The sequence below is a fragment of the Oceanibacterium hippocampi genome, from assembly GCF_900172325.1.
Taxonomy (GTDB): domain Bacteria; phylum Pseudomonadota; class Alphaproteobacteria; order Sneathiellales; family Sneathiellaceae; genus Oceanibacterium; species Oceanibacterium hippocampi.
The window spans coordinates 1-114208 of sequence record NZ_FWFR01000002.1 but is presented as its reverse complement, the minus strand read 5'-3'; the positions used below and the strand labels follow the sequence as shown (position 1 = coordinate 114208).

The following is a 114208-nucleotide window of genomic DNA, read 5'->3' as shown; positions in this document are numbered from 1 at the left end:
CGATGGCGCCGCCTTGACCGCCGCTGGCGAGGCTCATCCGCCGCGCGGCCTCGCGGGCGACGAGGTAGGCGCCGAGCACGTTGATGTCGAAGATCCGGCGCAACCGCTCGAGTGTCATGTCGGCGAGCGGCGACGCGGGCGCCACGACGCCGGCATTGTTCACGACGCCGTCGAGACCGCCGAAGGCGTCCGTCGCGGCATCGAACATGGCGATGACATCGGCTTCGCTGGAAACGTCGCCACGAACGGCGATCGCGGTGCCGCCGGCGGCCCGCACGGCGTTGACGGTCTGCTCGGCGGCCGTCCGGTTGTCGCGGTAATTGACGGCGACCGACCAGCGGCGGTGACCGGCGAGCAGGGCGACCGCGCGGCCGATGCCGCGGCTGGCGCCCGTGATGAGGATGCGCTTGGACATGAAGTCGAGGTTAGATCAAGCGATCGGGGCCTGTCGCGCGCCTTGTGCGGGCGCCTTTCGGAAAGCTTCTGTGTCCGGGGGGCCATTTCCAATATTTTACATAATATTTCTTATGCGATAATTGGACATGACGATCGGACCGCCCCCTTCTTGATCCTGGTCGCGCGCCGGAAAGCTGATGCGCTGTCTGCGAGCACGCCCGCCGGAAACCTGGTGCCTTGCACTGGAACCGATTTGCGATAGCCTGCGGCGCTCCTTTCTCCGGCAAGACCATGACCGACATGACCGGCACGCTTCCCCCCTTGCATGCGACATTCCTGGAAAACCTCATCGCGACGCTGCGCCGCGACGGCCGCTTCGAGGCCCTGCTCGCGGGCGGATCGCTGGTCCATGGCGGTTTCGACGTCCACTCCGATCTCGATCTCGTTCTCGTCGTCCGACACGAGCATCACGAGGCTGTCATGGCCGGACGGCGGACCTTCGCCGACGGGATCGGCGCGCTGATTTCCGCCTTCACCGGAGAGCATGTGGGGGAACCCCGCCTGCTCATCTGCCTCTACGGGCCCGAACTCCTGCATGTTGACCTGAAATTTGTCTGCCTGTCCGATCTGGACCACCTCGTCGAGCGCCCGACCGTCCTGTGGGCGGAGAATCCGGACGGAATCGCGGCAACTCTCGGCAGGGCGTCGATCGAATGGCCCGACCGTTCCCCCGAATGGTTCGAGGCACGAATCTGGACCTGGCTGCACTACGGCGCGGTGAAACTGCAGCGCGGCGAACTCTTCGAGGCGATCGGGATGCTCGGCTTCATTTCCGAGCAGGTTCTGGGCCCGATGCTGCATCGCCGCGCCGGCCGCCCGCAACGGGGCGTTCGCAGGATCGAGGATGACGGCCCGGCGACGGCGGCACTGCGCCCGCTGGTCGCCCGACATGACCGGGAATCGGTCGCGAAGGCGCTGAACCAAGCCACGCGGCTCTATCTGGACCTGCGGAACGACCAGCCGCCGCGGCCGACAACGCCCGGGTTCCCTGAGCTGTTGCTGCCGCTGCTGACCGTGGGTTGAGGGAGCGCCTGCGCGCCGCCGTTGCCAGCGCCGCGCGGCCTCCGCATAATCCGGCCATGACCGAACAGCGCCCGATCTCCGATCCCTCGCCCATCCACCGCCTGCTTGCGATCATGGCCCGGCTCCGCGATCCGGACGGCGGCTGTCCGTGGGACCTGGAACAGGATTTCCACACCATCGCTCCGCACACGATCGAGGAAGCCTACGAGGTCGCCGAGGCCATTGCCGACGGCGACATGGCGGCCTTGCGGGACGAACTCGGCGATCTGCTGTTCCAGGTTGTCTTCTATGCCCAGATGGCGTCCGAGAACGGCGATTTCGACTTCGACGCGGTCGCCGCGGCGATCTCCGACAAGATGATCGCCCGCCATCCTCATGTCTTCGGCGACGGCGATATCGCCAGCGCCTCCGCCCAGACCGTCGCCTGGGAGGAACAGAAGGCCCGCGAACGCGCCGCCAAGGCCGGTGCCGAAGGCCGGGAACCCTCGGCGCTCGACGGCGTGTCCCGCACCCTGCCCGGCCTGACCCGTGCGGTGAAGCTGCAGAACCGGGCCGGACGGGTCGGCTTCGACTGGCCGGACGCGAAACCGGTGATCGCCAAGATCCGCGAGGAACTGGACGAGCTCGAAGCAGCCATGGAAGGCGGCGAAAGGAACGACATCGCCGAGGAATACGGCGACCTCCTGTTCGTCGTTGCCAACCTCGCCCGTCACATCAAGGTCGAGCCAGAAGAGGTTCTGAGGCAAGCAAACCGGAAGTTCGAGCGCCGCTTCCGAGGCGTCGAGGAACGGCTCAGGGCGCGCGGCCGCACGCCGGGCGAAAGCGATCTCGACGAGATGGACGCGCTCTGGAACGCGGTCAAGGCGGCGGAACGGGCCTGATCGCGGGCCGCCCGCGACGGGGCGTCAGTCGAGCTCGAACAGGGTCCGCCGGATATCCTGCCAGCAGGACAGGCTCGGCGCGACCAGCAGCGGCGCCGTCCGGGTTTCGGCGCGGAGGCCATAAGCGCTGCCGTCGAGCTGGCCCGCGTGCCCGCCCGCTTCCCGGTGGATCAGCAGGCCGGGCAGCTGATCCCAGGGGTTGGCGTTGTGATAAAACGCGAAGTTCAGGCGGCCGGACAGCATCGCGAGATATTCCTGGCCGGCGCAATGCAGCACCAGCAGCGGCCCCATGTGGCTCCAGTTGCCGGCCGCCGCGCGCATCAGCCCGGCGTCGCCGCGAAGATGCAGGCAGCCCGCGTAGCGGCCAAGATCGCCATGGGCGTCGAGCCGGATCGTCTCGCCGTCCAGTTTCGTGCCCTGGCCGTCCACGGCGATCGCCGTGATGTCCCGTACCGGGTCGTGGATCCAGGCGGCCCGGGTCACGCCGTGCTCCAGGTAGGCGACCATGACGCAGAACAGCGGCAAGCCGGCGGCGAAGTTGAGCGTGCCGTCGATCGGATCGACCAGCCAGACCGCAGGCTCGCTTTCCAGCGATTCGAGTAGCGCCGGGTCGGCATGAACGCCCTCCTCGCCGATCACGATCGATCCGGGCTTCAGCCGCAACAGCCGGTCGGTCAGCATTGTCTCGGCTTCCAGGTCGGCGACGGTGACCGGATCGCCGGGCGTCTTCTCCGAAACCTCGTGCGACGCAAGACGGCGGAAGCGCGGCATGATCACCGTACCCGCGATCTCCCGGATGACGCGGGCGACGGCGTCGTGATCGATGGACATTTCGAGGTTTCCTCGACTACGGGCGGGGCTCGGCCGGGCCGTTCAGGCCGGGACGAGGCCGGCGTCGGCGCGGCGCTTCTCGAAGCGCGCGAGATCGACCGGATCGAAGGCGACCTTGAGATGGATCGTGCCGTCGTCGTCGCGACGTTCGAGCACCGAGCCATTGCGGTAGATCCAGGCGATCAGCGCGCCGTCGGCCGACCCGATGGCGAGGTCGACGACCTGGTGTTCGCTGGAGAGCCGGCCGTCCAGGGTCTCGAGCAGGGCATCGACGCCGCTGCCGTCGAGCGCCGAGACGGCGACCCGGTTGTCGTCCCGCCCGGTTCGGCCGCCCAGCGCCTCGCGCTCGTCGTCCGGCAGCAGGTCGATCTTGTTCAGTACCTCGATCATCGACGTCAGCGATTCCTCGTTGACCCCGAGCTGGCCGAGAACGGTCTCGACATCGGCCGCCTGGGCGGCGCTTTCCACATCCGCGATATCGCGGACATGGACGATGAGATCGGCCTCCAACACCTCTTCGAGGGTCGCGCGGAAGGCGGCGACGAGCTGGGTCGGCAGGTTCGATACGAACCCGACCGTGTCGGACAGGATGATACGCCGGCCGCTCGGCAGCTTGAGGGCGCGCATGGTCGGATCGAGGGTCGCGAACAGCAGGTCTTCGGCAAACACGTTCGCCTGCGTCAGCCGGTTGAACAGCGTCGACTTGCCGGCATTGGTGTAGCCGACCAGGGCGACGATCGGATAGGGCACCCGGCGGCGCTTGGCGCGATGCAGTTCACGGGTCCGCACGACCGCGGTCAGCAGCTTGCGGATCTTGGTGATCCGCTCGTCGATCAGCCGGCGGTCGATTTCTAGCTGCGATTCACCCGGGCCGCCGATGAAGCCCAGGCCGCCCCGCTGCCGCTCCAGATGGGTCCATGAACGGACCAGCCGTGTCCGCTGGTAGCTCAGATGGGCAAGCTCGACCTGCAACCGGCCTTCCCGGGTCCTGGCGCGCTCGCCGAAGATTTCAAGGATCAGACCGGTCCGGTCGATCACCTTGGCTTTCCAGGCGCGCTCCAGGTTGCGCTGCTGGACCGGGCTGACCGGACCGTCGACGATGACGACCTCGATCTCGTGGTGCTCGATGATCGGCGTGAAGGCGTCGACCTTACCGGTGCCGAACAGCGTCGCCGGGCGCGGCTTGCCGAGGCGAACCACCTCCGCGTGGGCAACGACCAGATCGATGGCCGCGGCCAGGCCGACCGCTTCCTGCAGGCAGGATTCCGGCGCCCGAGCTCCCTCTTCCCGCCCGACCATGTCGGGATGGAGTACGAGGGCGCGCCGCACCGGAATGCTACGGTCGTGAAACGAGTCCAAAGACCACCTGACAGATTGTCACGATATCCTATTCGCCGTCGGCCGCTGCCGCTGCGTCCTGATTCGGATCGAACAGCTGCACCGGCTGGGCCGGCATCACGGTCGAGATCGCGTGCTTGTAGACGAGCTGCACATGCGCGTCACGGCGCAGGAGGACACAGAAATTGTCGAACCAGCTGATCACGCCTTGCAGCTTGACCCCGTTCACGAGAAACACCGTCACCGGCATCTTGTTCTTGCGGACGTGATTGAGAAACACGTCCTGTACGTTCTGCGATTTTTCGCCAGACATTTTGCGGCCCCGCATTTTCTTGTTCAGTCTCTTTGGGCAATCAGTGGTTGCACGGAACAATGTGCCGGAAATCTCACCGACAACAACGAAGGTCCCCGTTCCGTTCCCAACAAGATGGGTAGGCGAACCGGCAGGGGCAAGGGGTATTCGCCTCCCTGCCCCGAGACTAATTCCGCGGCGGTTCAGGCCGCGTGCCCGACCTCGTCCATGTAGTCCCGATAGGCGGCGAGCAGCGCAGTGCTGAGCGACCCGGGCTGACCGTTGCCGATCACCTTGTCGTCGACCTGTACCACCGGCATGACGAAGGAAGTGGTCGAGGTCAGGAACACCTCGCGCGCCGATTTCAGTTCTTCGACCGTGAAGGCGCGCTCGACGATCGTATAGCCGTTCTGCCGGGCGATATCGATAACCGACTGCCGGGTGATGCCGGGCAGGATCGCGGTGCCGAGATCGCGCGTCACCAGGCGGCCGTCGGTGTCGATGATCCAGGCGTTGGTCGAGCTGCCCTCGGTCACCAGGCCCTCGCCGTCGACCTGGAAAGCCTCGTAGGCACCGGCCTCGCGCGCATCCTGCTTGGCGAGCACGTTCGGCAGCAGCGAGATCGACTTGATGTCGCGACGGGCCCATCGGATATCCTCGACCGTGATCACCCGCACCCCCTTCTCCGCCCTGGCGGCAACGGCGGCAAAGTTGACCGACTTCGCGGTCAGCACCAGGGCCGGGCGCACGCCATCCGGGAACGGATGATCGCGGCGCGAAACGCCGCGCGTGATCTGCAGGTAGACGATGCCGTCGCGGACCCGGTTGCGGCGCAGGGTCTCGCGGATCACCAGCGCCAGCGAGCGATAGGCCATCGGCGGCGAGATGCGCAGTTCGCGCAGCGAGCGGTCGAGGCGTTCGAGGTGGCCGATCTCGTCGATCAGCCGGCCACCGGCGACGGCGATCACCTCGTAGACCCCGTCGGCGAACTGGTAGCCGCGATCCTCGATATGCACGACCGCCTCGGCGTGGGGGACGTAGCGGCCATTGACATAGGCGATACGGGACATCGCGAAATTTCCTTCAGCGCCGCCAGAAGGCGGGATTGAGCAACGAGAGGAGGGCAAAGAACTCGAGGCGCCCGATCAGCATCGCGAATGCCAGCGCCCATTTGGCCGTATCAGGATAGTCGGCATAGTGCAAGATGCCGTGTCCGGAAGCCCCCGCGAGGGTCGCCTTCAACGGCCCTGCCGATGACAGGCTGGAAGCGGCCGAGGCCATGGCGAGGCGGAAATCGAGGCCGTTGGCGGTGAGGAACAGGCCGACGGCCGCCAGCGACACGACATAGAAGAAGAAATAGCCCCAGGCGGCCTGGGTGACACCCTCGTCCACCAGGGTTCCGGCGACGCTGAGCCGGCGCACGCTGTGCGGGAAGCTCAGTCGCGCGAGCTCCTTCGAGGCCTGCAGGATCAGCAGGTTGAAGCGGGCGATGCGGATGCCGCCGGCGCTCGAACCGGTGGTGCCGCCGATCACCATGAGGATGAAGAGCGTCACCGGCACCACCTCCGGCCAGTGCCCGACGATCAGGTCCGGATCCTCGGCCACGAACCCGGTCGTGGTCAGGGCGGAGACGGCGGCGAAGATGCCGAAGCGCAGTCCTTCCGGCACGCTGTAGAGCCCGGACGTGGCGATCGCCGCCGCGGCAACGCCGGCGCCGAGCCCGGCGACCAGCAGGTAGAGCCGCAGTTCGCGATCGCGGAAGTAGGGCCCTATCCGGCCGCGCATCAGGCCCCAGTGCAGCAGCACGTTCATGCCGCCGGCCAGCATGAAGACGATCAGCACGGCCTCCGCCCGGGGATTGTCGAAGGCCGAGACCGAGAGATCGCGGCTGGAAAAGCCGCCGGTGGAGACCGCGCTGAAGGCATGCGCCACCGCATCGAAGGCCGGGATCCCGACCAGCCACAGCATCAGCGCACAAATCCCGATCAGGGTCGCGAAGGTGATGCCCAGGCTCTCCGCCGCGTTGCCGATCCGCCGTCCGACCCCGTCGTGGCGGTTGCGCGAGAGATGCGGGAGCCGGCCGGACTGCTCGCCGAGGCCCAGCATCGCCGCGAACACGATCGCGAAGACCGCGGTGCCGAAGCCGCCGATGCCCTGCATCAGCGCCCGCCAGAAGATCAGGCTCTTGGGCAGCGCCTCGACGCTCGGGACGATCGTCGCGCCGTTGGTCGTCAGCCCGGAGAGCGCCTCGAAATAGGCGTCCGTCGGATCGAGCCCGATGCCGAAATAGAACGGCAGCGCGCCGAAGATCGGCAGCACGGTCCAGGCGAGCGCGACGATCAGGAAGCCCTCCCGCCGCAGCAGCTCGATTTCCTGGTCGCGGGTGGCCATGATCATCGCCACGCCGATGAACAATGTCAGCATGCCGGAGGCGAGAAAGGTCGTCGCCAGCACGCCGTTGCCCTCGGCCAGCGCGATCGGCACGGGCAAGGCAATCGCCACCGCGAACAGCGCCAGGATCCAGCCGAGAACGGCCAATGTCGAGCGGAAGCTCACGCTGCCGGCCTCAGAAGAATTCGAGGCGGACGGCGAACATTTCCTCGACTTTCTTCACCTGCTCGCGGAGCGCGAAGATGATGACCCGGTCCTTCGGCGCGATCTTCGTATCGCCGCGCGGGATGATGACCACGTCGTCGCGGACGATGCCGCCGATGATGATGCCGCGCGGCAGCGCGATATCGCGCAGCGGCTTGCCGACCACGGTCGAGGTTTCCAGCGCCTCCGCCTCGATCACCTCGGCGCTGCCGTCGCGCAGGCTGCGCAACCCGCGGATGCGGCCGCGCCGGACATACTGCAGGATCGACGAGACCGTCGTCGCCCGCGGATTGACCACCACGTCGATGCCGAGCGATCCCATCAGCGGCTGGTAGACCGCCTTGTTGACGAGCGTGATCGCGGTGCGCGCGCCGAGCCGCTTGGCGAGCAGCGAGGAGAGGATGTTGACCTCGTCGTCGTTGGTCAGCGCGACCACGGTCTCGGCGGCCTTGATGTTGGCCTCCTCCAGCAAATCGGTGTCGAGCGCGTCGCCGTGCAGCACGACGGTACGCGAAAGCTGGTCGGCGATCTCCTCGGCCCGTTCGCGGCGTGCCTCGATGATACGGATCTTTATCGACGGATGTTCCTGTTCGATCTTGCTGGCGAGGAACAGGCCGACATTGCCGCCGCCGATGATGACGATCCGCCGGGCCTCCGGCTCCTCGTGACCGAACAGCGGCATGGCGCGGTTCAGATGCTTGGTGTCGACCGCGAAATAGACCTCGTCGCCGGGGAACATCTGGTCCTCGCCCGCCGGCACGATCATCTTCTCGTTCCGGTAGATGCCGATGACCACGATCGCGAGATCCGGAAACAGCTCGGTCAGCTGCCTGAGCGGCGTGTTGATGATCGGGCAGTTGTCGTCGAGGCGGACCCCGACGACGCGGATCCGGTCCTCGGCGAAGGGAATGATGTCGAAGGCGCCCGGCACCTGGATCTGCCGGTTGATCGTGTGCGCGACCTCGATCTCCGGCGAAATGATGACGTCGATCGGCAGGTGGTCGCGGCTGAACAGGTTCGCCCACACCGGCAGCAGATAGGGCTGGGCCCGGATGCGGGCGACCTTGATCGGCACGTTGAACAGGGAGTGGGCGACCTGGCAGGCGACCATGTTGGTCTCGTCGCCGTAGGTCACCGCGATGATCATGTCGGCATCCGCTGCGCCGGCCCGTTCCAGCACGTCCGGGTGCGAGCCCGAACCGACCAGGCCCTTGGCGTCGAGGGAATCGTTGATCGTCCGGACCAGTTGCGGGTCCTGGTCGATGACGGTGACGTCGTTGCCTTCGGTGACCAGTTCCCTGGCGATGCTGAAGCCGACCTGGCCGGCCCCGCAGATGATCACTTGCATCGCGCATTCTCTCCCATGTTCGCGCCCGCCCCGGGGCGCCGGAGCCTATTGCCGGCCGTTGTTGCTGATGCCGAGCAGCTTCAGCTTGCGGTGAAGCGCCGAACGCTCCATGCCGACGAACGAGGCCGTGCGCGAGATATTGCCGCTGAACCGGTTGATCTGGGCCTTGAGATATTCCCGTTCGAACTTCTCGCGGGCCTCGCGCAACGGCAGCGTCATGATCTCCTGGCTGCCCTCGGTGCGGAGGATGGCCGGCGTCACCGTGCCCACCTCGGGCGGCAGCATGTCGGCCGTGATCGGCTGCTGCGCCGGGCCCGGTGCCATGATCAGCAGCCGCTCCATCAGGTTCTTCAGCTGGCGCACGTTGCCCGGCCAGTCATAGGCGCGGAGCGCGGCGATGGTGTCCTCGCTGATATCGCGCGCCGGCAGGCCGGAACTCTCGGCGAAGCGGGCCAGGAAATGGCGGGCCAGCGCCGGGATGTCCTCCTTGCGCTCCTTGAGCGGCGGAATGCGGATCGGCACGACATTGAGCCGGTGGTAGAGGTCCTCGCGGAAGCGGCCCTCCTGGATCGCCGCGCCGAGATCCTTCGACGAGGCCGAGATCACCCGGACATCGACCTTCACCGCCTGGCTGCCGCCGACCCGCATGAAGGTCTGGTCGAGCAGGACCCGGAGTATCTTGCTTTGCGTCTCGAGCGGCATGTCGACCACCTCATCGACGAACAGCGTGCCGCCATGAGCGCGTTCGAAGATCCCGATGCGCGGCCCCTGCCCGGCCCAGGGACTGTCGTCCTCGATCCCGAACAGCTCCATTTCCATCCGTTCCGGCGCCATGTTGGCGGCACTGACGACCATGAACGGGCCGCTGCCCCGGGCCGAACGGGCATGGATGCGGCGCGCCGCCACCTCCTTGCCGGCGCCGGCCGGGCCGGTGATCAGAACCCGGCTGCCGGTTCGGGCGACCTTGTCGATCCCGTTCTGCACCTGGGTCATGGCGCTGCTGTCGCCGAGCAGGTCGGTGTCGATATTGCCGTGCAGGCGCAGTTCCATGTTCTCGCGGCGCAGCCGGGCGGCCTCGATCGCGCGCTCGACGAGGACCAGCAGGCGCTCGGTCTTGAACGGCTTCTCGATGAAATCGTAGGCGCCCCTCTTGATCGCGGTCACCGCGGTCTCGATGTTGCCGTGCCCGGAGATCATGATCACCGGCAGGTCGGGGACGTCGCGCTGCACCGCCTCCAGGATTTCCATGCCGTCGAGCGCGCTGCCGCGCAGCCAGATATCGAGGATCAGCAGCGACGGCTTGCGGTTGCGAATTTCCGCCAGCGCGGCATCGCTGTTCGCCGCCATTCGGCATTCGTAGCCTTCGTCGCTCAGGATGCCGGCGATGATCTCGCGGATATCCGCCTCGTCATCGACTATCAGAATGTCACGCGCCATAAGCCGTCTGTTTCTCGTCTTGCTGATTGCCGCTTTCGTTGCCGTCTTCGGCCTTCGGGACCGGCAGTGCGAGGCGCACCACCGCGCCGGTGCCGTCCCGGTCCTTCAGGCTGATGTCCCCGCCATGTTCTTCCATGATTTTCTTGACGATCGCGAGACCGAGGCCGGTCCCCTTCTCCTTCTTGGTCACATAGGGCTCGGTCAGCCGCTCGCGCTCGTCGACCGGCAGGCCGCAGCCGTTGTCGGCGACCTCGATCGCGATCACCTCGCGGTCGCGGAACAGCGAAAGCTCGACCTCGCCCGGCGGCGCCCCGCTGTCGCCTTCCTGGCGCTCGTCGATCGCATCGACGGCATTCTGCAGCAGGTTGGTCAGGACCTGCGAGAGCTGACGGCCGTCGCAATTGGCGACCAGCGGCTCGCCCGGCAGGGTTTCGCGGAATTCGATGTCGGGCCGGGCGATCCGTTGCAGCAGCACCGTCTGGCGAAGGATCTGGCCGACATCCTCGGCCTTGAAGACCGGCGCGGGCATGCGGGCGAAGGATGAGAATTCGTCGACCATGCGGCCGATGTCGCCGACATGGCGGATGATCGTCTCGATGCACTGGGCGAAGACCGCCGGATCGGACTCGATCTCCTTCAGGTAGCGGCGCCGCAGCCGCTCGGCGGACAACTGGATCGGGGTCAGCGGGTTCTTGATCTCGTGCGCGATGCGCCGGGCGACATCGCCCCAGGCCGCCATGCGCTGGGCCGAGACCAGCTCGGTCACGTCGTCGAAGGTGACCACGTAGCCCTTGATCTTCTCGCCGTCGCGCTGGGCGGCGACCCGGACAAGCAGATTGCGGGCCGAGCCGTTGATGACGATCGTGATCTGGTCCTGGGTGTAGCGCCGGTGACGGTCTCCGGCGAGCTTGAGCAGCTCGGCCATTTCCGGCAGGGCCGCCTGGAAGCCGTGCCCGACCAACTCGTCGCCGCCACGCGCGAGCAGCCGCACGGCGGAACGGTTGATCAGTTCGATCCCGCCGTCCGGGTCGAGGCCGAGCACGCCGGCGGTCACGCCCGACAGCACCGCCTCGGTGAAGCGGCGGCGCTCGTCAATCTGGTTGTTCGCGGTCACCAGCGCGTTCCGCTGGCGGCGAAGCTGGTCGATCATCCGGTTGAAGGTGCGTGCCAGCAGCGCCATCTCGTCGCCGGTCCGGGTTTCTGGGACCCGCGCCTCCAGTTCGCCGCGGCGCACCGCCTCGGCGGCGTCGACCAGGCCGATGATCGGCCGCACGAGCTGGGTCGCCAGCGTCATGCCGAACCAGATCGCGACCAGCACCACGAGCAGCGAGACGACGATGAAGATCAGCACGAACGGTATGACGATGCCGACGCTCTCGCTCTGCAGGCGCTCGTATTCCCGCACCGCGCGGCGCGTCGATTCGACATGGTTGAGCACGCGCGGCTCGATGAACCGGCCGACATAGAGATAGGCGTCGATGAAACGGTCGAGGCGGACCAGCGCGCGGACCCGGTCGTCGTCCTCCGAGGTCAGGATCACCACGTCGCCGTCGTCGGCTTCGGTCAGGGCGGCCGGCGGCACCCGCTCGACCTCCATCACGAAGGAGAGCGGCGAGCGGGCGATGACATTCTGCTGGCGGTCGATGACCACCGCCTCGCTCAGGTTCCGGAGCGAGGCCTGGGCGCCCATCACCTGGTCGAAGCGGTTACGCCGCTGGGCCAGGCTCGGCGCCGCCCGGTTGAGGTCGGCCGCCATCGCCAGCACGTCGGCGCGGATGCTCTGGATATGCTCCTGGATATAGGCTTCCGCGACCGCCACCGAGGAGCGTACGGCGGTATTCACCCGGTCCGAGAACCATTGCTCGACCACCAGGTTGAAATAGACCGCGGTGAAGATCGCAACCAGGATCGCCGGCGCCACGGCGACGATCGAGAACAGCTTGATCAGGCGGGTATGCAGGCGCGAACCGGCGATGCCGCGCCGGCGCTCGGCCCAGATCGTCACCAGCCGCCGGGCGATCAGGGCGGCGAGCAGCAGCAGCAGCGCCAGGTCGAGCACCAGCAGAACCCGGATCACCCAGGTGTCGACCGAGAATGGCAGTTCGTTGGACAGCGCGGCCGAGGTCGCCATCACGCTCAGGAAGGTGGCGATGCCGAGACCGAGGCCGAGGCCACGGGCCAGGCCGATCCGCTCCGCCCATGCGACAAGCCGCAAGCTGAAGCTGCCGGGCTTGTCCGCCCTGCTGGTCGGGTTTGTCAATGCGCGCCTGTGCCCATTTACGATCGAATACGCCGAAGCGTGGTAATCATGTCCCGTTATGTATCAGAGACGCAACAGCGCGTCACGCGATCCGGTCTCCCATCGGCAACGGTGTGGCCGCGATGCCGATCGCCGGACCGCTCGCGCCAAGGCGCTTTACTTGATGCCGCGGATGACCGTGATCTCCAGGTCGCGGATCTTCTTGCGCAGGGTATTCCGGTTGACGCCGAGCAGTTCGGCGGCGCGGAGCTGGTTGCCGCGGGTCGCATTGAGGACGAGACCGATCAGCGGCCGCTCGACCTCGCGGATCACCCGGTCGTAGACACCGGCCGGCGGCAGGCCATCGCCATGGGCGGCGAAATAGCGGCTCAGGTGGCGGGTCACCGCATCGCCGAGGCTTTCCTCTTCCGGGGGCTCCTCCCGGGGCGGCGTCTCCTCGCGGCTCGACAGCTCCTGGCGCACGATCTCGACACCGATCACTTCCTCCGAATACAGCGCGGTGATCCGCCGCACCAGGTTCTCCAGTTCCCGGACATTGCCGGGCCAGCGGTAGGACTTCATCCATTCGAAGGCGGTGTTGTCGAAGCGCTTGGCCGGCAGGCCCTCGTCCTTCACCTGCTGCATGAAGTGGGAGACCAGATCGGGAATGTCGTCGGTGCGTTCGCGGAGCGGCGGCAGGCGAAGCGGCACCACGTTCAGCCGGTAGTAGAGATCCTCCCGGAACAGGCCCTGGCGGACGAACTGCTTCAGGTCCTTGTTGGTCGCGGCGACGATCCGGACATTGGCGCGGATCGGCGTTCGCCCGCCCACGGTGGTGTATTCGCCCTGCTGCAGGACGCGCAGCAGGCGGGTCTGCGCCTCGATCGGCATGTCGCCGATCTCGTCGAGGAACAGCGTACCGCCCTCGGCCTGCTCGAAGCGACCGGCATAGCGGTTGTTGGCGCTGGTGAAGGCACCCTTCTCGTGGCCGAACAGCTCGGATTCGATCAGTTCGCGCGGGATCGCCGCCATGTTGATGGCGACGAAAGGCCCCTTCCGGCGCTTGCCGTAATCGTGCAGGGCGCGCGCCACCAGTTCCTTGCCGGTCCCGGACTCGCCGAAGATCAGCACCGAGAGGTCGGTCCCCATCAGGCGGGCAAGGACGCGGTAGATCTCCTGCATCGCCGGCGAACGGCCGACCAGCGGGATATCCTCGCCCTCCTCCTCCCGCTTCGGCGTGGCGAGCGGCCCCTCCGGCCGGGTCAGCGCGCGCTCGGCGACCTGAACCAGTTCGCGCAGGTCGAACGGCTTGGCGAGGTAGTCGTAGGCGCCGCGTTCGGTCGCCCGGATCGCCGTGAACAGGGTGTTCTGGGCGCTCATCACCACGATCGGCAGATCGGGGCGGAGCCGCTTGATGCGCGGCAGCAGGTCGAGGCCGTTCTCGTCCGGCATGACCACGTCGGTGATCACCAGGTCGCCCTCGCCGTCCTGGACCCAGTTGTAGAGCGTCGCCGCCAGCCCGGTGGTGCGGACATTGTAGCCGGCCCGGCCGAGCGCCTGGCCGAGCACGGTGCGGATGGCGCTGTCGTCGTCGGCAATCAGAACGGTTCGGGTCATGTCAGCCCTCCTCCGGCCGCGTGTCGATCGGCAGGCGGATTCGGAATCGCGCGCCGCGGTCGGTGTTGTCGCATTCGATGATGCCGCGATGGTCGCCAACGATCTTGGCGACAAGGGCAAGGCCAAGGCCGCTGCCGTTCGGCTTGGTGGTGACGAACGGATCGAACAGGTTGCCGATCAGTTCCTGCGGGATGCCGCCGCCATTGTCGGCCACGGTGACCTCGAGCGGCAGTTGCAGTCGCTCCCGACTGCCGGCGAAGGCGAGCCGGATGCCCTGCCGGTAGGCGGTCGAGAGATGGATCTCGCCGCCCTCTGCCGGTACCGCCTCGGCGGCGTTCTTGACCAGGTTCAGGAAGACCTGGATGAGCTGGTCGCGGTTGCCGAGCACCGGCGGCAGCGACGGGTCGTAGGTCTCCACGAAGCGGACATGACGGGCAAAGCCCGAACGGGCGAGATTGCGGACATGCTCGAGCACCTGGTGGATGTTGACGCCGCCGCGTTCCAGCGGCCGTTCGTCGGTGAAGGCATCCATGCGGTCGACGAGCCCGACGATGCGGTCCGCCTCGTCGCAGATCAGGCGGGTCAGGACCCGGTCGTCGTCGCTGGCGGCCTGTTCCAGCAGCTGTGCCGCGCCGCGAATGCCGGACAGCGGATTCTTGATCTCGTGCGCAAGCAGTTGGGCCATCGCGGTGACCGAACGGGCCGCGCCGCGCTGGGTCAACTGCTGGTCCATCTTGGCGGCGATCGAGCGATCCTCGAGCTGGACGATGACGCTGCCGGCCTCCTCGAAGACCGGCGAGACGGTCAGGTTCACGTTGCGCGGCCCGGTCTTCGGCGTGCCGATATCGACGTCATACTCGGCGATCGTGATGCCCTGTTCGCGGGCCGAGCGGATCAGCGCCGCGACCGGGCTGCCGAACGGCAGCAGATCGATGATCGGCTGGCCGACCAGCAGCGTCGCGCTGGAACCGAAGAAGCTTTCCGCGGCCGGATTGACGAGGGCGATACGCTCTTCCCCGTCGATGACCAGCAGCGGCGCCGGAAGGGCGTTGATGACGGCGGCATTGCGGTTCTCGTCGATCGGCCGCCAGCGCCGGGCGAAGGGGCCGGTCATGCGGCGATCCCGTTCGCCGCCTGGTCGGCGAGACCGGCATAGAAGGCACGGATCTCCTGGCGCACCGCGTCCGCCTCGTCGAGCCGCATGACCCGGTCGCGAAAGCTCTTGCCGCCGGCATGACGGGCGCCGTACCAGCCGAGATGCTTGCGCGCGGCACGAAGCCCGACATTCAGACCGTAATGGCTGAGCATGGCGTCGTAATGTTCCAGCACGATGGCGCATTCGGCCTCCGGCGACGGGTCGCCGACATCCTCCTCGCCGTCGAGGGCACGGCGGATCGCGCCCGGCAGCCAGGGCCGGCCATAGGCGCCGCGGCCGATCATCACCCCGTCCGCACCGGATTGCTCGAGCGCGGCGCGGGCGTCGTCCACGCCGGCAATGTCGCCGTTGACGATCAGCGGCAGGCCGGTCGCCTCGCGGACCCGGCGGACGAAGCGCCAGTCGGCCCGGCCGTTGAACAATTGCGCCCGGGTCCGGCCGTGCACGGTGATCATGCGGATACCCTCGTTCTCGGCGATCCGCGCGAGTTCCGGGGCGTTCCGGTTCTCCATGTCCCAGCCGGTCCGCATCTTCAGCGTCACTGGCAGGCTGACCGCCCTGACGGTCGCGGCGATGATCCGGGCCGCGTGGTCGAGATCGCGCATCAGCGCCGAGCCGGCCTGCCCGCTGACCACTTTCTTGACCGGGCAGCCCATGTTGATGTCGATGATCTCGGCGCCCCGGTCGGCGTTGAGCCGCGCCGCCTCGGCCATCACTTCGGGCTCGCAGCCGGCCAGTTGCACGGCCATCGGCCGCTCCTCCGGTTCGGACCGCGACAACCGCATCGATTCCCGGCTCTCCTGGATCATCGAACGGCTGGCAATCATTTCCGAGACGACCAGACCGACCCCGGCGCGCCGGGCCAGGCGACGGAACGGCAGGTCGCTGATTCCGGACATCGGCGCCAGCACGACGCGGCCCTCGACCGTTATCGGCCCGATCCTGATGGTCATTTATTGGTCACTTTGCCTTACTGATCAATTCGTGGGCAATCTACGGCAGCTTTTGCTGCACCGCAAGATACCTTGTCGAGCGAAATCGTCGGGGTTGTCGCCATCGGCCGAACCGCTGCCTTGCCGGCAGCCGCCGCCGATGCCTGTCCGCTTCCAACCGGCGGGAAGCCGCGCTAGTGTCCGGCCCATGGGAGCCTATGCATTGATCGTCGCTGCCGGGCGCGGCACGCGGGTCGGCGCCGGCCGGGCCAAGCAGTACCTGCCGCTCGCCGGCGAGCCGATGCTGCGGCACGCGGTACGGGCCTTTCTCGGCCATCCGGGAATCGCCGGCGTCCGCGTCGTGATCCATGCCGATGACCGCGCCGTCTATGACACTGCGGTCGCCGGGCTCGACCTCGCCGGCCCGGTGACCGGCGGCGCCGAGCGCCAGGATTCGGTTCGCGCCGGACTGGAAAGCCTGGTCGAGTTCGCTCCCACCGAGGTCCTGATCCACGACGCCGCCCGGCCGCTTGTCGAGCCGGCGCTGATCGATCGCTGCCTCGCCGCGCTGAAGCAACACGCAGCGGTGCTGCCGGTGCTCGCCGTCGCCGACAGCCTGAAGCGGCTCGACGGCGACAGCGTGGCCTGCGATATCGACCGTGCCGGCCTCTACCGCGCGCAGACGCCGCAAGGCTTCCGCTTCGCGACCATCCTGGACGCCCATCGGCGCGCCGCCGGCGGGCACCACACGGACGATGCCTCGGTCGCGGCGGCGGCCGGAATCGCCGTCCACACCGTCGCCGGCAGCGAGCGCGCCTTCAAGGTGACGACGGCGGAAGACCTGGCCCGCGCGGGCCGCGAACTGGGGGCAGGCATGGCGGATATCCGGGTCGGACAGGGATTCGATGTGCATGCCTTCGAGGCAGGCGACCGGGTCTATCTCTGTGGCGTCGAGATCCCGCACGAGGCGGCGCTGAAAGGCCATTCCGACGCCGACGTCGGCCTGCATGCGCTCACCGATGCCCTGCTCGGGGCAATCGGCGACGGCGATATCGGCAGCCATTTCCTGCCCTCCGATCCGCAATGGCGCGGCGTCGCCTCCGACCGCTTCCTGCGCCATGCGGGCGAACGGGTCCGCGCCGCCGGCGCGCGGATCACGGCTGTTGACGTCACGCTGATCTGCGAGGCGCCGAAGGTCGGCCCCCACAGGGAAGCGATGCGGGCGCGGATCGCCGACATTCTCGGCCTCGAGGTCGGCCGTGTCAGCGTCAAGGCGACGACCACGGAACGGCTGGGCTTCACCGGCCGCCGCGAGGGGATCGCCGCCCAGGCGCTGGCGACCGTCGCCTTCGACGGACCGGCGCGATGAACCGGCCGGACGGCATCGCCTTCAGCCATCCGGCGAGCCTGATCGCCACCTGGTTCGGCGCCGGCCTGATCCCGAAGGCGCCGGGGACCTGGGGCTCGCTTGCCGCACTGCCCTTCGCCTGGGTCATCCTCGAATTCGCGGGCTGGCCGTGGCTGGCGCTGGCCACGCTTCTCGCCTTCCTTGCCGGGCTCTGGGCCAGCGCCGCCTATTGCCGGGCCAAGGGGCTCAAGGATCCCGGCGAGGTGGTGATCGACGAGGTCGCCGGGCAGTGGCTCGCCCTGCTCGCCGCGACCAGCGCCGGCAGCCCGGATCCGCTCGCCTTCGCGGTCGGCTTCGCCGCCTTCCGGCTGTTCGATATCGTCAAGCCCTGGCCGGTCGGCTGGGCCGATCGCCGGTTGCCCGGCGCGCTTGGCGTCATGGCCGACGACATTCTGGCCGGGCTTTACGGGCTCGCCTGTGTCGCCGGTTACCTCGGGCTGGCAGACTACCTGTCTGGAGGAGCAGCATGATCGACAAGGACAATCGCCGTCGCGCCGCTGACGTCCTGCGCCGGGCCGAAGCGCTCGGCTGGCATGTCGCGACCGCGGAATCCTGCACCGGCGGGCTGATCGCCGCGACGCTGACCGAGATTGCCGGCTCCTCGGCGGTCGTCGACCGGGGCTTCGTCACCTATTCGAACGAGGCGAAGACGGCAATGCTGGGCGTCCCCGCCGGGCTGATCGGCCGGGTCGGCGCGGTCTCGGAGGAGGTTGCCCGCGCCATGGCCGAGGGCGCGCGGCGCCAGTCGGGCGTCGAGCTCGGCGTATCCTGTACCGGCGTTGCCGGACCGGGCGGCGGAACCGCGGCGAAGCCGGTCGGGCTGGTGCATCTGGCCTGTTCCGCCGCCGGCCAGCCGACCCGCCACCGCAAGATGCTGTTCGGCGACCTCGGCCGTTCCGGGATCCGCGCCGCGACCGTCACCGTCGCCCTCGACATGCTGATCGAGGCGATCGAGGCCGCGATCGCCCGCTGAGACCCGACTCAGGCCACAGAAATGTCGCAACGGCGTATTTCCGTTCCTGCTAATATTTGGGATCGACGATCCGGCCGGGGCTCCGCGCCGTGACGGCCGCATCGATCCTGCGCGGCGCGATCGTGGAGAGAAAGCGATGCTGCTCGAAGCCGACAAGGTTTTCTCCGACTCGATTCCCGAAATCTACGACCGTTACCTGGTGCCGCTGATCTTCGAGGCCTTTGCCGCCGATCTCGCCGGCCGTGTTGCCGCATCCCGGCCCGGGCACGTGCTCGAGACCGCCGCGGGCAGCGGTGTCGTGACCCGTGCCCTCGCCCCGTTGCTCGGCCCGGATGCCCGCTACGTGGCGAGCGACCTGAACCAGCCCATGCTGCAACGGGCCATCGACCGGCAGGGCAAGGATAAGCGGATCGACTGGCGCCAGGCCGACGCCCTGGCGCTCCCCTTCGACGACGCCAGCTTCGACGTGCTGTGCTGCCAGTTCGGGGTCATGTTCTTTCCCGACCGGGTCGCCGGATACCGGGAGGCGCGGCGGGTTCTGAAGCCGGGCGGCCGCTTCCTGTTCAATGCCTGGGACGCGATCGAACACAACGACCTGGCGCGGATGGTGACCGACGCGGCGGCGAAGATCTTCCCCACCGATCCGCCCCGCTTCCTTGCCCGCACACCGCACGGCTACCACGATGTCGCGGCAATCGTCGACGACCTCCGGACCGCCGACTTCGTCGATATCGAGGTCGAGACACTGGCGCGGCCGAGCACGGCACCGGGTCCTCGCGATCCGGCCATCGCCTATTGCCAGGGCACCCCGCTCCGGAACGAGATCCTGGCGCGGGCGCCAGCGGGCCTCGGCGAGGTCACCGACAGGATCGCCGAGGCCATCGCCGCAGCCTGCGGCGATGGCCCGGTGTCGGGCAAGGTCCAGGCGCATGTGGTGGTCGCGACCGTCTGACGGCCGGCGGGATCAGCCCTTCGAGGAGGCGCCACTCTCGGCCGACAGCACGCCGCGCTTGCCACCGCCCGGCTTCTCGCCGTAGAGCGCGTCTGCGCGCGCCTCGAAGGCAGCGATCATGCGGCGCACCGCCTCGTTGAACAGCATCCCGATGGTTCGCTGCAGCATGCGCGAACGGAATTCGAAATCGACATAGAAGTCGATCAGGCAGCCGTCCGGGTGCTCCTTGAAGATCCAGTGATTGTTGAGGTAGCGGAACGGCCCGTCGAGATAGTTGACGTCGATCCGCATGTTCTCCCGGTCGAGTTCGACACGGGAAACGAACTGCTCGCGGAACATCTTGAAGCCGACGATCAGGTCCGCGGTGACGACGTCGCCCTCGCGCTTGCGGATCCGGGCGCCGACGCACCAGGGCAGGAACTCGGGATAACGGTCGATAGCCGCCACCAGCTCGAACATCTGGTCCGGCGAATAGGGCAGGACACGCTTTTCCGCATGGGTTGGCATCGGCCTGTCGCCTCAGCCGCCGACCGCGGCTTCGCGGGCCTCGCGAAGCCGTGCGAAATCCTCCCCCGCGTGATGGCTCGAGCGGGTCAGCGGCGAGGCCGAGACCATCAGGAAGCCCTTGCCATAGGCCATCGTCTCGAGGCCGTGGAATTCCTCCGGCGTGACGAAGCGATCGATCGGATGATGCTTGCGGGTCGGCGCCAGATACTGGCCGACGGTGATGAAGTCGATATCGGCGGAGCGCATGTCGTCCATCACCTGCATCACCTCTTCCCGGCTTTCGCCGAGGCCGACCATCAGGCCGGACTTGGTGAACATCTTCGGGTCCATTTCCTTGACCCGGTCGAGCAGGCGCAGCGAGTGGTAGTAGCGGGCGCCCGGTCGCACCGAGGGATAGAGCCGGGGCACGGTTTCCAGATTGTGGTTGAAGACATCCGGACGGGCCGCGACGACGATCTCCAGCGCGCCGTCCTTGCGCAGGAAATCGGGCGTCAGGATCTCGATCGTGGTCGCCGGCATGGCGGCGCGGATCGCCTCGATCACCGCCGCGAAATGGGCGGCGCCGCCGTCGGCGAGATCGTCCCGATCGACCGAGGTGATCACCACATGGGCCAGCCCCAGCCGGCGCACCGCCTCGCCCACCCGGGCGGGCTCGTCCGCGTCGAGAGGCAACGGGCGACCGGTCGCGACGTTGCAGAAGGCGCAGGCCCGCGTGCAGGTCTCGCCCATGATCATCATCGTCGCGTGCTTCTTCTCCCAGCACTCGCCGATGTTCGGACAGGCCGCCTCTTCGCAGACGGTCGTGAGATTGAGGTCCTTCAGGATCCCGCGGGTATTGCCGAAGGCCTTGCTGCCCGGCGCCTTGACGCGGATCCAGGCCGGCTTGCGGAGGACCGGGTTGTCCGGGTTCCGCGCCTTCTCCGGATGGCGCGGGCGGACCGGCGCGGTCAACTCGTTCATCGCTACCCCTCAAGGCCGCGGGTCTCGCCGCGGCACGCAAAGACTGTCCTAGAAGTGTATCGCCCGGTCGTAGGCGTCAAGCACCGACTCGTGCATCATCTCGGAGAGCGTCGGATGCGGGAACACGGTATGCATGAGCTCGGCCTCGGTGGTCTCGAGCGTGCGGGCGACCGCGTAGCCCTGGATCAGCTCGGTTACCTCGGCGCCGATCATGTGGGCGCCGAGCATTTCCCCGGTCTTCGCGTCGAAAACGGTCTTGATCAGGCCTTCCGGCTCGCCGAGCGCGATCGCCTTGCCGTTGCCGATGAAGGGGAAGCGGCCGACCCGGACCTCGTGCCCCTTCTCCTTCGCCGCCGCCTCCGTCAGGCCGACCGAGGCGACCTGCGGGTGGCAATAGGTGCAGCCCGGGATATTGCCGGTATTCAAGGGATGCAGGCCCTCGATGCCGGCGATCTTCTCGACGCAGATCACCCCTTCGTGGCTCGCCTTGTGGGCCAGCCAGGGCGGCCCGGCCAGGTCGCCGATCGCGTAGACGCCGGGCTCGTCGGTCCGGCACCATTCGTCGATCACGACGTGGCTCTTCTCGACCTTCACCCGGGTGTTCTCGAGACCGATATTCTCGACGTTGCCGACAATGCCGACGGCCATGATGGCGCGCTCGAAGGTCTTCTTCTCGGTCTTGCCGTCCCTGGTCTTGATCGTCGCGGTGACCGAATCCTTGCCCCGCTCGAGCTTCTCGACCGCGGCCCCGGTCAGGATCGTCATGCCCTGCTTCTTGAAGGCCTTCTCGGCGAAGGCGGAGATTTCCGCATCCTCGACCGGCAGTACCCGGTCGAGCACCTCGACCACGGTGACCTCGGCGCCGAGCGCCCGGTAGAAGCTCGCGAACTCGATCCCGATGGCGCCGGAACCGACGACCAGCAGCGATTTCGGCATATGGTCGGGGACCATCGCCTCCTTGTAGGACCAGACCAGCTTGCCGTCGAACTCCAGCCCCGGCAGCTCGCGCGCACGGGCCCCGGTGGCAAGCATGATATGCTTCGTCTGAAGCGTCGCGACCGCCTTGCCGTCCCTGGCGACGGCGACCCGGCCCTTGCCCTGCAGGGTGCCGTGACCGTCGAACACGGTGACCTTGTTCTTCTTCAGCAGATGCTTGACGCCGCCGGAAAGCTGGCCCGCGACCTGGCGGGAACGCTTGACGACCTTGTCGATGTCGAAGCTCAGGCCCTCGACCTTGATCCCGAAATCGGCGGCGTGGCTCGCCAGCGTGTAGATATCGGCGGTCCGCAGCAGCGCCTTGGTCGGGATGCAGCCCCAGTTCAGGCAGATTCCGCCCAGGTGCTCACGTTCCACGACCGCGGTCTTCAGGCCGAGCTGGGCCGCGCGGATCGCCGCGACATAGCCGCCCGGGCCGCTGCCGACGACGACCAGATCGAAATTCGTCTCTGTCACGGTGGCGTCCCCCTCAGAGCAGCATGGTCAAGGGATCTTCGATGAAGCCCTTGAAGGCGGCGAGCAGGCGGGCGCCGAGCGCCCCGTCGATGACCCGGTGATCGCAGGACAACGTGCAGGTCATCATCGTCGCGACGGCGAGCGCGCCGTCCTTCACCACCGGCCGCTGTTCGCCTGCGCCGATCGCCAGGATCGCGCCCTGCGGCGGATTGATGACGGCGGAGAACTCGCTGATCCCGAACATCCCGAGGTTGGAAATCGAGAAGGAACCGCCCTGGAATTCCTCGAGCTTAAGCTTGCCGGCCTTGGCGCGCTCGGCCAGATCCTTCATCGAGGAGGATATCTCGGCGAGGCCCTTACGGTCGGCCTGGCGAACGATCGGCGTGATCAGGCCCTCGTCGATGGCGACCGCGACCGAAACGTCGACTTCCTTGTAACGGTAGATCCTGTCGCCGCCCCAGGAGGCGTTGGCGTCCGGCACGTCGCGAAGGGCCAGTGCCGCGGCACGGATGACGAAGTCGTTCACCGAGAGCTTGTAGGCGTCCGACTTCGCGTTGAGCTGCTTGCGCAGCGCCAGCAGCGCGTCGATCTCGCAATTCACCGTCAGATAGAAATGCGGCACCGTCTGCTTGGCCTCGGTCAGGCGGCGGGCGATGGTCTTCCGCATGTTCGAAAGGGTGATCTCCTCGTGCGGCGCCGATGGCGGGCCGAACGAGGCGGCGGCGGGCTGGGCTGCCGCCGGTGCGGGCGCCTTGCCGGCCTCGGCCTGTTTCGCGGGTTGGGACGCCGGGCGCGGCGAGGCCTTCGCCTTCTCCACGTCTGCCTTCACGATCCGGCCATGGGGGCCGGAGCCGTCGATGCCGGCGAGTTCGATTCCGGCCTCCCCGGCGAGCCGGCGGGCCAGCGGGCTGGCGAAGATCCGCCCGTCCTTCCCCGATCCGGCGGCTACCTGCTTCGGGGCCGGGGCGAGCTTTGCCTCGGCACGCGGCGCAGTCTCGGGCTCCGCCGGCTTGGCCGGCTCGGGCGCGGCTTCCGGTTCGGCCGCCTTGCCGCTGCCGTCGCCCGTCTGGCCGGGCCCGCCCTCGGGCGCGTAGCCTTCCAGGGCGCTTTCGTCCTCGCCTTCCTCCAGGAGGACGGCGATCGGCGTGTTGACCGCGACATTCTCGGTACCGGCCTGGACCAGGATGCGGGCGAGCCTGCCCTCGTCCACCGCCTCGACCTCCATGGTCGCCTTGTCGGTCTCGATCTCGGCAAGCACGTCGCCGGAGGTAACCGTCGCGCCCTCCTTGACGGTCCAGCTGGCCAGCGTGCCTTCAGTCATCGTCGGCGAGAGCGCCGGCATGGTGATCGTGATGGGCATGTCGATCCTCTCAGGCGCGGTAGGTGACGGCCTTGGCCGCGGCGACGACGTCTCCGGTATTGGGCAGCGCAAGCTTTTCCAGGTTGGCCGCGTAGGGCATCGGAACGTCCTTGCCGGTGACCCGGGCAACCGGCGCGTCGAGATAGTCGAAGGCCTGCTCCATGACCTGGGCGGCGATCTCGGCGCCCATGCCGGCGACCGGCCAGCCTTCCTCGACGGTGACGCAGCGGTTCGTCTTCTTCACCGAGGCGACGACCGTCGCCATGTCGAGCGGACGCACGGTGCGAAGATCGATCACCTCCGCCTCGATGCCCTCGCCCGCCAGTGCCTCGGCCGCCTTCAGCGCCAGTCCGACGGCGATGCCGTAGGCGACCAGCGTGACGTCGCCGCCGCTGCGGGCGATGCGCGCCTTGCCGAACGGCAGCACGTAGTCGTCCAGCACCGGGACCTCGAAACTCTGGCCGTAGAGCAGCTCGTTCTCGAGGAAGATCACCGGGTTCTCGTCACGGATCGCCGCCTTCAGCAGGCCCTTGGCGTCGGCCGCCGAATAGGGAATGCAGACGATCAGGCCCGGGCAATGGGCATACCACGAGGCGTAACACTGGGAATGCTGGGCGCCGACGCGGGAGGCGGCGCCGTTCGGCCCGCGGAACACCATCGGCGAGGCCATCTGGCCGCCGGACATGTAGCGCGTCTTGGCGGCCGAGTTGATGATCTGGTCGATCGCCTGCATGGCGAAGTTGAAGGTCATGAACTCGACGATCGGACGCAGGCCGTGAAAGGCGGCGCCGACGCCGATGCCGGCAAAGCCCTGCTCGGTGATCGGCGTGTCGATCACGCGGCGCGGCCCGAACTCCTCGAGCAGGCCCTGGGTCACCTTGTAGGCGCCCTGGTACTCGGCCACTTCCTCGCCCATGACGAAGACCCGCTTGTCGCGGCGCATCTCCTCGGCCATCGCGTCGCGCAGGGCCTCGCGGAGCGTCATGGTGACCATCTCGGTGCCGGCCGGGATATCCGGCTCCGCCGGCTCGCTCGAACGCGGCTGGGCCGGCTGGCGGCCCTCGCCCGCGGTCGGCGCCGGGCGCGCCTCGGCCTCCTGCTTCGGCGCCGGTTCGGGCTTGTCTTCCGGCTCGGCCTTCGCCTTGCCGCCGCCGCCGTTGGCGCTGTATCCGGCCAGGTCGCCGTCGCTCTCGCCTTCGCCCAGCAACAGCGCGATCGGCGTGTTGACGGCGATGTTCTCGGACCCTTCGTCGACAAGGATGCGGCCAATCTTGCCGTCGTCGGCGGCCTCCACTTCCATGGTCGCCTTGTCGGTCTCGATTTCCGCGATGGCATCGCCGGCGGAAACCGTGTCGCCTACCTTGACGAGCCATTTGGCGAGGTTGCCCTCGGTCATCGTCGGCGACAGCGCGGGCATCAGGATTTCGGTGGGCATCGTCGTTCCCTCTCCGTCTCGTGCGTTATTCCGCCGCCACGGCGGGGGCGAGGATGTCCGTGTACAGTTCTTCCGGATCGGGCTCCGGGCTGTTCTGGGCGAAGTCGGCGGCCTCGGTGATGATCCGCTTCACCTCGCGATCGATCTCCTTCAATTCGTCCTCGCCGACCTTCAGCGTGTCGATCAGCGCCGCGCGCGCGCGGTCGATCGGGTCGCTCTCGCTGCGGCGCTTGGTGACCTCTTCCTTGGAGCGGTATTTCGCCGGGTCGGACATCGAATGGCCGCGATAGCGATAGGTCTTCATTTCGAGGAGCAGCGGGCCGTTGCCGGCCCGGCAATGGGCAACCGCCTCGCGCGCGGCGTCGCGCACCGCCAGCACGTCCATGCCGTCGACCTGCCTGCCGGGCACGCCGAAACTCTCGCCGCGCCGGTAGAGCTCGGTTTGCGCCGAGGCGCGCTTGACCGCGGTGCCCATGGCATATTCGTTGTTCTCGATGACGAAGATCGCCGGCAGGCTCCAGAGCTCGGCCATGTTCAGGGTCTCGTAGACCTGGCCCTGGTTGGTCGCCCCGTCGCCGAAATAGATCAGCGTGACATTGTCGGTGTCCTGGTACTTCTGGGAAAAGGCGAGCCCAGCGCCGAGCGGCACGCAGGCACCGACGATGCCGTGCCCGCCATAGAAGTGCTTCTCCTTCGAGAACATGTGCATGGAGCCGCCCTTGCCCCGCGAATAACCGCCGACGCGGCCGGTCAGCTCGGCCATGACGCCCTTCGGATCCATGCCGCAGGCCAGCATGTGGCCGTGGTCGCGATAGGAGGTGATGACCGCGTCACCCTCCTTCAGCGCCGACTGCATGCCGACGACGACCGCTTCCTGGCCGATATAGAGATGGCAGAAGCCGCCGATCAGGCCCATGCCGTACATCTGGCCGGCACGCTCCTCGAAGCGCCGGATCATCAGCATCTCGCGGTAATGGTGCAGCATCTCGTCGCGGTCGACCGCGGGTTTCTTCGCGGCACGCCGCGTTCCCGTCGCCTTGCCGGCGCTGCTTGTCGCCTTGCTGGCGCTGCGCGTCGCCTTGCTGGCGGTGCTCGTCGATTTTCGTTGGGCGGCCCTGGCCATGAACACTTCTCCCGGTAGGCGGTCGTGCGGGTTGCCTCGGTCCGCGGGCACCCTTTGCCGATCACGATTGAAACTGCCCCATGACGGCGCGATTGACAAGGCCATGGCGCGACATTGCACATGCCCGTGAACGGCAGGATCGCGAACCCGCGACGGGACGGCGAAACACCATTTATTCGGGCAGGAAGATTACCGCGTCGTCCGGATGGCTGAGGCCGAGCGTGGCGCGCGCACGCTCGTCGAGCAGGTCGATATCGAGCCCGTCGGGATGCAGCAGCGCAACCCGGCGTTCCAGCTTTTCACGCTCGGCGGTGACCACGGCCAGCGTGTGGCTGGCGGTGTCGATCTCGTGCTTGAGGCGCAGATAGGCGAAGAGCCCGCGATCGCCCTCGATGATGTGATAGCCGAAATAAACCACCGCGAGCAGACAGAACATGGGCGTCAGGCTCGCAAGCACCCGGCGGCGGATTTCGAATATCAGGCCCATATGAGGATCGAATCAGATGCGCCCGTCGCGGTCAAGTGCCGTGACGGGCGCGACATCCTGATTTCCCTGCCGCTCAACGCGCGCGGAGGATGCTGGTGCCGGCATAGCTGGCTGCCGGGCCGAGATCCTCCTCGATGCGGATGAGCTGGTTGTACTTGGCCAGCCGGTCCGAACGGGCCAGGCTGCCGGTCTTGATCTGTCCGCAGTTGGTGGCGACCGCGAGGTCGGCGATGGTGGTATCCTCGGTCTCGCCGGAGCGGTGCGACATCACCGCCGTGTAGGCGGCACGATGCGCCATGTCGACGGCGGCAAGGGCCTCGGTCAGGGTGCCGATCTGGTTCACCTTGACGAGGATCGAGTTGGCCGCCCCGCTCTCGATGCCGCGCGCCAGACGCACCGGGTTGGTGACGAAAAGGTCGTCGCCGACGAGTTGCACCCGGTCGCCGATCGCGTCGGTGAGCGCCTTCCAGCCGTCCCAGTCGTCCTCGGCCATGCCGTCCTCGATAGAGAGGATCGGATAGGCACCGACGAGCTCGGCATAGTATTCTGCCATTGCCTGTGGCTCGAGCACCTTGCCCTCGCCGTCCAGGTGGTAGCGGCCGTCGCGGAAGAACTCGGTCGAGGCCGGATCGAGCGCCAGCATCACGTCGTCGCCGGGCTTGTAGCCGGCCGCTTCGATCGAGGAGAGAATGAAATCAAGGGCTTCACGCGCGCTGCTGAGATTGGGTGCGAACCCGCCCTCGTCGCCGACATTGGTGTTGTGCCCGGCGTCGACCAGCTTCCTGCGCAACGTGTGGAAGATTTCCGAACCCATCCGCACCGCGTCGCGCATGGTGTCGGCGGCGACCGGCATGATCATGAATTCCTGGAAGTCGATCGGGTTGTCGGCATGCGCGCCGCCGTTGATGATGTTCATCATCGGCACCGGCAGGACGCGGGCGCTGACCCCGCCGACATAGCGGTAGAGCGGCTGGCCGATCTCGTCGGCGGCGGCGCGGGCGACCGCCAGGCTGACCCCCAGGATCGCGTTGGCGCCGAGCCGGGCCTTGTTCTCGGTCCCGTCGAGGGTGCACATCGTGTCGTCGATGACGAACTGTTCCTCGGCGTCCATCCCGGACAGCGCGTCGTAGATCTCGCCGTTGACCGCCGCGACCGCCTTCTCGACGCCCTTGCCGAGATAGCGGCTGCCGCCGTCGCGCAGTTCGACCGCCTCGTGGGCGCCGGTCGAGGCCCCCGAGGGAACCGCGGCGCGGCCCTCGGCGCCAGTCTCCAGCGTTACCTCGACTTCGACCGTCGGGTTGCCTCGGCTGTCCAGGATTTCCCGGCCGGTAATGTCGATGATCGCGGTCATCTCGTCTCTTCCTCGTTTTCGGTGATGTTCAGGGCAGCAGTTGCTGCCGGACAAAGTGGCGCCAGTCCTGAAACGGCGCCAGGGAGGTGGCGGTCCCGCACCTGAGACCGATGCCGCCCCGGCGCCAGAGCGCGACGAAGGCGGCCAGTCCGCCCAGCGCGGCGGCGGTTGCGCGGATCCGGGCGCGGCGCCAGAGCCAGCGGCTCCAGACGAACAGCACGAGTGCGAGGCCGATCAGGGTGGCGTCGTCATAGGCGCGTCCGAGCGCCGCGGGCGCGAGCGCCAGACCGATCGCCACGGCCGCCATCAGGGCCGCGTCGGCCCAGGCGAAAACCGGCGATCCCGGCGTCATCAGCGGCCCGGCGCGAAAGGTCAAACTGGCATCCCCGTTCTCGATGGCGGCCTTCAGACGCGCGTAAAGCACGTCGTCGCCGCCGCTCTCCCCGTCCCGATCCGGCCCGCTTCCGGTCCGGTTGTCAGCGTTGTATCCCAAGCCGCCCCGCCGTCAAACGCCGTAAAGCACCCAGTAGAACATCAGCACCGCGATCAGGATCGCCAGCGGCACGCGCAGGAACGGCCAGAGCCAGGCGAAGACCGCCATGGTCCGGTTGCCCTGTCCGGCGAACAGGCGCGGATCGACCGTCCCCTGGCGGCCCGCCGCAAGGGCGCCGTTCAGCAGATCGGCCGCTTCCCGCCGGAAATCCGCCAGGTAATCCCGCTCGTCCCGGACCCGCTCGATCCCGGAATTGCGTAGCTGGTTCGTGCAATCCTCGATCAGGCCCTCGGCGGCGGCGCGCAGCGCCGGCTCGAGCGGGGCAAAACGGGCGCCCGCGTGCCGGGTCCGGGCGAGCGCGAATTCGCTGAGTTCGAGAAGGCAGGCCCGGAAGACCCGATGCGCCGCGTCATAGAGATCGAAGGCCGCCATGCCGTGGGGTCGCCTCGTCTGCACCGCGGCAGAGGTTCCGAACAGGTCGTTCAGCTTCCGGCGATGGCGGTCGACGATGGCATCGAGAGCGGCATCGAGCGCAGCGTCCGGTGGCGTCGGGGCCGGCGAGGTCACGACCGCCCGCGCCGTCAGGCCGCTTTCGCCAGCTTGTCGAAGGCAGTGAGCTGGCGAAGCAGCGCCTCGAGTTCGCCGAGCGGCACCATGTTCGGGCCATCGGAGGGCGCGTTGTCGGGATCCTGGTGCGATTCCATGAAGACCGCGGCGACGCCCACGGCGACCGCCGCGCGGGCGAGCGTCGGCACGAATTCGCGCTGGCCGCCGGTCGAGGTGCCCTTGCCACCCGGCATCTGCACCGAATGCGTCGCGTCGAATACCACCGGGAAACCGGTCTCGGCCATGATCGGCAGGCTGCGCATGTCGCTGACCAGCAGGTTGTAGCCGAAGCTGGCGCCGCGTTCGGTCAGCATCACCCGCTCGTTGCCGGCGGCGACCACCTTGTCGGCGACATTCTTCATGTCCCAGGGCGCGAGGAACTGGCCCTTCTTGACGTTGACCACCAGGCCTGTCTTCGCCGCTGCGACCAGCAGGTCGGTCTGGCGGCAGAGGAAGGCCGGGATCTGCAGCACGTCGACGGCATCGGCGACGGCGGCGCATTGCTCGGCGGCGTGCACGTCGGTCACCACCGGCAGGCCGAAGCGCTCGCGGATCTCGCGGAAGACCGGCAGCGCCGCCTCGAGCCCGACCCCGCGGCCAGCCCCGATCGAGGTCCGGTTGGCCTTGTCGAACGAGGTCTTGTAGATCAGCCCGACGCCGAGCCGGTCGGCGATCGCCTTGAGCTCGCCGGCCATGAACATCGCGTGCTCGCGCCCTTCCATGGCGCAGGGTCCGGCAATCAGGGTGAGCGGCCGGTCGTTGCCGATCTCCATGTCGCCGATGCGGATGTGGCGTGCCTCGGTCATCTTGCTTACCTCTTTGCGGCCGCGTCGGGCCGGCTAGACCAGTCGCGACTGGTGGACGGCGGCGGTAACGAAGCTGCGGAACAACGGGTGCGGATCGAAGGGCCGAGACTTCAGCTCGGGATGGAACTGCACGCCGATATACCAGGGATGATCCGGGATCTCGATGATCTCCGGCAGGGTCCCGTCCGGCGACAGGCCGGAGACCAGGACCCCGGTCCGCTCCAGCGTCTCGCGGTAGTTGATGTTGACCTCGAAACGGTGCCGATGGCGTTCGCTGATCTCGTCGCTGCCGTAGATCTCGTGCACCTTGCTGCCGGCCCGGAGCCCGCAGGCATAGGCGCCGAGCCGCATGGTGCCGCCGAGATCGTCCTCGCCGCTGCGGCGCTCGACCTGGTTGTCGCGCACCCACTCGGTCATCAGCCCGACCACCGGATCCTCGCAGGGCCCGAACTCGGTGCTGCTGGCGCCTTCCAGCCCGGCCAGGTTGCGCGCCGCCTCGACCACCGCCATCTGCATGCCGAAGCAGATGCCGAGGAAGGGCACGCCGCGCTCGCGGGCGAAGCGGGCGACGCGGATCTTGCCCTCGGCGCCGCGCTTGCCGAAGCCGCCCGGCACGATGATGCCGTTGACGTCCTCGAGAATCTGCGTCGGGTCGCCGTCGCCCTCGAACTGTTCGGCCTCGAGCCAGCGGACATTGACATGGACCTTGTTGGCCATGCCGCCGTGGTCGATCGCCTCGCCGAGCGACTTGTAGGCATCCTGCAGCGCCATGTACTTGCCGACGATGGCGATCGTGACCTCGCCCTCGGGCTTCAGCGTCGCATCGACAAGACCGCGCCAGACCGAAAGCTCGGGGGCCGGCGAGTCGTGGATGTCGAAGCAGCGCAGGACCTGGTCGTCGAAGCCTTCCTCGTGATAGCGGATCGGCACCTCGTAGATGGTCGAGACATCGAGAGCCGGGATCACCGCCTCCTGGCGGACATTGCAGAACGAGGCGATCTTGCGGCGCTCGGAGGCCGGCAGCGGCTTCTCGCAGCGGCAAAGCAGGATGTCGGGCTGGATGCCGATCGAGCGCAGTTCCTTGACCGAGTGCTGCGTCGGCTTTGTCTTCAGTTCACCGGCCGCCGCGATATAGGGCACCAGCGTCAGATGGACGAAGATCGCATGCTCGCGCAGTTCCTGGCCAAGCTGGCGGATCGCCTCGAGGAACGGCAGGCTCTCGATGTCGCCGACCGTGCCGCCGATCTCGACGAGCACGAAATCCGCCTCCTCGGTGCCGGCGACGATGAATTCCTTGATCGCGTCGGTGACATGCGGGATCACCTGCACGGTGCCGCCGAGATAGTCGCCGCGCCGTTCCCGGCTGATCACGGTCTGGTAGATCCGGCCGGTCGTCACGTTGTCGCTGCGCCGCGACGGAACGCCGGTGAAGCGTTCGTAGTGGCCGAGATCGAGATCGGTCTCGGCCCCGTCGTCGGTGACGTAGACCTCGCCATGCTCGTAGGGATTCATCGTCCCCGGGTCGACGTTGAGATAGGGGTCGAGTTTCCTCAGGCGAACGCGGAAGCCGCGTGCTTGCAGGAGCGCGCCGAGCGAAGCGCTGGCGAGCCCTTTTCCGAGAGAGGAAACCACGCCGCCGGTGACAAATATGAACCGCGCCATGGACCTGACTTTATATACTCAGAGGGACTGTGCCGAAAGTGGCAGAGGCGGCAATGGTGCCGCCTCTGTTCTTGTCGGCAGTTCGTGACACGCCGGCTATTCCGAAATCGGCGCCGAGGGTTCGCTCGGTGCCTGCTGCTCGACCTGGCCGGCCGGCGCCTGCACGTCGAGGATCGATTTCTGTTCGGTATGCGCCCCCGACAGCATGGCGAGCGCGAGACTCGTCAGCATGAAGGCGGCGGCAAGAATCGCCGTCGTCCGCGTCAACAGGTTCGCAGCGCCGCGTCCGGTCATGAATCCGCCACCGCCACCGCCACCGCCGCCCATGCCGAGGGCGCCCCCTTCGGAGCGCTGCAACAGGACGACCGCGACCAGCGCCACGGCGAGTAACAGGTGAACTATCAGTATGATCGTTTGCATGCGTCGCTCTCGCTGGCCATGGCCAGCGTCTTTCGGACTCGCGAAATCAGGGGCCGGCGCGTTTTACCGCAAAGCGCTGCCGGAAACTAGAGGCAAGTTTCGATGATCGGCCAGAAGTCGTCCACGGCAAGGCTGGCGCCGCCGACCAGCGCCCCGTCGACATCGGCGACGGCCATCAGTTCCGCCGCGTTCGCCGCCTTGACCGAGCCGCCGTAAAGCAACCGGCAATCGCCGAGCGCCGCATCGCGTTTCGCGATGTGGGCGCGCATGTGACGATGCATCGCGGCGACGTCGTCGGTGGTCGGCGTTCGCCCGGTGCCGATCGCCCAGACCGGCTCGTAGGCAATGATGGTATTGGCCGGGGTCGCCCCGTCCGGCAGGGAGCCGTCGAGTTGCCCCGCGACGATGTCGAGCGCCCGCCCCGCCTCGCGCTCGGCCAGGGTCTCGCCGACGCAGACGATCGCCGTCAGACCGGCCCGGTGGGCCGCGACCGCCTTGGCGGCGACGCTCCGGTCATCCTCGCCGTGATCGGCCCGCCGTTCGGAATGGCCGACGATGCAATAGGCGGCGCCGGCGTCGGCCAGCATTTCCGCCGCGACGTCGCCGGTGTGGGCGCCCGAAGTCCCGGCATGGCAGTCCTGGCCGCCGAGGGCGATCCGGCTGTTCGCGCCGAGGATCTCGCGCAGCACGGGAAGCAGCGGCGCCGGCGGACAAATGACGACCGCGCAGGCCGCCCCGGGCCGGGTCGCGAGCCGCGCCGCGAGATCCGCGATGGTCGCCGTCGCCCCCGGCATACGGCCGTTCATCTTCCAGTTCCCCGCGATCACCGGTTGCCGCCCGTCGCTCATGCCCGTCTCCCGTCCCGTTAATGCACCGCGCCGCTTTAGCAAATGCGCCCGCCCTTGCAAAGCCGGAGCTGTGCGAAACCGGTTCATCTTCTTGCATTCCCGACGCGCCACGCCATACTGCGCCGGTTTGTTGGGTCGCCGTCCCGATTGCACCCGCCGTGCGCGGGGCGTTGCCCGTTTCCAGCCGAGAGCGCCACACATGCTGAACCGCCTGCGCAAAAGCGTCGCTTCCTGGCTCGTCAAGGGCCTCCTCCTGTTGCTCGCGGCGAGCTTCGGGTTGTGGGGCATCGGCGATTATCTTGGCGGTGGCGGCGAGACGCTGGTGGCCAAGGTCGGCGATGTCGAGATCAATTCCGTCACCTTCGACCAGCATTACCGCCGGACGCTCAGGCTCTTCCAGATGCAGACCGGAAGGACGCCGGACCCGCAGATGGCACGCGAGTTGCGCCTGCCGGAGGCGACGCTGGACGATCTCGTGAACCGGACGCTGTGGGCCAACGAGGCGGATGCGCTTTCCCTCCGCGTGCCCGACCAGGTGGTCGCCGCCGATATCCGCAACAATCCCCAGTTCCAGGGCCTGACCGGCGAGTTCAGCGAACTCGCCTTCCAGCAGTTCCTGTTCACCAATGGCCAGAGCGAGCGCGGCTATGTGCTGGAGCGGAAGTCGCAACTGGCGCTCCAGCAGCTCCAGACGGCGATCTTCGCCGGCTTCCGCGCGGCACCGGGCGAGGCGGTCCAGCGCCTGCTTGCCCATGGCTGGGAATTGCGGGTCGCCGACTACGTGGTGTTCAGGGCCGATCCGGCGCTGGTGACGACGGAACCGGACGATACCGCCCTCGCCGCCTTCCACGACGAGAATGCCGACCGCTACATGGCACCGGAGTATCGCCGGCTCGGCTATATCTACGTCGCGCCCGAGGACGTGCTCGACCAGATCTCGATCGGCGAGGACGCGGTGCAGGCGGAATATCAGAGCCGCCAGGCCGAGTTCCTCGTGCCCGAGACCCGCCATGTCCGGCAGATGCTCTTCCCCGACGAGGCGGCGGCGAAGGCTGCCGCGGAGCGGATCGCCAATGGCGAGAGTTTCACCGATGTCGCCAAGGACGCGCTTGGCCTCGAGCCGGGCGATCTCGAACTCGGCAACGTCACCCGGGACGAGCTTGACGAGGCGATGCGGGAGCCGGTCTTCGCGCTCGACGCAGGCGCGACCACGGACCCGGTCGAGAGCCCGTTCGGCTGGGCCCTGGTCACCGTCGACGAGATCACCCCGCCGACCGAGAAATCGCTGGAAGAGGTCGCCGATCTCATCCGGCGCGACTTGGGACTGGCGCGCGCCTCCGACCTGATCATCGATATCAGCCACGAGTTGCAGGACCAGTTCGCCGGCGGCGCGACCATCGACGAGGCCGCCGCTGCCGCGGGCGTCAAGGCGCGTCATGTGGAATGGGTCGATCGCGGCGGCTCGGCGCCCGAGGGTTCCTCGATCACCGACCTGCCGAAGGACCGGGCCTTCCTCGAACTTGCCTTCGCAATGGAGGAAGGCGAGGAACCGGACGTCGTCGACGCCGCGGACGGCGCGATCATGGCGATCGCCATCGACGGGATTCGCGAGCCGGCGGTTCGCCCGCTCGACACGATCCGCGATGTCGTGAAGCGTCACTGGCGCAACGCCGAGGCGCAGAAGCTCGCCCGGGCCGAGGCCGAGGCCATGGCCGCGGCAATCGGGTCCGCGGGCGACCTTGCCGCCGCCGCGGAAAGCGCCGGGAAGACGCTCGAGACCACCCGGCCGCTGATGCGCCAGAGCGGCCAGCCGCCGCAGGGTCGTACCAACTATGACCGGCTGCTGGTCCAGGCCGCCGGACAGAGCCCGTTCGACGGCGCCCTGCAGGGCCGGCTGTTCGAGCTCGGCGACGGCGAGGTCGCGACCGGCGCGACCGCGGACGGCACCGGCTACGCTGTGGTCCGGCTGAAAGAGATCCGGCCGGCCGACCAGGAGACGCTGGACATGGCCCGCGACGCGCTCGCCCAGACCCTGCTCGGGGAAATGGCCGGCGACATGCAGCAGACCTACCTGGCCGACCTGCAGCGCGATTTCCCGGTCAGGACCTATCCCAAGAATCTCGACGCGCTTTACTGACCATGGCCGTCCAGCCGAGTTTCGCCGCCTTCGAGGCGGCCTATCGCGAGGGCCGTCCGCAGGTCCTCTGGAGCCCGCTCGTCGCCGACCTGGAAACACCGGTCTCGGCGATGCTCAAGCTCACCGACGGGCGACCCTATTCGTTCCTGCTCGAATCGGTCGAGGGCGGCGCGGTGCGCGGACGCTATTCGATCATCGGCATGAAGCCGGACCTGATCTGGCGCTGCTTCGGCAACAAGGCCGAGATCAACCGGGTCGCGCGCTTCGACCCGGAGGCCTTCGAGCCGGACCCGAGGCCGGCGCTTGACAGCCTGCAGGCCCTCGTCGACGAAACCCGGATCGAGCTGCCCGAGGGCCTGCCGCCGATGGCCGCCGGCCTGGTCGGCTACATGGCCTACGACACCGTGCGGCTGATGGAGCATCTGCCGGACATCAACCGCGATGTCCTGGGTGTGCCGGACGGCATGTTCGTCCGCCCGAGCATCATGGCGATCTTCGATTCGGTGCTCGACGTAATGACCGTCGTGACGCCGGTATGGCCGGATTCCGGGCGCGACGCCCGCTCCGCCTACAACCACGCAGCGGAACGGCTGGCCGACGTGATTGCCGATTTCGAGCGCAGCCTGCCGCATGGCCGCGGCCGGGAGGAGCGCGAGCCGCTGAAGGCGGAGGTCACCTCCAACACAACCCGGGACGAATATTACGAGATGGTCCGCCGGGCCAAGGAATACATTGCCGCCGGCGACATCTTCCAGGTCGTGCCGTCGCAGCGCTTCCAGATGCCGTTCACGCTCTCGCCCTTCGCGCTCTACCGGGCCCTGCGCCGGACCAATCCCTCGCCGTTCCTCTTCTTCCTCGATTTCGGCAGCTTCGCCATCGTCGGCTCGAGCCCGGAAATTCTCGTCCGCCTGCGCGACAACCGGGTCACCGTGCGGCCGATCGCCGGGACACGACGGCGCGGCGCGACGTCGAGCGAGGACAAGGCACTGGCCGAGGACCTGCTGTCCGACGAGAAGGAACTGGCCGAACATCTCATGCTGCTCGACCTCGGGCGGAACGATGTCGGCCGGGTCGCCAGGATCGGCACGGTAGAGGTCACCGAGCAGATGGTGATCGAGTATTACTCGCACGTCATGCACATCGTCTCGAACGTCGAGGGCGAGATCGCCGAGGGCCACAACGCGATCGACGCGCTGAAGGCCGGCTTCCCGGCCGGAACCGTCTCCGGCGCGCCCAAGGTCCGGGCGATGGAGATCATCGACGAGCTGGAGAAGGACCGGCGCGGCGTCTATGGCGGCGCGGTCGGCTATTTCTCGGCGAACGGCTCGATGGATACCTGCATCGCGCTCCGCACGGCGGTCGTGAAGGACGGCGTCATCCATATCCAGGCCGGCGGCGGCGTCGTCGCCGACAGCGATCCGGAAGCGGAATACGAGGAAACGGTGAACAAGGCCCGGGCTCTGGTCCGCGCCGCCGAGGAAGCGATCCGTTTCGCGACCCTGGAAGGCCGCAACCGGGCCTGAACCCCTGCCCGTCAGCCGTCGACGGTGGCCACGACCAGGGCGCTGACCGGCACGATCCGGATCCCCTCGGCAATCGCCTTCGGCAGCCAGGCGGCGAGCGCCGTCAGGGTGTTCGCATGCGGATGGCCGATGCCGATCGCGGTACCGTGCTGTTCGGCCATCCGGCGCAGCAGGTCGAGTTGCGCGGTGATCCGCACGACGTCGTCGTCATTGTCGAGAAACAGGTCGCGACTGGCTGCCGGGACACCTAGGCGGCGGGCGAGCGCATAGCCGCGGCTGTCGGCCGAGGTCCGGGAATCGAGGAACAGCAGGCCACGCTGCTTGAGCGCCTGAATGACCGGGGTCATGGCCTCGGCGTCGGCGGTGAAGCGGCTGCCCATATGGTTGTTGACGCCGACAAAACCCTCGAAGCGGTCGAGATTCCAGACGATCCGGCGTTGCAGTTCCTCCGCCGACAAGCCGGTCAGAAGCGCGTTCGGGCCGGGATCGGCATCGACGCTCGGCTCCATCGGCAGATGCAGCATGATCTCGTGACCGGCCCCCCGCGCGACCGCGACCTGGTCCGCGAGATCGTGGGCATAGGGCAGATAGGACAGCGTGAGCGGCCCGTCGAGCTTCGAGAAGGCGGCCGACTGGGCGCTGTTCAGGCCGAGATCGTCGATCACGATGGCAATCCGGGGGCCGATGCCGCCGGCCGGCACGAGCGCGGCATAGCGGCGCCAGGGCGGCACCATGTCGGCCGGGGCCAGCGCCTCGCCGCCTTCCGGGGGGTCCGGCAGGTCCGGCGCGACGGGCGCCACGGCCTCGGACGGCAACGTCGCCGCCGCCGGCGGTGTCGGCAGATGCGTCAGGCGCTCCAGTTCCGCCGAGGCGGCCTGGCGGAGGTCGGCGTCGGCGCTGCCGGCCGCGGCGGCCGGAATCGGATCCGTTTGTTCCAGGCGCGGTTCGGGCGGCGATGGCGCACGCGCCGCGATAACCCCTTCATCCGCCGGATTGGGCGCGGCCTCGGCACCGGCAAGGTGCTGCTCGGGCGGCTCGCCCAGGAATTTTCCGGCGAGGAAGCCGAGCGCGAGGCCGAAGGCAAGCGTCAGGCCGGCCGCCAGCAGCAGCGTCAGCGGGGTTGCCGCAAGCGGGGTCCGTGGCCGCGCCCTGCCTCGTCGTCTCGCCGTCACTGTCGATCCGTTCCGCCCGTCGTTTTCCGGTTGCGGGGCAGCTTATACGCCGGGTCGCAAAGAATGTGTAATCAAGTTGGCACTTTTGTCCGGACGTCGGCGGCGCTTGTTCCAGCGTCGGTGTCCGCGCCCGCGAGATCCTGCAGGATCGGGCATTCCGGACGATGGTCGCCCTGGCAGCTCTCGATCAGCTCGTTCAGCATCTCCCGCATCGAGACCAGTTCGCGGATCTTGCCGTCGATCTCCGCGACATGCCGGCGCGCGATGGCGCGGACGTCCGAACTATGCCGGCTGCGGTCGTTGTAGAGCGCCAGCAATGCCGAGACATCCTCGACCGAGAAGCCGAGGCCGCGGGCTCGCCGCACGAACTGCAGCCGGTTGAGATCCTGCGTCCGGTAGCGGCGATAGCCATTGTCGCCGCGATGGGCGGCCGGAATCAGGCCGATCTCCTCATAATAGCGAATGGTCTTCGCGTTGACCCCGCTCTGCCTGGCGAGTTCGCCGATATTCATCCCGTCGTCTCCCGGTTGTCCGGCGCCGCGCGGCGATTGCCCGGGGCGTTGCCTTTATTGATGTATGAGCCCGGTCACGACTGTCCAGTCGCCGGAAGGTTTGCCTCCGTGCGGCATCTGCGCGGGCAAGGGCATTGCGCCCGGACGGCGGGCGTGGATACTGGAGAGCGCCCCGCCGCTTGACGGGGCTCCCACCCATCTGCTTTCTACTGATCCGGTTCACGGCGGTCGCGAGAGAAATTTAAGTACACTTCAAGGGAATTGAGAGAAGTCATTGAAATGATTGTCTTGATCGACAATTACGACAGCTTTGCATACAACCTGGTGCATTATTTCGGCATGCAGGGCGCCGAAATCGTCGTTCATCGCAACGATGCCGTGACGCCGGACGATGTGCTGGCGCTACGTCCCCGGGGGATCGTTATCTCGCCCGGCCCCTGCGATCCGGACAAGGCCGGCATCTGCCTCGATCTGATCGCCCGCGTTGACGGCCGGATCCCGATCCTCGGCGTCTGCCTCGGCCACCAGGCGATCGGCCAGGCGATGGGCGGGCGGATTGTCCGCGCGCCGAAGCCGATGCATGGCAAGACCTCCTCGATCCGTCACGATGGCAGCGGCCTGTTCGCCGGCCTGCCCAGCCCGTTCACCGCGACGCGCTACCATTCGCTCACCGTCGATCGCGACAGCCTGCCGGCCGACGTCCGCGTCACCGCGGAGAGCGAGGACGGCCTGATCATGGGCCTGTCGGTCGCGAGCCGCGGCCTGCACGGCGTCCAGTTTCACCCGGAGAGCATTGCCTCCGAACATGGTCACGCGCTCTTGCGCAACTTTCTCGAGATCGCCGCGGAGACGGCGAAGGAGCCCGCATGAGCAGCACGGCGGACGATTTCAAGGGCCTTCTCGGCCATATCGCGGGCGGCGCACCGCTCACCCTCGACCAGGCCCGCGCCGCCTTCGAGGTCATCATGTCGGGCGACGCGACGCCGTCGCAGATGGGCGCCTTCCTGATGGGCCTCCGGGTCCGCGGCGAGACCATCGACGAGCTGACAGGCGGCACCATGGTGCTGCGCGAGAAGGCGCTCTACATCGAAGCGCCCGCCGGCGCGGTCTGCCTCGCCGGCACCGGCGGCGACAATTTCGGCACGCTCAACATCTCGACCGCCGCTTCCATCGTGCTGGCCGGCTGCGGCGTGCCGGTCGCCAAGCACGGCAACCGGGCAATGTCGTCGAAATCGGGTTCCTCCGACGTGCTGACCGCGCTCGGCGTCGATATCGACTGCGACATGGCCCTGATCGAACGTTCGATGCGCGAGGCCGGCATCGGCTTCCTGATGGCGCCGCGCCATCACGGCGCCATGCGCCATGTCGCCGGCACCCGGGTCGAGCTCGGCACGCGGACGATCTTCAACCTGCTCGGCGTGATGTCGAACCCGGCCGGCGTCAAGCGCCAGCTGATCGGCGTGTTCGACCGGCGCTGGCTGGAGCCGATGGCGAAGACCCTGAAGGCGCTCGGCGCCGAGCATGTCTGGATCCTGCACGGTTCCGACGGCATGGACGAACTGACCACGACCGGGCCGACCCATGTGGTCGAGCTCAAGGACGGCGTGATCCGGGCTTTCGACGTCTCGCCCGAGGATGTCGGACTGCGCCGTGGCCGGATCGAGGATCTGAAGGGCGGCAATGCCGATCACAACGCCGCCGCGATCCGCCGGCTGCTGGAAGGCGAGCCCGGACCGTTCCGCGACATCGTCATCTATACCGCCGGTGCAGCGACGATGATCGGCGGCAAGGCGGCGAGCCATGCCGAAGGCGTCAAGGCGGCCGAGATGGCGATCGACAGCGGCAAGGCGCTGGCCGCCCTCGACAACCTCGTCCGCATCACCAACAGCGGAGCGGCCGGATGAGCGCCCTGGTCCGGATCTGCGCCGACAAGCGCGAGCATATCGCGGCCGCGAAACGCGCCGTTCCACCGGCGGAGATCGGGGAGCGGGCGCGCGCAGCTTCGGCCCCGCGCGGCTTCCGCGAGGCGCTCGCGCGCACGATCGCGTCCGGCCGTTACGGACTGATCGCCGAGATCAAGCGGGCCTCGCCGTCGAAGGGCCTGATCCGGGCCGATTTCGATCCGCCGGCGCTGGCTAAGGCCTATGCGGACGGTGGCGCGAGCTGTCTTTCGGTGTTGACCGACCGGCCCTATTTCCAGGGCGAAGACGGCTTCCTCGTGGCCGCCCGCGCCGCGGTCGAACTGCCGGTCCTGCGCAAGGACTTCATGCTCGATCCCTACCAGGTGCTCGAGGCCCGGGCGCTCGGCGCCGACTGCATCCTGCTGATCCTTGCCTGCCTCGAGGACGGCCAGGCGGCCGAACTGGAAGCGGCCGCGCTCGACTGGGGCATGGACGTGCTGGTCGAGGTCCATGACGCGGTGGAACTCGAACGCGCGCACAAGCTGAAGAGCCGCCTGATCGGCATCAACAACCGCAACCTGAAGACCCTCGAGGTCGATATCGCAACCACCGAGCTGCTCGCCCCGGGGCTGCCCGAAGGCGCGCTGGCGGTCGCCGAAAGCGGCCTGTTCACGCCCGCCGACCTCGCCCGCATGGCGCGCGCCGGGGCCAGCGCCTTCCTGGTCGGCGAAAGCCTGATGCGGCAGGCCGACGTCGCCGCCGCGACCCGCGCCCTGCTCGCCCGGCCGGCGGAAAGCGGCGCGGTCCGGGCGACCGGATGAGCCCCCTCACCCATTTCGACGCCAAGGGCGACGCCCGCATGGTCGATGTCGGCGCCAAGGCGGTGAGCGAACGCGAGGCAACGGCCGCCGGGCGGATCACCATGCAGCCCGAAACCTTCGCCCTCGTCCGCGACGGCACGGCGAAGAAGGGCGACGTGCTAGGCGTCGCGCGGCTCGCCGGCATCATGGCCGCGAAACGCACGTCCGACCTGATCCCCCTCTGCCACCCGCTCGCGCTGACCGCGATCGAGGTCGAATTCGAGCTCGACGAGGCGACCTCGGCGGTCGAGATCCGCGTCACCTGCCGGCTCGCCGGGCGGACCGGCGTCGAGATGGAGGCGCTGACCGCGGTCAGCGTCGCGGCGCTGACCATCTACGACATGTGCAAGGCGGCCGATCGCGGCATGACGATCGGCGACATTCGCCTGCTCGCCAAGAGCGGCGGCAAGTCCGGGAGCTTCGAACGAGCGTGATTTCGGTCGAGGAAGCCCGGCGGCGGATTCTCGCCGCGCTCAACCCGACGGCGTCGGAGATCGTCGCCATCGCCGATGCCGACGGCCGCGTGCTGACCGAGGATGTCGCGGCGCGGCGCACCCAGCCGCCGGCCGACATGTCGGCGATGGACGGCTACGCGGTGCGTGCCGCCGACGTTGCCACCGTACCCGTTACGCTTGATGTCATAGGCGCGGCCCCCGCGGGCGCTGTCTTCACCGGTCGTGTGGGGCCCGGACAGGCAGTGCGGATCTTCACCGGTGGCGTGCTGCCGGCCGGCGCCGACACGATCGTGATCCAGGAAGATACCGAGGCGGCGGACGGTCGCGTCACCGTCAGGGAGGCGCCGAAGGCCGGCGCCTTCGTGCGCCGTGCCGGGCTCGATTTCGCCGCCGGCGAGGTCCGCCTCCGGACCGGCACGCGGCTCGACGCGCGGGCGGTCGGGCTTGCCGCGGCGATGAACGTGCCCTGGCTCGCGGTCCGCAGGAAGCCCCGGGTCGCGCTGATCGCGACCGGCGACGAGCTGGTCCGCCCGGGCGAGCCGATCGGCGAGAGCCAGATCGTCGCCTCCAATACGCTGGCACTCGCCGCCCTGGTCCGGGCCGCCGGCGGCGAGGCGATCGACCTCGGCATCGCGCGCGACAACGAGGCATCGCTTCGCCAGGTCGCGGAAGGCGCCCGCGGCGCCGATCTGGTCGTCACGCTCGGCGGCGCCTCGGTCGGCGAACATGACCTCGTCCGTTCCGTGCTCGGCGACGACGGCCGCGGCCTCGACTTCTGGAAGGTCGCGATGCGCCCCGGCAAGCCGCTGATGTTCGGCAGCGTGAACGGCGTGCCCCTGCTCGGGCTGCCCGGAAACCCGGTCTCCTCGATCGTCTGCGGCCTGATCTACCTGCGTCCGGCGATCGCGCACATGCTGGGTCTCGCCGCCGGCGCGGACGAGGAAGAGACGGTCCGGCTCGCCCGCGACCTGCCGGAGAACGATCGTCGCCAGGATTACCTGCGGGCGACACTGCACCATGACGGCGACGGACCGCTCGCCGAACCGGCGGCGAAGCAGGACAGCTCGATGCTGTCCACGCTCGCCGAGGCCGACTGCCTCATCGTCCGGGCGCCGCACGCGCCCGCGGCGTCGGCCGGGGAACGGGTACGGATCCTCCGCTTCCGCGGCGCCTGAACGGCACGCGCCGGGCGTATTTTCGTCACGATTTTGGCCGGCTTTTCCCGACGAAACTTGACAGCAATAGAGAACCAAACTAGAACACATCCCATATGTTGATGTTTTGTTCCGGCAGGGGGCGGACGAACTCACGATGTTGACCCGCAAGCAGCACGAACTCCTCGCCTTCATCCAGCGCCATCTCGGCGAACACGGAGTTTCTCCCTCGTTCGATGAGATGAAGGATGCCCTCGGGCTCAAGTCGAAGTCGGGCATCCATCGCCTGATCACGGCGCTCGAGGAACGCGGCTTCCTGCGCCGCCTGCCGCACCGGGCCCGCGCGCTCGAGGTGCTGCGAACGGCGAACGACGCGGCCGCGCCGCCCGCCCCCCCGGCCCGCAACACGGTGCCGTTCGAGCCGCAGGTCATCCACGCGGACTTCGCCGAACGGACCGGACGCCGGCCCGACCCGGCCGAATCCGCTTCCGACGGCGCGGTCAGCCTGCCGCTCTACGGACGGATCGCCGCCGGCACCCCGATCGAGGCGTTGCGGGACCCGGGCAACCACCTGGACGTGCCGGCCCATCTGCTCGGACGCGGCGATCACTACGCGCTCGAGGTGGCCGGCGATTCGATGATCGAGGCCGGCATCCTCGACGGTGACCGGGTGGTCATCGAGCGCTGCGACACCGCCGAGAACGGGGCCATCGTGGTCGCCCTGATCGACGACCAGGAAGCGACGCTCAAGCGACTCCGCCGGCGCGGCAGCCGGATCGCGCTGGAGGCCGCCAACCCGGCCTACGAAACGCGGATCTTCGGCCCCGACCAGGTGAAGATCCAGGGCCGTCTGATCGCGCTGATCCGGGAATACTGACCGGCCTGTCCGGCCAGCCGGACCGGACCTCTAGCGCGGCCCCGCCCACGGGTGCCGGCCGCGCATCTCACGCACCGTCTCGACAGCGATCCGGCCATCCGCGCCGAGCCGCAGCGCATGGGCGCCGTCGCGTCTCAGCGCGCTCCCGTCTATGATCACGCGGGCGCCGGCGCAACGACCGCGGATCGGGAAGCGGACGATCACCAGGTCGGCACGGCGGCAATCCTCCACAAGGGCCCGCTCGTCGGCCGGCAGGGCAACCAGGAAGCCATTGAGACGATAGGTACAGCCGAGCCGGTCGCAGCGCAGCCGGCCGTCAACGCTCGGCCCGGCCCGCGGCCACCGCCCCGGCGCATCGCGGAGCCCGTCGCGACGCTGCCAGGTTTCCGCGGCGAAGCGGTCGGCCTGCCGCGTGGACAGCAGCAGTCCCCCATCCCCGGCCCTGAGGGCGATCAGCTTGCCGCTGTCACTGACCCGGATATCCGGCGGCGTGGCGAACGCGGCGATGAGCAGGCCGAGACAGGGGCCGGCAAGTCCGAGCACCCGCCAGCGCCGGCGCCAGAGCAGGAGCCAGAGCCCGCCGGCAACGATCACGGCCAACCCGGCGTCGGGAAAGGCGGCGACTGCGCTGGTGGCGTTAGGCCAGGCGGCGATCCGGACGGCGACGGCGATCACGACGTCGATCCCGGCGCCCATCAGGGCGAGCGGCCAGGCTTCCAGCCCGAACGGCATGGCGAGGAAGGCGGCGAGCGCGGCCGGCATGATCCAGAGCCCGGTGACCGGGACCGCGATCAGGTTGGCGACCAGACCGTAATGGGGGAAGTGGTTGAAGTGGAAGGCGGCGAAGGGCGCCGTAGCGAGCCCGGCGATCAGCGTCGTCAGACCGACGCCGACCAGATAGAGCAGAACCCGCATGAGCGGCCCGCGCTCGCGCCGCACGGCGGCGAACGGATCCGCCAGCCACTCGTAAGCCGCGACAAGGGCAACAACCGCGGCGAAGGACATCTGGAAGCCGGCCGAGAACAGGCTTTCCGGCGCATAGACCAGGATCGCGGTGGCCGCGAGCGCGACCAGCCTGAGCGAGATCGCCCGGCGGTCGAGCAGGATCGCGAGCAGCACAAGCGCGGTCATCAGGAAGGCGCGCTGGGCCGATATCGGCGCGCCGGCCACCGCGAGATAGAAGGCGGCGGCCAGCAGCGCGGCGCCGGCCGCCCATTTCTTGATCGGCCGGCGGAGCGCGAGCGGCGGAACGAGCGCCAGCGCGGCCCGAAGGGCGGTGAACAGCGCGCCTGCCAGCAATCCCATGTGGAGACCGGAGATCGCCAGCAGATGGGCGAGCCCGACATCGCGGAGCGCGGCCAGCACCGGCTCGGGAATGGCCCCGCGCTCGCCCGTCATCAGGGCGCTGGCGATGGCGCCCGGGGGACCGGGCAAGGCCCTGTCGATGCGCTCGCCGATGGTGTCCCGGAGAATCGCGACGGCACGCGCCGGGCTCCAGACGCTATCGCGGCCGACGATCTCCGGCGACCCGAAGGCGAAACCGACGGCGCCGAGCCTATTGAAATAGGCCTGCCGGGCGAAATCGAAGGCGCCGGGCTCGGCCGGCCCCGGCGGTGGCATCAGGACCGCGGTCAGGCGCACCCGGTCGCCCGGTCGCGGCCGCACGGCCCCGGCACCCTCGCCTGCCGGCCGGTTGACCGACAGCCGGATCCGTTTCGGCGTCGCAGCCCGGGCGAGATCGGCGACCTCCGGATCGGCAAGCAGGAGACGGAAGCGGCCCTCGTGACGCTCGTATTCGACCACGGTCGCGGTGAGCGTGACCGGGCCAGTCCGCTCGGCGATGATCGGGGCCTCGACCCGGCCGATACGGGCCTCGAGCAGGACGAGGCCGATGACCGGCAACAGGACGACGACCGCAAGCGGGGTCCAGGCCGACTGGCGCCGGGCGAGCCAGGCCGTGAACAGGCCCAGGGCACCCAGAAGCGGAATGGCGACCGTGACGGGCAGGCCCGGTCCGGCGAGCCCGGCGGCGATGCCGACGCCCAGTCCGACCGGGGTCCAGAGCGCCCAGCGGGCCCGTTCCGCGAGCAGGTTCCCGGCGGCGACGCGGAGCGCGCCCCGGGGCGTCGCGCCGGCCGCGGCCCGGGCAGCAGTGCCCGCGAACTGCCGCAGCCTTGCCGAAATCGAGGCCACAAGGTAAAACATCGTCCCTCGCCGTCCGCGCGGCCGAGCTTCCTTTTCCTTGATCCCCGAGCACAATAGTGACCGCATGACAGTTGTAACGCGCTTTGCCCCCTCGCCCACCGGCTTTCTGCATATCGGCGGCGCACGCACCGCGCTCTTCAACTGGCTTTTCGCGCGCCACACGGGTGGCAAGTTCCTGCTCCGGATCGAGGACACCGACCGCGAGCGGTCGACCGACGAGGCGATCGAGGCGATCCTCGTCGGGCTCGAATGGCTCGGTCTCGACTGGGACGAGGAACCGGTCTTCCAGTTCTCCCGCGCCGCCCGCCATGCCGAGGTTGCGAACGGCCTGCTGAAGGCCGGCAAGGCCTATCACTGCTATGCCTCGCGCGAGGATCTCGACGAGATGCGGGCCAAGGCGAAGGCGGCCGGCGGGCAACCGCGCTACGACGGTCGCTGGCGCGACCGGCCGGCAAGCGAGGCGCCGGAAGGCGTCTCCCCGGTGGTCCGTTTCAAGGCGCCGCTCGACGGCGAGACGGTGATCGAGGACCAGGTCCAGGGCCGGGTATCGGTCGCCAACGCGCAGCTCGACGACATGGTGCTGCTGCGCGCCGACGGGACGCCCACCTACATGCTCTCGGTGGTCGTTGACGATCACGACATGGGGATCACCCACGTGGTGCGCGGCGACGATCACCTGACCAATGCCTTCCGCCAGACCCAGCTCTACCGGGCGCTCGGCTGGGAGGCGCCGGTATTCGGCCATGTCCCGCTGATCCACGGGCCGGACGGCGCCAAGCTCTCGAAGCGCCACGGCGCCCTCGGCGTCGAGGCCTATCGCGACATGGGCTTGCTGCCGGAAGCGCTGCGGAACTATCTGCTGCGCCTCGGCTGGAGCCACGGCGACGACGAGATCATCTCGACCGAGCAGGCGATCGAATGGTTCAGCCTCGACGCGATCGGCCGCTCGCCGGCCCGCCTCGACCTGGTCAAGCTGAACAATCTGAACGGCCATTATATCGGCCATTCCGATGACAAGCGGCTGTTCGAGGCCATCTCGGACAGCCTCGCGACGGTCGCCGGAGCGCCGCTCGACGAGACCGCCGAGAGCCGCGTGACCCGCGCCATGCCGCATCTGAAGGCGCGCGCCAAGACGCTGATCGAGCTTGCGGACAGCGCCGCCTTCCTGGTCCGTTCGCGACCGCTGGTAGCAGACGCGAAGGCTGCGGCGCTGCTGACCGCGGAGGCCCGGGCGCTGATCGGCCGACTCGCGGCGACGTTATCGAACCTGTCGAAATGGACAGTGGACAGTCTGGATGCCGAGGTGCGAAAATTCGCCGATGCCGAAGGCTTGGCCCTGGGCAAGGTCGCGCAGCCGCTACGCGCCGCGCTGACCGGCCGGACGACCTCGCCGGGCATATTCGACGTGCTGGAGATTCTCGGCCGCGACGAGTCGCTCGCGCGGCTTGCCGATGCAGCCGCGGGCGACTAGGCAGCGAGAGACCGCAAACCGACGGCTCCGGCGGAGCCGTGTTGACTGTAAGTGTCTGACCCGGGATCGCCGCAGGCGGCGTTCCGAAAGGGTCGGGATATTCATGTGCCGCGATCCGGCCCCGGCCGGAGCAAGCGGATGGACCGATGCTGGGAGTAGCGAATGAGCGATGTAAAGAAATCTGAAAAAGTCGACGTCAACATCGAGGGCAAGACGATATCGCTACCCGTCATGGGCGGTACGACCGGGCCCAGTGTTGTCGACATCCGCAAGCTCTATGCCGAATCCGGGATGTTCACCTACGATCCGGGCTTCACCTCGACCGCATCCTGCGAATCGGGAATCACCTTCATCGACGGCGATGCCGGCCTGCTGATGCATCGCGGCTACAAGATCGAGGATCTGGCCGAGCATTCGGACTTCATGGAAGTCTGCTACCTGCTGCTGTACGGCGAGCTGCCGGACAAGGACCAGAAGGACAAGTTCCTCCACGACATCACCTACCACACGATGGTCCATGAGCAGCTCATCCAGCTGTTCCGCGGCTTCCGCCGGGACGCCCATCCGATGGCGGTCATGGTCGGTGTCGTCGGCGCGCTCTCGGCCTTCTATCACGACAGCACCGACATCACCGATCCGCACCAGCGGATGGTCGCCAGCTACCGGCTGATCGCCAAGATGCCGACGATCGCCGCGATGGCCTACAAGTACACTGTCGGCCAGCCCTTCGTGTATCCGCGCAACGATCTCTCCTACGCCGAGAACTTCCTGCACATGACGTTCAGCGTCCCGTGCGAGGATTTCAAGATCAGCCCGACGATCGCCCGCGCCATGGACCGGATCTTCATCCTGCATGCGGATCACGAGCAGAATGCGTCGACCTCGACGGTCCGCCTGGCCGGCTCTTCCGGCGCCAATCCGTTCGCCTGCATCGCCGCCGGCATCGCCTGCCTGTGGGGTCCGGCGCATGGTGGCGCCAACGAGGCGGTGCTGCAGATGCTGGACGAGATCGGCACGGTCGACCGGATTCCGGAGTTCCTCGCCCGCGCCAAGGACAAGAACGATCCGTTCCGCCTGATGGGCTTCGGCCACCGGGTCTACAAGAACTACGACCCGCGCGCCAAGGTGATGCAGCAGACCTGTCACGAGGTTCTCGACGAGCTTGGCGTCAAGAACGAGCCGATGCTGAAGCTGGCCATGGAACTCGAGCGGATCGCGCTCGAGGATCCCTATTTCGTCGACAAGAAGCTGTTCCCGAACGTCGACTTCTACAGCGGCATCATCCTCAAGGCGCTCGGCTTCCCGGTCTCGATGTTCACCGTGCTGTTCGCGCTCGCCCGGACGGTCGGCTGGGTCGCCCAGTGGAACGAGATGATCGGCGATCCGTCGCAGAAGATCGGCCGTCCGCGGCAGCTCTACACGGGGGCGCCGCGCCGCGCCTACGTGCCGCTGCACAAGCGCTGACCGTCATGCGTGGCGGCGGTCGGCACCAGGCTCGAACCGGCATTGCACGGAGCACCGTGCAACGGGTCGACCGGCGTCGGCCCGCCTTCCGTCCGCCCGCGAACGACAACGGCATGCCGGCGGGGCTTTGGCTTCGCCGGCACCGCCTCGGGCTCCTGCTCGCGGCGACCGTGATCGTCGTCGGCCTCGCGGCGCTTATCGTCCGCTGACCCCCGACGGCCGGGTCAGCCGGCCGCTCCCCCTTCCGCCAGGTCCAGGACGATCCGCGCCGCGCGCGCGCTCGGCGCCTCGCCGTCGCGGCCGAGCATGCGGGCAACCGCCTCGCCGGCCTCGCGCTGGGCCGTTCGAACGTCCGGGTCGCCGAGTGCCCGGTCGAGCATCGGCGCGATCCGGGCCGCCGTGCAGTTCTCCTGGAGGAATTCCGGGACAGCCTCCCGGTCGAGCAGGATGTTGACGATGCTGGCGAAGCGCGTGCCGGTGATCAGCCGCCGGGTGATTGCCGCCGTCACCGGACCGGTCCGGTAAGCGACGGCACTAGGCACCCCGGCGAAGGCGAGTTCCAGCGCCACTGTCCCGGACACGGCAAGCGCCGCGTCGGCGGCGGCGAAGGCATCAAAGCGTTCGGCCGCGCCCCCGCTGACGATCACCGGTTGCTCGGGCAGATCGGCACAAAGCGCACGGACCCGTTCCGCCGCTCGGCCAAGGCTCGGGATCACCACGCGCAGGCCCGGACGGGCCCTCCGGAGGGCCGCCACCGTCTCCAGGAAGACCGGCAGGTGGCGGGAGACCTCGGCCACCCGGCTGCCCGGCAGCAGGGCCAGAAGCGGCGCGTCGGGGGCGATCCCGTGGGCGGCGCGGAAACGCGGGCCGTCACCCTGCTCGATCCCCCATTCCACAGCCGGATGACCGATGAAGCTCGCCGCCAGCCCTTCCCGCTCGAACCACGGCGGCTCGAACGGCAGCAGGGTCAGCAGATGGTCGTAGGTCCGGGCGATCTTGCGCGCCCGCTCCGGCTTCCACGCCCAGACAGACGGCGCGACATAGTGGATCTGGGTGAGCCCGAGCGGGCGGATCTGCCGGGCGAGACGATTGCAGAAGGCAGGCGCGTCGATCGTCACCACGGCATCGGGGCGATGCCTTCCGGCATGGCGGCGGAGGGTCCGGAGATGGCGAAGGATCTTCGCGAGCTTCGGGAACACGTCGACGAAGCCCATGACCGCGAGATCGTCCATCGGCGCCAGGCTGTCGAGCCCGGCGGCGATCATCTGGGGGCCGCCGAGCCCGGAGAACTCGACCGCCCGGTCGCTCCGGCGGGCGATCGCCGCCATCAGCGCGGCACCGAGCGCATCGCCCGAATGTTCGCCCGCGACCAGCATGAGACGGAGCGGACGGCCCATCGCTCAGCCCTGGCCGTCGCCGATACCGATCAGGAAGAGGCCGGCGACGTCGGCGGCCTCGACCGTGTGCGCCCGGTCGACGATGACGCTGGCCCCGGCCGCGACGGCGATTCCGGATAGCCCTGCCCTGGCGGCCCCGGCGATCGTCTGCGGCCCGACCGTGGGCAGGTCGATGCGCCGTTCCTGGTCTCGCTTCGGCAGCTTGACGAGGACGCCGCCGGCCTCCGCGCCGAACAGGTCGGCGATCCGGGCAAGCAACGCGTCGGTGCCTTCCGCCGCCTCGATCCCGAGCACCCGCCCGGCGCGGACGACGACCGCCTGGCCGATATCGAGGCTGCCCAGCGCGTCAAGCACGGCGCTGCCCCGGGCGATGTCGGCGCGGTCGTCCTCGCCAGGCGACCGTCGGCCCAGAACACCCTCGGGCGCGAGCAGCTCGGCGGCTACCGTCTCGAGGCCGAGCACGCGAAAGCCCTCGCCCTCGAGGAAGTCGATCAGCATGCGGAGCAGCGCGTCGTCGCCCTTGCGGGCAGCCGCGAGCGCCTTCGGCAGCAATGTCAGGCCGCGCCAGTCGGGCTTGAGCTTCGAGAAGTCCGGCCGGTCGATGGTCCCGGCCATGACGATTTCCTCGCAGCGACCGTCCCGCAAGGTGGCAAGCAACCGGGCAACCTGTGTGATGTTGACCGGGCTGGCGTCGAGATGGCGATAGCGGGCCAAGTCGGCCGCGCCCTCGATCGGCAGGGTGAGCACGTCGCGCTGCTGTGCCGCCGCCGCCGCGGCGAGCCGGAGCGGCAGGTCGCCGCCACCGGCCAGAATGGCGAGCCTAGAGGTCACCTGGATTGCCCGGCAGGCAGACCCCGCGATCGGACGCGCCGCGAAGAAAGCGCACGACGTCCGCGACGACGGCCGACTGGGCGAACTCCCCGGCCACCGTCTCGATCCGCTCGTTGAGCGTGCCCTTGCCGTCGAACAGCATGCGACAGGCGCTCCTGAGCGCATGCATCTCCTCGCGCGGGAAGCCGCGGCGCTTCATGCCCGTCAGGTTCAGGCCCGACAGCCGTGCGCGGTTCCCGGTGACCGAGCCGAACGGGATGACGTCGGTCTCGACGCCGGTCATGCCGCCGATCATGGCATGGGCCCCGACCCGCACGAACTGGTGCACGGCAGAGAGACCGCCGATGATCGCGTAGTCACCGACCGACACATGGCCGCCCAGCGTGGCGTTGTTGACGAGGATGATGCCGTTGCCGAGCCGGCAGTCATGGGCGACGTGGGCGCCGACCATGAACAGGCAGTCGCGGCCGGTGCTGGTCACCATGCCGCCGCCCTCGGTACCCGGATTCATCGTCACATGCTCGCGGATGACGTTGTTGTCGCCGATCTCGAGCCGGGACGGCTCGCCGCGATACTTCAGGTCCTGGGGTGGATACCCGAGCGAGGCAAAGGGAAAGACCTTGCAGCTGGCGCCGATACGGGTCCGTCCGGCGACAGCGACATGGCTCTCGAGACGGGTGCCGTCCCCGAGGGTGACGTCCGGCCCGACGTGGCACCACGGGCCGATCACCACATCGTTCCCGATGGTCGCTCCGTCTTCAATAATGGCTGTCGGATGAATGTTCGTCATGGGCTCGCAGACGGAAGCAGGCAATGCAAGGCGGCGATCCGGTCGGCTGCGCACCGTTGCCCTGGCGCGTAGTTCCGGATGAAACGATTGGGCTGTGCGGCGGCCGCGGATCAGCGGCGGTCGAGAATCATCGCCGAAAAATCGGCTTCCGCGGCGCGTTGCCCGTCGACCGTGACCTCGGCATGAAAGCGCCAGACATTGCCACGGCTCTGTACCTTGTCGACATGGACATGCATGACGTCCCCGGGCACGACCGGGCGGCGGAAGCGCGCCTTGTCGACGGACATGAAATAGACCAGCTTGCCCTCCGATTCCGGGCCCAGCGTATGGACCACGAGGACCGCGGCGGTCTGCGCCATCGATTCAATGATCATGACCCCGGGCATCACCGGATTGCTCGGGAAATGACCCTGGAACTGCGGCTCGTTGATCGTGACATTCTTGATGCCGACCGCGCTGACATCCGGGATCATCTCGATCACGCGATCGATCAGCAACATCGGATAGCGATGCGGGATCATCTCCATGACCCGCAGGATATCGACGCTTCCGACCGTTTCAGGCGACGTTCCGCCAGTCATTTTGTCGTTCCCTTTTTGGCCAGCCGCCTGAGGACGGCCACTTCACGAAAGAAATCCCGTATCGGCTGCGCCGGTGCCCCGCAATAGGTTTCGCCGGCCGGGACGTCGCTCATCACCCCGGCCTTGGCCGCAAGCTGCGCACCGGCGCCGATCTTCAGATGGCCGGCAAAGCCGACCTGACCGCCGGCAGCGACGAAATCGCCGAGTACCGTGCTGCCGGAAACGCCGCTCTGGGCAACCAGGATGCAGCCGCGCCCGACGCGAACGTTGTGCCCGATCTGGACCAGATTATCAATCCACGTGCCGGCGCCGATGACGGTATCCGGGCCGGCGCCGCGGTCTATGGTCGAATTGGCGCCGATTTCCACGTCGTCGCTGATCACCACGCGGCCGATCTGCGGGACCCGGACGTGGCCGGCCGGATCCGGCGCGAAGCCGAAGCCGTCCTGGCCGATCCGGGCGCCCGGATGGATGGTGACCCGGTCGCCGACCAGGCAGTGCGAGAGCGAGACATGGGCGCCGATCCGGCAGTCGCGTCCGACCACCACGCGCCGCCCGATCACCGTGCCCGCGCCGATCGCCGTGCCGGCGCCGATTTCCGCCCCGGCCTCGATCACCGCGAAAGGGTCGATCCGGCAATCCTCGCCGATGACGGCGGAAGGCGCGATCACGGCGCTCTCATGGCGCGCCGGCTCGATCGCCGGCCGGGGATAGAAGGCCTGGGCGATCAGCGCGAATGTCTTGTAGGGCGTCTCGCTGAGGATCAGCGGCATGCCCGCCCGGGCCCGCGCGGCGTCCTTCTCGGCGACAACGCAGGCGGCCGCAGCCGTGTCCCGGAACGCATCGAGGTATTTCCGGTTGTCGAAGAAGGTGAGATCGCCGGGCCCGGCATCCTGCAGCGGGGCGATATTGCCGATCTGCAGCCCCTCATCCGCCGGCTCGGCCAGGCGCCCGCCGCCGATCCCGGCCAGTTCGCCAAGACGGAACGGGCCCGAGCTCTGGAAGAAGCGCGGATCCGGCATCTAGTTCTCTTCGAGCGGCGGTACCTTGACGCTGGGCCAACGCTCGTTCAGGCGCTTCGTCACCACCGGGGTGATGTCGAGCTCGGTGGTGGCATAGATGATCTGCGAACGATGCAGCACGATGTTGGCGCCGACTTCCGGCATCAACTGGTCGAGGATCGCGATCGCTTCCTTGCGGATCTGGACCTGGATCTGCGCTCGCCGCTGGTCGAGCCGCCGCACGCGTTCCTGCAGCTTCTGGCGGATGCCGTTGACCTTGGCCTGGAAGGCGGTCTTCTTCTCGTTGAAGGCGGCTGGCGCCAGGATCGCCTGCTGGCGGCGCAATTCCTCTTCCTCGGCGCGGAGCGCGTCCTCCTGCTTCGCCATTTCGCCCTCGATCGTGGCGCGCATGGCGTTGATCTGCTCCTTGGCGCCGTTCACGGCCGTCGAATCGCGTAGCACGGCATCGAAATCGAGGATCGCGATGATCGCATCGTCGGTCTTCTCGACGGCCGTCGCGGTGCTTGCCATCGTGACGAGGGCAAGGCCGGCGACGAGGGTGCGGGCAATGTGGGTGAGCATGTCAGAACCTGGTCCCAAAGGAGAACCGGAAGATCTCCGTTTTGTCTTCATCACTCTTCACGACCGGATAGGCGAGGTCAACGCGGATCGGGCCGAACGGGGACACCCAGTCGAAGCCGACACCGACCGAGGCGCGGATCATCGAGCTGTCGGACACTTCCGGCCCGCTTTCGTCGACATCGGTGATCGTGCCGACATCGGTGAACAGGCGTCCCTTGATGTTGAACTCGTTCGGCACGGGCAGCGGGAAGCGGATCGACGCCGTACCGACATAATACATGTTTCCGCCGAGGGAATCGCCGGTCAGCTTGTCGCGCGGGCCGATGCCGCCGGACTTGAAGCCGCGGAAGGTCTCGCCGCCGATGAAGTAGCGGCTGAACAGTTCGACGTCCTCGCCGATGCCGAAGATGTAGCCAACGTTGGCGCCGAGGCTGAGCACCAGGTCATCGGTGAAGAGCGGCGTGTAATAGACGAAACGGCCGTCATTCTTGAGATAGCGGATGTCGCCGCCGATGCCGGCGAATTCCTGCCCGAACACCAGGACATAGCCGTTGTGCGGCTCGATCGAATCGTCGCGCTGGTCGTAGGTCAGGTCGTAGCCGACCGACGAGGTCAGGCGCGTGCCCTCCTGGGACTTGATAAGCCGCGAGGCATCGTCGTCGACATCGGTCACCTCGTCCTCGCGGACCGTGTAGTTGGTCGACATGTCGAGCCGCTCGAGGATCGGGAAGCGGGCCCGGAGGACCAGGCCGGTGGAGCGCTGGTCAAACCCGCTCCGGTCCTGCAGGTCGCGGCGGATATTGAACAGGTCGAAGCCGGCGGCAAGTTCGCGATCGAGGAAATAGGGCTCGGTGAAGCCGAGGTCGATCTGCTGTCGCTTGGTCGAGATGCCGAGCGCGACCTTCAGGTTCTGGCCGCGGCCGAGCAGGTTGCGCTCGCGGATGCTGATGTCGCCGACGACCGATTCCGAGGTCGAGAACCCGGCGCCGATGCTGAGTTCGCCGGTCGACTGCTCCTGCACGTCGACATTGATGATCGTCCGGTCGGGCGCCGAGCCGGGCTCCTGCGTGACCTCGGCCTTCTCGAAGAAGCCGAGGGCGCGGATCCGCTGCTGCGAGCGGCGCAGCTTGGCGGTGTTGAAGGCGTCGCCCTCGACCATGCGGAACTCGCGCCGGATGACCCGGTCCAGGGTCCGCACGTTGCCGGTGATGTTGATCCGCTCGACATAGACGCGCGGGCCTTCGTCGATCTGGTAGGTCAGGCCGATGGTCAGATTCTCGCGGTCGCGCTCGACCTTCGGGCGGATGTCGACGAAGGCGTAGCCGAGCTGGCCGATCTCGAAGGTCAGCTTCTGGATGCTGTCCTCGATAGCCTCGGCGTCATAGGTGTCGCCTTCCTCGGTCAGCAGGAGGGCGCGCAGCGATTCCGTATCGAGATCCTTCAGGGTGCTCGCGATATCGATCTTGCCGAAGGTATATTTCTTGCCCTCGTCGATCGTGAAGGTGATGAAGAAGTCCTTCTTGTCCGGCGTCAGTTCGGCAACCGCCGAAATGACGCGGAAATCGGCATAGCCGCGCGACAGGTAGAACTTCCGCAGCAGCTCGCGATCGAAGGTCAGGCGGTCCGGATCGTAATTGTCGCTGCTCGACAGGAACCGGTACCAGCGCGTTTCACGGGTCGCGATCGCCTCGCTGAGCCGGCTGTCGGAATAGGCCCTGTTGCCGACGAAACGGATCTTGCTGATCCCGGTGACGTCGCCCTCGTTGATCTCGAACACGAGGTCGATGCGGTTCTGCGGCAGCTGGATGACCTTGGGCTCGACCGTCGCGGCAAAGCGCCCGCTCGCGCGGTAGACCTGGGCGATGCGCTGGACGTCGGACTGGACCCGGGCCCGGGTATAGACGATGCGCGGGCGAAGCTGGACTTCGGCCTGCAGCGCGTCGTCGCTGATCCGCCGGTTTCCCTCGAACGAGATCCGGTTGATGATGGGATTCTCGACCACGCGCACGATCAGCGCCCCGCCGTCCCGGCGGATCGTCACGTCGGCGAACAGGCCGGTGTCGAAAAGCGCTTTCAGCGATGCGTTGACGCGGCCCGGATCGTAGCGGTCGCCGACGGATACCGACATGTAGGAACGGACCGTCGCATCCTCGATGCGCTGGTTACCCTCGATGACGATGTCCTCGACCCGCTCATTGCTCTGCGCGCTCGCGGGCATCGCGAAGAGAGCCGCGTAGGCCATCAGCAACGCCGCTGCCGTGAGAAGCCGCCAAACTCGAAGCAACGCTGCACCCCCGCCCACCGGCAAGTCCGATCGATCCCTGCAACCGCGACGTGAACGCCACGATCGCCGTTGTCTTTGTGCAATCAGGAGAACAGTCCGGACAGGAACGTGCCGACACTGAGCTTCGCGACATCCTGCCATGTGGCGAAAGCCATCAGCGACAACACCATGAAGAGGCCGATGCGAAAACCGTATTCCATTGAGCGCTCGCCCAATGGCTTCCCTCTGATCGCCTCGATGGCATAAAACAAAAGATGCCCGCCGTCCAGCATGGGGATCGGAAACAGGTTGATGAGCCCGAGGCTAATCGACAGGAAAACCATGAAGTTGACGAGCGCGAGAACGCCGTATTCGGCGGCCTGGCCGGACATGCGGACGATGCCGACCGGCCCTGACAGCTCCGACGCGTCGCGCGCGCCGGAGATCATCTGGCCGACGCCCTGGAGCGTGGCGGTGGTGACGAAGCCGGTTTCCTTGACGGCCTGCCAGATCGCGGTCAGCGGATCGTGACGGGCGAACTCGGGCTCGCCGGACTGGATGCCGAGGCGGCCGATCCTCTGCATGTTGCCGGAACCGTCGTCGATCTCGACAATCTGCGGCCGGGCCTCGAGATGGAGGCTCGCACCGTTCCGCGACACCAGCATGTCGAGTGGCGCCTCGAGGCCGACCATGACGACCTGGCGGAGCTGCTCGAAACGCTGGACCTCCGAGCCGTTGACCTCCAGCACCCGGTCGCCCGGCTGGAATCCGGCGGCGTCGGCGGCACTTCCGGGGACGACCCCGGCGACAACCGGCGGCGTGTAGGGCTGGCCGTAAATCGAGAACATGCCGGCGAGCACAACGATAGCGAACAGGAAGTTCGCCGCCGGGCCGGCGACGACCACCGCGGCGCGCTGATGCAGCGGCTTGTGGTGGAAGCTTTCCGCCCGCTCCTCTGCCGACATGGACCCGGTTTCGGCGCCGGGCGTGCTTGCCGCGTCGGCGTCACCGAAGAATTTCACATAGCCGCCGAACGGTATCCAGCTGATCTTCCAGCGCGTTCCGGCCTTGTCGTTCCAGCCGAACAACTCGCTGCCGAAGCCGATCGAGAAGACCTCGACGCGAACCCCGCACCAGCGGGCAACGAGGTAATGGCCGAGTTCGTGCACGAACACGAGAACCGTGAGCACGACGAGGAACGGCGCGGCGTAATTCCAGATTCCGGCGAGAATGTCCATGCCAGCTCCATCAACGGCATCGGGGGCGTTATCTGAGTGACGTCAGTGCGCGTTCGGCCTCGCGGCGCGCCGCGTCGTCAGCGGCAAGCAGATCTTCGAGATTGTCGAGCGGGGCCGGCGCAAGTCGCGACAGGGTCTCTTCGGCGAGATGCGCGATGTCGAGGAAACCGATCCGCCCGTCGAGAAATCCCTGTACCGCCACCTCGTTCGCGGCATTGAGGATAGTTGGTGTCGTACCGCCGCTTTTCAAGGCCTCGCGGGCCAGGCGCAGGGCCGGGAAACGCTCGGAATCCGGCGCCTCGAAGGTCAGTTGCCCGAGTGCGGCGAGGTCGAGCCGCGGGGCCGGCGCGGCCAGCCGCTCGGGCCAGCCGAGGGCATAGGCGATCGGAGTCCGCATGTCGGGCGTCCCGAGCTGGGCAAGCACCGAGCCGTCGATGTAGGCAACCAGCGAGTGAACCACCGACTGCGGATGGATCAGGATGTCGATCTGCGCTTCCGTCACCGGGAACAGGTGGTAGGCCTCGATCAGTTCCAGACCCTTGTTCATCATGGTCGCGGAATCGATCGAGATCTTCATCCCCATCGACCAGTTCGGGTGGGCAAGCGCCTGTTCGCGCGTCACCCCCGCCATCTCCTTGCGGCTGAGAGTGCGGAACGGCCCGCCCGAAGCGGTCAGGATGATGCGCTCGACGCTCGCGGGACGGGTTGAATCGAAGACCTGGAAGATCGCGTTATGCTCGGAATCGACCGGCAGCAGGGTGGCGCCGCTTGCCCGCACCTCGCGCAGCATCAGCTCGCCGGCGCAGACCAGGCATTCCTTGTTGGCGAAGGCGACGATCGCGCCCTGCCGCACCGCCGCCAGGGTCGGCTCGAGACCGGCGGCGCCGACGATCGCGGCCATCATCCAGTCGACCGGCGAAGCCGCCGCCTCGACCAGCGCGGCAGGGCCCGCCGCGGCCTCGATACCGGTCCCGGACAGCGCGTCCTTGAGGGCCAGGTAGGCGCTTTCATCCGCGACCACCGCGCGCCGCGCGCCGAGCCGCCTCGCCTGCTCCGCCAGGAGCGCGGCGTTGCGGTTGGCGGTCAGCGAATCGACGATGAAGGCCTCGGGCTGGCGTTCTATCAGTTCGACCGTGTTGCAGCCGACCGAACCGGTCGAGCCCAGGATGCTGACCCGTCTCGGGGCCGCCACCGATGTCGGCGCGAGGTCGGCGGTAAGCGCGCTGCTGCTTGCGGGGGCAATCACAATGCGCCGGTCCTGCCCGCCAGATAGGCGATGCAAAGAGCGAGCGGGACGGTCGCGACGAGGCCGTCGACGCGGTCCAGGACCCCGCCGTGACCGGGGATCAGGCGGCTCGAATCCTTCACCTTGAAATGCCGCTTCCAGGCCGATTCGGCAAAGTCTCCGACCTGCCCGACGATGGCGACAAGGGCCCCGGCAAGGGCCGCCCCGCCGAGTGACAGCGGCAGGTATCCGCTGTAGGCGGCGAGCAGCAGGCTGGCGCCGGCCGCCGTCGCCATGCCGCCGATCAGGCCGGCCCAGGTCTTCGAAGGGCTGATCCTGGGGGCGATCTTCGGGCCGCCGATCGACCGTCCGGCGACATAGGCGCCGATATCGGTACCCCAGATCGCGATGAACAGCCAGAGGGTCCAGCCGAAGCCGTTGCCGGCCTCGGCCCGGAGCGCGATCAGTGCGACAGTCGGCAGGCCGACGTAGAGCGGACCGGCAAGCGCCCAGGCGGGTGCCGCCCGGGTCAGCAGGGCGAACATCAGCGAGGCGCCGGCCGTGGCGATCACGGCAACGAAGGCGAACTCGATCCGGCCGAGCGCGGCAAGGATGACGGCAACCGCGATCCCGGCACCGGCCAGTGCCGCGCGGGCGCCGAAGCGCCCGAAGCTCACGGTTTCCCACTCGAATATCATGCAGAGCGCGGCGACGCCGGCGAGGACCGCGAAGGCGGTGCCGCCGTACCACAGGCAGGCGATCGCCAGCGGCGCCAGGACGGCGGCCGACAGGATCCGTTGCAGGAGCGCCGAGGGCGCCCTGCGATCAGGCGCTGGAGGCGCCATAGCGGCGTTCTCTGCGGCTGAATTCATGGACCGCTTCCTCGAGCTGCTGTTTGCCGAAATCGGGCCATAGGGTGTCGACGAAGAAGAATTCCGCGTAGGCGCATTGCCAGAGCAGGAAATTCGAGAGCCGCCGTTCGCCGCTGGTCCGGATCAGCATGTCCGGATCGGGCATGCCGGCGGTCTGCAGATGCCCGGCGAACAGTTCCGGGGTGATCGCCTCGGGCGCAAGCGCGCCCTCGCCCACCCTGGCGGCGATCGACCGGCAGGCGCCGACGATCTCGTTCTGGCCGCCATAGTTCAGCGCGATGGCCAGCGTCAGGCCACGGTTGCCGGCCGTCAGCTCCTCCGCGTGGGCAATCATCTTGACGATATCGGGCGCCAGCCGGTCGCGTTCGCCGATGACGCGGACGCGAACCCCGTTCTCGTGAAGCTCGGCGAGTTCCTTGCTGAGATAGAGCCTGAGCAGGCCCATCAGGTCGTCGACCTCGGAGGCCGGCCGTTTCCAGTTCTCCGACGAGAAGGCATAGAGCGTGAGATAGTCGATCCCGATCTCGCGCGCGCCGACCACGACATTGCGCACCGCGTCGGCGCCACGCTTGTGGCCCGCGGTCCGCGGCAGTCCGCGCGCCTTCGCCCAGCGCCCGTTGCCGTCCATGATGATGGCAACGTGGCGCGGCAGGCTCATCCTGTCTTCGGTCTTCGGCGGGGCACTCATCCGATCAGACCTGCATGATTTCCTGCTGCTTGTGCTCGAGCGCGTCGTCGATGCTCTTGATCGCCTTGTCGGTCAAGTCCTGGATTTCCTCGGCCCAGATCTTGTGGTCGTCCTGCGAGATCTCGCCGTCCTTCTCGAGCTTCTTCAACTCGTCCATGCCGTGCCGGCGGACATTCCGGACGGCGATCCGTGCCTGCTCCGAATACTGCCCGGCGACCTTGGTCAGTTCCTGGCGCCGTTCCTGGGTCAGGTCCGGGATCGGAATGCGGATCAGCTGTCCGTCTACCGAGGGATTGAGGCCGAGGCTGGACGACCGTATGGCCTTTTCGGCCGCGCTGACATTGGACTTGTCCCAGACCTGCACCGTGAGCATGCGCGATTCCGGCACATTGACGGTGCCGACCTGGCTCAGCGGCATCTCGCTGCCATAGGCGGTGACGACGATCTGGTCGAGCAGGCTGGCATGGGCCCGGCCCGTCCGCAGACCGGCGAATTCGTGACGCAGCGCCTCCAGCGCGCCGTCCATGCGGCGCTTGAGGTCGTCGATATCGGGTTCAGCCATTGGCGAGCACTCCGGTCTTTTCTTCTTTCCGTTGTTCGATAATCGTACAGCGCCCCACGCCCGTCAAAACGTCGGAGAATGCGCCGGGCTTCTGGATCGAGAATACCAGGATCGGAATGTTGTTCTCGCGAGCCAGCGAGATCGCCGAGGCATCCATGACCTTCAGATCCTGCGACAGCACGTCCATGTAGTCGAGCCGTTCGTAGCGGATCGCATCCGGATTGCGGAGCGGGTCGTCGCTGTAGACACCGTCGACCTGGGTGCCCTTGAGCAGAACGTCGCAGCCCATTTCCGCCGCCCGGAGCGCGGCCGCCGTGTCGGTCGTAAAGAACGGGTTGCCGGTACCGGCAGCGAAGATCACGACCCGCTTCTTTTCCAGATGGCGCATTGCCCGGCGGCGGATATAGGGCTCGCAGACGCTGGCCATCGGGATCGCCGAGAGGACCCGTGTCTCGATGCCGAGCCGCTCGATCGCGTTCTGCAAGGCGAGCGCGTTCATCACCGTCGCCAGCATGCCCATGTAGTCGGCGCTTGCGCGCGCCATGCCATGCGTGCTGGCGGAAACCCCGCGAAAGATATTGCCGCCGCCGATGACGACGCAGACCTCGACGTCGAGGCGGGAAACGGAGGCGATCTCGGCGGCGATCCGTTCGACGGTGTCATTGTCGATACCGGTCGTGCCGTCGGCCATCAGCGCCTCGCCGGAGCATTTCAGGAGGACGCGTTTGTATTTCGGATCGGCGGACATGGCGAACTCGCTTGTTCGGGACGTGGGATCTGGGCGCGGGTCCCGCACGGCGGCCCCGGCGCGCCGGCACCATACACGATAGGCTGCGTAAGGGATATTGTCGCGGGCGCGACGGCTCTGCAAACAAAGACGGCGGCACCGTTGGCGCCGCCGTCCTGTCAGACAAGCACGGGAATCGGGCTCAGCCGGCCACGGCCGCGACCTCGGCGGCGAAGTCGCCTTCATCCTTCTCGATGCCCTCGCCGACCGCGAAACGGGCGAAACCGGCGATCTTCACCGGGGTGCCCAGGTCCTTGGCGGCCTGCTCGACGACCTTGGCGATTCGCGTCTCGCCGTCGATGACATAGGTCTGCTCGGTGAGAACGACTTCCTCGTAGAACTTGCGGAGCCGGCCCTCGACCATCTTGGCGATGATCTCCTCCGGCTTGCCGCTGTCGCGGGCCTGCTCGGAAAGCACGGCGCGCTCGCGCTCGACCAGCGTCTGGTCCAGGTCGGCGGTCGAGACGGACTGCGGATTGGTCGCCGCGATATGCATCGCGATGCCCTTGCCGAGTTCCGCCAGCTTGGCCTTGTCGCCGCTGCTTTCGAGGCCGACGAGCACGCCGATCTTGCCCAGTCCCGGCGCCGCGGCGCTGTGGACATAGGCGGATACGACGCCGTCGCTGACGGCGATCTGGGTGCTGCGGCGGAAGTTCATGTTCTCGCCGATCTTGGCGATCGCGTTGGTGACTTCCTCGGCGACCGTGCGGCCGGTGCCCGGATAGGCCGCGGCCATGGTCCGGTCGTGGTCGCCGGCATTGCTGAGCGCGATCTCGGCGACCGTCGAAACGAGCGTCTGGAAGGCCTCGTTACGGGCGACGAAGTCGGTCTCCGAATTGATCTCGACGACCGCCGCGGCGGTCGGGCCGGTGGCGACCCCGACCAGGCCCTCGGCAGCGACACGGCCGGCCTTCTTGGCCGCGGTTGCCAGGCCCTTGGTGCGCAGCCAGTCGATCGCCGCCTCGAGATCGCCGTCATTCTCGACGAGCGCTTTCTTGCAATCCATCATGCCGGCACCGCTTCGGGTGCGGAGCTCCTTGACAAGCGCGGCTGTGATTTCTGCCATTGTCTTTCCTCTGGCCTCTAGTTGCCTTGTAGCGGTGTGGCGTTGCCGGGGCCTCAGGCCTTCGGCGCGGCTTCCGGCGCCGCCTCGGGCGCAGTCTCCGGCACCGCCTCAGGTGCTGCCTCTGCCGGCGTCTCGGCCACGGCTTCCTCGACGACATCTTCCAGGGTCGGATCTTCCGACTCGCCCAGATCGGCGCCGGTCGCCTCCATCTCGCGCGAGATGCCGTCGATCACGGCGCCGGTGAAGAGCTCGCAATAGAGCGAGATCGCCCGCAGCGCGTCATCGTTGCCCGGCACCGGGTAGGTGATGCCCTTCGGGTCCGAGTTGCTGTCGAGGATGGCGACGATCGGGATACCGAGCTTGACAGCTTCCTGGATCGCGATCTCTTCCTTGTTGGTGTCGATGACGACCAGCAGGTCGGGAAGACCGCCCATCTCCTTGATGCCGCCGAGCGAGCGCTCGAGCTTCTCGCGTTCGCGGGTCAGCTGCAGCAGCTCCTTCTTGGTGCGGCCGCGGCTCTCCTCGCCGAGTTCCTCCTCGAGCGCGCGCAGGCGCTTGATGGAATTCGACATCGTCTTCCAGTTGGTCAGCATGCCGCCGAGCCAGCGATGGTTGACGTAGAACTGGGCGCACTTGCGCGCCGATTCCGCGATCGTGTCCGAGGCCTGGCGCTTGGTGCCGACGAACAGCACCCGGCCGCCGCCGGCGACGACGTCGCGAATCGTCTGCAGCGCCGCGTAGAGCATCGGCACGGTCTGCTGCAGATCGATGACATGGATATTGTTGCGGACACCAAACAGGTAGGGACCCATCTTCGGGTTCCAACGGTGCTTCTGATGGCCGAAATGGACGCCTGCTTCGAGGAGCTGGCGCATCGTGAAGGTTGGCAGAGCCATGGCTCGCAATTCCTTTTTCCGGTTAAGCCGCCGCGGGAAAAGAGTCCGATCCAGGATCGAACACCGGAAGGACCGGGAATACCCCGAGCCCAAGATCCCGCGTGAGGATTTGGTGAATTGCGGGCTTGTAGCGGCGACCGGCCCGGGATGCAAGGAAAAAGCGGGAATATTCCGCCATTCCCGGTGCTTTTCCGCGCTATTGGCGTTCAGGCCTCGCGCAGGTCGCGAACGCCGGGAAAGGTCTTCAGGGCCTGTCGGATCTGCGGCGAGATCGCGTAGGGCTGCGGCAGCTTGATCCGGACCTCGGTGCCGTCCTCGGGCAGGTCGAGAACCATGAAGACGCGGTTGCGGCCGCCGCCCGTGTCCTGGAGCAGCCGGGCGATCGCCGGCAGCGGATCGGTATTGGCCAGGTAGAGCGCGACATCGCCGCCCGCCTGGGCGGCCGCGCCGTCGAGCGTCTGGATCCGGGTCGCGGTCAGCCGGATCTGCTCGCCATCGGACTTGCCGTCGACGTGAAGGACCACGCTCTGGCCGACTTCCATGATCTCGCGGGCCTCCTCGAGAACCTCGGAAAAGACCGTGACCTCGTAGGCGCCGGTCGGATCGGAGAGCTGGACGAAGGCGAACGGCGTGCCGCGCGCCGAGCGTCGCTCCTGCTTGCCCAGGATGGCCCCGGCGATCCGGCAGCTCGCCTCGCCCCGCCGCAGTACCGCGGGCAGCGCCGCGGCACTGACCGTGCCGAGCTTGGCCAGCGTTTCCGCATAGGCGTCGAGCGGATGCGCCGAGAGATAGAAGCCGACGGCGTCGAACTCGTCGCGCAGCTGGTCGACGGCCGACGCCGGCGGCACGTCCGGCAGGCGGAGCGCCTGGCTTTCCTCGGCCGGGCCACCGCCGAACAGGCTGGTCTGGCCGGCCGCGCGTTCGGAGGCGCAGCTGCCCGCATGGCGCAGGATCAGGTCGGCGCCGGCGAGCAGCTGGGTGCGGTTGGCGTTCAGCCCGTCAAAGGCGCCGGCGCGGATCAGGTTCTCGAGCTGGCGCTTGTTGATCACACCCGGATCGACCCGGCTCGCGAAGTCGGCGATCGAACGGAACGGCCCGCCCCGCTCCCGTTCGGCGACGATCTGCGCCATCGCCTCCCGCCCGACATTCTTGATCGCCGCGAGGGCATAGCGGACGGCGCCGGTCTCGCCCTCGAACTCCACCGAGAACTCGACGCCGGAGCGGTTGATGTCCGGCGAGCGGACCTCGATGCCGGAACGATCGAGCTCCTGGCGGAAGATGTTGAGCTTGTCGGTATTGTTGAGGTCGAGGCTCATCGAGGCGGCCATGAACTCGACCGGGTAGTTGGCCTTGAGCCAGGCGGTCTGGTAGGCGATGAGCGCGTAGCAGGCGCTGTGCGCCTTGTTGAAGCCGTAACCGGCGAACTTCGCCACCTGGTCGAAGATGCTCGAGGCCTGCTGCTTCGGCACGCCCTTCCCGGCCGCGCCCGAGACGAAGCGCTCGCGCTGGGCGTCCATCTCCTCCTTGATCTTCTTGCCCATCGCCTTGCGCAGGATATCGGCCTCGCCAAGGCTGTATCCGGCGAGGATCTTGGCGATCTCCAGCACCTGCTCCTGGTAGATGATGACCCCGTAGGTCTCCTTCAGAAGCTTCTCCAGCCAGGGGTGCAGGTAGTCCGGCTGCTCCTGGCCGAACTTGCAGGCGATGTATTTCGGGATGTTGTCCATCGGCCCGGGACGGTAGAGCGCGACAAGGGCGATGATCTCCTCGAAGACGTCCGGCCGCATCTGCCGAAGCACGTCGCGCATGCCCGAACTTTCAAGCTGGAACACGCCGACCGTCTCGCCGCGGCCGAGCATGGCGTAGGTCGCCTTGTCGTCGAGCGGCAGGGCCGCCAGGTCGACCTTTATCTCGCGCTGCTCGAGCAGCTTGCGCGCCCGGTCGAGGACCGTCAGCGTCTTCAGGCCGAGAAAGTCGAACTTCACCAGCCCGGCCGCCTCGGCATATTTCATCGAGAACTGGGTCACCGGCATGTCGGAGCGCGGGTCGCGGTAGAGCGGCACCAGTTCCTCGAGCGGCCGGTCGCCGATCACCACGCCGGCGGCGTGCGTCGAGGCGTGCCGGTAAAGACCCTCCAGCTTCTGCGCCGTCTCGATCAGGCGGGCGACGCCCTCGTCGTTCCGCTTCTCCTCCTTGAGCCGGGGCTCGATCTCGAGCGCCTCGGCGAGCGTGACCGGGTTGGCGGGATTGTTCGGCACCATCTTGCAGATCCGGTCGACCCGGCCGAAGCCCAGTTCCAGCACCCGCCCGACGTCGCGCAGCGCCGCCCGGGCCTGCAGCTTCCCGAAGGTGATGATCTGGGCAACGTTGCCGCGCCCGTATTTCTGCTGGACGTAGTCGATCACCTCGTCGCGCCGGTCCTGGCAGAAGTCGATGTCGAAGTCAGGCATCGAGATCCGCTCGGGATTGAGGAAGCGTTCGAACAGCAGGCCGAAGCGGAGCGGGTCGAGATCGGTGATAGTGAGCGACCAGGCGATCACCGAGCCGGCGCCGGAGCCGCGTCCCGGCCCGACCGGGATGCCATGGGCCTTCGCCCACTTGATGAAGTCGGAAACGATCAGGAAATAACCCGAGAAGCCCATCTGGCGGATGATGCCGAGCTCGTAATCGAAGCGCTCCCAATAGGGCACGGCCGCGGCCTCGCGTGCCGCCGCGTCCATGTCGTCGGTGAAGACCGCCTCCCGGAGGCGGCCTTCCAGGCCGCGGCGGGCCTGGTTCTCGAGCTCCAGCCCCTCGTCCGAGCCGTCGTCGGTGAAATTCGGCAGGATCGGCGACCGCTTCGGCGCGGCGACGGCGCAGCGCCGGGCGATCACGAGACTGTTCTCGATCGCTTCCGGCAGGTCGTCGAAGAGCGCCGCCATCTCGTCGGCCGACTTGAAATAATGTTCCGGGGTCAGACGGTCGCGCTCGCTCACGCCGACATAGGTGCCGCCGGCGATGCAGCGCAGCGCGTCGTGCGCCTCGTACATGTTCGCTCGGGTGAAATAGCATTCGTTGGTGGCGACCAGCGGCAGCCCGGTATCGAAGGCGAGTTCGAGCATGCGCTCCTCGACCGCCATCTCCTCCGGCATGCCGTGGCGCTGGATCTCGACATAGAGACGGTCCGGGAAGGCCGCCGCCATGCGCTCCAGGAATTGCCGCGCAGGCCCGTCCTTGTTGTCGGCGAGCAGATGCCCGAGCGGGCCGTTGGCGCCGCCCGTCAGGCAGATGAGGCCGTCGCCACGGTCGACGATATCGGCGAAGTCGACCTGCGGCAGCTCGGTCGGCTCGGTTTCCAGGAAGGCCTTGGTCGAGAGTTTCAGGAGGTTGGCGTATCCGGTCTCGTCCTGGGCCAGGAGAACGATGGTCGGCAGGTCGCGATGGCGATGGCTACGTCCCTGCGGTTCCGCGTTCCGGCTGCGCAGCGCGAGCTGGCAGCCGATGATCGGCTGCACCCCTGCCTTAGCCATCGCCTCGGAGAATTCCATCGCGCCGAACAGGTTGGAGCTGTCGGTGATCGCCACCGCCGGCATCCGTCCGTCGCGGCAGAGCGCCGCGAGCTCCTTCACGCGAATCGCCCCCTCGGAAAGGGAGTAGGCTGTGTGGACGCGCAAATGCACGAAACCCGCGTGCGACAAGGGCTCTGCTCCAAGTTCTTCCTTCACTCGGCCCATTATCGCATGCGACGGCTTCGGGAACAGCCGTCGTCCCAGTCGTTCGGATCATTTCCTCATTGTCGGTCGATCGTCGCGGTGCGGTCGCCCGGCGTCGCCGCGCCGGGCGCGACGGCCGGCGTCAGCCGATCAGCCCGTCGATCAGTGTCGCCCAGGTGAAGATGGCGTAGAGCGCGGCCAGCATGACAACAGCCTCGATGCCCTGGCGCAGCAGTTTCTGGGTTTCGAACATGGGTGCCTCCTCGGGTTTCTGTCCGGCCAAATGTTCCTGTTTTGTTCTTTTCTTGTCAAGCCCGCAGAACGGCATGCCCGCCGGCACGCGCCGCGCCGCATGGACCGGCGGAAAGTGGCGCTCAGCCTTGCGTCTGGGTCTGGGTCGGGCGGGTTTCCCCGGGCGGCGGGACATCGCCGGAAAAATAATGTTCCGCGAGACGGCCGTAGAGATCGATGAAGCGCCCCTGCAGGCCGTCGAGATAGTCGTGCAGGTCGCCATCGCGGGCCTTGTCGAGCGGCAGCGCCGCGGCGGCGTCGTGCAGTGCGGCGTGGAGCCCGGTGATGGTCGCCGGGACCGGGCGCCCCTGCTCCGCCGCGAGCTCGCCGAAGAGACGCTTCAGCTCGTCGAGGCAGACCGCGACCGAGCGCGGGAAGCCGTCGTCGTTGATCAGGAAGCCGGCGACCATCTCCGGCTTGAAGCCGCGCGGATGTTCACGGCGGAAGGCGTGGTAGCCGGCGACCGAGCGCAGCAGCGCGTTCCACAGCCCGGCATCGGTCATCGCCTCGATATCGTCGCTCGGCCGGGCGGCATGCTGGAACTTGATGTCGAGCAGCCGCGTCGTCTGGTCGGCGCGTTCCAGGTACTTGCCAATCTGGTAGAAACACCAGACCTCGTCCCGGTAGAGCGTGCCGGAGATGATGCCGGCATGGGTCTGGCAGGTCTCCTTGATCTCCATGCAGATCGGCGAGAGGTTGGCGAGCCGTATCTCGCCCCGGTTCATCGTCGCCAGCCGGTTGTGGAACATGTTGAGCTGGGTCCACATCTCGGTGCTGATGAGGTGCCGGATCATCCGTGCATTCTCGCGCGCCGAACGGACCGCCGACTTGATCGACGTCGGGTTCTCGTCGTCGAGAATGTAGAAATTGATCACATCCTCGACGGTCGGCGCCGGATAACTCGCATGGAAACGTTCGTCGTCCGCGTTGATGGTGACGATCGGCAGCCATTCCTCGAGATCGTGGCGGTCCTGGGAGAACATCTCGTTGACGTCGAGCAGGCGGGCGAGATTTTCCGCGCGCTCCATGTAGCGGGCGATCCAGAGCGCGCTTTCCGCGAAACGGGCGAGCAGCTTAGTCAAGGACCCAGGTATCCTTCGATCCGCCGCCCTGCGACGAGTTGACGATCAGCGAGCCCTTCGGCAGGGCGACGCGGGTGAGGCCGCCCGGCAGCACCCAGGTGCTGTCACCGGTGATCGCGAACGGACGCAGGTCGACGTGGCGCGGCTCGATGCCGCTGCCGACAAGGGTCGGCGAAACCGACAGGTTGATCATCGGCTGGCTGATGTAGTTGGCGGGATCGGCGAGCACCTGCTTGCGGCAGGCCTCGATCTCGGCCGCCGTCGAATGGGGGCAGACGACGACGCCGTATCCGCCCGCCTCGCCGACCGGCTTGACCACGAGATCCGCCATGTGGGCGAGCGTGTGGTCGAGTCCCTCCTTCTCGCCGCAGATATGGGTCGGCACGTTCTGCAGGATCGCGTCCTCGTCGAGGTAGTAGCGGATGATCCTCGGCATGTAGGCATAGACCGCCTTGTCGTCGGCGACGCCGGTGCCGATCGCGTTGGCGAGCGTGACGGTGCCGCGCCGGACCGCCCGGACCAGCCCCGGCACGCCGAGCATGCTGTCCTTGCGGAACGCCTCCGGGTCGAGGAAATCGTCGTTGATGCGGCGATAGATGACATGCACCGGAGCCGGGCCGACGGTCGTGCGCATGAACACCCGGTCGTCGTCGTCGACGAACAGGTCCTCGCCGGAGACCAGCGGCACGCCCATTTCGCGGGCCAGGAAGACATGCTCGAAATAGGCCGAGTTGAAGACCCCGGGCGAAAGCAGCGCGACCTGCGGATCGCTCACCCCGGCGGGCGCCACCTCGGCCATCGCGTCGAGCAGGCGGACGCCGTAGTTGCTGACCGGGCGGACCCGCATCCCGGCCATCAGGTCGGGGAAGGCGCGCAGCATCAGATGGCGGTTCTCGACCACGTAGGAGACGCCCGACGGGGTCCGCGCATTGTCCTCGAGGACCAGGAAGTTGCCGGCCTCGTCGCGCACGATGTCGATGCCGCAGATCTGCACGTAGGTGCCCCTGGGCAGGTCGACGCCCTGCATCTCCGGACGGTAGTTCGAGTTGCCGAGCACCAGGCCGGCCGGGATGATGCCGTTCTTGAAGATCTTCTGCTCGTGATAGATGTCATGCAGGAACAGGTTGATCGCCGCGACGCGCTGGCGGACGCCCCGGTTGATGATGTCCCAGTCGTCCTTCGACAGGACCCGGGGTATCACGTCGAAGGGCAGGATCCGGTCGATCGTGCTGCCGTTCGAGTAGAGCGTGAAGGTAATGCCGAGATTGTAGAGTTCGCGCTCCGCCATCGCCGCCCGGCGGCGCAGTTCGGCGATGCCGAGTTCGGAGAGCTGGCGGCGGAGGCCCTCGGTGTGGCGGGCCGGAGCACCGCCGTTGCCGAGCATCTCGCAGTAATACCCGGCCGCGCTGTAGTCCTCGAAGATATCCGTCAGGTCCGTACCGGCGTCTGTCGACACGTCGTCCCCTTTCCGTCCCGGAACCTCATCATGGACAGAAGACGCTTCCGCTGTCCATTGGGTTCCCGCGGGACGGGCGCGTTCAGACGGGGACGATCCGCCCGTCTTCCAGCGTGACGATCCGATCCATGCGGCGGGCAAGCTCGACATTGTGGGTTGCCACCAGCGCCGCGACGCCGCTGTCGCGGGCCAGCGCAACGAGCGCCTCGAACACGGTTTCCGCGGTCGAATGGTCGAGATTGCCGGTCGGCTCGTCGGCCAGCAGGACGCGCGGCCGATTGGCGATCGCGCGCGCGATGGCAACCCGCTGCTGTTCGCCGCCGGACATCCGGGCCGGGCGATGGTCGAGTCGCTCGCCGAGCCCGAGGCTGCGCAGCAGCGTCTCGGCGCGGTCGCGGGCCTCGGCCTTGGCGGTCCCGGCCAGGCGCTGCGGAATCATGACGTTCTCCAGCGCCGAGAATTCCGGCAGCAGATGATGGAACTGGTAGACGAAGCCGAGCGAACTGCGCCGCAGGGCGCTCCGCCGGCCGTCGTCGAGATGACCGCAGGCCTCGCCACCGAGCAGCACCTCGCCGCCGTCGGGCGGTTCAAGCAGCCCGGCAAGGTGGAGCAGCGTCGACTTGCCCGAGCCAGACGGGCCGAGCAGGGCGACCATTTCGCCCGGCGCCAGGGCGAGGTCGACATCCTTCAGCACCGGCACCGGCGAGGCGCCGCGGCGATAGGTGCGGACGACGTGGCGAAGCTCGATCGCGGGCTCACTCATAACGCAGCGCCTCGACCGGGTTGAGACGGGCCGCCCGCCAGGCCGGGTAGAGCGTCGCCAGGAAGGACAGCGAGAGCGCCATCGCGACCACCAGCGCGACCTCGAGCGGATCGATCTTGGCCGGCAGGTGCGACAGGAAATAGAGCTCGGCGGCGAACAGGTTGGCCCCGGTCAGCTGCTCGATCCAGCCCTTTATGGTGTCGATATTGTCGCAGAAGCCGAGCCCGAGCAGGAAGCCGGCGAGCGTGCCGACGGCGCCGACGGAGGAGCCGGCGATCAGGAACACGCGCAGCACCATGCCGCGTGTCGCCCCCATGGTGCGGAGGATGGCGATTCCCCTGCCCTTGTCCTTCACCAGCATGATCAGGCTCGAGATCATGTTGAAGGCGGCGACGACGATGATCAGCGTCAGGATCAGGAACATGACGTTGCGTTCGACCGCCAGCGCGTTGAACAGCGCCGCCCGCGACTGCATCCAGTCGTAGAGATAGCGGCCGCCGCCGATCAGTTCGAGAACCGGCAGCTTGAGCGACAGCGCCCGGTCGCCGTCGTCGGCCATGATTTCCAGCGCGCCGACGGCGCCGGGCGATTTCAGATAGGCCTGGGCGGCGTCCAGCGGCATGAACAGATAGCCGGAGTCATACTCGTACATCTCGGCGTTGAAGGTGCCGACGATGGTATAGGCACGCGCCCTGGGGACGACGCCGAAGGCCGTCGCCGAGCCCTGCGGGGAGACCAGGTTGACGCGCTCGCCGACCCTGAGTCCGAGCTGGCGGGCGAGCCGGTAGCCGAGGATCACCGCGTCGTTGCCCTGGAAATCCTCGAGACCGTCGCGCAGGCCGCTGAAGCGGATGTCGAGCGCGGCGAGGTCGTCGGCCCGGATGCCGCGCAGGAGTGCCCCGCTGGAGCGGCCGGCATGGGTCACGAGCACCTGGCCCTCGAGGATCGGCGTCACCCGGCGGATGCCGTCGATCGCCAGGATCCGGGCGGACAGCGCTTCGTAATCGTCGAGCGGCCGGTCGCCGGCCTGCACGGTCAGATGGCCGTTCAGGCCGAGGATACGATCGAGCAGTTCCGCCCGGAAGCCGTTCATCACCGACATCACGATGATCAGCGTGGCGACGCCGAGCATGATGCCGAGGAAGGAGAAGCCGGCGATCACCGAGATGAAGCCTTCTTCCCGCCTCGCCCGCAGATAGCGGGCGGCGATCGTCCATTCGAGGGCGGAGAACACGCCCGTCAGCCGGCGAACCGGTTCAGCGCGGCATCAAGGCTCAGTTCCTCCTTGGCGCCGCTCTTCCGGTTCTTGACCTCGACGATGCCGTTCTTCAGGCCGCGCGGGCCGATCGTCACCTGCCAGGGCAGGCCGATCAGGTCCATGGTCGCGAACTTGGCGCCGGCCCGTTCGTCGGTATCGTCGTAAAGCACCTCGACGCCGGCCTTGCGGAGCTTGCCGTAGAAATCCTCGCAGGCAGCCGAGACTTCCGCATCCTGGACCTTCAGGTTGATCAGGCCGACCCGGAACGGGGCAACCGCCTCGGGCCAGACGATGCCGGCCTCGTCGTGGCAGGCCTCGATGATCGCGCCGACCAGGCGCGAGACGCCGATCCCGTAGGAGCCCATTTCCAGCGGCACGATCTCGCCGTCCTGGTTCTGCACGGTGGCGTTCATCGGCTTCGAATACTTGCTGCCGAAATAGAAGATATGGCCGACCTCGATGCCGCGGCGCTGCACCAGGTCGCCTTCCGGCACCGGGCAGTCGGCCGGGACATGCTTGTCGTCCGAGGTGGCGTAAAGCGACGTCCAGTGGTCGACGATCGGCTGCAGGTCGCCCTCGAAATCGATGTCGCCGGCGAGCGGATCGAAGGTCAGCAGGTCCTTGTGGCAGAAGACCTCCGATTCACCGGTATCGGCCAGGATGACGAACTCGTGACTGAGATCGCCGCCGATCGGTCCGGTGTCCGCGGCCAGCGGGATCGCGCGCAGGCCGAGCCGGCTGTAGGTCCTGAGGTAGGAGACGAACATCCGGTTGTAGGAATGCACCGCGCCCGCCTTGTCGATGTCGAAGGAATAGGCGTCCTTCATCAGGAACTCGCGGCCCCGCATCACGCCGAAGCGCGGCCGGACCTCGTCACGGAATTTCCACTGGATGTGATAGAGCAGCTTCGGCACATCGCGGTAGCTGCGAACAGACGCCCGGGCGATCTCGGTGATCTGCTCCTCGTTGGTCGGGCCGTACAGCATGTCGCGGTCGTGACGATCGCGGATCCGGAGCATCTCCTTGCCGTAGTCGTCGTAGCGGCCGGATTCCCGCCACAGGTCGGCCGGCTGGATCGTCGGCATCAGCAGTTCCTGGGCGCCGGCGAGATTCTGCTCCTCGCGGACGATCGCCTCGATCTTGCGCAGCACGTTGTAGCCCATCGGCAGCCAGGAATAGATTCCGGCGCTCGACTGGCGGATCATTCCGGCACGCAGCATCAGCCGATGCGAGACGATCTGCGCTTCCTTCGGGTCTTCTTTGAGCGTCGGCAGAAAATAGCGGGACAGGCGCATGCTTCTCTCGATCCTTGACCATTCGCGGCAACAGGCCGCCCCGCTCTTGTAGGCAAGCGGCGGGCAACATGCAACGCCCGCCGCGGCCGCCCGGCCGCTCAGTCCACCACCTCGGCAAGCGCCAGAACGCGGGCCCACAGCGCCGCGTCGACCGCGACCCCGTCGGCGGCGGCCGCCTCCGCCCGGAGACCCTTGCCGATACCCGGCAGATGGATATCGGGTTCGTCCCGGAGCGCGTCAAGGAAGCCCGACAGGCGGCCGGCGACGTCCGCCCCGCCGCTCGCCGCCGGATCGATCGCCAGGATGAACAGCCCGACGCCCGGCGAGCGGTCGCCACGGTTGAAGGGCGGCGCCTCGCGCGACCAGTTTCCCCCGGTCAGACCGACCGCCATCATCTCGACCATGAGCGCGATGTTGGCGCCCCGCGCGCCGCCGAACGGCAGCAGCGTCCCTGCCAGCGCCGCCGCCCCATCGGTCGTCGGTCGCCCTTCCGCGTCAAGCGCCCAGCCTTCCGGGATCGGCGTCCCCGCCTCGGCCGCCTCGCGGATGCGGACAAAGGCGGCCGCGCTCGACGACTGGTCGATGACCAGCGGCGGCCCATCGGGCAGGGGCATCGCGAAGGCCAGCGGGTTGGTGCAGAACACCGGCGTCCGCCCGCCCGACGCGGCCATCACCGCCGGGCCGGCATTGGCCGCGACAATCGCCGCGACGCCCTCCTCGACCGCCAGCCGCCGGGCGAAATAGCCGATCGCGCCCGAGGTATAGCCGTTCCGGAGCGCGAGGATGCCGACGCCGGCATTCCGCGTCGCCGCGACCAGGCCCGGCCAGCCACGTTCGACGCCGAGCTGCGGAAAGCCGCCACGGGCATCGACACGGATCACGGCCGCCGCCCCCGCGTCGACCACCGGGTCGGCCAGCCCGTTCGCCCGCCCGGCGTCGAGGGCCGCGCAATCGTCGAAGAGATGGCCGAGCCCGAGCGTCGTCGCCCCGGTCGCCTGCGCCGCCGTGATCGCGCGTGCCAGCGCAGCGGCCTGCGCCGCCGAGGCGCCATGGGCGCTCAGCGCGGCGTTGGCCGCCGCCTCGATCTCGGCGAGGGTGAGCCTTACCATCGTCATGCACTCCCTCCTGCACGGATCGCCCGCCGGCGTCATTCTATCAGCCGGGCGGCGCGCAGGCCGTCCAGGAGATGCTCCAGTCGCGCGGGATCGCGATAGGGAAGAATGTGCCTGAGCCGCGCGAGATCGAAATCGGGATTGATCTCGCGCACCGACTGCCAGAGCCGCCGGGCCTCCTCGAACCGGCCGCCATGGCCGTATATGGCGGCCAGGAACAACCGGGAAAAGTCCGAGTTGGGCGCCTTCTCGAGGCGCTTCATGTAAGCCGTCTCGGCCGCCTCGTAGCGCCCTAGCGAAAACAGCGCGCGGCCGAGGAACTGTTGCGTGATGCTGAATTCGGGATCGAGCCGCACCGCCTGCTGCAGGGCGGCGACCGCCTCCTCGTGCCGGCCGAGGAAATCGTAGACATTGCCGAGAGACGCGAAGCCCACGGCGGAGTTGGGATCGCGTTCGAGGGAAAGCTCGGCGTTGCGCCGTGCCTGCTCCAGGTCGCCCTCCCGCAGATCGACAAGCGCAAGCGCCTGGTAGGCCGCCGGTTCGTTGGCATCGATGGCGAGCGCCCTGTCCGCCAATGCCCGCGCCGCCGCGAGATGCTCCTTGCTGTCGCCGTTCCAGCCATTGGCGAATTCGATGCAATGACAGCCCGCCATCCAGGCGTGGAACCGGGCCTGGCCCGGGTCGATCTCGATGGCCCGGGCCAGGTAGCCGCGCGCTTCCGCCATGCTTTCGGCCGTGATCCGCGCGATCGCGCCGCGGCCGCGAATATAGAGATCGTAGGCCGCCGGATCGATCTTGCCGCGTGCCGCACGGCGCGCCTTCTCGTCGCGCGTCATGACGACCTCCAGCGCGCGCACGATGGCGCGGGTGACGTCGTCCTGGGCAGCGAAGATATCCTCCAGATCCCGGTCGAAACGATCGGCCCAGACATGGCCGCCGGTCAGGCCGTCGATAAGCTGCGCGTTGATGCGCACGCGGCGACCGGCGCGGCGGACGCTGCCTTCCAGCACGTAGCGGATCCCGAGCTCGCGGCAGACCACCCGGATATCCGGATTCCGGCCCTTGTAGGCAAAGGACGAATGGCGGGCGGTGACGAACAGGCCGGAGACCTTCGACAGGTCGGTGATCACGTCCTCGCAGATGCCGTCGGCGAAATAGTCCTGCTCGGGATCGCCCGACATGTTCTCGAACGGCAGCACCGCGATCGACGGCTTGTCCGGCAACGGCGGCCCGGCATCGCCGTTCGCCCCCGCGGCCCCGTTCGGCAGCCCGTCCGCCGGCCAGCGCCAGACCCGGACGGCGCGGGCAATATTCTTGACCGCGTGCTCGCCGCCGTGGGTGAAGTCCGCGGCCAGTGCGCCGCGGATCTCGTCGTGCACCTTGCCGGAAATGCAGATCCCGCCCGGCGTTGCGAGCGCCTGCAGGCGCGCGGCGATGTTCACCCCGTCGCCGAGCAGGTCGCTTCCGTCGACCATCACCTCGCCGATGTTGACGCCGACGCGGAGCAGCATCCGCTGTCCGGCCGGGCGCCCGGCCTCGCGCGCCGCCATCGCCTTCTGGATGGCAAGCGCGCATTCGACCGCCGACACCGCGCTCGCGAATTCGATCATCAGCCCGTCACCGGCACTGCCGACGATGCGTCCGCCGCGGCCGGCGATTTCCGGCTCCCACAACTCGCGGCGATGGGCCTTCATGCGTTCCAGCGTACCGTCCTCGTCGGCCTCCATCAGCCGCGAATAGGCGACGATGTCGGTACAGACGATGGCGGCTAGTTTTCTGGTCGCTTGCGGCGGCATGGCGGGAGTTTAGCGCCCTCGAACGGTCTCAGATACGGGCTTGCGCGCCGTCAGGCGATCAGCCGGGCGGCGCGCAGACCCGCGTAGAGACGCTCGAACACGGCCGGCTCGCGATAGGGCATGATCCGGCGCAGACGCTCGATATCGAAACCCGGGTTGATCTCGTGGATTTCCCGCCACAGGTGCCGCGCTTCCTCGTTGCGCCCCTGGTGGCCATGAATAGATGCGAGAAACATCCGCGCGATATCCGAATGCCGCGCCTCTTCCAGCCGTTTCCGGTAGGTCGCCTCGGCCTCGTCGTAGCGTCCGAGGTTGAACAGGCAGCGGCCGAGGAACTGTTCCGCGACGCCGTACTCGGGATCGAGGCGCAAGGCGGTCTGCAGGGACACGATCGCCTCGTCCGCGCGGCCGGCGAAATCGAGGATCGAACCGAGGGCGGCGAAGGCGCCCGCGAAATTCGGATCGAGAGCGATCGCCTGCCTGACCGACCGTTCGGCGGCGTCGAGGTCGCGAAGCCACATGCGGGTAAGCGCGAGGGCAAGATAGGCGAACGGTTCGTTTTCGTCGGACGCCAGTGCACGCGCGCAAAGTTGCAGCGCCGTCTGCAGATTATCCGGACCGGCGCCGTTCCAGCCGTTGGCATATTCGACGGTGGTGACCAGCGCCAGCCAGGCATGGGCCGGCGCCAGGTCCGGTTCGATGGCGATCGCGCTTTCCAGGTCCTGTCGCGCCCGGACCATGCCTTCGGCCGTAAGATCGTTGACCGAACTCCGGGCGCGAATCGCCAGATCGTAGGCTTTCGGATCGACCTTCCGCCGGCTGTCGCGGCGGGCTTTTTCGTCGCGTGTCAGGGCGACCTCCAGCGCGCGGACGATCTCCCGCGTCACGTCGTCCTGCACGGCGAAGATATCTTCCAGGTCTCGGTCGAAGCGATCGGCCCAGAGATGCCCGCCGGTGTGGCCGTCGATGAGTTGGGCACTGATCCGCACCCGGCGGCCGGCGCGCCGCACACTGCCCTCCAGCACGTGGCGGACGCCGAGTTCGCGGCAGACCCTGCGGATATCCGGGCTCTTGCCCTTGTACGCGAAGGAGGAGTTCCGGGCGGTGACGAACAAGCCGGAGACCTTGGACAGGTCGGTGATCACATCCTCGCAGATGCCGTCGGCGAAATAGTCCTGTTCCGGGTCGCCGGACAGGTTGTCGAATGGCAGGACGGCGATGGACGGCTTGTCCGGCAGCGGCAACAAGTCCTCGGAGCGACCCTTGTCGGCCTCGGCATCCGGCCCCGTTGCCGGCCAGCGCCAGACCCGGACCGGACGGGCGATGTTCTTGACCGCGTGCGCGCCGCCGTCCGCGAAGTCGGCCGGCAGCTTGCCGAGAATCTCGTCGCGCACCTTGCCGGAAATGCAGATCCCGCCGGGCCTCGCCAGGGTCTGCAGGCGGGCCGCGACATTCACGCCGTCGCCCAGCAGGTCGCCGCCGTCGACCACGACCTCGCCCATGTTGACGCCGATGCGGAGCAGCATCTGGAGATTCCCGGGTTGCCCGGCCTCGCGCGCCGCCATGCCCTGCTGGATCGCCAGCGCGCACTCGACCGCCGACACGGCGCTGGCGAATTCGATCATCAGCGCATCGCCCGCGGATCCGACGATCCGCCCGCCATGCCCGGCGATCTCGGGCTCCCACAGCTCCCGGCGATGGGCCTTCATGCGCGACAGCGTGCCGTCCTCGTCGGCCTCCATCAGCCGCGAATAGGCGACGACATCGGTGCAGACAATGGCGGCGAGTTTCCTGGTGACATGCGGCGACATGGCGCGAGTTTAGCGCTGTCGCGCGATCTCAGATATGGGGAAGCGTGGTCCGGAATGCCCGCGTTCCGGGCGGCTGTCAGTCGACCAGTCCGGCGGCCCGGAGGCCCTCTTCGAGATGATCCAGGGCTGCCGGAGCCCGGTAGGGCATGATCCGGCGCAGCCGCTCTATATCGAATCCCGGGCTGATCGCCTGCACCTCGCGCCACAGACGCCGCGCCTCTTCCCTGCGTCCGAGATGACCGCAGATGGCCGCCAGGTAACACCGGGCGAGATCCGAGTTCGGCGCCGTCACCAGCCGTTGACGATAGATCTCCTCGGCTTCGCCGTATCGATGTAGCGAGAACAGCGTCCGGCCGAGGAACTGCCGGGCGATGCCGTATCCCGGATCGAGCCGGAGGGCGTACTGCAGCGCCTTGATGGCGTCCTCGTGGCGACCGGCGAAATCGAGTATGGAACCGAGTGAACTGTAGGCGCCGGCGAAATTCGGATCGAGTTCGATTGCCCGCCGTGCGGCGCGTTCCGCCTCGTCCAGATCGTGCAGCCACATGTGGATCAGTGCCCGGGCATGATGCACGTAGGGCTCGTTCTCGTCGGCGGCGAACGCCTGGTCGGCCAGGCCAAGCGCGATCCGGAGATAATCCGGGCCGGCCCCGTTCCAGCCGTTGGTGTATTCGACACAGTGAATGAGCGCCAGCCAGGAATAGGCGGTCGCCAGGTTGGGGTCGATGGCCATGGCGCGCAGCAACAGCCCGCGCGCCTCCTGCAGGCTGTCAGCGGAGAATTCGTGGATGAGGCTGCGCGCCCGTATGGCGAGGTCGTAGGCTTCCGGATCGACCTTGCGACGCGCCGCACGGCGGGTCCGTTCATCCTTGGTCAGGGCGACCTGCAGGGCACCGACAATCTCCCGGGTGACATCGTCCTGGACGGCGAAGATGTCTTCCAGATCACGGTCGAACCGATCGGCCCAGAGATGGCCGCCACTGATGCCATCGATCAGCTGGGCATTGATCCGGATCCGACGGCCGGCGCGCCGCACGCTGCCCTCCAGCACATGGCGGACGCCGAGTTCGCGGCAGACCCGGCGTATGTCCGGGCTCTTGCCCCGGTAGGCGAAGGAGGAGTTCCGGGCACTGACGAACAGGCCGGAAACCTTGGAGAGGTCGGTGATCACGTCCTCGCAGATGCCGTCGGCGAAATAATCCTGTTCCGGGTCGCCGGACAGGTTGTCGAACGGCAGGACGGCGATGGACGGCTTGTCGGGCAAAGGCAACGGGTCATCGTCGCGGCTCTGCCCGGCATCGGCGAGTTGCCCGTCCGCCGGCCAGCGCCAGACCCGGACCGGACGGGCGATATTCTTGACCGCGTGCTCGCCGGCATCGGCGAACCCGGCTGGCAGCTTGCCCTGGATCTCCTCGCGCACCTTGCCGGAAATGCAGATCCCGCCCACCGCCGCGAGCGTCTGCAGGCGCGCCGCGACATTCACGCCGTCGCCGAGCAGATCGTCGCCGTCGACCACCACCTCGCCGATGTTGACGCCGACGCGGAGCAGCATCTGCAGGGTCTCGGGCCGCCCGGCCTCGCGCGTCGCCATGCCCTGCTGGATCGCCAGCGCGCACTCGACCGCCGAGACGGCGCTGGCAAACTCGATCATCAGCGCATCGCCCGCGGACCCGACGATCCGCCCGCCGTGCCCGGCGATCTCGGGCTCCCACAGCTCGCGGCGATGGGCCTTCATGCGCGACAGCGTGGCTTCCTCGTCGGCCCCCATCAATCGCGAATAGGCGACGATGTCGGTACAGACAATGGCGGCGAGCTTCCTGGCGACATGCGGCGACATGGCGGCAGTGTAGCGCCGACCCGCGACCGCAGATACCGCCAAGCCGTCTCGTTCAGTCGGGCTCGCCGCGACGGCCGTGGCGACGGCACCGCTCGGCCAGATAGACCTCGCCATCGGCCCCGATCGGCTGGTCGTCGAAGGTGAACCGGCCGCTTTCGAGATCGTAGACGATGGTCCCGACGGCGACCTCGACATCGGCAAGCCGGGGGTTCGGATCGGCCAGGAGTTCGCGGAGCGGAATATCGATGGCGAGCGTCACCACCTCGGGCAGGCGCAGTCGTCGGGGCTCGTCGAGATCGGCGGGCGCGACCGCCCTGCCCCTGACGCCGACACCCGGCCGGTAGGTGACATCGGCGTCGGCAACATGGCGGATCAGCCGCTCGCAGACCCCGCGCTCGACGACCAGCTCGCCGGCAACGGCGGCCGTCGGCGTCGCGGCCAGGATCGGCGTCGCGGCCAGCAGCGCCAGCCCGCTTGCGGCAATCCGGATCATCGGCCTGTCCCTCGCATCCGCTGAGGCTAGCGCGGCCCGGTTAAGCGTTCGTCAAGGCGGCTCAGGCCGCGTGCAGCCAGGCCGCGATATCGAACGGATCGTAGCGCATGTACGCCCAGATGCCGGCCGTGATCACGATGGCGATGGCGGTCGTCACGAGCGCCTTGCTGACCATGCGCGGGCGCAAAGGCGCTCCCGGGTCGGTACCGGGCGCGAAATCGGCCTTGCCCTCGTCCTGGCTGACGATGCCGATCGGCAGGACGCAGAACAGCACCAGCCACCAGACGACGATGAAGACCACTATTCCGCCGACGAGCGACACGGGCTCAGACCTGCTCGAGCTCGACCAGGGTCCCGGTGAAGTCCTTCGGATGGAGGAACAGCACCGGCTTCCCGTGGGCGCCGGTCTTCGGCTCGCCGTCGCCGAGGATCCGCGCGCCGGTCGCCTTCATGCGATCACGGGCAACGAGAATGTCGTCGACCTCGTAGCAGACATGATGCATGCCGCCGTCCGGATTGCGCTTCAGGAAACCGGCGATCGGTGACCCCTCGCCGAGCGGCCGCAGCAGCTCGATCTTCGTGTTGGGAAGTTCGACGAAGACCACGGTGACCCCGTGATCGGGCTGGTCGACCGGGTTCGAGACCCGGGCCCCCAGCATGTCGCGATAGACGGCCGTCGCCTTTTCCAGGTCCGGAACGGCGATGGCGACATGGTTCAGCTTGCCGATCATGCGGCCTCCACTTCACTGACTTTGCGGCCCTTGCGGGCCGGTTTATCGCCGACGCGGACGACCTCGACGATGGTCGTCGGGCGATGCCCGGAAAGCCGGCGGACGACCCGGCGCACCGCGCGGCGCACCGCCTCGGTGAGATTCGCGTCGCTGCGCCGCTCGGCGGTCCGGAGCGCGCGCAGCTCGCGCGCGAGCTCGGCCTCCATATCCTCGAGGATATCGTCCTCGGTGCCGTCCTCGAAGATGCCGATCGTGGTCACCCGAAGCGGCGCGATAGGCTTGCCCTCCTGATCGACGACGAGCGTCGCGGTCGCGGCACCGTTGAACACCAGCCGGCGCCGTTCCCGGACCAGCAGGCCGTCGACCGGCACCAGCCCGGACCCGGACAGCGCGAGCCGCCCGGTCTCGGCCTGGCCGACGATGGTTGCCGGCCCCGGTGCCAGCCGCAGGATGTCGCCGTTCCGGAGCACCGGCGCTTCCGGCACCCCGAGCGAACGGGCAAGCGCGGCATGTTCGTAGAGATGACGGGCCTCGCCATGCACCGGCACGGCGATGCGCGGTCGCACCCAGCGATACATGTCGGTCAGTTCGTCGCGCGCCGGATGGCCCGAGACATGGACGAAATGGTCGAGTTCGCTGACCACCTCGACGCCGGACCGGGCCAGCGTGTTGTGGAGCGCGAACAGGCTCCGCTCGTTGCCAGGGATGACCTTGGACGAGAAGATCACCGTATCGCCGGCATCGATCCCGATATCCGGATGCTCGCCGGCGGCGATTCGCGCCATCGCCCCGTTGGGTTCCCCCTGGCAGCCGGTGCAGAGCAGCAGCGTCTTGTCCGGCGGCAGGAATCCCGCCTCCTTGGGCGGGATCGGCGCCCTGAGACCGGGCAGGTAGCCGCACTCGCGGGCCACCGAGACCATGCGGTTGACCGAGCGGCCGACCAGCACGAGATCGCGGCCATGCGCGGCAGCGACCTCGGCGATGGTCTGCACCCGGGCGATGTTCGACGAGAAGGTGGTCACCGCGACCCGGCGCTTGCAGCGGCCGACAATCTCCATCAGCTGGTCGCGCACCCGGGATTCCGAGCCGGAGCGGCCGGCCTTCAGGACATTGGTCGAATCGCAAACCAGCGCCAGCACGCCGGCATCGCCGGCGGCGGTGAAGTCCTCGGGCCGGGTCGCCGGACCGACCAGCGGCTCGGGGTCGAGCTTCCAGTCGCCGCTATGCACGACGCGGCCGAACCGGGTGTCGATGACCAGCGACCGCATTTCCGGGATCGAATGGGTGATCGGCAGCAGCCCGATAGTGAACGGCCCGAGGACGAGCGGCTTGTCGTCGTCGAGGATATGGACCTCGACCTCGTCCTGCAGCCCGGCCTCGATCAGCTTGTGGCGCAGCACGCCGGCGGCGAACGGCGTCGCGTAGACCGGCACCCGCAATTCCGGCCAGAGATGGGCGACCGCGCCGAGGTGGTCCTCGTGCGCATGCGTCAGCACGATCGCGATCAGGTCGTCGCGGCGATCCTCGATCCAGGTCGGATCGGGCATGATGATGTCGATGCCCGGCAGCGATTCGTCGGCGAAGCTGATGCCGAGATCGACCATCAGCCATTTGCCGTCGAGGCCGTAAAGATTGAGATTCATGCCGATCTCGCCGGTTCCGCCAAGCGGCAGGAAATGCAGCGCGTCGGCGGCGATGTCATCGGTCGGTCTGGTTTGCTTCATCACTGTAAATTGCTGTTCCGGCGATGGATTTCCAAGAGGCCATTCATCGTCAGGTCCTGATCGATACGATCGATGGCGTTCGTGCCCTCGGCGAAAAGCGGCGCGAGGCCGCCGGTGGCGACCGTTCCCATATGCACGCCCCATTCCTCGCGAATGCGCGTGACGATGCCCTCGATCATGCTGACATAGCCCCAGAACACGCCGGACTGCATGCATTCCTGGGTGTTGCGGCCGATCACCCGCTCGGGCCGGGCGACGGCGACCCGGGGCAGCTTGGCCGCCGCCATGTGCAGCGCCTGAAGGCTCAGGTTGATGCCCGGCGCAAACACCCCGCCGCAGAAATCGCCGTTCTCGTCGATCACGTCGAACGTCGTCGCGGTACCGAAATCGATGATGATCAGCGGCCCGCCGTACTTCACATGCGCGCCCACGGCATCGACGATGCGGTCGGCCCCGACCTCGCGCGGGTTGTCGATCCTGGCGCGAATACCGGTCGTGACATTCTCGTCGCCGATGAACCGCGGATCGACCTCGAAGTAGCGCCGGCAGAGCGTCTTCATGTTGAAGTCGCTCTGCGGCACCACGCTGGCGATGATCGCCGCCTCGATGTCGTCGAAGCTCAGCCGGGAGAGCTGCATCAGCGAGAGCAGCCAGGCGGCATATTCGTCCGCCGTGCGCTTGTCGGAGGTGGCGATCCGCCATTCGCCGCGCATCGTCTCGCCGTCATAGATGGCGAAGGTCGTGTTGGTATTGCCGACGTCGATGGCGAGCAGCATCACGCCTCTCCCTCTGCGATTGCCGGGCGGAAGACCTCGCCCGCGTTGATCACCCTGCGCACGCCGCCCGGGCACCCGAGAACCAGGCCGCCGGCATCGTCGAGATCCTCGAAGACACCCTCGATCGAGGTGTTGGGCAGGCGCGCGACGAGCGGCTGGCCGAGCCCGTCGGCGCGCTTCAGCCAGGCCTCGCGAAGTGGCCCGAAACCGTCCGCGAGGAACCCGCGGTAGAGCGGCAGCAGGGCCTCGGCATAGGCCGCCAGCAACGATGCCGGGGTGCCGGCGCCGCCGGCCGCGCGGATGCTGGTCGGCAGGACATTGGCGGCGATGTCCGGATGGCTGTCGATATTGATACCGGTGCCGGGAATCAGCCAGTCGACGAGGCCGCCCTGCCCGGTCCGCGATTCGAGCAGGATGCCGGCGATCTTGCGGCCGTCGACCAGGACATCGTTCGGCCACTTGCAGGAAACCCTGACGCTGTCCGGCAGATGGCGCTCGACCGCCCCGGCTATGGCCAGCGCGACGGCGAAGGATAGCTGCGCCGCGGCCAGCGGAGCGACAGCCGGACGGAGCAGCAGCGAGCAGTAGAGATTGCCGGGCGGGCTGGTCCAGCTCCGGGCGCGGCGGCCGACGCCCGCGCGCTGGCTGCCGGCGCGCACGATCAGCCCCTCGGGAGCGCCGGCCTCGGCAGCCTTGCGGACCTCGTCCTGGGTGCTTTCGACCTCGTCCACATAGCGGCAGTCGTAGAAGGACGGGAGCGCCAGACCCGCGTCCGGCCCCGCGGTCACGGGAATAGCGCCGCCGCCGCCGTGCCGGCCCCGGCCACCAGCTGGCCCGGATAGACGAAGTAGAAGACGGTCAGGACACCGGCGACGGTGGTGATCAGCCCCATCACGCGCGTCATCGACTCGAACTGGCCGCTCGGCTCGTCGAAATACATGACCTTGATGATGTTCAGATAGTAGAAGGCGCCGACCACCGACGTCACCACGCCGATCACCGCCAGGGCATAGAGGCCCGAGTTGACCGCGGCGAGGAAGATGTAGAGCTTGCCGAAGAAACCGGCGAGCGGCGGGATACCGGCCAGCGAGAACAGGAAGGCGGCGAAGGCGAAGGCGGTCTTCGGCTGGGACTTGGCGAGGCCGGCCAGATCGGCGACGCCCTCGACCATCCCGTCCTTCCGGCGCATCGAGAGAATGCAGGCGAAGGCACCGATATTCATCACCGCGTAGATCGTCATGTAGACCAGCACGCCCTGCACGCCCTCGGCGGTACCGGCCGCGAGACCGATCAGCGCATAGCCCATATGGCCGATCGAGGAATAGGCCATCAGTCGCTTGATGTTGCGCTGGCCGATCGCGGCGAAGGCGCCGAGCAGCATCGAGCCGATCGAGATGAAAATGATGATCTGCTGCCAGTCGCCGGCGACCTCGCCGAACGGCGAAAGCATGGTGCGGAAGAACAGCGCGATCGCCGCCACCTTCGGCGCCACCGCGAAGAATGCGGTAACCGGCGTCGGCACGCCCTCGTAGACGTCCGGCGTCCACATGTGGAACGGCACGGCGGAAACCTTGAAGGCAAGGCCGGAGATCAGGAAGACGAGCCCGATCAGCAGGCCAAGCTCGTTCTGCACGCCCTTCTCGAGGACCTCTGCGATGGCGGTGAAATTGGTGCTGCCGGTGAAGCCGTAGATCAACGAGCAGCCGTAGAGCAGCAGGCCCGACGACAGCACGCCCAGCACGAAATATTTCAGGCCGGCCTCGGTCGCACGCTGGGAATCGCGCTTGAAAGCGGCGGTCACGTAAAGCGACAGGCTCATCAGCTCCATGCCGAGATAGAGGCTGATCAGGTCGTTGGCCGAGATCATCGCGAGCATGCCGAGCGATGCCAGCAGCATCAGGATCGGGAACTCGAAGCGGGCCATCCGCTCCCGCTGGATATAGTCCATAGACATCACGATGGCGGTCGCCGCGGCAAGCAGCGACAACACCTTGGCGAAGCGCGCGAAATCGTCGGTGATGAAGAGGTCGCCGAACGCCAGCGTCGTCCCGCTCGGCCCGGTCATCACCAGGAAGGCCGCGAAGACGAGCGAGAGCACCGAAAGCCAGGAGATCGGGACGACCGCGCGATTGCCCCGGAAGGCGCCCAACATGAGCAGCACCATCACCGCGACGGCGAGGAAGAGCTCCGCGCCCGCGGCCGAGATGTTCAGGGAATTGATCGTGTCCATGATCGTCTCTGGCCTTCTAGCGGGTGGCGACCGACACCGCGTTGGCGGCGTCGAGGGCGAGCTGGTGATGCTCGATCAGATTGGCGACGGAGGCGTCCATGACCCGGAGGAACGGGTCCGGCCAGACGCCCATCACGATGCACATGATGATCAGCGGCGTGAAGATCAGCATCTCGCGCCGGTTGACGTCGAGGATCGACTTGAGATCGTCCCGGGTAAGCTGCCCGAAGATGATCTGGCGATAGAGCCAGAGCGCGTAGACCGCGCTCAGGATGATGCCGATCGCGGCGATCACCGCGACCCAGGTGTTGACCTGGAAGATGCCGGCCAGCGCCAGGATCTCGCCGACGAAGCCCGAGGTGCCGGGCAGGCCGACATTCGCCATCGTGAACAGCATGAAGATGAAGGCGTATTTCGGCATCCGTGTCGCCAGCCCACCGTAGCGCGCGATGAGCCGGGTATGCATCCGGTCGTAGACCACGCCGACGCAGAGGAAGAGCGCGCCGGAAATGATCCCGTGGCTCAGCATCTGGTAGATGCCGCCCTGCAGGCCCTGCGTGGTAACGGTGAAGATGCCCATCGTCACGAAGCCCATGTGGGCGACCGACGCGTAGGCGATCAGTTTCTTCATGTCCTCCTGGACGAAGGCGACCAGCGAGGCATAGACGATGGCGATCACGCTGAGCGCGAAGACCAGCGGCGCGAACATCTCGCTGCCGAGCGGGAACATCGGAAGCGAGAAGCGCAGGAAGCCGTAGCCGCCCATCTTGAGGAGCACCGCCGCCAGGATCACCGAACCGGCCGTCGGCGCCTCCACGTGGGCGTCGGGCAGCCAGGTGTGGACCGGCCACATCGGCATCTTGACCGCGAAGGAGGCGAAGAAGGCGAACCACAGCCAGGGCTGCATGCCGGCCGGGAAGTCATGGGTCAGCAGGACCGCGATATCGGTGGTCCCGGCGTCGACATACATCGCGATCATCGCGATCAGCATCAGCACCGAGCCCAGCAGCGTGTAGAGGAAGAACTTGAACGAGGCGTAGACCCGCCGCACGCCGCCCCAGATGCCGATGATCAGGAACATCGGGATCAGGCCGGCCTCGAAGAACAGGTAGAAGACCATCAGGTCGAGGGCGCAGAACACGCCGATCATGAGCGTTTCCATGACCAGGAACGCGATCATGTATTCCTTGACCCGGGTCTGGATCGATTCCCAGCTCGCCAGGATGCAGAGCGGCATCAGGAAGGTCGTGAGGATCACGAACAGCATCGAGATGCCGTCGACCCCCATGTGATAGGTGATCCCGGCGGCCAGCCAGTCGCTCTTCTCGACGAACTGGAAGCCCGCGACCGAATTGTCGAAGTCGATCCAGATCAGCAGCGACAGCGCGAAGGTGATCAGCGTCGTCCACAGCGCGACGTTGCGGGCATTGCGCGCGACCACTTCTTCGCTGCCCCGGACCAGCAGGATGAACAGCGCGCCGACGGCCGGCAGGAACGTGACGATGGATAGCAGGGGCCAGTCGATCATCGGGCTCAGTCCACGCCGTAGAAGAACAGGGTCACGAAGGCCGCGATGCCGATCAGGATCGCGAACGCATAGTGATAGATGTAGCCGGTCTGGATCTGCTTGGCCCGGGCGGCGACGCGAACGACGGTCATCGCGATCCCGTCCGGCCCGAGACCGTCGATGATGCGGCCGTCACCGCCCTTCCACAGCACCCGTCCGAGCCAGGTTGCCGGGCGGACGAAGATCCAGTCGTAGAGCTCGTCGAAATACCACTTGTTGAGCAGGAACTGGTAGAGCGCCTGGTGCGTGCGGGCCAGCTCCGCCGGCATTTCCGGGCGCCGGATATAGAGCTGGAAGGCGATAAGGATGCCGACGACCCCGGCGACCAGCGGCAGGAACTTGACCCAGGCGGCGACATCGTGCGCCTCGGCCATGGCGACATGCTCCTCCAGGACGAGGATCGAGTTGCCCCAGAACTCCTGGTAATGATGGCCGACCATGTAGGGCGCGAAGATGAAGCCGGCGCAGATCGAGCCGAGCGCCAGCACGTATAGCGGGATCAGCATCACCTTCGGCGATTCGTGGACATGGTCCATGACCTCTTTCGAGGCCCGCGGCGCGCCATGGAAGGTCATGAACAGCAGGCGCCAGGAATAGAAGGCGGTCATGATCGCGGCCGCGATGCCGAGCCAGAAGGCATAGCTGCCGACAGTGGTGCCCGCCGCATAGGCCGCCTCGAGGACCATGTCCTTCGAGAAGTAGCCGGCGAACGGCCAGATCCCGGCGAGAGCCAGCGAGCCGATCCACATCAGCACGTAGGTCGCCTTGATATGCTTCCACAGGCCGCCCATGCGCCGCATGTCCTGCTCGTCCGACACGGCGTGGATCACCGAGCCGGCGCAGAGGAACAGCAGCGCCTTGAAGAAGGCATGGGTGAACAGGTGAAAGATCGCCACCGGATAGGCCGAGACGCCGGCGGCGAAGAACATGTAGCCGAGCTGGCTGCAGGTCGAATATGCGATGACCCGCTTGATGTCGTTCTGCACGAGACCGACGGTCGCCGCGAAGAAGGCGGTCGAGCCGCCGACCACGGTCACCACGGTCAGCGCGTCGGGCGCGTATTCGAACAGCGGCGACAGCCGGGCAACCATGAAGACGCCGGCCGTGACCATCGTCGCGGCGTGGATCAGGGCCGAGACCGGGGTCGGGCCCTCCATCGCGTCGGGCAGCCAGGTGTGCAGGAACAGCTGCGCCGACTTGCCCATCGCGCCCAGGAAGAGCAGCAGGCAGAGCGTCGTCAGCACGTCCACTTCCATGCCCATGAAGACGAACGACTTGCCGACCTGCTCCGGCGCGGCGGCGAAGATCTGGTCGAACTCGATCGAGCCGAAGATATAGAAGATCCCGACCACGCCGAGCGCGAAGCCGAAGTCGCCGACCCGGTTGACAACGAAGGCCTTGATCGCGGCGGCGTTGGCCGAGGCCTTGTGATACCAGAAGCCGATCAGCAGGTAGGACGCGAGCCCGACCCCTTCCCAGCCGAAATAGAGCTGCAGGAGGTTGTCGGCGGTCACCAGCATCAGCATCGCGAAGGTGAACAACGACAGGTAGGCCATGAAGCGACCCTTGGCCTTGTCGTGCGACATGTAGCCGATCGAGTAGACATGCACGAGCGACGACACGGTGTTCACGACGACCAGCATGACCGCGGTCAGCGCATCGACGCGGATCGCCCAGGAGGCGGCGAAATCGCCGGACACGACCCAGTCGAACAGCGTGATGGTGACCGGCGCATGGCCGAAGGCGACCTGGAAGAGCGCCACCCAGGACAGGAGGGCGCTGGTCAGTACGGCGCCCGAGGTGACGACCTGCGCGCCCCGGTCCCCGAGCTGGCGGCCGAAGAAGCCGGCGATGAGCGCCGCTGCGAGCGGCAGGAAGACGATCAGAACGTACATGGCCGCGCTCAGCCCTTCATCAGGTCGATGTCTTCGACCGCGATCGAGCCGCGATTACGGAAGAAGACCACAAGGATGGCGAGGCCGATGGCCGCCTCGGCGGCGGCGACGGTTAGGACGAACATCGCGAAGACCTGGCCGATCAGGTCGTCCAGATAAGCCGAGAAGGCGACCAGGTTGATATTGACCGCGAGCAGCATCAGCTCGACCGACATCAGGATGATGATGACGTTCTTGCGGTTCAGGAAGATCCCGAAGATGCCGAGCGTGAACAGTATCGCGGCGACCGTCAGGTAGTGTTCGAGTCCGATTTCCATGTCGTCCAGCCTGTCCTAAGCGCCCTGCCCCGGTTCCACCTTGCGGATCGCCACCGCGTCCTCGATCGGTCGGTTGACCTGCTCGGAGATGCGCTGCTTGCGGACGCCTTCGCGCTGGCGGTGGGTCAGGACGATCGCCCCGATCATCGCCACCAGCAGGACCATTCCGGCCGCCTGGAAGAGGTAGACATAATCCGTGTAGATGATGTTGCCGAGCGCCTCGGTATTGGAGAGGCCGGCCACCGTCGGCGCGCGCGCCGCGGCGATCGTCGCAGGCTCGATCACCCAGCCGGCCAGCACCAGCAGCAGCTCGATCAGCAGGATGATGCCGATGGCGCCGCCGATCGGCAGATACTGCAGGAACCCCTGCCGGAGCTCGACGAAGTTGATGTCGAGCATCATGACCACGAACAGGAACAGCACCGCGACCGCGCCGACATAGACGATGACCAGGATCATCGCCAGGAACTCCGCGCCGAGCAGCACGAACAGGCCCGCCGCGTTGAAGAAGGCGAGGATGAGGAACAGCACCGAATGCACGGGGTTTCGCGCCGCGATCACCATGAAGCCCGAGGCGATGGTGACGAAGGCGAACAGATAGAAGGCGAGTGCCGCCACGGTCATGTCCTGATGCCCTCCGGCTGGGCTTGATTCGGCATGGTCTTGCGGGTCCGTCGGCTCGTTGTCAGGGTGCGGTCGGGCGTCATCGGTCAGCGGTACGGCGCGTCGGCGGCGAGATTCGCGGCGATCTCGTCTTCCCAGCGGTCACCGTTCGCCAGCAGCTTGGCCTTGTCGTAGAACAGTTCCTCGCGGGTCTCGGTCGCGAACTCGAAGTTCGGCCCCTCGACGATCGCATCGACCGGGCAGGCTTCCTGGCAGAAGCCGCAATAGATGCACTTGGTCATGTCGATGTCGTAGCGCGTCGTGCGCCGCGAGCCGTCATCGCGCGGTTCCGCCTCGATGGTGATGGCGAGCGCCGGGCAGACCGCCTCGCAGAGCTTGCAGGCAATGCAGCGCTCCTCGCCGTTCGGGTAGCGCCGCAGCACGTGCTCGCCGCGGAAGCGCGGGCTCAGCGGCCCCTTCTCGTAGGGGTAGTTGACCGTCACCTTCTGCTTGAACATGTAGCGGAAGGTGAGCGCCATGCCGGCGACAAGCTCGCTCAGGAGCAGCGTGCGGGCATTGCGGTCGAGAAATCCCATCGCCCCTATCTCCCGTGTTTCAGAAGGCGCGGCGCCGGCCGTGCCGGCGCCACCATAACTTTTGACCTGCCAAAGGCAAGTACGCTGGATCGCGTCGCGGCGCTCATTTCGGCACCCAGTCGAAGGCGACCAGGACGCCGGCGGTCAGTGCCACCCAGAACAGCGAGAACGGCAGGAAGACTTTCCAGCCGAGCCGCATGAGCTGGTCGTAGCGGTAGCGCGGGAAGGTCGCCCGGACCCAGACGAAGACGAACAGCAGCAGCGTCACCTTGGCGATGAACCAGAGCGGCCCGGGGATCCAGTTGAACGGCGCGATGTCGAACGGCGGCAGCCAGCCACCGAGGAACAGCACCGTGCAGACCCCGGTCATCAGGATCATGTTGGCATATTCGCCGAGGAAGAAGAGCGCGAACGGCATCGAGGAATATTCGGTCTGGTAGCCGGCCACCAGTTCGGCCTCGGCCTCCGGCAGGTCGAAGGGGTGCCGGTTGGTCTCGGCCAGCGCCGAGATGAAGAAGATGACGAACATCGGGAACAGCGGGATGAAGAACCAGACGTTCTTCTGCGCCATGACGATGTCGGTCAGGTTCAGCGAGCCGACGCAGAGCAGCACGGTGACGATCACGAAGCCGATCGAGACCTCGTAGGAGACCATCTGCGCGGCCGAACGCAGCGCGCCCAGGAACGGATAGCGCGAGTTGGACGCCCAGCCGGACATGATGATGCCGTAGACGCCGAGCGAGGAGATCGCGAACAGGTAGAGGATGCCGACGTTGATGTTGGAGATCACCATGCCCTCGCCGACCGGGATCACCGCCCAGGCGATCAGCGACAGGATGAAGGTCAGCATCGGCGCGAACAGGAACACCGCCCGGTTGGCCCCGGTCGGGATCACCGTCTCCTTGAAGAACAGCTTGGCGCCGTCGGCAAGCGGCTGCAGCAGGCCGAACAGGCCGACCACGTTCGGCCCGCGCCGGAGCTGCATCGCCGCCATGACCTTGCGCTCGAACAGGGTCAGATAGGCGACCGCGACGAGCAGGACGACGACCAGCGCAAGGATTTGCGCGACGATGATGACCAGCGGCAGCAGATAGCCGTCCCAGAATTCAGCCATGGGTGCCCGTCGCCTTCTCGTTGGCCAGATTGAGTGCGCTGCATTCCGCCATGATGCGGCTTGCCCGGGCGATCGGATTGGTCAGGTAGAAATCCTCGATCGGGCTGACCAAGGCCGCGTCGCCAAGTTCGCCGGCGGTGCCGAACTCGCCCCAGGGGTTTTCCGCCACCATGTCGGTCGCCGCGAAGGTCGGCGCGATCTCGGCCATGCGGATGCGGACCTCCCGGAGATCGCGGTAGGCGAGACCGGCCTGGAGCTGGTCGGAAAGCGCCCGGATGATGGTCCAGTCCTCGCGCGCCTCGCCCGGCGGGAAGACCGCCCGGCGGCCGAGCTGCGGCCGGCCCTCGGTATTGACCCAGGTCGCGTTCTTCTCGGTATAGGCGGCGCCGGGCAGGATCACGTCGGCCCGGTGCGCCCCGGCGTCGCCATGGGTGCCCTGGTAGATCACGAAGGCACTGCCGAGCTTCTGCATGTCGATCTCGTCGGCGCCGAGCAGGTAGACGGCGTCGATCTCGCCCGCGGCCGCCCCGGCCAGGATGCCCTGGACGTCGCGCCCACCCTCGCCCGGCACCAGGCCGAGATCGAGGCCGGCTACGCGCCCGGCGGCGTTGTGCAGCATGTTGAAGCCGTTCCACTCCTCGCCGACCATGCCGGTCGCCTCGGCGATCGCCCGGGCGGCGGCCAGCACGGCGGCGCCGTTGTCGCCGGAGATCGCGCCCTGGCCGAGGATCAGCATCGGCCGTTCCGCGTCCTTGAGGCGCTTGGCGAAGGCGTGGCTGCCGTCGGCGATCTTGCCGAGCGTCGCGGCGTCGGTGCCCAGATGCTCGTAGTCGAAGGTCAGGTCGCGGGCCTCGCCGATCACGCCGATGGCGACCTCGCCGGCCAGCCAGCGCTTGCGGATCCGGGCATTGACCAGCGCCGCCTCCCAGCGCGGGTTGCTGCCGACGATCAGGATCGCGTCCGCCGCCTCGATCCCGGCGATGGTCGAGTTGAAGACATAGCCGGCCCGGCAGGAGGCGTCGATCTTCGCCCCGTCCTGGCGGCAGTCGATGTTGGGCGAGCCGAGCCCATCCATCAGGTCTTTCAGGGCAAGCTGGCTCTCGGCGCAGGCGAGGTCGCCGGCGATGGCGGCAATCCGCGTCCCGTCTAGGCCCTTCAGCCGCGCGGCGATCGCCGCGAAGGCGTCAGACCAGCTCGCCGGCTGCAGTTTCCCGTCGCGGCGCACATAGGGCTGGTCGAGACGCTGGCGCTGCAGCCCGTCGACCGCGTGCCGCGTCTTGTCGTTGATCCATTCCTCGTTGATCGCCTCGTTCAGGCGGGGCAGCACGCGCATCACCTCGCGGCCCCGGGCGTCGACGCGGATATTGCTGCCGACCGCGTCCTGCACGTCGATGCTTTCGGTCTTGCGAAGCTCCCACGGGCGCGCGGCGAAGGCATAGGGCTTCGAGGTCAGCGCGCCGACCGGGCAGAGATCGACGACATTGCCGGACAGTTCCGACGTCACCGCCTGCTCGAGATAGGTGGTGATCTCCATGTTCTCGCCGCGATTGATCGCGCCGATCTCCTGGACGCCGGCGATCTCGGTGGCGAAGCGGATGCAGCGGGTGCAATGGATGCAGCGGGTCATGATCGTCTTGATCAGTGGGCCCATGTTCTTCTCGCGCACCGCGCGCTTGTTCTCGTCGTAGCGGCTGCGCCCGCGGCCGTAGGCCAGCGCCTGGTCCTGCAGGTCGCACTCGCCACCCTGGTCGCAGATCGGGCAGTCCAGCGGGTGGTTGATGAGCAGGAACTCCATCACCCCTTCCCGCGCCTTCTTGACCGTCGGCGTGTTGGTATGGATGACCATGCCATCGCCGGCCGGCATCGCGCAGGAAGCGATGGGCTTCGGCGACTTCTCCATCTCGACCAGGCACATCCGGCAATTGCCGGCGATCGACAGCCGCTCGTGGTAACAGAAGCGTGGAATCTCCCGCCCGGCGGCCTCGCAGGCCTGCAGGACGGTCGAACCGGCTTCGACCTCGACCTCGACGCCGTCTACGGTCAGTTTGGGCATTGCTTTCCTCCGACCCCGGGGCTCAGGCGGCCGCGGCCGACTTGGCGTCGTCGATGCGGGCTTCGATGACATGCCGGAAATGGCGAATGAGGCCCTGAACGGGCCAGGCGGCCGCGTCGCCGAGCGCGCAGATGGTATGGCCCTCGACCTGATAGCTGACATCGAGCAGGAGGTCGATCTCCGACTTCTCCGCCTGACCCTTGGCCATCCGTTCGAGCACCCGCCACATCCAGCCGGTGCCTTCACGGCACGGCGTGCACTGGCCGCAGCTCTCGTGCTTGTAGAAATGCGCCAGCCGAGCGATCGCCTGGATGATGTCGGTCGACTTGTCCATGACGATCACGGCGGCAGTGCCGAGGCCACTCTTGACCTCCTTGAGGCTGTCGAAATCCATCAGCACGTTGTCGCAGATCGACTTCGGCAGGCAGGGCACCGAGGAGCCGCCGGGAATGACCGCAAGCAGGTTGTCCCAGCCGCCGCGCACGCCGCCGGCATGCTTCTCGATGAGCTCCTTCAGCGGGATGCCCATCTCTTCCTCGACGTTGCACGGCCGGTTCACATGCCCGGAAATGCAGAAGATCTTGGTGCCGACATTGTTCGGCCGGCCGATCCCGGCGAACCAGCTCGGGCCGCGCCGCAGGATTTCCGGAACGACCGCGATGCTCTCCACATTGTTCACCGTGGACGGGCAGCCCCAGACCCCGACATTGGCCGGGAACGGCGGCTTCAGGCGCGGCTGGCCCTTGTTGCCCTCGAGGCTCTCGATCAGCGCCGTTTCCTCGCCGCAGATGTAGGCGCCGGCGCCGCGATGCAGGTAGATGTCGAAGTCGTAGCCGCTGCCGCAGGCATTCTTTCCGATCAGGCCGGCCTCGTAGGCCTCGTCGATCGCCGCCTGGAGATGGTGCGCCTCGTTGACGAACTCGCCGCGGATATAGATGTAGCAGGCGATCGCGCGCATCGCGAAACCGGCGATCAGGCAGCCCTCGAGCAGGCGATGCGGATCGAAGCGCAGGATCTCGCGGTCCTTGCAGGTGCCGGGCTCGGATTCGTCGGCATTGACGATGAGGTAGTTCGGCCGGCCGTCCGACTTCTTCGGCATGAATGACCATTTGAGGCCGGTCGGGAAGCCTGCCCCGCCGCGCCCGCGCAGGCCGCTTTCCTTGACCATGCCGATCAGCTCGTCCTGGCCGATGTCGAGCAGCGCCTTGGTATTGTCCCAGATGCCGCGCTTCTTCGCGCCGGCGAGGCGCCAGTCATGCTGGCCGTAGAGATTGGTGAAGATCCGGTCCGAGTCCTTCAGCATCACCCTTCCCCCGCCTCTTCCAGAAGCGTCGTGCGGTCGCCCTCGGGCGCCGAATTCAGCCGTTTGACCTGCGGACCGTGCGGCGGCTTCTCGCCGCGCGCCAGCGCATCGAGGACCGCCTCGAAGCTCTCCGGCGTCAGGTCCTCGTAATAATCGTCGTTGATCTGCACGACCGGCGCGTTCACGCAACCGCCGAGGCATTCGACCTCGAGCAGGCTGAACTGGCCATCGGCGGTGGTCTCGCCGGAACGGATGCCGAGCTTGTCGCGAATCACCTTCTCGAGCGCGTCCGAGCCGCGCAGCCAGCAGGGCGTGGTCCGGCAGAGTTGCAGGAAGTGCTTCCCGACCGGCACGAGGTTGAACATCGTGTAGAAGGTCGCGACTTCCCAGACGCGGATGAACGGCATGTCGAGCATCGAGGCGACATGCCGAATCGCCTCCTGGCTCAGGTAATTGTCGTTCTGGCGCTGCGCGAGATCGAGCAGCGGCAGCACCGCGCTGGCCTGCCGGCCTTCCGGGTATTTCGCGATATGCTTCTTGGCGAGCGCCAGGTTCTCCGCCGTGAAGGCGAACGGCGCGGCCGCCTCAGTCGTTGCACTCATCGGTCGACCTCGCCGAAGACGATATCCTGGCTGCCGAGCACGGCCGCCGCATCGGCCAGCAAATGGCCCTTGCACATGAAATCGAGGGCCTGCAGATGGGCGAAGCCGGGCGCCCGGATCTTGCAGCGATAGGGCTTGTTGCCGCCGTCGGAGACCAGGAACACGCCGAACTCGCCCTTCGGTGCCTCGACCGCCGTGTAGGTCTCGCCCGCCGGCACGTGGCAGCCCTCGGTATAGAGCTTGAAGTGGTTGATCAGCGCTTCCATCGAATGCTTCATGTCGGCCCGGCGCGGCGGCACGATGCGCGGCGCGTCGGCCATCACCGGTCCGGTCGGCATCTGCTCGAGGCACTGCCGCATGATCCGGAGCGACTGGCGCATTTCCTCGAGGCGGATCAGGTAGCGATCGAAGCAGTCGCCGTTCTTGCCGACCGGGATGTCGAAGTCCATCCGGTCGTAGACCTCGTAGGGTTCGGCCTTGCGGATGTCCCAGGCGACCCCGGCCGAGCGCAGCATCGGCCCGGTGAAGCCGCGATCGAGCGCCTCGGCCTCGGTGACCACGCCGATATCGACGTTGCGCTGGCGGAAGATCCGGTTCTCGGTCAGCAGGACCTCGATATCGTCGATGATCTGCGGGAAGTCGTCGCAGAATTTCAGGATATCGGCGTCCATGCCGGCCGGCATGTCCTGGTGGACACCGCCGATGCGGAACCAGGCCGCATGCATTCGGGCGCCGGAGACGCGCTCGTAGAAGGCCATGAGGCGCTCGCGCTCCTCGAAGCCCCAGAGCATCGGCGTCGTCGCGCCCACGTCCATCGCCTGCGCGGTGACGTTCAGGATGTGATTGAGGATGCGGGTGATCTCGCTGAACAGCACCCGGAGGTACTTGGCCCGGATCGGCACCTCGAGTTCCAGCAGCTTCTCGGCCGCGAGCACGAAGGCATGTTCCTGGCAAAGCATCGAGACATAGTCGAGGCGATCGAAATACGGCATCGCCTGGAGGTAGGTCTTGTATTCGATCAGCTTCTCGGTGCCCCGGTGGAGCAGGCCGATATGCGGGTCGCAGCGTTCCACGACCTCGCCGTCGAGTTCCATCACGAGGCGCAGCACGCCGTGCGCGGCCGGATGCTGCGGGCCGAAGTTCATCGTGTAGTTCTTGATCTGGACCTCGGCCATCAGACCTTCTCCTCCGCCTTCTCGTCGCCGGGCAGGACGTAGTCCGGTCCCTCCCACGGGCTCATGAAGTCGAAGCGGCGGAATTCCTGGGTCAGCTTCACGGGCTCGTAGACGACGCGCTTCTGTTCGTCGTCGTAGCGGACCTCGACATAACCGGTGAGCGGGAAGTCCTTGCGCATCGGGTGGCCTTCGAAGCCGTAGTCGGTGAGCAGCCGGCGCAGGTCCGGATGGCCGGAGAAGAGGATCCCGTAAAGGTCCCAGGCCTCGCGCTCGAACCAGTCGGCGGCGGAATGGACGCCGATCACGCTCGGCACCGGCGACGCCTCGTCGGTCCGGCACTTGACCCGGATCCGCTGGTTGTGATGCACGCTCAGCAGATTGTAGACGACCTCGAATCGCTCGCGCTCATCCGGATAGTCGACGCCGCAGAGGTCGACCAGCATGGTGAACTTGCAGTTCGAATCGTCGCGCAGGAAGGTCAGGACCCGGACGATCGCGTCGCGCGGCACGACCAGCGCCAGTTCGCCGAAGGCGACACGGGTCTCGCTCACGTCTTGCGGCAAGGCGGCGGCGACGTATTCGCCAAGTTCCTGCAGGGCTTCGCTCATCGGTTTGCCTGATCGCTCTGGTCAGCGGGTAATGGTGCCGGTGCGGCGGATCTTCCGCTGCAACTGGAGAATGCCGTAGACCAGCGCCTCCGCCGTCGGCGGACAGCCTGGAACGTAGATATCGACCGGCACGATGCGATCGCAGCCACGAACCACCGAATAGGAATAGTGGTAGTAGCCACCGCCGTTGGCGCAGGACCCCATCGAGATCACGTAGCGCGGCTCCGGCATCTGGTCGTAGACCTTGCGGAGCGCCGGCGCCATCTTGTTGGTCAGCGTGCCGGCCACGATCATCACGTCGGACTGCCGTGGCGAGCCGCGCGGGACGATGCCGAAGCGCTCGAGATCGTAGCGCGGCATGTAGGCATGCATCATTTCGACCGCGCAACAGGCAAGCCCGAAGGTCATCGGCCAGAGCGAGCCGGTACGCGCCCAGTTGACCAGCTTGTCGGCCTGGGTAACCAGGAAGCCCTTGTCGGAAAGTTCCTCGTTGAGGCCGCGGAAAAAGGCGTCCTGATCGTTCGGCGCCCGGTCCGGAGCGGTCGTTTCGGGACCGGTCTGCGGCGTGGCTCCTACTCCCATTCCAGGGCTCCCTTCTTCCACTCGTAAATGAAGCCGATGGTGAGGATCCCGAGGAACACCATCATCGACCAGAAGCCGAACACGCCGATCTCACCGAGCGAGATCGCCCAGGGAAACAGGAAGGCGACCTCGAGGTCGAAAATGATGAACAGGATCGCGACCAGGTAGAAGCGGACATCGAACTGGTTGCGCGCGTCGCTGAAGGGCTCGAATCCGCATTCGTAGGGCGACAGCTTTTCCTGGTCCGGATTCTGCCGGGCAACGATGTAGGAGGCCGCGACGATAACGGCCGCAAGGCCGACGGCGATCGCCAGAAAAACCAGGATCGGCAGGTATTCTTGCAGCAAGGCTTCCATTGAGACGCGAAGCTCCGGTCGTCAGAAAAAGGACACTGGACAAGGTCCGGTGCCGCCCGCGTATTTCGCGGCCGCAGTATAGTCAGCGGACTCTGCAATGGGAAGGCCGGAATGGCCGGTCGAAGCGTCTGTTGCAGCGCCGAATTCCGGGCGATCGACGGCCCCTGGCGCCGCCACCGCGACGACTGCCGGAACCGGATCTGGAAGCTGGACTGGACGCATTCGCTGACTGTGGGCGCCGCCGGATACGGGATACTGACCCGGCCCCGCCGGCCGGCGCTGAGCCTTGACGGTGTCGGGCTGTCTTGGCGATCTGCAATCGACCGGCGGGCGGGGAAAGTGGCGGGAGTGACGGGACTCGAACCCGCGGCCTCTGGCGTGACAGGCCAGCGCTCTAACCAACTGAGCTACACCCCCGTGCGCCGGGAGCCCGCTTTCTAGTGCCTTGCCCGAAAGCTGTCAAGCAACAAGATTGCCTTTTAGTTCAACTTGTTGCCGCCCTGGTATCGGGCCGTCTTCAGGCCGCCGGAACAGGCGATCTGGTGGGCGGTGACAGGCTCGAACTGCCGACCCTCTCGGTGTAAACGAGACGCTCTACCAACTGAGCTAACCGCCCGCGATATGCGTAAAAAAATAACGGCACACTGCCGCTCGCAACACGCGTGAGCGCCGACCGCCCGTCACGGGCGGTCGGCACGTCGCGATAAGGAGAAACCGTTTTAGTTGACGGCGTCCTTCAGGCCCTTGCCGGCCTTGAATTTCGGCTGCTTGGAGGCCGGAATCTGGATTTTCTCACCCGTCCGCGGATTGCGGCCTTCGGAAGCTGCGCGCGCGGCAACACTGAAGGTACCGAAGCCGACAAGACGGACCTCATCGCCGCCCTTCAGGGCGTCGGCGATGGAGTCGAACACCGCGTCAACCGCCTTGGCGGCATCGGCCTTGGAGATGTCGGCCGTGGTCGATACGCGCGCGACGAGATCGTTCTTGTTCACGTTGTGCCCCCTTTGTTCAGATATATGAGCTTGGCAGTTTCGATGCTCAAAAGGCAGGTAACACTAGTCTGAAGGCCGCAGGCCGTCAAAGGAAAATCGGCAGGATTCTGCCGATTTTGAGCCGGCAGAATCCTGTTCCGACGTTCAGTGCGTTACCACACCCTCTTCGAGTTTCTTTTCCCTGGCGGCGGCCGCGAGCTTGTCGGCGGCTTCCGCCTCGGCGTCCCATTCGATGGGAACGAGAGGTTTGGAAAGGGCTCGCGCGAGAACCTCCCGGGCGTGAGACACGGGGACGATTTCGAGCCCCTTCTTCACGTTTTCAGGGATTTCCGCGAGGTCCTTCTCATTTTCCTTCGGGATCAGGACCGTCTTGATTCCGCCGCGAAGGGCCGCGAGCAGCTTCTCCTTCAACCCGCCGATCGGCAGCACCCGGCCGCGCAGCGTGATCTCGCCGGTCATGGCGACATCGTGGCGGACCGGATTGTCGGTCAGGATCGAGACGATCGAGGTCACCATCGCGACGCCGGCCGACGGTCCGTCCTTCGGCGTGGCGCCTTCGGGCACGTGAATATGGAAGTCGTGATTCTCGAACACCGTCGGCTTCACGCCGATATCGAGACAGACCGAGCGAACGAAGCTTCGCGCCGCCTGCACGCTTTCCTGCATCACATCGCCGAGCTTGCCGGTGATCTGCATCTTGCCCTTGCCCGGCAGCTTGACCGCTTCGATCTGCAGCAGCTCGCCGCCGACCTCGGTCCAGGCCAGGCCGGTGGTCATGCCGATCGTGTCCTCGTCCTCGATCTCGCCGAAGCGGTATTTCCGGACGCCGGAATACTTGTCGAGATTCGCCGGCGTGACCGCGATGGTCTTGCTCTTGCCGGTGAGGATCTCCTTGATCGCCTTCCGCGTCAGTCCGGCCAGCTCGCGTTCCAGGTTACGGACGCCGGCTTCCCGGGTGTAATAGCGGATGAGATCGCGAAGCGCCGCGTCGGTGATCGACCATTCTTCCTTCTTCAGGCCGTGATTCTTGGCCTGCTTCGGAATCAGGTGGGTCTTGGCAATCTCGACCTTCTCGTCCTCGGTGTAACCCGACAGGCGGATGATCTCCATCCGGTCGAGCAGCGCCGGCGGCATGCGGAGCGTGTTCGCGGTGCAGAGGAACATCACTTCCGACAGGTCGTAATCGACCTCGAGATAGTGATCGTTGAAGTTGACGTTCTGCTCCGGATCGAGGACCTCGAGCAGGGCCGACGACGGATCCCCGCGGAAATCGGCGCCGAGCTTGTCGACCTCGTCGAGCAGGAACAGCGGATTGCGCGACTTCGCCTTCTTCATCGACTGCACGATCTTGCCGGGCATCGAGCCGATGTAGGTCCGCCGGTGGCCGCGAATCTCGGCCTCGTCGCGCACGCCGCCAAGCGACATGCGGACATAGTTCCGGCCGGTGGCCCGGGCGATCGACTGGCCGAGCGAGGTCTTGCCGACGCCCGGAGGGCCGACGAGGCAGAGGATCGGGCCGCGAATCTTGTTGGTGCGCTGCTGCACCGCGAGATACTCGAGGATCCGCTCCTTGACCTTCTCCAGGCCGTAATGGTCGCTGTTCAGCACCTGCTCGGCGTGAACGATGTCCTTCTTGACCCGGCTGCGCTTGCCCCAGGGCAACGACAGCAACCAGTCGAGATAGTTGCGGACGACGGTCGCCTCGGCCGACATCGGGCTCATGTTGCGGAGCTTCTTCAGCTCGGCCTGGGCCTTCTCGCGGGCTTCCTTGGAGAACTTGGTCTTGCGGATCTTGTCCTCGAGCTCGGCGGTCTCGTCGCGGCCGTCATCGCCCTCGCCCAGTTCCTTCTGGATCGCCTTGAGCTGCTCGTTCAGATAATACTCGCGCTGGGTCTTCTCCATCTGCCGCTTGACGCGCGAACGGATCTTCTTCTCGACCTGGAGGACACCGATCTCGTCCTCCATCAGCGCGTAGACCCGCTCCAGCCGGTCGGCCACGCCCTCGATCTCGAGAAGCTCCTGCTTCTCGGTCAGCTTGAGCGCCATGTGCGAGGCGACGGTGTCGGCGAGCTTGGAGGAATCGTCGATCTGGTTCAGCGAAACCAGGACCTCGGGCGGGATCTTGCGGTTGAGCTTCACATACTGCTCGAACTGCGAGATCACCGAGCGCGACAGCGCCTCGAGCTCCTTGCCGTCGGTGTCGCTCTCGTCGAGCACCTCGGCATAGGCCTGGAAGAACTCGCTGTTCTCGGCGAACTGGGTGATGCGGGCACGGAACCCGCCCTCGACGAGGACCTTGACCGTGCCGTCCGGCAGCTTGAGCAGCTGCAGGACCGAGGCGACGGTGCCGACACGGTGGATGTCGTCCTGTCCGGGATCGTCGTCGGCCGGATTCTTCTGCGCGACAAGCAGGATCTGCTTGTCGTCCTTCATCACGTCCTCGAGCGCGCGAACCGATTTCTCGCGGCCGACGAACAGCGGCACGATCATGTGCGGAAAGACCACGATGTCGCGCAAAGGCAGAACCGGAAAAACCTGTGTCTTGGCCGGCTGATGCATGAAATTTCCCTTACTGGTCCGGACCGGCCGCCGTCACGACTGCCACCTCTCGGCGGCTCGGACAGCCGGTCCCGGGGAGAAGTACTAAGGCACAGATAACGACGCGACCGCCCGGCTTCAAGCGTTCGCCCCCGATCAGGCGCTAGTGCTTGCGTCCTCGCGCTTGCGGTCGGCGTAGATATAGAGCGGCTGGGCGTTGCCCTCGACCACCTCGCGGTTGATGACGACCTCTTCCACGCCTTCGAGCGACGGCAGGTCGAACATCGAGTCGAGAAGGATGCCTTCCATGATCGACCGCAGCCCGCGGGCACCGGTCTTGCGCATGATGGCCTTCGACGAGATCGACTTCAGCGCATCCTCGGTGAACGAGAGATGCACGTCCTCCATCTCGAACAGGCGCTGGTACTGCTTGACCAGGGCGTTCTTCGGGCGGCTCAGGATCTCGACCAGGGCTTCCTCGTCGAGGTCGCTGAGGGTCGCGACCACCGGCAGGCGGCCGACGAATTCCGGGATCAGGCCGAACTTCAGCAGATCCTCGGGCTCGACCTCGCGCAGGATATCACCGGTCTTGCGCTCGTCGGCGGAGCGCACGTCGGCGCCGAAGCCGATCGACTTGCTCTCGCCGCGGGCCGAGATGATCTTCTCCAGCCCGGCGAAGGCGCCGCCGCAGATGAACAGGATGTTGGTCGTGTCGACCTGCAGGAACTCCTGCTGCGGATGCTTGCGCCCGCCCTGCGGCGGAACCGAGGCGACCGTGCCTTCCATGATCTTCAGCAGGGCCTGCTGGACGCCCTCGCCCGACACGTCGCGGGTGATCGAGGGATTGTCCGACTTGCGGCTGATCTTGTCGACCTCGTCGATATAGACGATGCCGCGCTGCGCCCGCTCGACATTGTAGTCGGCCGACTGCAGGAGCTTGAGGATGATGTTCTCGACATCCTCGCCCACGTAGCCCGCCTCCGTGAGGGTCGTGGCGTCGGCCATCGTGAACGGCACCTCGAGGATCCGGGCCAGCGTCTGCGCCAGAAGCGTCTTGCCGCAGCCGGTCGGGCCGACCAGGAGGATGTTCGACTTGGCGAGTTCGACGTCGTTGTTCTTCGCCGAATGGTTCAGCCGCTTGTAGTGATTGTGCACCGCGACCGACAGCACGCGCTTGGCGTGGTTCTGGCCGATCACGTAATCGTCGAGCACCTTCGCGATTTCCTGCGGCGACGGCACCCCGTCGCGGGTCTTCACGAGCGTGCTCTTGTGCTCCTCGCGGATGATATCCATGCAAAGTTCGACGCATTCATCGCAAATGAACACGGTCGGACCTGCGATAAGCTTGCGGACCTCATGCTGGCTCTTTCCACAGAACGAGCAGTACAAGGTGTTTTTCGAATCCCCGCCGCTTAGCTTGGTCATGGGTACTCCGATCTTTGAGAAAGCCTTGGCATCTTAGCCTCCGCCAAGGCGCGGCCACAACCCATTTCGGCCCCGACGGGCACGGGACACAGGGTCGTGTTCCACCGCATGTTCATCATGCATCATGATAGTGGGACGGCCTTAAAATTGGGCTAACGGCCGTGTACGCGAGCGATATGTCCCCGGCCCCCCTCCGCGTCAAGCGGCAGGGGCCGGGAAACCGGCGTGAAATTCGCCGGATCAGGATTCCTTCACCGGGGTCGGGCGGCTCGTGACCACCTCGTCGACCAGGCCGAACTCCTTCGCCTCTTCCGGGGTCATGAAGCGGTCGCGCTCGAGGGCTTTCTCGATGGCGTCCACCTTCTGCCCGGTATGCTTGGCGTAGATCTCGTTCAGCCGGGCCCGAAGCGCGAGAATCTCGCGGGCGTGAATCTCGATGTCGCTGGCCTGGCCCTGGGCGCCGCCCGAGGGCTGGTGAACCATGATGCGGGCATTCGGCAGCGAGAAGCGCATGCCCGGGTCGCCGGCGGCAAGCAGCAGCGAGCCCATCGACGCGGCCTGGCCGATGCACAGCGTCGCGACCTTCGGGCGGATGTACTGCATGGTGTCGTAGATCGCGAGGCCGGAGGAAACGACGCCGCCCGGCGAGTTGATGTAGAGCGAGATGTCCTTGTTCGGATTCTCGGCCTCGAGGAACAGCAACTGCGCCGTCACCAGGCTTGCGACCCCGTCATGCACCGGGCCGACGAGAAAGATGATTCGTTCCTTCAGGAGGCGCGAATAGATGTCGTAGGCGCGCTCCCCCCGGTTGGTCTGCTCGACCACCATCGGAACCAGGGTGTTCATCGTGAAATCGGCCAGGTCGCTCATGTCAGCTCAGCTCGTTTCGGAGTTTCGGTGGGTCAGACCCTAATATGGGAAAACCGTCGCCGCTGGCGAGCGGAATCCGGCGCCGCTCACTCGGCGCCGTCCTCCTTGTCGCCCGCGTCCTTCGCCGCCGCCGCGTCGTCGCCGGCCTTCGCCTTGGCCGCCTTCTTTTTCGGCGCGGCCTTCGCCTTGGCCTTCTTCTTCGGCTTGGCCGCCTCGGCCGCCGCCGCTTCCTCGTCCTGGCTGGCCGCGATCAGCTCCTCGGCCGTGACCTTCTTCTCGTCGAGCTTCGCCATCTCCAGAACGAAGTCGATGACCTTGTCCTCGAACAGCGGCGCGCGAAGCTGGGCCTGGGCCTGCGGGTTGCTCTGGAAGAACTCGACGACCTGGCGTTCCTGGCCGGGATAGCGCCGCGCCTCGTTCATCATCGCCCGCGTCACCTCGTCCTGGGTGACCTGGATGTTGTTGATCGTGCCGACCTCGGAGAGCAGCAGGCCGAGCCGGACCCGGCGCTCGGCGATCGCGCGATACTCGCCGCGAAGCTCTTCCTCGGACTGCTCCTGGTCGGCGATGGTCTCGCCGCTGTGCTCGAGCTCATGCTCGAACTGGTGCCAGATGCTGTCGAATTCCTGGTCGACGAGCCCGGCCGGAACGCCGAAATCGTGCGCCTCGGCGAGCTTGTCGAGCAGACGCCGCTTGATGATCTGGCGGCTCAGCCCGTCGAAATCGGCGCGCAGGCGCTCGGCCACCTTCTCGCGCAGGTCGGCAAGATTCTCGAGCCCGAGATTGACCGCGAACTCGTCATTGACCTCGGCCGCCTTGCCTTCCCGCAGTTCCTTCACCTTGACCGCGAAGACCGCGTCCTTGCCGGCCAGGTTCTCTGCCCCGTAGTCGGCCGGGAAGGTCACCTTGACGTCGGTCTCCTCGCCCGGCTTCAGGCCGATCACCTGGTCCTCGAAGCCCGGGATGAAGCTGTTGGAACCGAGCACCAGCTCGTAATCCTCGGCGCTGCCGCCGTCGAAGGCCTCGCCGTCGACGGTGCCCTTGAAGTCGATGACGGCCATGTCGCCGTCGCGTGCCTTGCGGGCCCGCTTGATCGGCTCCCAGACCTTCTGCTCGCCGGCGATCTGATCGATCGCCTTGTCGAGGTCGGCGTCCGACGGCTCGACGACGAGCTTCTCGAGCGCGATCTTGGAGAAGTCGGTCGGTTCGATCTCCGGCATGATCTCGACGACCATCGAGTATTCGAGGTCGCTGCCCTCGTCGAACTTGGTGATCTCGATCTTCGGCTGCATCGCCGGGCGCACGGCCTGGTCGGTCAGCGCCTGCTGGCTGGTGCTGTTGACGGTCTCCTCCAGCACCTCGCCCAAGATGGACTTTCCGTAGCGCTGGCGCAGCAGGGCCAGCGGGACCTTGCCGGGACGGAAGCCGGGGAGCCGGATATTGTCCTTCAGCTCGCCCAGTTTCGTGGTGATCTTGGACTCGATGTCGCTCGACGAAACGATGACGGCGTATTCGCGCCGCAAGCCTTCGGAGCTGGTTTCCGTGATCTGCATTAACTTCCTGTCCGTCTTCCTAGTTCGCCAATATCCGGAGTTCGCGGGTGGTGCGGGCGGAGGGACTCGAACCCCCACGACTCGCGTCACCAGGACCTAAACCTGGCGCGTCTACCAGTTCCGCCACGCCCGCGTCAGCTTTTGGTGGCCAGTCGCCGCCGAACTGGCCGGCGCAATCCCGCTTCTCCGGACCGGCCGGGGTCGATAAGGCGGCCTCTATATCACAGGTAATTTTCGAATGCCTAGGCCAATTCTCCTGCCGTTCGGCGGCCGTTCGCCCCTGCGCCCGGCCGCTGCGGCGCGGCTCAGAGCATCGCCAGCCCGTAGCGGCCGGCGATCACGGTCGCGACACCGGCCGCGACCGCGAGCAGGAACGGCGCCCCGCGGGCCGCGAAAAGCACCGTGACAAGGCTCGCCGCCGCTTCCGCCACGCCGGCGGCCAGGGCGGTGGGCGCGACCAGGCTGATCAGCACCGCCCCCGGCATCGCCCGCAGCCCCATGCCGATCCGGCCGCCGAGATCGAGCCGCCGCGCCACCCAGTAACCGGCCGTCCGCGTCAGGTAGGTCAGCGCAGCCATCGCCATGATCGCGGCGAGTGTCGCCTGGTCAGGCATCGCCGGCCTCCTCCGCCTTCCCGGTGAAGGCGCCGATCAGGGTGCCGGCGAGGCCGCCGGCGACGATGTACCAGGGACCGTCGATCGCCTGGTTGACGGCGAGCGCCACCGCCGCCGCGCCGGCCCAGGGCAGGATGTCGGACGGACCGCGCCAGAACCCGACGACCAGCGCCAGGAAGACCGCGGTGAAGGCGAAGTCGAGACCGAACGCCTCCGGATGGGTGAAGACGTCGCCGATCAGCGCGCCGGTCGTCGTGAAGGTGACCCAGCCGACGTAGAGCGGCAGCGCGAGCCCGAGGTAATAGGCGGTCGAGAAACCGTGGCCGCGGGCCCGGGCAAGCGCCAGCGCCCAGATCTCGTCGGCCATGAAGAACAGCAGGCCGCTCGCCCGCGCCGGCGAGGTCCGGCGCAGATACGGCACGAGCGTCGCCCCCATCAGGACGTGACGCAGGTTGATCATCAGCGTGGTCATGGCGATCAGCGCGACCGGCGCCGGGTCGCGCCAGATCTCGACGATCACGAACTGGGCGCTGCCGGCGAAGACGGTCGCGCTCATCAGCATGATCTCGAACGGCTCCAGCCCGGCGGCGCGGCCGCGCAGTCCGAGCAGGAGCGCGAACGGCATCGCCGCGATCAACAGCGGCAGCACGTCGCGCGCGCCGGCGCTGAGCTGCAGCAGCCGATCGTCGGCATCCGCGCCGCCGTTCCCTGCCCCGCCTTCGGTCATCCGTCCGCTCCGCCCTGGTCGTTGTCGATCGGTTTCCGGCAGGAGAACTAGACGCGCGGCGGCGGGCTTTCTTGAACGATGTTGCTGCCCCGGCGGAATTGGCCGGGAGTGACGCCGTACCAGGCCTTGAACAGCCGGTTGAGATGGCTCTGGTCGGCGAAGCCCGCGCCGAGCGCCGCCTCGGCCAGCGGTGTACCGGCGACAATCAGCGCCCGCGCGGCGCGCAGGCGGCGCGCGGTGAGATAGAGATGCGGGGTGACGCCATAGCTGCGCCGGAAGGCGCGGATCAGGTGATAGCGGCTCAGACCGGCGGTCGCGGCGAGTTCGCCGAGCGCCAGCGGCCGGGCATATTCGGCTTCCATTCGTTCCCGGACACGCTCGAGCATCGCCGGGGCCCGCGCCGGCGGTGCGTCGTCGAGGCGCCCGGTATGCCGCCCGAGCAGGCCGCCCAGGACGGCGAGCGTCAGGCTTTCCTGGGCGAGCGCGTCGTCGCCAGCCTCGAGCATCCTGTGCAGCAGCCCGACCTGTCGCCATGTCACCGGATCATGAACCACCGGGGTCTCGAACCGGGGCGCCGCGTTCAGCCCGATCTCATCCGCGATACCGCGCAGCAACTGCTCGGTCGGATAGAGCATTCTGTAGCGATAATAGTCAGTTGCTGGTTTTCCATCATGCAATGTATCGGGATTGACCATGACCAGGTCGCCGGGCCGCGCGCGCCAGGTGGTGCCGGCGATGTCGAACTGTTCCACGCCCTGTTCGATGATCCCGACGACGAAGGTCTCGTGCACATGCGGGCTGTAGCTGTGTCGCCGGAAGGTCGCCGACAGGCACTCGAGATGGTCGAGCGCCGGCACCCGCCAGTAACGGGCGGATTCGTCCCGGCCGATCCGGTGGCTCTCAATGTCGGGACTTTGCGCGACGGTCATCCGCCGAAGCTAATGCAGCATCCGGTCGCCGGTAAATGCCCTGCGCGCGGATCTCGAGGATCCGGCGGTTCCGGAGACCGCCCCGGCGGGGCGCGATCAGGCGTTGAACTGGGCCAGATTGCGCTCGCAGCGATGGCGGAAGCGGTCGGCGAAACTCTTCAGCGCGAGAATGCGAATGCCCTGGGGTTCAAACCGGCCCTGACCCATCAGCGCGGTCTCGTACCGGACATGCGGGATGCCGGTACTGTCCTTGCCGATCCACACCACTTTCGCCGTTTCGATGAAGTTGCTCGCGCAATGACGTTCGAAGACGGCGCCTTCGGTAACGTCCTCGGCCTTGCTGCGTCTGAAAAATACCATTGTATGCACCCAGCTTCCGGCTAGCCTGTTTCGGGTCCGATTTGAGCAGGGTGAGGGTAAAGAATCCGTTTACGGGAATTCAAGCCGAATCAATATCTTTGTGGAAGTTATTGAAGTCATTTGCCCTTGGCGAGGCGACGCACCGGCGGACTCGTCATGATCCGCCCCTCGCCGTGATATGCCTCGTGATTCGATTCGATTTCGCGATGTTCGTAGAGGTAATTGACCATCATGCAGAACGAATCGTTCCGGCCCCGCTGCGAGGTGTCGGCGAGCCAGTTGATGCGCTCGACCCGGGCCCCGTTCGCCAGGTGGAAATGGGCGACACGATCGAGCGCGCGACCCTTGTCGCCGGTCGAACAGAGGTAACGGCCGCAGAGCCGGATCATGCATTCCCGGATCGCCTCGGTAACCTCTGTGTCCTTGTACCAGTCGGGCCGCTCGAGCAGTGCGAGAAGCCCCGTCGCAGCATCATCATTTCCCGATAACGCCTTGATTTCACTGTGCTCCCCGCCATTCAGGGCGGCCTCGCCACGGGTCTCCAGCTCGCTTCGGAGCCAGCGCGCGAAACCCGGGATCGGCGAGAGCGTCGAGAAGGTCCGGGCATTCGGCAGGTCGCGGCGCAGCCGGTCGACCACGCGCTTGATCAGGAAGTTGCCGAAGCTGACCCCGGCGAGGCCCGGCTGGCAGTTCGAGATCGAGTAGAAGATCGCCGTATCCGCCTGCTCCGAATCCATTTCCGGAAGGGCCGGATCGAGCAGTTTCTGGACATTCCCGGCGATCCCGTCGACCAGCGCCACCTCGACGAAGATCAGCGGTTCCTCGGGCATGACCGGATGGAAGAAGGCGTAGCAGCAGCGATCCCCCCGAAGCCGGTGCTTCAGGTCGTCCCAGGAACCGATGGCATGGACCGCCTCGTAGTCGATCAGCTTTTCCAGCAGCGTCGCCGGCGAGCGCCAGGTGATCTTCTGCAGTTCGAGGAAGCCGACATCGAACCATGCGGCCAGCAGCTTGTGCAGGTCGCGGTCCAGGTCGGCGAGTTCCGGATCCTCCTTGCGGAAGCGCCGCAGGTCCGCCCTGAGCTCGATCAGGAAACGAACGCCGTACTCCACGCCGTTGAACTGGGTCAGCAATTTCACCCGGGGGGAAACCAGCGCCTCGGCCAGCGCGGCGCGCGCGGCATGCTTCGCCGGGCCGCTGTCGGCGATGCTGTAGGTCGTCACCGCGGCGTTGAGATCGCGCTCGCGGATATCGTAGCGCTCGGCGAGATGAAGGAGAAAACGCCGCCGCCCCTGGTCGTTCAGCCGGAGATAGCCGCGCGCCAGATCGGCGGCGCGGAGCCGGGCCGAAACCTCGCCGCCGGGACCTTCGAGGCAGGCGTCGATCTGGCGCCGGAGCGCCGCGAGATCCGCATCCGGCAGGTCGGGTTTCAGGCGGTCGGCGATCGAACCATCGCCGTCGCCGCGCCAGGCGTGACGGATGTTGGCGATGACGCGGTCCAGCAGGCTGGATGTCTGGGGTGCGGGCATGGCGAGGCTAAGATCTTCCGGCATGGTGAAAGGATAACGCGAATTCGGCGGACGGGTTCATGGGAAAAGCGCCCGCAGGACGGATGGCAGCATGTCGCTCAGATCCTCGGCGATGAGCCCCGGCCCGAAGCGGCTCGCCGCGTCGCCATGGCACCAGACGGCGGCGGCGGCGGCCTCGAGGGCCGGCATTCCCTGGGCGAGCAGTCCCGTGACGATTCCGGCCAGCACATCGCCGGAGCCCGCGGTGGCGAGCCACGGCGGCGCATTGTCATTGATCAGCGCCCGTCCGTCCGGCGCGGCGATCACCGTGTCCGGGCCTTTCAGGATCACGACCGCGCCGGAGGTCCCGGCCGCCGCCCGTGCCTGTTCGAGCTTGCTTCCCGGCCCGCCGGCGATAGCGGGAAAGAGCCGGGCGAACTCGCCCGCGTGCGGCGTCAGCACGGTCGCGCTGTCGGGCTGGCCGGCAATGGCCGCGAACAGGCCGGACGGATCGTCCGCGAAGGCGGTCAGGGCGTCCGCGTCCAGCACCGTCTGGCGCCCGGCCGCGAGGCTTGCCAGGGCGCGGCGGCGGGTCGCCTCGCCGTTGCCGTTGCCGGGGCCGACGAGAATCGCGTTTCGCCGGTTGTCCGCGAGGATATCGGCGAAGTTGCCGTCCGGATCGGTTTCCCGGACCATCACCGCGTCGAGTGCCATGGCATGGATCGGTACCGCGTCTGGCGGGGCGGCGACGGTGACCAGCCCGGCACCGATGCGAAGCGCCGCGCGGGCGGCGAGCCGTGCGGCGCCGCCGGCGGCGGCCGGGCCGCTCACCACGACCGCGTGGCCCCGACTGTACTTGTGGCCGGCAAGCGTCGGGACCGGGAACAGGTCCCGCCAGTATTCCGGGCCGTTCCGCCATTGCCGCGGCCCGATCCGGTCGAGCACCGCGGCCGGGATGCCGATGTCGGCGACCACGACCTCGCCCGCGTGAATGCGTCCCGGAACAAGCAGATGGCCGGGTTTCCTGCGAAAGAAGGTGACGGTCAGCGCGGCCTCGAAGGCGGCCCCCTTCACGGCCCCGTCGTCACCGGAAATCCCGCTCGGCACGTCGACGGCGACGACCGGGATCCGGTTCGCCTTCGCCCGCGCGACGAGCGGCCAGAGCGCCTGCCCGAGCGGCCGGGCAAGGCCGGCGCCGAACAGCGCATCGACGATCAGCCCGGCGCCGTCGATCGAGGCCGGGGTCAGCACCTCGACCCTGCCCCGCCATTTCGCCGCCATCGCCGCGGCATCGCCGTGCAGAGCGGCCGCCGGGGTGAGGGCCGCGAGGCGGACCGGCCAGCCCAGGTCGGCGAGCAGGCGGGCGACCACGTAGCCGTCCCCGCCATTGTTGCCAGGGCCGCAGAGCACCGTCACCGGGCGCGCCGTCCAGCGATCGCGGATCGCCGTCGCGACCGCCCGCCCGGCGTTCTCCATCAGCACGAGCCCGGGTGTGCCGGCGGCGATCGCCAGCTGGTCGGCCCGCGTCATCTCGGCGATGGTCAGCAGTTCGGTCATGGCGTCGGTCGGCCAGCCTCCGTTCCGTTCAGAGCGCCGGCCGGCTGCGATGCACCGGGCGCGCCATCTCGAAGGCGAGCGCGGCGCGCAGGACCAGCGCATCGGCGAAGCGGTCGCCGACGATCTGCAGGCCGACCGGCAGGCCGCCCGAGGTGAAGCCGCAGGGCACCGAGCAGGCCGGCTGCTGGGTCAGGTTGAAGGGGAAGGAAAACGGCGTCCAGCTCATCCAGTCGCCGTTCGCATCGTCCGGCGCGAGGCGTCCGACATCGAAGGCCGCGACCGCCGTCGCCGGGGTGATCAGCAGGTCGTACTCCCGGTGGAACGCCGCCATCCGGACGCCGAGGCGATTACGCGCCTGCACCGCCGCCAGGTAGGTGTCGAGGGCGATCCGGCTGCCCGCCTCGACCGCCCGGTCGAGCCCGGGATCGAGCCTGCCGCGCCCGGCCTCGTCCAGGTGCCCGAGCGCGCCGTAGGCGCCGGCATACCAGTGACACTGGAAAATCCCGTGCGGATCCTCGAAGCCGGGATCGACCGCCTCCACATGGGCGCCGAGATCGGCGAAGACGCGGGCCGCCTGGGCGACGCAGGCCGCGACCTCGGGCTCGACCGCGGCATAGCCGAGGTTGGCGCTGTAGGCGATGCGGAGCCCGGCCACGCCCTGCCCGAGGTCGGCGGCGAGCGGCGTCTCGTCGTGGGGCACGGCGAACCAGTCGCGGCTGTCCGGCTGGGCGATCACCCGCAGCATCAGCGCCGCATCGGCCACGGTGCGCGCCATCGGGCCGACATGGGCGACGGTGCCGAACGGGCTCGCCGGATAGGCCGGCACGACGCCGAAGGTCTGCTTGAAGCCGAAGATCCCCGAGAAGCTCGCCGGAATGCGGATCGAGCCGCCGCCGTCGGTGCCGATATGCAGCGCCCCCATGCCGGCCGCGCAGGCCGCCGCCGCGCCGCCCGACGAGCCGCCGGGCGTCTTGTCCAGATGCCAGGGATTGCGGGTGATCCCGGTCAGCGGGCTGTCGGTGACGCCCTTCCAGCCGAATTCCGGCGAGGTGGTCTTGCCGAGCAGTACCGCCCCCGCCTCGCGGAGCCGCGCCGTGCAGGGCGCGTCGATATCCCAGGGCTGATCCGGGTCGACGGTCGTCGAACCGCGCAGCGTCGGCCAGCCCTTCGTCAGGATGATGTCCTTGATCGTCGTCGGCACGCCGTCGATCGGGCCTAGCGGCGTCCCCGCCCGCCAGCGCGCCTCGGATTCGCGCGCCGCCTCCAGCGCGCCGTCGTGATCGACCAGGATGAAGGCGTTGAGCGGGCCGTTCTGCTCGTCGATGCGGGCGAGCACCGCGTTCGTCACCTCGACCGGCGAGACGGTGCCGGCCGCGTAGCCGCGCACGAGTTCGCTCGCCGGCATGTAGATCAGATCGTCGCTCACCCCGTCCCCCCTTGGTCGCCTGTCGTCCGCGCCGCGCGAGACTGCCTCAGAGGCTCGCCGTGGTGCCGCCGTCGACCACCAGCAGATGCCCGTTCACGTAGGAGCCGGCGGGCGATGCGAGGAAGATCGCCGCCCCCGCCAGTTCCCTCGGCTCGCCCCAGCGGCGGAGCGGCGTCCGCTTCATCAGCTGGCTGTCGAACTCGACATCCTGTTGCAGCGCCTCGGTCATTTCGGTCTTGAAATAGCCCGGGCAGATCGCGTTGACGGTGATCCCGCTCTCGCCGAGTTCGACGGCGAGGCTGCGCGTCAGCCCGGCAAGGCCGTGCTTCGCCGCGACATAGGCCGGGATCGTGCCGCGACCGACGATCGACATGATCGAGGCGATGTTGATGATCCGTCCGCCGCCCTCCGCCGCCATCACCGGCGCGACCGCCTTGGAAACCGCGAAGGCGGCGGTCAGGTTGGTGTCGATCACCGCCCGCCAGCTGTCCAGCGGAAACGCGTCGATCGCCGACCGGTGGTTGATCCCGGCATTGTTGACCAGGATGTCGAGCCGGCCATGACGCTCGACGATCGCCGCCACCGCCGCCCGCGCCGCCGCGTCGTCGGTCACGTCGAAGGAATGCACCGAGGCGCCGTAGCCGAGCGTCTCGAGCTCCTTCTTCCGGACCTCGAGGGTATCGGCCCTGCGACCGTTCAGCACCACATGCGCGCCGGCGCCGGCCAGCGCCAGCGCCATTGCCCAGCCAAGGCCCCGGCTGGCGCCGGTGATCAGCGCCACCTTGCCGTCGAGCGAGAAGAGTTCCGTCAGCATGCCGCCCCGCTTCCTGTGCCGCGCCGGCCCGGGCGTCGCCGCCAGCCGGCCCACCCGAGGAAGAGTATAGGGGCCGCGCGCCGGATGCCAGAGGCGGCGACCGGCCGGCGACCGATCGTCGCGGGCCTATGACGCCGGCTGCTCGCGCAGCTCGAAATGTCGCTTCAGGCCGTTCGCGGGCTTCTCGAGGACATGCCAGGAAAGCGCCGCGATGGCGATCGACAGCAGGGTGAGCTGGACGAACACGGGCCATTCGCCGCCGGCAAGCCGGATCCCGAG

At 67.4% G+C, this 114208-nt stretch carries 103 protein-coding genes and 3 tRNA genes (1 of these 106 cut by a window edge); 16 read left to right on the top strand and 90 right to left on the bottom strand.

Going from position 1 to position 114208, the window contains the following annotated elements; all coding sequences use genetic code 11:
• Nucleotides 1-415: the 5' portion of an SDR family oxidoreductase gene (locus OCH7691_RS11540; RefSeq protein WP_085883701.1), read on the bottom strand. 332 nt of this gene lie to the left of the window's left edge; 415 of the gene's 747 nt are visible here — the first part of the coding sequence; its start codon is at nt 413-415; the stop codon falls past the left edge of the window.
• Nucleotides 416-696: 281 nt separating this feature from the next.
• Here OCH7691_RS11540 and OCH7691_RS11535 point away from each other — a divergent pair, with 281 nt between their 5' ends.
• Nucleotides 697-1479 (top strand): nucleotidyltransferase domain-containing protein, encoded by a 783-nt coding sequence (locus OCH7691_RS11535; RefSeq protein WP_370853118.1) that lies wholly within the window; start codon nt 697-699, stop codon nt 1477-1479.
• 56 nt (nt 1480-1535) lie between these two features.
• Complete coding sequence (gene mazG / locus OCH7691_RS11530; protein WP_085883700.1) at nt 1536-2360, top strand: nucleoside triphosphate pyrophosphohydrolase; 825 nt, start codon at nt 1536-1538, stop codon at nt 2358-2360.
• Nucleotides 2361-2384: 24 nt separating this feature from the next.
• Here the strand turns inward: mazG and OCH7691_RS11525 are convergent, their stop codons facing one another.
• The 11 genes from OCH7691_RS11525 to dusB form a co-directional block, all read right to left on the bottom strand.
• Nucleotides 2385-3191 carry an inositol monophosphatase family protein gene (locus OCH7691_RS11525; protein WP_085883699.1) on the bottom strand — a complete coding sequence of 269 codons (807 nt, stop codon included), beginning with the start codon at nt 3189-3191 and terminating at the stop codon, nt 2385-2387.
• A gap of 42 nt (nt 3192-3233) precedes the next feature.
• Entirely contained in the window at nt 3234-4490 is a 1257-nt protein-coding gene (gene hflX, locus OCH7691_RS11520) for a GTPase HflX (protein WP_085883698.1), read from the bottom strand.
• An 88-nt stretch (nt 4491-4578) separates the two neighbouring features.
• Nucleotides 4579-4842: an RNA chaperone Hfq gene (hfq, locus tag OCH7691_RS11515; RefSeq protein ID WP_085883697.1), complete on the bottom strand. Its 264-nt coding sequence runs from the start codon at nt 4840-4842 to the stop codon at nt 4579-4581.
• Nucleotides 4843-5024: 182 nt separating this feature from the next.
• A complete protein-coding gene (locus tag OCH7691_RS11510; protein WP_085883696.1) occupies nt 5025-5891 on the bottom strand; it encodes a D-amino-acid transaminase in 867 nt (288 codons plus the stop codon).
• A gap of 13 nt (nt 5892-5904) precedes the next feature.
• On the bottom strand, nt 5905-7377 hold the full coding sequence (locus OCH7691_RS11505) for a TrkH family potassium uptake protein (RefSeq protein WP_085883695.1): 1473 nt from the start codon (nt 7375-7377) through the stop codon (nt 5905-5907).
• 10 nt (nt 7378-7387) lie between these two features.
• Nucleotides 7388-8764, bottom strand: coding sequence for a Trk system potassium transporter TrkA (trkA, locus tag OCH7691_RS11500; RefSeq protein ID WP_085883694.1), 1377 nt, complete (start codon nt 8762-8764; stop codon nt 7388-7390).
• Between the two features lie 45 nt (nt 8765-8809).
• The gene (ntrX, locus tag OCH7691_RS11495; RefSeq protein WP_085883693.1) at nt 8810-10201 is read right to left on the bottom strand and encodes a nitrogen assimilation response regulator NtrX; all 1392 of its coding nucleotides are present in this window, start codon (nt 10199-10201) and stop codon (nt 8810-8812) included.
• Entirely contained in the window at nt 10191-12416 is a 2226-nt protein-coding gene (locus OCH7691_RS11490) for a sensor histidine kinase NtrY-like (protein WP_139839665.1), read from the bottom strand. Before OCH7691_RS11490 ends, ntrX begins: the two co-directional genes overlap by 11 nt.
• Nucleotides 12417-12617: 201 nt before the next feature.
• On the bottom strand, nt 12618-14057 hold the full coding sequence (gene ntrC / locus OCH7691_RS11485; RefSeq protein WP_085883691.1) for a nitrogen regulation protein NR(I): 1440 nt from the start codon (nt 14055-14057) through the stop codon (nt 12618-12620).
• A gap of 1 nt (nt 14058) precedes the next feature.
• Nucleotides 14059-15171, bottom strand: coding sequence for a two-component system sensor histidine kinase NtrB (locus tag OCH7691_RS11480; protein ID WP_085883690.1), 1113 nt, complete (start codon nt 15169-15171; stop codon nt 14059-14061).
• The gene (dusB, locus tag OCH7691_RS11475; RefSeq protein WP_085883689.1) at nt 15168-16166 is read right to left on the bottom strand and encodes a tRNA dihydrouridine synthase DusB; all 999 of its coding nucleotides are present in this window, start codon (nt 16164-16166) and stop codon (nt 15168-15170) included. Before dusB ends, OCH7691_RS11480 begins: the two co-directional genes overlap by 4 nt.
• Before the next feature lie 187 nt (nt 16167-16353).
• On the opposite strand from dusB, the gene OCH7691_RS11470 reads away from it, so the two are divergent.
• The 4 genes from OCH7691_RS11470 to OCH7691_RS11455 all read left to right on the top strand — a co-directional run bounded on the left by OCH7691_RS11470 (nt 16354) and on the right by OCH7691_RS11455 (nt 19478).
• Nucleotides 16354-17514, top strand: a complete 1161-nt coding sequence (locus OCH7691_RS11470) for a bifunctional 2-C-methyl-D-erythritol 4-phosphate cytidylyltransferase/2-C-methyl-D-erythritol 2,4-cyclodiphosphate synthase (RefSeq protein WP_085883688.1) — start codon at nt 16354-16356, stop codon at nt 17512-17514.
• Nucleotides 17511-18023 carry a phosphatidylglycerophosphatase A family protein gene (locus tag OCH7691_RS11465; protein ID WP_085883687.1) on the top strand — a complete coding sequence of 171 codons (513 nt, stop codon included), beginning with the start codon at nt 17511-17513 and terminating at the stop codon, nt 18021-18023. The genes OCH7691_RS11470 and OCH7691_RS11465 overlap by 4 nt, the downstream gene beginning before the upstream one ends.
• The gene (locus tag OCH7691_RS11460) at nt 18020-18526 is read left to right on the top strand and encodes a CinA family protein (RefSeq protein ID WP_085883686.1); all 507 of its coding nucleotides are present in this window, start codon (nt 18020-18022) and stop codon (nt 18524-18526) included. The genes OCH7691_RS11465 and OCH7691_RS11460 overlap by 4 nt, the downstream gene beginning before the upstream one ends.
• Nucleotides 18527-18665: 139 nt before the next feature.
• Nucleotides 18666-19478, top strand: a complete 813-nt coding sequence (locus OCH7691_RS11455; protein WP_085884436.1) for a class I SAM-dependent methyltransferase — start codon at nt 18666-18668, stop codon at nt 19476-19478.
• Nucleotides 19479-19490: 12 nt separating this feature from the next.
• Here OCH7691_RS11455 and OCH7691_RS11450 read toward each other — a convergent pair whose 3' ends face one another.
• The 14 genes from OCH7691_RS11450 to tpiA all read right to left on the bottom strand — a co-directional run bounded on the left by OCH7691_RS11450 (nt 19491) and on the right by tpiA (nt 32988).
• Nucleotides 19491-19985, bottom strand: a complete 495-nt coding sequence (locus tag OCH7691_RS11450; protein ID WP_085883685.1) for a type II toxin-antitoxin system RatA family toxin — start codon at nt 19983-19985, stop codon at nt 19491-19493.
• A 12-nt stretch (nt 19986-19997) separates the two neighbouring features.
• Nucleotides 19998-20945 carry a lipoyl synthase gene (gene lipA, locus OCH7691_RS11445; protein WP_085883684.1) on the bottom strand — a complete coding sequence of 316 codons (948 nt, stop codon included), beginning with the start codon at nt 20943-20945 and terminating at the stop codon, nt 19998-20000.
• Between the two features lie 48 nt (nt 20946-20993).
• The gene (lpdA, locus tag OCH7691_RS11440) at nt 20994-22397 is read right to left on the bottom strand and encodes a dihydrolipoyl dehydrogenase (protein WP_085883683.1); all 1404 of its coding nucleotides are present in this window, start codon (nt 22395-22397) and stop codon (nt 20994-20996) included.
• Nucleotides 22398-22410: 13 nt separating this feature from the next.
• Nucleotides 22411-23757 (bottom strand): pyruvate dehydrogenase complex dihydrolipoamide acetyltransferase, encoded by a 1347-nt coding sequence (locus OCH7691_RS11435; RefSeq protein WP_085883682.1) that lies wholly within the window; start codon nt 23755-23757, stop codon nt 22411-22413.
• A gap of 10 nt (nt 23758-23767) precedes the next feature.
• The gene (locus OCH7691_RS11430) at nt 23768-25153 is read right to left on the bottom strand and encodes a pyruvate dehydrogenase complex E1 component subunit beta (protein WP_370853117.1); all 1386 of its coding nucleotides are present in this window, start codon (nt 25151-25153) and stop codon (nt 23768-23770) included.
• Between the two features lie 64 nt (nt 25154-25217).
• A complete protein-coding gene (pdhA, locus tag OCH7691_RS11425) occupies nt 25218-26315 on the bottom strand; it encodes a pyruvate dehydrogenase (acetyl-transferring) E1 component subunit alpha (protein ID WP_085884435.1) in 1098 nt (365 codons plus the stop codon).
• A gap of 172 nt (nt 26316-26487) precedes the next feature.
• On the bottom strand, nt 26488-26802 hold the full coding sequence (locus tag OCH7691_RS11420) for an FtsB family cell division protein (protein ID WP_217807936.1): 315 nt from the start codon (nt 26800-26802) through the stop codon (nt 26488-26490).
• A 73-nt stretch (nt 26803-26875) separates the two neighbouring features.
• On the bottom strand, nt 26876-28153 hold the full coding sequence (eno, locus tag OCH7691_RS11415; protein WP_085883680.1) for a phosphopyruvate hydratase: 1278 nt from the start codon (nt 28151-28153) through the stop codon (nt 26876-26878).
• A gap of 28 nt (nt 28154-28181) precedes the next feature.
• A complete protein-coding gene (locus tag OCH7691_RS11410; RefSeq protein ID WP_085883679.1) occupies nt 28182-28646 on the bottom strand; it encodes a hypothetical protein in 465 nt (154 codons plus the stop codon).
• A 12-nt stretch (nt 28647-28658) separates the two neighbouring features.
• The gene (locus tag OCH7691_RS11405; RefSeq protein WP_085883678.1) at nt 28659-29213 is read right to left on the bottom strand and encodes a hypothetical protein; all 555 of its coding nucleotides are present in this window, start codon (nt 29211-29213) and stop codon (nt 28659-28661) included.
• A gap of 14 nt (nt 29214-29227) precedes the next feature.
• Nucleotides 29228-30058 carry a 3-deoxy-8-phosphooctulonate synthase gene (kdsA, locus tag OCH7691_RS11400; RefSeq protein ID WP_085883677.1) on the bottom strand — a complete coding sequence of 277 codons (831 nt, stop codon included), beginning with the start codon at nt 30056-30058 and terminating at the stop codon, nt 29228-29230.
• A 33-nt stretch (nt 30059-30091) separates the two neighbouring features.
• On the bottom strand, nt 30092-31720 hold the full coding sequence (gene pyrG, locus OCH7691_RS11395; RefSeq protein WP_085883676.1) for a CTP synthase: 1629 nt from the start codon (nt 31718-31720) through the stop codon (nt 30092-30094).
• Nucleotides 31721-31816: 96 nt separating this feature from the next.
• Nucleotides 31817-32140: a preprotein translocase subunit SecG gene (secG, locus tag OCH7691_RS11390; protein ID WP_085883675.1), complete on the bottom strand. Its 324-nt coding sequence runs from the start codon at nt 32138-32140 to the stop codon at nt 31817-31819.
• 86 nt (nt 32141-32226) lie between these two features.
• Nucleotides 32227-32988 (bottom strand): triose-phosphate isomerase, encoded by a 762-nt coding sequence (gene tpiA / locus OCH7691_RS11385; protein ID WP_085883674.1) that lies wholly within the window; start codon nt 32986-32988, stop codon nt 32227-32229.
• A 199-nt stretch (nt 32989-33187) separates the two neighbouring features.
• Between tpiA and OCH7691_RS11380 the strand changes: the two genes are divergently transcribed.
• Nucleotides 33188-35125 (top strand): peptidylprolyl isomerase, encoded by a 1938-nt coding sequence (locus OCH7691_RS11380; protein ID WP_176245021.1) that lies wholly within the window; start codon nt 33188-33190, stop codon nt 35123-35125.
• 2 nt (nt 35126-35127) lie between these two features.
• Complete coding sequence (gene trpE, locus OCH7691_RS11375; RefSeq protein ID WP_085883672.1) at nt 35128-36648, top strand: anthranilate synthase component I; 1521 nt, start codon at nt 35128-35130, stop codon at nt 36646-36648.
• Nucleotides 36649-36659: 11 nt separating this feature from the next.
• On the opposite strand, the gene OCH7691_RS11370 is transcribed toward trpE, so the two are convergent.
• Together OCH7691_RS11370 and cueR are read right to left on the bottom strand one after the other, a co-directional pair.
• The gene (locus OCH7691_RS11370) at nt 36660-37820 is read right to left on the bottom strand and encodes a divergent polysaccharide deacetylase family protein (RefSeq protein ID WP_085883671.1); all 1161 of its coding nucleotides are present in this window, start codon (nt 37818-37820) and stop codon (nt 36660-36662) included.
• Nucleotides 37821-37891: 71 nt separating this feature from the next.
• Nucleotides 37892-38332: a Cu(I)-responsive transcriptional regulator gene (gene cueR, locus OCH7691_RS11365; protein WP_085883670.1), complete on the bottom strand. Its 441-nt coding sequence runs from the start codon at nt 38330-38332 to the stop codon at nt 37892-37894.
• Nucleotides 38333-38611: 279 nt separating this feature from the next.
• Between cueR and OCH7691_RS11360 the strand changes: the two genes are divergently transcribed.
• From OCH7691_RS11360 to lexA, 6 genes are all read left to right on the top strand, one after another.
• A complete protein-coding gene (locus tag OCH7691_RS11360) occupies nt 38612-39202 on the top strand; it encodes an anthranilate synthase component II (RefSeq protein ID WP_085883669.1) in 591 nt (196 codons plus the stop codon).
• Nucleotides 39199-40236, top strand: coding sequence for an anthranilate phosphoribosyltransferase (trpD, locus tag OCH7691_RS11355; protein WP_085883668.1), 1038 nt, complete (start codon nt 39199-39201; stop codon nt 40234-40236). Before OCH7691_RS11360 ends, trpD begins: the two co-directional genes overlap by 4 nt.
• Nucleotides 40233-41054 carry an indole-3-glycerol phosphate synthase TrpC gene (gene trpC / locus OCH7691_RS11350; protein ID WP_085883667.1) on the top strand — a complete coding sequence of 274 codons (822 nt, stop codon included), beginning with the start codon at nt 40233-40235 and terminating at the stop codon, nt 41052-41054. The genes trpD and trpC overlap by 4 nt, the downstream gene beginning before the upstream one ends.
• Nucleotides 41051-41527 (top strand): cyclic pyranopterin monophosphate synthase MoaC, encoded by a 477-nt coding sequence (moaC, locus tag OCH7691_RS11345; protein WP_085883666.1) that lies wholly within the window; start codon nt 41051-41053, stop codon nt 41525-41527. Before trpC ends, moaC begins: the two co-directional genes overlap by 4 nt.
• Nucleotides 41524-42723: a molybdopterin molybdotransferase MoeA gene (locus OCH7691_RS11340; protein WP_085883665.1), complete on the top strand. Its 1200-nt coding sequence runs from the start codon at nt 41524-41526 to the stop codon at nt 42721-42723. Before moaC ends, OCH7691_RS11340 begins: the two co-directional genes overlap by 4 nt.
• Before the next feature lie 136 nt (nt 42724-42859).
• Nucleotides 42860-43579, top strand: coding sequence for a transcriptional repressor LexA (gene lexA / locus OCH7691_RS11335; RefSeq protein ID WP_085884433.1), 720 nt, complete (start codon nt 42860-42862; stop codon nt 43577-43579).
• A gap of 30 nt (nt 43580-43609) precedes the next feature.
• On the opposite strand, the gene OCH7691_RS11330 is transcribed toward lexA, so the two are convergent.
• On the bottom strand, nt 43610-45784 hold the full coding sequence (locus OCH7691_RS11330; protein ID WP_176245020.1) for a ComEC/Rec2 family competence protein: 2175 nt from the start codon (nt 45782-45784) through the stop codon (nt 43610-43612).
• Nucleotides 45785-45848: 64 nt separating this feature from the next.
• Here OCH7691_RS11330 and gltX point away from each other — a divergent pair, with 64 nt between their 5' ends.
• Both gltX and gltA read left to right on the top strand, forming a co-directional pair.
• The gene (gene gltX, locus OCH7691_RS11325) at nt 45849-47255 is read left to right on the top strand and encodes a glutamate--tRNA ligase (protein WP_085883663.1); all 1407 of its coding nucleotides are present in this window, start codon (nt 45849-45851) and stop codon (nt 47253-47255) included.
• A 162-nt stretch (nt 47256-47417) separates the two neighbouring features.
• Entirely contained in the window at nt 47418-48719 is a 1302-nt protein-coding gene (gene gltA, locus OCH7691_RS11320; RefSeq protein WP_085883662.1) for a citrate synthase, read from the top strand.
• Nucleotides 48720-48943: 224 nt separating this feature from the next.
• Here gltA and lpxB read toward each other — a convergent pair whose 3' ends face one another.
• The 61 genes from lpxB to OCH7691_RS11015 all read right to left on the bottom strand — a co-directional run bounded on the left by lpxB (nt 48944) and on the right by OCH7691_RS11015 (nt 113929).
• Nucleotides 48944-50116 carry a lipid-A-disaccharide synthase gene (gene lpxB / locus OCH7691_RS11315; protein WP_085883661.1) on the bottom strand — a complete coding sequence of 391 codons (1173 nt, stop codon included), beginning with the start codon at nt 50114-50116 and terminating at the stop codon, nt 48944-48946.
• Between the two features lie 3 nt (nt 50117-50119).
• Complete coding sequence (locus tag OCH7691_RS11310) at nt 50120-50947, bottom strand: LpxI family protein (protein WP_085883660.1); 828 nt, start codon at nt 50945-50947, stop codon at nt 50120-50122.
• Complete coding sequence (gene lpxA / locus OCH7691_RS11305) at nt 50937-51737, bottom strand: acyl-ACP--UDP-N-acetylglucosamine O-acyltransferase (RefSeq protein WP_085883659.1); 801 nt, start codon at nt 51735-51737, stop codon at nt 50937-50939. The genes OCH7691_RS11310 and lpxA overlap by 11 nt, the downstream gene beginning before the upstream one ends.
• 110 nt (nt 51738-51847) lie before the next feature.
• On the bottom strand, nt 51848-52318 hold the full coding sequence (fabZ, locus tag OCH7691_RS11300) for a 3-hydroxyacyl-ACP dehydratase FabZ (RefSeq protein WP_085883658.1): 471 nt from the start codon (nt 52316-52318) through the stop codon (nt 51848-51850).
• Nucleotides 52315-53340 carry a UDP-3-O-(3-hydroxymyristoyl)glucosamine N-acyltransferase gene (gene lpxD, locus OCH7691_RS11295; RefSeq protein WP_085883657.1) on the bottom strand — a complete coding sequence of 342 codons (1026 nt, stop codon included), beginning with the start codon at nt 53338-53340 and terminating at the stop codon, nt 52315-52317. The genes fabZ and lpxD overlap by 4 nt, the downstream gene beginning before the upstream one ends.
• A complete protein-coding gene (locus OCH7691_RS11290; RefSeq protein ID WP_176245019.1) occupies nt 53341-53901 on the bottom strand; it encodes an OmpH/Skp family outer membrane protein in 561 nt (186 codons plus the stop codon).
• A 1-nt stretch (nt 53902) separates the two neighbouring features.
• The gene (gene bamA / locus OCH7691_RS11285; protein ID WP_217807935.1) at nt 53903-56143 is read right to left on the bottom strand and encodes an outer membrane protein assembly factor BamA; all 2241 of its coding nucleotides are present in this window, start codon (nt 56141-56143) and stop codon (nt 53903-53905) included.
• Between the two features lie 125 nt (nt 56144-56268).
• Complete coding sequence (gene rseP, locus OCH7691_RS11280) at nt 56269-57402, bottom strand: RIP metalloprotease RseP (RefSeq protein ID WP_085883655.1); 1134 nt, start codon at nt 57400-57402, stop codon at nt 56269-56271.
• Between the two features lie 28 nt (nt 57403-57430).
• Nucleotides 57431-58651 (bottom strand): 1-deoxy-D-xylulose-5-phosphate reductoisomerase, encoded by a 1221-nt coding sequence (locus OCH7691_RS11275; protein WP_370853116.1) that lies wholly within the window; start codon nt 58649-58651, stop codon nt 57431-57433.
• The gene (locus tag OCH7691_RS11270; protein WP_217807933.1) at nt 58645-59499 is read right to left on the bottom strand and encodes a phosphatidate cytidylyltransferase; all 855 of its coding nucleotides are present in this window, start codon (nt 59497-59499) and stop codon (nt 58645-58647) included. Before OCH7691_RS11270 ends, OCH7691_RS11275 begins: the two co-directional genes overlap by 7 nt.
• Nucleotides 59453-60187: an isoprenyl transferase gene (locus tag OCH7691_RS11265; RefSeq protein ID WP_085883653.1), complete on the bottom strand. Its 735-nt coding sequence runs from the start codon at nt 60185-60187 to the stop codon at nt 59453-59455. The genes OCH7691_RS11270 and OCH7691_RS11265 overlap by 47 nt, the downstream gene beginning before the upstream one ends.
• 4 nt (nt 60188-60191) lie before the next feature.
• Nucleotides 60192-60749 carry a ribosome recycling factor gene (gene frr / locus OCH7691_RS11260; RefSeq protein WP_085883652.1) on the bottom strand — a complete coding sequence of 186 codons (558 nt, stop codon included), beginning with the start codon at nt 60747-60749 and terminating at the stop codon, nt 60192-60194.
• Nucleotides 60742-61497, bottom strand: a complete 756-nt coding sequence (gene pyrH / locus OCH7691_RS11255; RefSeq protein WP_085883651.1) for a UMP kinase — start codon at nt 61495-61497, stop codon at nt 60742-60744. Before pyrH ends, frr begins: the two co-directional genes overlap by 8 nt.
• 181 nt (nt 61498-61678) lie before the next feature.
• Nucleotides 61679-62602: a translation elongation factor Ts gene (tsf, locus tag OCH7691_RS11250; RefSeq protein ID WP_085883650.1), complete on the bottom strand. Its 924-nt coding sequence runs from the start codon at nt 62600-62602 to the stop codon at nt 61679-61681.
• Nucleotides 62603-62655: 53 nt separating this feature from the next.
• A complete protein-coding gene (gene rpsB / locus OCH7691_RS11245) occupies nt 62656-63498 on the bottom strand; it encodes a 30S ribosomal protein S2 (RefSeq protein WP_085883649.1) in 843 nt (280 codons plus the stop codon).
• 206 nt (nt 63499-63704) lie between these two features.
• A complete protein-coding gene (gene dnaE, locus OCH7691_RS11240) occupies nt 63705-67211 on the bottom strand; it encodes a DNA polymerase III subunit alpha (protein WP_085883648.1) in 3507 nt (1168 codons plus the stop codon).
• Between the two features lie 353 nt (nt 67212-67564).
• Nucleotides 67565-68563 (bottom strand): alpha-E domain-containing protein, encoded by a 999-nt coding sequence (locus tag OCH7691_RS11235; RefSeq protein ID WP_085883647.1) that lies wholly within the window; start codon nt 68561-68563, stop codon nt 67565-67567.
• Nucleotides 68556-69947: a circularly permuted type 2 ATP-grasp protein gene (locus tag OCH7691_RS11230; RefSeq protein WP_085884430.1), complete on the bottom strand. Its 1392-nt coding sequence runs from the start codon at nt 69945-69947 to the stop codon at nt 68556-68558. Before OCH7691_RS11230 ends, OCH7691_RS11235 begins: the two co-directional genes overlap by 8 nt.
• A gap of 154 nt (nt 69948-70101) precedes the next feature.
• Entirely contained in the window at nt 70102-70782 is a 681-nt protein-coding gene (locus OCH7691_RS11225) for an ABC transporter ATP-binding protein (protein WP_085883646.1), read from the bottom strand.
• A complete protein-coding gene (locus OCH7691_RS11220; protein WP_085883645.1) occupies nt 70775-72016 on the bottom strand; it encodes a lipoprotein-releasing ABC transporter permease subunit in 1242 nt (413 codons plus the stop codon). Before OCH7691_RS11220 ends, OCH7691_RS11225 begins: the two co-directional genes overlap by 8 nt.
• Nucleotides 72017-72021: 5 nt before the next feature.
• Nucleotides 72022-73335 carry a proline--tRNA ligase gene (gene proS, locus OCH7691_RS11215; protein ID WP_085883644.1) on the bottom strand — a complete coding sequence of 438 codons (1314 nt, stop codon included), beginning with the start codon at nt 73333-73335 and terminating at the stop codon, nt 72022-72024.
• 98 nt (nt 73336-73433) lie between these two features.
• A complete protein-coding gene (locus OCH7691_RS11210; RefSeq protein ID WP_217807930.1) occupies nt 73434-74450 on the bottom strand; it encodes an Ldh family oxidoreductase in 1017 nt (338 codons plus the stop codon).
• 32 nt (nt 74451-74482) lie between these two features.
• The gene (locus OCH7691_RS11205; RefSeq protein WP_085883643.1) at nt 74483-76243 is read right to left on the bottom strand and encodes an adenylate/guanylate cyclase domain-containing protein; all 1761 of its coding nucleotides are present in this window, start codon (nt 76241-76243) and stop codon (nt 74483-74485) included.
• Between the two features lie 50 nt (nt 76244-76293).
• The gene (locus tag OCH7691_RS11200; protein WP_085883642.1) at nt 76294-78054 is read right to left on the bottom strand and encodes an adenylate/guanylate cyclase domain-containing protein; all 1761 of its coding nucleotides are present in this window, start codon (nt 78052-78054) and stop codon (nt 76294-76296) included.
• 76 nt (nt 78055-78130) lie between these two features.
• Nucleotides 78131-79933 carry an adenylate/guanylate cyclase domain-containing protein gene (locus OCH7691_RS11195; RefSeq protein WP_217807929.1) on the bottom strand — a complete coding sequence of 601 codons (1803 nt, stop codon included), beginning with the start codon at nt 79931-79933 and terminating at the stop codon, nt 78131-78133.
• Between the two features lie 10 nt (nt 79934-79943).
• Nucleotides 79944-80384 (bottom strand): hypothetical protein, encoded by a 441-nt coding sequence (locus tag OCH7691_RS11190; protein ID WP_085883640.1) that lies wholly within the window; start codon nt 80382-80384, stop codon nt 79944-79946.
• A gap of 61 nt (nt 80385-80445) precedes the next feature.
• Complete coding sequence (locus OCH7691_RS11185; RefSeq protein WP_085883639.1) at nt 80446-80706, bottom strand: DUF1467 family protein; 261 nt, start codon at nt 80704-80706, stop codon at nt 80446-80448.
• 4 nt (nt 80707-80710) lie between these two features.
• Nucleotides 80711-81115: a methylmalonyl-CoA epimerase gene (gene mce / locus OCH7691_RS11180; RefSeq protein ID WP_085883638.1), complete on the bottom strand. Its 405-nt coding sequence runs from the start codon at nt 81113-81115 to the stop codon at nt 80711-80713.
• The gene (locus tag OCH7691_RS11175; protein ID WP_176245018.1) at nt 81112-82839 is read right to left on the bottom strand and encodes a ribonuclease J; all 1728 of its coding nucleotides are present in this window, start codon (nt 82837-82839) and stop codon (nt 81112-81114) included. Before OCH7691_RS11175 ends, mce begins: the two co-directional genes overlap by 4 nt.
• The gene (locus OCH7691_RS11170) at nt 82839-83615 is read right to left on the bottom strand and encodes a type III pantothenate kinase (protein ID WP_085883637.1); all 777 of its coding nucleotides are present in this window, start codon (nt 83613-83615) and stop codon (nt 82839-82841) included. The genes OCH7691_RS11175 and OCH7691_RS11170 overlap by 1 nt, the downstream gene beginning before the upstream one ends.
• Complete coding sequence (locus OCH7691_RS11165) at nt 83615-84403, bottom strand: biotin--[acetyl-CoA-carboxylase] ligase (RefSeq protein ID WP_217807928.1); 789 nt, start codon at nt 84401-84403, stop codon at nt 83615-83617. Before OCH7691_RS11165 ends, OCH7691_RS11170 begins: the two co-directional genes overlap by 1 nt.
• Nucleotides 84400-85845, bottom strand: a complete 1446-nt coding sequence (nuoN, locus tag OCH7691_RS11160) for an NADH-quinone oxidoreductase subunit NuoN (protein WP_085883636.1) — start codon at nt 85843-85845, stop codon at nt 84400-84402. The genes OCH7691_RS11165 and nuoN overlap by 4 nt, the downstream gene beginning before the upstream one ends.
• A gap of 16 nt (nt 85846-85861) precedes the next feature.
• Nucleotides 85862-87373 carry an NADH-quinone oxidoreductase subunit M gene (locus OCH7691_RS11155; RefSeq protein ID WP_085883635.1) on the bottom strand — a complete coding sequence of 504 codons (1512 nt, stop codon included), beginning with the start codon at nt 87371-87373 and terminating at the stop codon, nt 85862-85864.
• Nucleotides 87374-87378: 5 nt separating this feature from the next.
• A complete protein-coding gene (gene nuoL, locus OCH7691_RS11150) occupies nt 87379-89307 on the bottom strand; it encodes an NADH-quinone oxidoreductase subunit L (protein WP_085883634.1) in 1929 nt (642 codons plus the stop codon).
• 8 nt (nt 89308-89315) lie between these two features.
• Nucleotides 89316-89624 (bottom strand): NADH-quinone oxidoreductase subunit NuoK, encoded by a 309-nt coding sequence (nuoK, locus tag OCH7691_RS11145; RefSeq protein ID WP_085883633.1) that lies wholly within the window; start codon nt 89622-89624, stop codon nt 89316-89318.
• Between the two features lie 15 nt (nt 89625-89639).
• Nucleotides 89640-90248 (bottom strand): NADH-quinone oxidoreductase subunit J, encoded by a 609-nt coding sequence (locus OCH7691_RS11140; RefSeq protein ID WP_085883632.1) that lies wholly within the window; start codon nt 90246-90248, stop codon nt 89640-89642.
• 86 nt (nt 90249-90334) lie between these two features.
• A complete protein-coding gene (nuoI, locus tag OCH7691_RS11135) occupies nt 90335-90823 on the bottom strand; it encodes an NADH-quinone oxidoreductase subunit NuoI (protein ID WP_085883631.1) in 489 nt (162 codons plus the stop codon).
• Between the two features lie 103 nt (nt 90824-90926).
• Nucleotides 90927-91937 (bottom strand): NADH-quinone oxidoreductase subunit NuoH, encoded by a 1011-nt coding sequence (nuoH, locus tag OCH7691_RS11130; RefSeq protein ID WP_085883630.1) that lies wholly within the window; start codon nt 91935-91937, stop codon nt 90927-90929.
• Entirely contained in the window at nt 91930-93990 is a 2061-nt protein-coding gene (gene nuoG / locus OCH7691_RS11125) for an NADH-quinone oxidoreductase subunit NuoG (RefSeq protein ID WP_085883629.1), read from the bottom strand. Before nuoG ends, nuoH begins: the two co-directional genes overlap by 8 nt.
• Nucleotides 93991-94012: 22 nt before the next feature.
• Nucleotides 94013-95293, bottom strand: coding sequence for an NADH-quinone oxidoreductase subunit NuoF (gene nuoF / locus OCH7691_RS11120; protein ID WP_085883628.1), 1281 nt, complete (start codon nt 95291-95293; stop codon nt 94013-94015).
• Nucleotides 95293-95895 (bottom strand): NADH-quinone oxidoreductase subunit NuoE, encoded by a 603-nt coding sequence (gene nuoE / locus OCH7691_RS11115; RefSeq protein ID WP_085883627.1) that lies wholly within the window; start codon nt 95893-95895, stop codon nt 95293-95295. The genes nuoF and nuoE overlap by 1 nt, the downstream gene beginning before the upstream one ends.
• Nucleotides 95892-97070 carry an NADH-quinone oxidoreductase subunit D gene (locus tag OCH7691_RS11110; RefSeq protein ID WP_085883626.1) on the bottom strand — a complete coding sequence of 393 codons (1179 nt, stop codon included), beginning with the start codon at nt 97068-97070 and terminating at the stop codon, nt 95892-95894. Before OCH7691_RS11110 ends, nuoE begins: the two co-directional genes overlap by 4 nt.
• Nucleotides 97070-97678, bottom strand: a complete 609-nt coding sequence (locus tag OCH7691_RS11105) for an NADH-quinone oxidoreductase subunit C (protein WP_085883625.1) — start codon at nt 97676-97678, stop codon at nt 97070-97072. The genes OCH7691_RS11110 and OCH7691_RS11105 overlap by 1 nt, the downstream gene beginning before the upstream one ends.
• 21 nt (nt 97679-97699) lie before the next feature.
• On the bottom strand, nt 97700-98260 hold the full coding sequence (locus OCH7691_RS11100) for a NuoB/complex I 20 kDa subunit family protein (protein WP_085883624.1): 561 nt from the start codon (nt 98258-98260) through the stop codon (nt 97700-97702).
• Nucleotides 98251-98616, bottom strand: a complete 366-nt coding sequence (locus tag OCH7691_RS11095) for an NADH-quinone oxidoreductase subunit A (protein ID WP_085883623.1) — start codon at nt 98614-98616, stop codon at nt 98251-98253. The genes OCH7691_RS11100 and OCH7691_RS11095 overlap by 10 nt, the downstream gene beginning before the upstream one ends.
• 340 nt (nt 98617-98956) lie before the next feature.
• Nucleotides 98957-99033, bottom strand: a tRNA-Asp gene (locus tag OCH7691_RS11090).
• Between the two features lie 123 nt (nt 99034-99156).
• Nucleotides 99157-99232: transfer RNA gene (locus OCH7691_RS11085), tRNA-Val, on the bottom strand.
• A gap of 103 nt (nt 99233-99335) precedes the next feature.
• A complete protein-coding gene (hbs, locus tag OCH7691_RS11080; protein ID WP_281251924.1) occupies nt 99336-99632 on the bottom strand; it encodes a non-specific DNA-binding protein Hbs in 297 nt (98 codons plus the stop codon).
• Between the two features lie 120 nt (nt 99633-99752).
• Nucleotides 99753-102167 (bottom strand): endopeptidase La, encoded by a 2415-nt coding sequence (gene lon, locus OCH7691_RS11075; protein WP_085883621.1) that lies wholly within the window; start codon nt 102165-102167, stop codon nt 99753-99755.
• A 135-nt stretch (nt 102168-102302) separates the two neighbouring features.
• Nucleotides 102303-103571, bottom strand: coding sequence for an ATP-dependent Clp protease ATP-binding subunit ClpX (clpX, locus tag OCH7691_RS11070; RefSeq protein WP_085883620.1), 1269 nt, complete (start codon nt 103569-103571; stop codon nt 102303-102305).
• A 240-nt stretch (nt 103572-103811) separates the two neighbouring features.
• Entirely contained in the window at nt 103812-104441 is a 630-nt protein-coding gene (gene clpP / locus OCH7691_RS11065) for an ATP-dependent Clp endopeptidase proteolytic subunit ClpP (protein WP_085883619.1), read from the bottom strand.
• A gap of 86 nt (nt 104442-104527) precedes the next feature.
• Nucleotides 104528-105994: a trigger factor gene (tig, locus tag OCH7691_RS11060; protein WP_085883618.1), complete on the bottom strand. Its 1467-nt coding sequence runs from the start codon at nt 105992-105994 to the stop codon at nt 104528-104530.
• A 48-nt stretch (nt 105995-106042) separates the two neighbouring features.
• Nucleotides 106043-106127, bottom strand: a tRNA-Leu gene (locus tag OCH7691_RS11055).
• Between the two features lie 172 nt (nt 106128-106299).
• Nucleotides 106300-106608 (bottom strand): AzlD family protein, encoded by a 309-nt coding sequence (locus tag OCH7691_RS11050; RefSeq protein WP_085883617.1) that lies wholly within the window; start codon nt 106606-106608, stop codon nt 106300-106302.
• Nucleotides 106601-107335 (bottom strand): AzlC family ABC transporter permease, encoded by a 735-nt coding sequence (locus tag OCH7691_RS11045; RefSeq protein WP_085883616.1) that lies wholly within the window; start codon nt 107333-107335, stop codon nt 106601-106603. Before OCH7691_RS11045 ends, OCH7691_RS11050 begins: the two co-directional genes overlap by 8 nt.
• 47 nt (nt 107336-107382) lie before the next feature.
• A complete protein-coding gene (locus OCH7691_RS11040; RefSeq protein ID WP_085883615.1) occupies nt 107383-108264 on the bottom strand; it encodes an AraC family transcriptional regulator in 882 nt (293 codons plus the stop codon).
• A 96-nt stretch (nt 108265-108360) separates the two neighbouring features.
• Complete coding sequence (locus tag OCH7691_RS11035; RefSeq protein ID WP_085883614.1) at nt 108361-108624, bottom strand: hypothetical protein; 264 nt, start codon at nt 108622-108624, stop codon at nt 108361-108363.
• Nucleotides 108625-108740: 116 nt separating this feature from the next.
• Entirely contained in the window at nt 108741-110153 is a 1413-nt protein-coding gene (locus tag OCH7691_RS11030) for a malonyl-CoA decarboxylase domain-containing protein (RefSeq protein ID WP_085883613.1), read from the bottom strand.
• A 57-nt stretch (nt 110154-110210) separates the two neighbouring features.
• Nucleotides 110211-111689 (bottom strand): NAD(P)H-hydrate dehydratase, encoded by a 1479-nt coding sequence (locus OCH7691_RS11025; RefSeq protein WP_085883612.1) that lies wholly within the window; start codon nt 111687-111689, stop codon nt 110211-110213.
• Nucleotides 111690-111717: 28 nt separating this feature from the next.
• Nucleotides 111718-113115, bottom strand: a complete 1398-nt coding sequence (locus OCH7691_RS11020; protein ID WP_217807927.1) for an amidase — start codon at nt 113113-113115, stop codon at nt 111718-111720.
• Nucleotides 113116-113161: 46 nt separating this feature from the next.
• The gene (locus OCH7691_RS11015; protein ID WP_176245017.1) at nt 113162-113929 is read right to left on the bottom strand and encodes an SDR family oxidoreductase; all 768 of its coding nucleotides are present in this window, start codon (nt 113927-113929) and stop codon (nt 113162-113164) included.
• Nucleotides 113930-114208 lie beyond the last annotated feature (279 nt).

What these genes read in the sequence shown, in the direction of transcription:
- OCH7691_RS11535 (WP_370853118.1), top strand. Translation starts at nt 697, where the DNA reads ATGACCGGCACGCTTCCCCCCTTGCATGCGACATTCCTGGAAAACCTC.
- mazG (WP_085883700.1), top strand. Translation starts at nt 1,536, where the DNA reads ATGACCGAACAGCGCCCGATCTCCGATCCCTCGCCCATCCACCGCCTG.
- OCH7691_RS11525 (WP_085883699.1), bottom strand. Translation starts at nt 3,191, where the DNA reads ATGTCCATCGATCACGACGCCGTCGCCCGCGTCATCCGGGAGATCGCG.
- hflX (WP_085883698.1), bottom strand. Translation starts at nt 4,490, where the DNA reads ATGGTCGGGCGGGAAGAGGGAGCTCGGGCGCCGGAATCCTGCCTGCAG.
- hfq (WP_085883697.1), bottom strand. Translation starts at nt 4,842, where the DNA reads ATGTCTGGCGAAAAATCGCAGAACGTACAGGACGTGTTTCTCAATCAC.
- OCH7691_RS11510 (WP_085883696.1), bottom strand. Translation starts at nt 5,891, where the DNA reads ATGTCCCGTATCGCCTATGTCAATGGCCGCTACGTCCCCCACGCCGAG.
- trkA (WP_085883694.1), bottom strand. Translation starts at nt 8,764, where the DNA reads ATGCAAGTGATCATCTGCGGGGCCGGCCAGGTCGGCTTCAGCATCGCC.
- ntrX (WP_085883693.1), bottom strand. Translation starts at nt 10,201, where the DNA reads ATGGCGCGTGACATTCTGATAGTCGATGACGAGGCGGATATCCGCGAG.
- ntrC (WP_085883691.1), bottom strand. Translation starts at nt 14,057, where the DNA reads ATGACCCGAACCGTTCTGATTGCCGACGACGACAGCGCCATCCGCACC.
- OCH7691_RS11480 (WP_085883690.1), bottom strand. Translation starts at nt 15,171, where the DNA reads ATGACCGGCCCCTTCGCCCGGCGCTGGCGGCCGATCGACGAGAACCGC.
- dusB (WP_085883689.1), bottom strand. Translation starts at nt 16,166, where the DNA reads ATGACCATCAGGATCGGGCCGATAACGGTCGAGGGCCGCGTCGTGCTG.
- OCH7691_RS11470 (WP_085883688.1), top strand. Translation starts at nt 16,354, where the DNA reads ATGGGAGCCTATGCATTGATCGTCGCTGCCGGGCGCGGCACGCGGGTC.
- OCH7691_RS11465 (WP_085883687.1), top strand. Translation starts at nt 17,511, where the DNA reads ATGAACCGGCCGGACGGCATCGCCTTCAGCCATCCGGCGAGCCTGATC.
- OCH7691_RS11460 (WP_085883686.1), top strand. Translation starts at nt 18,020, where the DNA reads ATGATCGACAAGGACAATCGCCGTCGCGCCGCTGACGTCCTGCGCCGG.
- OCH7691_RS11450 (WP_085883685.1), bottom strand. Translation starts at nt 19,985, where the DNA reads ATGCCAACCCATGCGGAAAAGCGTGTCCTGCCCTATTCGCCGGACCAG.
- lipA (WP_085883684.1), bottom strand. Translation starts at nt 20,945, where the DNA reads ATGAACGAGTTGACCGCGCCGGTCCGCCCGCGCCATCCGGAGAAGGCG.
- OCH7691_RS11435 (WP_085883682.1), bottom strand. Translation starts at nt 23,757, where the DNA reads ATGCCCATCACGATCACCATGCCGGCGCTCTCGCCGACGATGACTGAA.
- OCH7691_RS11430 (WP_370853117.1), bottom strand. Translation starts at nt 25,153, where the DNA reads ATGACCGAGGGCAACCTCGCCAAATGGCTCGTCAAGGTAGGCGACACG.
- pdhA (WP_085884435.1), bottom strand. Translation starts at nt 26,315, where the DNA reads ATGGCCAGGGCCGCCCAACGAAAATCGACGAGCACCGCCAGCAAGGCG.
- OCH7691_RS11420 (WP_217807936.1), bottom strand. Translation starts at nt 26,802, where the DNA reads ATGGGCCTGATATTCGAAATCCGCCGCCGGGTGCTTGCGAGCCTGACG.
- eno (WP_085883680.1), bottom strand. Translation starts at nt 28,153, where the DNA reads ATGACCGCGATCATCGACATTACCGGCCGGGAAATCCTGGACAGCCGA.
- kdsA (WP_085883677.1), bottom strand. Translation starts at nt 30,058, where the DNA reads ATGACCGAGGCACGCCACATCCGCATCGGCGACATGGAGATCGGCAAC.
- pyrG (WP_085883676.1), bottom strand. Translation starts at nt 31,720, where the DNA reads ATGGCGCGGTTCATATTTGTCACCGGCGGCGTGGTTTCCTCTCTCGGA.
- secG (WP_085883675.1), bottom strand. Translation starts at nt 32,140, where the DNA reads ATGCAAACGATCATACTGATAGTTCACCTGTTACTCGCCGTGGCGCTG.
- tpiA (WP_085883674.1), bottom strand. Translation starts at nt 32,988, where the DNA reads ATGAGCGACGGGCGGCAACCGGTGATCGCGGGGAACTGGAAGATGAAC.
- OCH7691_RS11380 (WP_176245021.1), top strand. Translation starts at nt 33,188, where the DNA reads ATGCTGAACCGCCTGCGCAAAAGCGTCGCTTCCTGGCTCGTCAAGGGC.
- trpE (WP_085883672.1), top strand. Translation starts at nt 35,128, where the DNA reads ATGGCCGTCCAGCCGAGTTTCGCCGCCTTCGAGGCGGCCTATCGCGAG.
- cueR (WP_085883670.1), bottom strand. Translation starts at nt 38,332, where the DNA reads ATGAATATCGGCGAACTCGCCAGGCAGAGCGGGGTCAACGCGAAGACC.
- OCH7691_RS11360 (WP_085883669.1), top strand. Translation starts at nt 38,612, where the DNA reads ATGATTGTCTTGATCGACAATTACGACAGCTTTGCATACAACCTGGTG.
- trpD (WP_085883668.1), top strand. Translation starts at nt 39,199, where the DNA reads ATGAGCAGCACGGCGGACGATTTCAAGGGCCTTCTCGGCCATATCGCG.
- trpC (WP_085883667.1), top strand. Translation starts at nt 40,233, where the DNA reads ATGAGCGCCCTGGTCCGGATCTGCGCCGACAAGCGCGAGCATATCGCG.
- moaC (WP_085883666.1), top strand. Translation starts at nt 41,051, where the DNA reads ATGAGCCCCCTCACCCATTTCGACGCCAAGGGCGACGCCCGCATGGTC.
- lexA (WP_085884433.1), top strand. Translation starts at nt 42,860, where the DNA reads ATGTTGACCCGCAAGCAGCACGAACTCCTCGCCTTCATCCAGCGCCAT.
- OCH7691_RS11330 (WP_176245020.1), bottom strand. Translation starts at nt 45,784, where the DNA reads ATGTTTTACCTTGTGGCCTCGATTTCGGCAAGGCTGCGGCAGTTCGCG.
- gltX (WP_085883663.1), top strand. Translation starts at nt 45,849, where the DNA reads ATGACAGTTGTAACGCGCTTTGCCCCCTCGCCCACCGGCTTTCTGCAT.
- gltA (WP_085883662.1), top strand. Translation starts at nt 47,418, where the DNA reads ATGAGCGATGTAAAGAAATCTGAAAAAGTCGACGTCAACATCGAGGGC.
- lpxB (WP_085883661.1), bottom strand. Translation starts at nt 50,116, where the DNA reads ATGGGCCGTCCGCTCCGTCTCATGCTGGTCGCGGGCGAACATTCGGGC.
- lpxA (WP_085883659.1), bottom strand. Translation starts at nt 51,737, where the DNA reads ATGACGAACATTCATCCGACAGCCATTATTGAAGACGGAGCGACCATC.
- fabZ (WP_085883658.1), bottom strand. Translation starts at nt 52,318, where the DNA reads ATGACTGGCGGAACGTCGCCTGAAACGGTCGGAAGCGTCGATATCCTG.
- lpxD (WP_085883657.1), bottom strand. Translation starts at nt 53,340, where the DNA reads ATGCCGGATCCGCGCTTCTTCCAGAGCTCGGGCCCGTTCCGTCTTGGC.
- OCH7691_RS11290 (WP_176245019.1), bottom strand. Translation starts at nt 53,901, where the DNA reads ATGCTCACCCACATTGCCCGCACCCTCGTCGCCGGCCTTGCCCTCGTC.
- bamA (WP_217807935.1), bottom strand. Translation starts at nt 56,143, where the DNA reads ATGGCCTACGCGGCTCTCTTCGCGATGCCCGCGAGCGCGCAGAGCAAT.
- rseP (WP_085883655.1), bottom strand. Translation starts at nt 57,402, where the DNA reads ATGGACATTCTCGCCGGAATCTGGAATTACGCCGCGCCGTTCCTCGTC.
- OCH7691_RS11270 (WP_217807933.1), bottom strand. Translation starts at nt 59,499, where the DNA reads ATGAATTCAGCCGCAGAGAACGCCGCTATGGCGCCTCCAGCGCCTGAT.
- OCH7691_RS11265 (WP_085883653.1), bottom strand. Translation starts at nt 60,187, where the DNA reads ATGAGTGCCCCGCCGAAGACCGAAGACAGGATGAGCCTGCCGCGCCAC.
- frr (WP_085883652.1), bottom strand. Translation starts at nt 60,749, where the DNA reads ATGGCTGAACCCGATATCGACGACCTCAAGCGCCGCATGGACGGCGCG.
- pyrH (WP_085883651.1), bottom strand. Translation starts at nt 61,497, where the DNA reads ATGTCCGCCGATCCGAAATACAAACGCGTCCTCCTGAAATGCTCCGGC.
- tsf (WP_085883650.1), bottom strand. Translation starts at nt 62,602, where the DNA reads ATGGCAGAAATCACAGCCGCGCTTGTCAAGGAGCTCCGCACCCGAAGC.
- rpsB (WP_085883649.1), bottom strand. Translation starts at nt 63,498, where the DNA reads ATGGCTCTGCCAACCTTCACGATGCGCCAGCTCCTCGAAGCAGGCGTC.
- dnaE (WP_085883648.1), bottom strand. Translation starts at nt 67,211, where the DNA reads ATGGGCCGAGTGAAGGAAGAACTTGGAGCAGAGCCCTTGTCGCACGCG.
- OCH7691_RS11230 (WP_085884430.1), bottom strand. Translation starts at nt 69,947, where the DNA reads ATGCTCGGCAACGGCGGTGCTCCGGCCCGCCACACCGAGGGCCTCCGC.
- OCH7691_RS11225 (WP_085883646.1), bottom strand. Translation starts at nt 70,782, where the DNA reads ATGAGTGAGCCCGCGATCGAGCTTCGCCACGTCGTCCGCACCTATCGC.
- proS (WP_085883644.1), bottom strand. Translation starts at nt 73,335, where the DNA reads ATGCGCCTGTCCCGCTATTTTCTGCCGACGCTCAAAGAAGACCCGAAG.
- OCH7691_RS11210 (WP_217807930.1), bottom strand. Translation starts at nt 74,450, where the DNA reads ATGACGATGGTAAGGCTCACCCTCGCCGAGATCGAGGCGGCGGCCAAC.
- OCH7691_RS11205 (WP_085883643.1), bottom strand. Translation starts at nt 76,243, where the DNA reads ATGCCGCCGCAAGCGACCAGAAAACTAGCCGCCATCGTCTGTACCGAC.
- OCH7691_RS11200 (WP_085883642.1), bottom strand. Translation starts at nt 78,054, where the DNA reads ATGTCGCCGCATGTCACCAGGAAACTCGCCGCCATTGTCTGCACCGAT.
- OCH7691_RS11190 (WP_085883640.1), bottom strand. Translation starts at nt 80,384, where the DNA reads ATGATCCGGATTGCCGCAAGCGGGCTGGCGCTGCTGGCCGCGACGCCG.
- mce (WP_085883638.1), bottom strand. Translation starts at nt 81,115, where the DNA reads ATGATCGGCAAGCTGAACCATGTCGCCATCGCCGTTCCGGACCTGGAA.
- OCH7691_RS11175 (WP_176245018.1), bottom strand. Translation starts at nt 82,839, where the DNA reads ATGAAGCAAACCAGACCGACCGATGACATCGCCGCCGACGCGCTGCAT.
- OCH7691_RS11170 (WP_085883637.1), bottom strand. Translation starts at nt 83,615, where the DNA reads ATGCTGCTCGCCATCGACGTCGGCAATACCAACACGACCTTCGCCATC.
- nuoN (WP_085883636.1), bottom strand. Translation starts at nt 85,845, where the DNA reads ATGGACACGATCAATTCCCTGAACATCTCGGCCGCGGGCGCGGAGCTC.
- OCH7691_RS11155 (WP_085883635.1), bottom strand. Translation starts at nt 87,373, where the DNA reads ATGATCGACTGGCCCCTGCTATCCATCGTCACGTTCCTGCCGGCCGTC.
- nuoL (WP_085883634.1), bottom strand. Translation starts at nt 89,307, where the DNA reads ATGTACGTTCTGATCGTCTTCCTGCCGCTCGCAGCGGCGCTCATCGCC.
- nuoK (WP_085883633.1), bottom strand. Translation starts at nt 89,624, where the DNA reads ATGGAAATCGGACTCGAACACTACCTGACGGTCGCCGCGATACTGTTC.
- OCH7691_RS11140 (WP_085883632.1), bottom strand. Translation starts at nt 90,248, where the DNA reads ATGACCGTGGCGGCACTCGCCTTCTATCTGTTCGCCTTCGTCACCATC.
- nuoI (WP_085883631.1), bottom strand. Translation starts at nt 90,823, where the DNA reads ATGGGATTTCTCGACCGCAATGCCCGCACGCTGCTCCTGAGCGAGCTT.
- nuoH (WP_085883630.1), bottom strand. Translation starts at nt 91,937, where the DNA reads ATGGCTGAATTCTGGGACGGCTATCTGCTGCCGCTGGTCATCATCGTC.
- nuoG (WP_085883629.1), bottom strand. Translation starts at nt 93,990, where the DNA reads ATGCCCAAACTGACCGTAGACGGCGTCGAGGTCGAGGTCGAAGCCGGT.
- nuoF (WP_085883628.1), bottom strand. Translation starts at nt 95,293, where the DNA reads ATGCTGAAGGACTCGGACCGGATCTTCACCAATCTCTACGGCCAGCAT.
- nuoE (WP_085883627.1), bottom strand. Translation starts at nt 95,895, where the DNA reads ATGAGTGCAACGACTGAGGCGGCCGCGCCGTTCGCCTTCACGGCGGAG.
- OCH7691_RS11110 (WP_085883626.1), bottom strand. Translation starts at nt 97,070, where the DNA reads ATGGCCGAGGTCCAGATCAAGAACTACACGATGAACTTCGGCCCGCAG.
- OCH7691_RS11105 (WP_085883625.1), bottom strand. Translation starts at nt 97,678, where the DNA reads ATGAGCGAAGCCCTGCAGGAACTTGGCGAATACGTCGCCGCCGCCTTG.
- OCH7691_RS11100 (WP_085883624.1), bottom strand. Translation starts at nt 98,260, where the DNA reads ATGGGAGTAGGAGCCACGCCGCAGACCGGTCCCGAAACGACCGCTCCG.
- OCH7691_RS11095 (WP_085883623.1), bottom strand. Translation starts at nt 98,616, where the DNA reads ATGGAAGCCTTGCTGCAAGAATACCTGCCGATCCTGGTTTTTCTGGCG.
- lon (WP_085883621.1), bottom strand. Translation starts at nt 102,167, where the DNA reads ATGCATCAGCCGGCCAAGACACAGGTTTTTCCGGTTCTGCCTTTGCGC.
- clpX (WP_085883620.1), bottom strand. Translation starts at nt 103,571, where the DNA reads ATGACCAAGCTAAGCGGCGGGGATTCGAAAAACACCTTGTACTGCTCG.
- clpP (WP_085883619.1), bottom strand. Translation starts at nt 104,441, where the DNA reads ATGAGCGACCTGGCCGATTTCACGATGAACACCCTGGTTCCGATGGTG.
- tig (WP_085883618.1), bottom strand. Translation starts at nt 105,994, where the DNA reads ATGCAGATCACGGAAACCAGCTCCGAAGGCTTGCGGCGCGAATACGCC.
- OCH7691_RS11050 (WP_085883617.1), bottom strand. Translation starts at nt 106,608, where the DNA reads ATGCCTGACCAGGCGACACTCGCCGCGATCATGGCGATGGCTGCGCTG.
- OCH7691_RS11045 (WP_085883616.1), bottom strand. Translation starts at nt 107,335, where the DNA reads ATGACCGAAGGCGGGGCAGGGAACGGCGGCGCGGATGCCGACGATCGG.
- OCH7691_RS11040 (WP_085883615.1), bottom strand. Translation starts at nt 108,264, where the DNA reads ATGACCGTCGCGCAAAGTCCCGACATTGAGAGCCACCGGATCGGCCGG.
- OCH7691_RS11035 (WP_085883614.1), bottom strand. Translation starts at nt 108,624, where the DNA reads ATGGTATTTTTCAGACGCAGCAAGGCCGAGGACGTTACCGAAGGCGCC.
- OCH7691_RS11030 (WP_085883613.1), bottom strand. Translation starts at nt 110,153, where the DNA reads ATGCCCGCACCCCAGACATCCAGCCTGCTGGACCGCGTCATCGCCAAC.
- OCH7691_RS11025 (WP_085883612.1), bottom strand. Translation starts at nt 111,689, where the DNA reads ATGACCGAACTGCTGACCATCGCCGAGATGACGCGGGCCGACCAGCTG.
- OCH7691_RS11015 (WP_176245017.1), bottom strand. Translation starts at nt 113,929, where the DNA reads ATGCTGACGGAACTCTTCTCGCTCGACGGCAAGGTGGCGCTGATCACC.